The sequence below is a fragment of the Lacibacter luteus genome (assembly GCF_004118265.1).
GTDB lineage: Bacteria > Bacteroidota > Bacteroidia > Chitinophagales > Chitinophagaceae > Lacibacter > Lacibacter luteus.
The window spans coordinates 519042-634384 of record NZ_SDHW01000001.1 but is presented as its reverse complement, the minus strand read 5'-3'; the positions used below and the strand labels follow the sequence as shown (position 1 = coordinate 634384).

Annotated in this window: 85 protein-coding genes (2 of these 85 cut by a window edge); 56 read left to right on the top strand and 29 right to left on the bottom strand. The window is 40.8% G+C overall.

Annotated elements, in window-relative coordinates; genetic code table 11:
* Nucleotides 1-578: the 3' portion of a DUF4397 domain-containing protein gene (locus ESA94_RS02290; RefSeq protein ID WP_129129238.1), read on the top strand. Its footprint begins 208 nt before the window's first position; only the last 578 of its 786 coding nucleotides appear in the window; its start codon lies off the left edge, out of view; it ends in the stop codon at nucleotides 576-578.
* An 83-nt stretch (nucleotides 579-661) separates the two neighbouring features.
* Nucleotides 662-1648 carry a cation diffusion facilitator family transporter gene (locus tag ESA94_RS02285; RefSeq protein ID WP_129129237.1) on the top strand — a complete coding sequence of 329 codons (987 nt, stop codon included), beginning with the start codon at nucleotides 662-664 and terminating at the stop codon, nucleotides 1646-1648.
* Nucleotides 1649-1651: 3 nt separating this feature from the next.
* On the opposite strand, the gene ESA94_RS02280 is transcribed toward ESA94_RS02285, so the two are convergent.
* The gene (locus tag ESA94_RS02280; RefSeq protein WP_129129236.1) at nucleotides 1652-2815 is read right to left on the bottom strand and encodes a serine hydrolase domain-containing protein; all 1164 of its coding nucleotides are present in this window, start codon (nucleotides 2813-2815) and stop codon (nucleotides 1652-1654) included.
* Between the two features lie 148 nt (nucleotides 2816-2963).
* On the opposite strand from ESA94_RS02280, the gene serA reads away from it, so the two are divergent.
* The 3 genes from serA to ESA94_RS02265 are packed head-to-tail and all read left to right on the top strand — an operon-like array spanning nucleotide 2964 to nucleotide 6792.
* Nucleotides 2964-4202, top strand: a complete 1239-nt coding sequence (serA, locus tag ESA94_RS02275) for a phosphoglycerate dehydrogenase (protein WP_129129235.1) — start codon at nucleotides 2964-2966, stop codon at nucleotides 4200-4202.
* Between the two features lie 11 nt (nucleotides 4203-4213).
* Nucleotides 4214-5521, top strand: a complete 1308-nt coding sequence (locus ESA94_RS02270) for an ATP-binding protein (protein WP_205755896.1) — start codon at nucleotides 4214-4216, stop codon at nucleotides 5519-5521.
* A 14-nt stretch (nucleotides 5522-5535) separates the two neighbouring features.
* Nucleotides 5536-6792, top strand: a complete 1257-nt coding sequence (locus tag ESA94_RS02265) for a tetratricopeptide repeat protein (protein WP_129129234.1) — start codon at nucleotides 5536-5538, stop codon at nucleotides 6790-6792.
* 8 nt (nucleotides 6793-6800) lie between these two features.
* Here ESA94_RS02265 and ESA94_RS02260 read toward each other — a convergent pair whose 3' ends face one another.
* A complete protein-coding gene (locus ESA94_RS02260) occupies nucleotides 6801-8297 on the bottom strand; it encodes a c-type cytochrome (protein WP_129129233.1) in 1497 nt (498 codons plus the stop codon).
* A 120-nt stretch (nucleotides 8298-8417) separates the two neighbouring features.
* Between ESA94_RS02260 and ESA94_RS02255 the strand changes: the two genes are divergently transcribed.
* Both ESA94_RS02255 and ESA94_RS02250 read left to right on the top strand, forming a co-directional pair.
* The gene (locus ESA94_RS02255) at nucleotides 8418-9704 is read left to right on the top strand and encodes an NAD(P)/FAD-dependent oxidoreductase (protein WP_129129232.1); all 1287 of its coding nucleotides are present in this window, start codon (nucleotides 8418-8420) and stop codon (nucleotides 9702-9704) included.
* 51 nt (nucleotides 9705-9755) lie between these two features.
* A complete protein-coding gene (locus ESA94_RS02250; RefSeq protein WP_129129231.1) occupies nucleotides 9756-10460 on the top strand; it encodes a YqjF family protein in 705 nt (234 codons plus the stop codon).
* A gap of 9 nt (nucleotides 10461-10469) precedes the next feature.
* Here the strand turns inward: ESA94_RS02250 and ESA94_RS02245 are convergent, their stop codons facing one another.
* Together ESA94_RS02245 and ESA94_RS02240 are read right to left on the bottom strand one after the other, a co-directional pair.
* The gene (locus tag ESA94_RS02245; RefSeq protein WP_129129230.1) at nucleotides 10470-12149 is read right to left on the bottom strand and encodes a CocE/NonD family hydrolase; all 1680 of its coding nucleotides are present in this window, start codon (nucleotides 12147-12149) and stop codon (nucleotides 10470-10472) included.
* 64 nt (nucleotides 12150-12213) lie between these two features.
* A complete protein-coding gene (locus ESA94_RS02240; protein ID WP_129129229.1) occupies nucleotides 12214-12789 on the bottom strand; it encodes a hypothetical protein in 576 nt (191 codons plus the stop codon).
* Between the two features lie 170 nt (nucleotides 12790-12959).
* On the opposite strand from ESA94_RS02240, the gene ESA94_RS02235 reads away from it, so the two are divergent.
* Together ESA94_RS02235 and ESA94_RS02230 are read left to right on the top strand one after the other, a co-directional pair.
* Nucleotides 12960-16886 carry a hybrid sensor histidine kinase/response regulator transcription factor gene (locus tag ESA94_RS02235; protein ID WP_164972605.1) on the top strand — a complete coding sequence of 1309 codons (3927 nt, stop codon included), beginning with the start codon at nucleotides 12960-12962 and terminating at the stop codon, nucleotides 16884-16886.
* A 111-nt stretch (nucleotides 16887-16997) separates the two neighbouring features.
* A complete protein-coding gene (locus tag ESA94_RS02230; RefSeq protein ID WP_129129227.1) occupies nucleotides 16998-17528 on the top strand; it encodes a hypothetical protein in 531 nt (176 codons plus the stop codon).
* A gap of 114 nt (nucleotides 17529-17642) precedes the next feature.
* Here ESA94_RS02230 and ESA94_RS02225 read toward each other — a convergent pair whose 3' ends face one another.
* From ESA94_RS02225 to ESA94_RS02210, 4 genes are all read right to left on the bottom strand, one after another.
* Nucleotides 17643-18158 (bottom strand): hypothetical protein, encoded by a 516-nt coding sequence (locus ESA94_RS02225; RefSeq protein WP_129129226.1) that lies wholly within the window; start codon nucleotides 18156-18158, stop codon nucleotides 17643-17645.
* 62 nt (nucleotides 18159-18220) lie between these two features.
* Nucleotides 18221-18958, bottom strand: a complete 738-nt coding sequence (locus tag ESA94_RS02220) for a copper homeostasis protein CutC (RefSeq protein ID WP_129129225.1) — start codon at nucleotides 18956-18958, stop codon at nucleotides 18221-18223.
* A 14-nt stretch (nucleotides 18959-18972) separates the two neighbouring features.
* The gene (locus ESA94_RS02215) at nucleotides 18973-20247 is read right to left on the bottom strand and encodes a hypothetical protein (protein WP_129129224.1); all 1275 of its coding nucleotides are present in this window, start codon (nucleotides 20245-20247) and stop codon (nucleotides 18973-18975) included.
* Nucleotides 20248-20285: 38 nt separating this feature from the next.
* Entirely contained in the window at nucleotides 20286-21320 is a 1035-nt protein-coding gene (locus ESA94_RS02210; protein WP_129129223.1) for a N(4)-(beta-N-acetylglucosaminyl)-L-asparaginase, read from the bottom strand.
* Between the two features lie 176 nt (nucleotides 21321-21496).
* Here ESA94_RS02210 and ESA94_RS02205 point away from each other — a divergent pair, with 176 nt between their 5' ends.
* Nucleotides 21497-21889, top strand: coding sequence for a hypothetical protein (locus ESA94_RS02205; protein ID WP_129129222.1), 393 nt, complete (start codon nucleotides 21497-21499; stop codon nucleotides 21887-21889).
* Between the two features lie 357 nt (nucleotides 21890-22246).
* On the opposite strand, the gene miaE is transcribed toward ESA94_RS02205, so the two are convergent.
* On the bottom strand, nucleotides 22247-22858 hold the full coding sequence (miaE, locus tag ESA94_RS02200) for a tRNA-(ms[2]io[6]A)-hydroxylase (RefSeq protein ID WP_129129221.1): 612 nt from the start codon (nucleotides 22856-22858) through the stop codon (nucleotides 22247-22249).
* Nucleotides 22859-23110: 252 nt separating this feature from the next.
* Here miaE and ESA94_RS02195 point away from each other — a divergent pair, with 252 nt between their 5' ends.
* From ESA94_RS02195 to ESA94_RS02175, 5 genes are all read left to right on the top strand, one after another.
* The gene (locus ESA94_RS02195) at nucleotides 23111-25555 is read left to right on the top strand and encodes a penicillin acylase family protein (RefSeq protein WP_129129220.1); all 2445 of its coding nucleotides are present in this window, start codon (nucleotides 23111-23113) and stop codon (nucleotides 25553-25555) included.
* Between the two features lie 64 nt (nucleotides 25556-25619).
* Complete coding sequence (locus tag ESA94_RS02190; RefSeq protein WP_129129219.1) at nucleotides 25620-25976, top strand: hypothetical protein; 357 nt, start codon at nucleotides 25620-25622, stop codon at nucleotides 25974-25976.
* A 160-nt stretch (nucleotides 25977-26136) separates the two neighbouring features.
* The gene (locus tag ESA94_RS02185) at nucleotides 26137-28599 is read left to right on the top strand and encodes a DUF5686 and carboxypeptidase regulatory-like domain-containing protein (protein ID WP_129129218.1); all 2463 of its coding nucleotides are present in this window, start codon (nucleotides 26137-26139) and stop codon (nucleotides 28597-28599) included.
* Nucleotides 28600-28898: 299 nt separating this feature from the next.
* Complete coding sequence (gene trhO / locus ESA94_RS02180) at nucleotides 28899-29933, top strand: oxygen-dependent tRNA uridine(34) hydroxylase TrhO (protein ID WP_129129217.1); 1035 nt, start codon at nucleotides 28899-28901, stop codon at nucleotides 29931-29933.
* 418 nt (nucleotides 29934-30351) lie between these two features.
* A complete protein-coding gene (locus ESA94_RS02175) occupies nucleotides 30352-30789 on the top strand; it encodes a hypothetical protein (protein ID WP_129129216.1) in 438 nt (145 codons plus the stop codon).
* A 12-nt stretch (nucleotides 30790-30801) separates the two neighbouring features.
* Here ESA94_RS02175 and ESA94_RS02170 read toward each other — a convergent pair whose 3' ends face one another.
* The 5 genes from ESA94_RS02170 to ESA94_RS02150 all read right to left on the bottom strand — a co-directional run bounded on the left by ESA94_RS02170 (nucleotide 30802) and on the right by ESA94_RS02150 (nucleotide 34793).
* Nucleotides 30802-31758, bottom strand: a complete 957-nt coding sequence (locus ESA94_RS02170; RefSeq protein ID WP_129129215.1) for a pyridoxal-phosphate dependent enzyme — start codon at nucleotides 31756-31758, stop codon at nucleotides 30802-30804.
* Nucleotides 31759-31793: 35 nt separating this feature from the next.
* A complete protein-coding gene (locus tag ESA94_RS02165; RefSeq protein ID WP_129129214.1) occupies nucleotides 31794-32171 on the bottom strand; it encodes a RidA family protein in 378 nt (125 codons plus the stop codon).
* Nucleotides 32172-32216: 45 nt separating this feature from the next.
* Complete coding sequence (locus tag ESA94_RS02160) at nucleotides 32217-33320, bottom strand: lactonase family protein (protein ID WP_129129213.1); 1104 nt, start codon at nucleotides 33318-33320, stop codon at nucleotides 32217-32219.
* Nucleotides 33321-33424: 104 nt separating this feature from the next.
* Nucleotides 33425-33862 (bottom strand): ABA4-like family protein, encoded by a 438-nt coding sequence (locus ESA94_RS02155; protein ID WP_129129212.1) that lies wholly within the window; start codon nucleotides 33860-33862, stop codon nucleotides 33425-33427.
* A gap of 7 nt (nucleotides 33863-33869) precedes the next feature.
* On the bottom strand, nucleotides 33870-34793 hold the full coding sequence (locus tag ESA94_RS02150; RefSeq protein WP_129129211.1) for a phosphoribosylaminoimidazolesuccinocarboxamide synthase: 924 nt from the start codon (nucleotides 34791-34793) through the stop codon (nucleotides 33870-33872).
* A 143-nt stretch (nucleotides 34794-34936) separates the two neighbouring features.
* Between ESA94_RS02150 and ESA94_RS02145 the strand changes: the two genes are divergently transcribed.
* From ESA94_RS02145 to ESA94_RS02115, 7 genes are all read left to right on the top strand, one after another.
* On the top strand, nucleotides 34937-37636 hold the full coding sequence (locus ESA94_RS02145) for a TonB-dependent receptor (RefSeq protein WP_129129210.1): 2700 nt from the start codon (nucleotides 34937-34939) through the stop codon (nucleotides 37634-37636).
* 22 nt (nucleotides 37637-37658) lie between these two features.
* Nucleotides 37659-38936, top strand: coding sequence for a fasciclin domain-containing protein (locus ESA94_RS02140; protein WP_129129209.1), 1278 nt, complete (start codon nucleotides 37659-37661; stop codon nucleotides 38934-38936).
* Nucleotides 38937-39038: 102 nt separating this feature from the next.
* The gene (locus ESA94_RS02135; protein WP_164972604.1) at nucleotides 39039-40208 is read left to right on the top strand and encodes a putative sugar nucleotidyl transferase; all 1170 of its coding nucleotides are present in this window, start codon (nucleotides 39039-39041) and stop codon (nucleotides 40206-40208) included.
* A gap of 18 nt (nucleotides 40209-40226) precedes the next feature.
* Nucleotides 40227-40988 carry a triose-phosphate isomerase gene (tpiA, locus tag ESA94_RS02130; protein WP_129129207.1) on the top strand — a complete coding sequence of 254 codons (762 nt, stop codon included), beginning with the start codon at nucleotides 40227-40229 and terminating at the stop codon, nucleotides 40986-40988.
* A gap of 6 nt (nucleotides 40989-40994) precedes the next feature.
* Nucleotides 40995-41465: a hemerythrin domain-containing protein gene (locus ESA94_RS02125; RefSeq protein WP_129129206.1), complete on the top strand. Its 471-nt coding sequence runs from the start codon at nucleotides 40995-40997 to the stop codon at nucleotides 41463-41465.
* Between the two features lie 127 nt (nucleotides 41466-41592).
* Nucleotides 41593-42201 carry an NAD(P)H-dependent oxidoreductase gene (locus tag ESA94_RS02120; protein ID WP_129129205.1) on the top strand — a complete coding sequence of 203 codons (609 nt, stop codon included), beginning with the start codon at nucleotides 41593-41595 and terminating at the stop codon, nucleotides 42199-42201.
* A 3-nt stretch (nucleotides 42202-42204) separates the two neighbouring features.
* A complete protein-coding gene (locus tag ESA94_RS02115; protein WP_129129204.1) occupies nucleotides 42205-44103 on the top strand; it encodes a monovalent cation:proton antiporter-2 (CPA2) family protein in 1899 nt (632 codons plus the stop codon).
* A 151-nt stretch (nucleotides 44104-44254) separates the two neighbouring features.
* Here the strand turns inward: ESA94_RS02115 and ESA94_RS02110 are convergent, their stop codons facing one another.
* Nucleotides 44255-45229, bottom strand: coding sequence for an L-threonylcarbamoyladenylate synthase (locus ESA94_RS02110; protein WP_129129203.1), 975 nt, complete (start codon nucleotides 45227-45229; stop codon nucleotides 44255-44257).
* 1 nt (nucleotide 45230) lies between these two features.
* The gene (locus tag ESA94_RS02105; RefSeq protein ID WP_129129202.1) at nucleotides 45231-46205 is read right to left on the bottom strand and encodes an ion channel; all 975 of its coding nucleotides are present in this window, start codon (nucleotides 46203-46205) and stop codon (nucleotides 45231-45233) included.
* 124 nt (nucleotides 46206-46329) lie between these two features.
* On the opposite strand from ESA94_RS02105, the gene ESA94_RS02100 reads away from it, so the two are divergent.
* A complete protein-coding gene (locus ESA94_RS02100; RefSeq protein WP_129129201.1) occupies nucleotides 46330-47652 on the top strand; it encodes a lipopolysaccharide biosynthesis protein in 1323 nt (440 codons plus the stop codon).
* Entirely contained in the window at nucleotides 47649-48815 is a 1167-nt protein-coding gene (locus ESA94_RS02095; RefSeq protein WP_129129200.1) for a glycosyltransferase, read from the top strand. The genes ESA94_RS02100 and ESA94_RS02095 overlap by 4 nt, the downstream gene beginning before the upstream one ends.
* Before the next feature lies 1 nt (nucleotide 48816).
* Here ESA94_RS02095 and ESA94_RS02090 read toward each other — a convergent pair whose 3' ends face one another.
* From ESA94_RS02090 to ESA94_RS02065, 6 genes are all read right to left on the bottom strand, one after another.
* Nucleotides 48817-49074, bottom strand: coding sequence for an acyl-CoA-binding protein (locus ESA94_RS02090; protein WP_129129199.1), 258 nt, complete (start codon nucleotides 49072-49074; stop codon nucleotides 48817-48819).
* A gap of 33 nt (nucleotides 49075-49107) precedes the next feature.
* The gene (locus ESA94_RS02085) at nucleotides 49108-49620 is read right to left on the bottom strand and encodes a GNAT family N-acetyltransferase (protein ID WP_129129198.1); all 513 of its coding nucleotides are present in this window, start codon (nucleotides 49618-49620) and stop codon (nucleotides 49108-49110) included.
* 26 nt (nucleotides 49621-49646) lie between these two features.
* The gene (locus ESA94_RS02080) at nucleotides 49647-50684 is read right to left on the bottom strand and encodes a nucleoid-associated protein (protein ID WP_129129197.1); all 1038 of its coding nucleotides are present in this window, start codon (nucleotides 50682-50684) and stop codon (nucleotides 49647-49649) included.
* A gap of 157 nt (nucleotides 50685-50841) precedes the next feature.
* A complete protein-coding gene (locus ESA94_RS02075; protein WP_129129196.1) occupies nucleotides 50842-52290 on the bottom strand; it encodes an amidohydrolase in 1449 nt (482 codons plus the stop codon).
* A gap of 69 nt (nucleotides 52291-52359) precedes the next feature.
* On the bottom strand, nucleotides 52360-52695 hold the full coding sequence (locus ESA94_RS02070; protein ID WP_129129195.1) for a hypothetical protein: 336 nt from the start codon (nucleotides 52693-52695) through the stop codon (nucleotides 52360-52362).
* A 171-nt stretch (nucleotides 52696-52866) separates the two neighbouring features.
* Nucleotides 52867-53235 (bottom strand): ribosomal maturation YjgA family protein, encoded by a 369-nt coding sequence (locus tag ESA94_RS02065; RefSeq protein ID WP_129129194.1) that lies wholly within the window; start codon nucleotides 53233-53235, stop codon nucleotides 52867-52869.
* Between the two features lie 313 nt (nucleotides 53236-53548).
* Here ESA94_RS02065 and lepA point away from each other — a divergent pair, with 313 nt between their 5' ends.
* The 3 genes from lepA (at nucleotide 53549) to ESA94_RS02050 (ending at nucleotide 56379) form a co-directional block, all read left to right on the top strand.
* A complete protein-coding gene (lepA, locus tag ESA94_RS02060; protein ID WP_129129193.1) occupies nucleotides 53549-55342 on the top strand; it encodes a translation elongation factor 4 in 1794 nt (597 codons plus the stop codon).
* Nucleotides 55343-55488: 146 nt separating this feature from the next.
* Entirely contained in the window at nucleotides 55489-55869 is a 381-nt protein-coding gene (locus ESA94_RS02055) for a hypothetical protein (RefSeq protein ID WP_129129192.1), read from the top strand.
* 30 nt (nucleotides 55870-55899) lie between these two features.
* Entirely contained in the window at nucleotides 55900-56379 is a 480-nt protein-coding gene (locus ESA94_RS02050; protein WP_129129191.1) for a hypothetical protein, read from the top strand.
* Here ESA94_RS02050 and ESA94_RS02045 read toward each other — a convergent pair.
* Nucleotides 56376-57710, bottom strand: coding sequence for a saccharopine dehydrogenase C-terminal domain-containing protein (locus ESA94_RS02045; RefSeq protein ID WP_129129190.1), 1335 nt, complete (start codon nucleotides 57708-57710; stop codon nucleotides 56376-56378). The genes ESA94_RS02050 and ESA94_RS02045 overlap by 4 nt on opposite strands.
* Before the next feature lie 133 nt (nucleotides 57711-57843).
* Here ESA94_RS02045 and ESA94_RS02040 point away from each other — a divergent pair, with 133 nt between their 5' ends.
* A complete protein-coding gene (locus tag ESA94_RS02040; RefSeq protein WP_129129189.1) occupies nucleotides 57844-58827 on the top strand; it encodes a pyruvate dehydrogenase complex E1 component subunit beta in 984 nt (327 codons plus the stop codon).
* 219 nt (nucleotides 58828-59046) lie between these two features.
* Here the strand turns inward: ESA94_RS02040 and ESA94_RS21330 are convergent, their stop codons facing one another.
* Nucleotides 59047-59196: a hypothetical protein gene (locus tag ESA94_RS21330; RefSeq protein WP_164972602.1), complete on the bottom strand. Its 150-nt coding sequence runs from the start codon at nucleotides 59194-59196 to the stop codon at nucleotides 59047-59049.
* Nucleotides 59197-59293: 97 nt separating this feature from the next.
* Nucleotides 59294-60031, bottom strand: coding sequence for a DUF4846 domain-containing protein (locus tag ESA94_RS02035; RefSeq protein ID WP_129129188.1), 738 nt, complete (start codon nucleotides 60029-60031; stop codon nucleotides 59294-59296).
* Nucleotides 60032-60100: 69 nt separating this feature from the next.
* Between ESA94_RS02035 and ESA94_RS02030 the strand changes: the two genes are divergently transcribed.
* The 4 genes from ESA94_RS02030 (at nucleotide 60101) to ESA94_RS02015 (ending at nucleotide 64165) form a co-directional block, all read left to right on the top strand.
* A complete protein-coding gene (locus ESA94_RS02030) occupies nucleotides 60101-61264 on the top strand; it encodes a sigma-54-dependent transcriptional regulator (protein ID WP_129129187.1) in 1164 nt (387 codons plus the stop codon).
* Nucleotides 61261-61917, top strand: coding sequence for an alpha/beta hydrolase (locus tag ESA94_RS02025; RefSeq protein ID WP_129129186.1), 657 nt, complete (start codon nucleotides 61261-61263; stop codon nucleotides 61915-61917). The genes ESA94_RS02030 and ESA94_RS02025 overlap by 4 nt, the downstream gene beginning before the upstream one ends.
* 73 nt (nucleotides 61918-61990) lie before the next feature.
* On the top strand, nucleotides 61991-63535 hold the full coding sequence (locus ESA94_RS02020; RefSeq protein ID WP_129129185.1) for a S26 family signal peptidase: 1545 nt from the start codon (nucleotides 61991-61993) through the stop codon (nucleotides 63533-63535).
* A 144-nt stretch (nucleotides 63536-63679) separates the two neighbouring features.
* Entirely contained in the window at nucleotides 63680-64165 is a 486-nt protein-coding gene (locus tag ESA94_RS02015; protein ID WP_129129184.1) for a cytidine deaminase, read from the top strand.
* 9 nt (nucleotides 64166-64174) lie between these two features.
* Here ESA94_RS02015 and ESA94_RS02010 read toward each other — a convergent pair whose 3' ends face one another.
* The 4 genes from ESA94_RS02010 to ESA94_RS01995 form a co-directional block, all read right to left on the bottom strand.
* Nucleotides 64175-65593 carry an arylsulfatase gene (locus ESA94_RS02010; protein WP_129129183.1) on the bottom strand — a complete coding sequence of 473 codons (1419 nt, stop codon included), beginning with the start codon at nucleotides 65591-65593 and terminating at the stop codon, nucleotides 64175-64177.
* Nucleotides 65594-65614: 21 nt separating this feature from the next.
* On the bottom strand, nucleotides 65615-66979 hold the full coding sequence (locus ESA94_RS02005) for a hypothetical protein (protein WP_129129182.1): 1365 nt from the start codon (nucleotides 66977-66979) through the stop codon (nucleotides 65615-65617).
* Nucleotides 66980-67112: 133 nt separating this feature from the next.
* Nucleotides 67113-70061 (bottom strand): glycoside hydrolase family 2 protein, encoded by a 2949-nt coding sequence (locus ESA94_RS02000; protein WP_129129181.1) that lies wholly within the window; start codon nucleotides 70059-70061, stop codon nucleotides 67113-67115.
* 9 nt (nucleotides 70062-70070) lie between these two features.
* Nucleotides 70071-71081: a glycoside hydrolase family 88/105 protein gene (locus ESA94_RS01995; RefSeq protein ID WP_240670963.1), complete on the bottom strand. Its 1011-nt coding sequence runs from the start codon at nucleotides 71079-71081 to the stop codon at nucleotides 70071-70073.
* 357 nt (nucleotides 71082-71438) lie between these two features.
* Between ESA94_RS01995 and ESA94_RS01990 the strand changes: the two genes are divergently transcribed.
* The 24 genes from ESA94_RS01990 to ESA94_RS01875 all read left to right on the top strand — a co-directional run.
* A complete protein-coding gene (locus ESA94_RS01990) occupies nucleotides 71439-74546 on the top strand; it encodes a SusC/RagA family TonB-linked outer membrane protein (RefSeq protein ID WP_129129179.1) in 3108 nt (1035 codons plus the stop codon).
* 20 nt (nucleotides 74547-74566) lie between these two features.
* Nucleotides 74567-76522, top strand: a complete 1956-nt coding sequence (locus ESA94_RS01985; protein WP_129129178.1) for a RagB/SusD family nutrient uptake outer membrane protein — start codon at nucleotides 74567-74569, stop codon at nucleotides 76520-76522.
* Nucleotides 76523-76893: 371 nt separating this feature from the next.
* Nucleotides 76894-79122, top strand: a complete 2229-nt coding sequence (locus ESA94_RS01980; protein ID WP_164972600.1) for a fasciclin domain-containing protein — start codon at nucleotides 76894-76896, stop codon at nucleotides 79120-79122.
* Nucleotides 79123-79148: 26 nt separating this feature from the next.
* The gene (locus tag ESA94_RS01975; protein ID WP_129129176.1) at nucleotides 79149-82400 is read left to right on the top strand and encodes a SusC/RagA family TonB-linked outer membrane protein; all 3252 of its coding nucleotides are present in this window, start codon (nucleotides 79149-79151) and stop codon (nucleotides 82398-82400) included.
* 10 nt (nucleotides 82401-82410) lie between these two features.
* Complete coding sequence (locus ESA94_RS01970; protein ID WP_129129175.1) at nucleotides 82411-83967, top strand: RagB/SusD family nutrient uptake outer membrane protein; 1557 nt, start codon at nucleotides 82411-82413, stop codon at nucleotides 83965-83967.
* Nucleotides 83968-83981: 14 nt separating this feature from the next.
* The gene (locus tag ESA94_RS01965; RefSeq protein WP_129129174.1) at nucleotides 83982-85673 is read left to right on the top strand and encodes a fasciclin domain-containing protein; all 1692 of its coding nucleotides are present in this window, start codon (nucleotides 83982-83984) and stop codon (nucleotides 85671-85673) included.
* A 36-nt stretch (nucleotides 85674-85709) separates the two neighbouring features.
* The gene (locus tag ESA94_RS01960; RefSeq protein WP_164972598.1) at nucleotides 85710-87152 is read left to right on the top strand and encodes a fasciclin domain-containing protein; all 1443 of its coding nucleotides are present in this window, start codon (nucleotides 85710-85712) and stop codon (nucleotides 87150-87152) included.
* Between the two features lie 27 nt (nucleotides 87153-87179).
* The gene (locus ESA94_RS01955; RefSeq protein WP_129129172.1) at nucleotides 87180-90359 is read left to right on the top strand and encodes a SusC/RagA family TonB-linked outer membrane protein; all 3180 of its coding nucleotides are present in this window, start codon (nucleotides 87180-87182) and stop codon (nucleotides 90357-90359) included.
* Nucleotides 90360-90406: 47 nt separating this feature from the next.
* Nucleotides 90407-92155 carry a RagB/SusD family nutrient uptake outer membrane protein gene (locus tag ESA94_RS01950; RefSeq protein WP_129129171.1) on the top strand — a complete coding sequence of 583 codons (1749 nt, stop codon included), beginning with the start codon at nucleotides 90407-90409 and terminating at the stop codon, nucleotides 92153-92155.
* Nucleotides 92156-92194: 39 nt separating this feature from the next.
* Entirely contained in the window at nucleotides 92195-92815 is a 621-nt protein-coding gene (locus tag ESA94_RS01945) for a hypothetical protein (RefSeq protein ID WP_129129170.1), read from the top strand.
* 236 nt (nucleotides 92816-93051) lie between these two features.
* Nucleotides 93052-94410 carry a glycoside hydrolase family 88/105 protein gene (locus ESA94_RS01940; protein WP_129129169.1) on the top strand — a complete coding sequence of 453 codons (1359 nt, stop codon included), beginning with the start codon at nucleotides 93052-93054 and terminating at the stop codon, nucleotides 94408-94410.
* Nucleotides 94411-94413: 3 nt separating this feature from the next.
* Nucleotides 94414-95742: a rhamnogalacturonan acetylesterase gene (locus ESA94_RS01935; protein WP_129129168.1), complete on the top strand. Its 1329-nt coding sequence runs from the start codon at nucleotides 94414-94416 to the stop codon at nucleotides 95740-95742.
* Between the two features lie 268 nt (nucleotides 95743-96010).
* The gene (locus ESA94_RS01930; protein ID WP_129129167.1) at nucleotides 96011-97672 is read left to right on the top strand and encodes a GH39 family glycosyl hydrolase; all 1662 of its coding nucleotides are present in this window, start codon (nucleotides 96011-96013) and stop codon (nucleotides 97670-97672) included.
* Nucleotides 97673-97720: 48 nt separating this feature from the next.
* On the top strand, nucleotides 97721-99088 hold the full coding sequence (locus tag ESA94_RS01925; protein WP_129129166.1) for a TolB-like translocation protein: 1368 nt from the start codon (nucleotides 97721-97723) through the stop codon (nucleotides 99086-99088).
* A 2-nt stretch (nucleotides 99089-99090) separates the two neighbouring features.
* The gene (locus ESA94_RS01920) at nucleotides 99091-100671 is read left to right on the top strand and encodes a family 43 glycosylhydrolase (RefSeq protein WP_240670962.1); all 1581 of its coding nucleotides are present in this window, start codon (nucleotides 99091-99093) and stop codon (nucleotides 100669-100671) included.
* A 303-nt stretch (nucleotides 100672-100974) separates the two neighbouring features.
* Complete coding sequence (locus ESA94_RS01915) at nucleotides 100975-102204, top strand: oligogalacturonate lyase family protein (RefSeq protein WP_129129164.1); 1230 nt, start codon at nucleotides 100975-100977, stop codon at nucleotides 102202-102204.
* A 316-nt stretch (nucleotides 102205-102520) separates the two neighbouring features.
* Entirely contained in the window at nucleotides 102521-105340 is a 2820-nt protein-coding gene (locus ESA94_RS01910; RefSeq protein ID WP_240670961.1) for a glycosyl hydrolase, read from the top strand.
* Between the two features lie 5 nt (nucleotides 105341-105345).
* Nucleotides 105346-106998: an alpha-L-fucosidase gene (locus ESA94_RS01905; protein ID WP_129129162.1), complete on the top strand. Its 1653-nt coding sequence runs from the start codon at nucleotides 105346-105348 to the stop codon at nucleotides 106996-106998.
* 169 nt (nucleotides 106999-107167) lie between these two features.
* Entirely contained in the window at nucleotides 107168-108169 is a 1002-nt protein-coding gene (locus tag ESA94_RS01900) for a family 43 glycosylhydrolase (RefSeq protein ID WP_129129161.1), read from the top strand.
* Between the two features lies 1 nt (nucleotide 108170).
* The gene (locus ESA94_RS01895; protein WP_129129160.1) at nucleotides 108171-109526 is read left to right on the top strand and encodes a right-handed parallel beta-helix repeat-containing protein; all 1356 of its coding nucleotides are present in this window, start codon (nucleotides 108171-108173) and stop codon (nucleotides 109524-109526) included.
* A gap of 23 nt (nucleotides 109527-109549) precedes the next feature.
* The gene (locus tag ESA94_RS01890; RefSeq protein ID WP_129129159.1) at nucleotides 109550-110947 is read left to right on the top strand and encodes a family 43 glycosylhydrolase; all 1398 of its coding nucleotides are present in this window, start codon (nucleotides 109550-109552) and stop codon (nucleotides 110945-110947) included.
* Between the two features lie 92 nt (nucleotides 110948-111039).
* Entirely contained in the window at nucleotides 111040-113778 is a 2739-nt protein-coding gene (locus ESA94_RS01885; protein ID WP_129129158.1) for an alpha-L-rhamnosidase, read from the top strand.
* A 469-nt stretch (nucleotides 113779-114247) separates the two neighbouring features.
* Complete coding sequence (locus ESA94_RS01880) at nucleotides 114248-114670, top strand: DUF4844 domain-containing protein (RefSeq protein WP_129129157.1); 423 nt, start codon at nucleotides 114248-114250, stop codon at nucleotides 114668-114670.
* A gap of 285 nt (nucleotides 114671-114955) precedes the next feature.
* On the top strand, nucleotides 114956-115343 hold the start of the coding sequence (locus ESA94_RS01875) for a hypothetical protein (protein ID WP_129129156.1). 563 nt of this gene lie beyond the right edge of the window; the window shows 388 of its 951 coding nt (coding positions 1-388); it begins with the start codon at nucleotides 114956-114958; its stop codon lies off the right edge, out of view.

Below are 115343 nucleotides of genomic sequence, written 5' to 3'. Positions count from 1 at the left end.
CAACATTTACTCCATTTCCCGGCGGCGGTTTAAATACCGGGGGAGGAAGTACGGCCGATTACCTGCGTGTTGCTGCAGGACAAAACAGTTTTGCCGTTGCTATACCTAAGTTTGGCACCAATGTAGATTCGTTGCAGCTGGCAAATGTGCAACACACTGTTACTGCCGGTAAAAAGTATTCGCTCTATTTTGCCGATACAAGTGCAGCTACTACAAGTTTGCTGGTAGAAGATTCGTTGATAGCTCCCGATTCGGGTTATGCGAAGTACAAGTTTGTAAACATGATGCCCGATGTAGCTGCAGGTTTGGATTTGTACATTGGTACAGTAAAGGTGGCTTCAGCTATTCCTTACAAAGGTGTAAGCCCTTCGTTTGTATTGCCTACAAATAATGCATCAACCACTTGGGCTATTCGTGTGGCAGGCGGTACCACTAACCTGGTAACATATGCAGGTACTACAGCGTCAATATCTAATCAGCGTGTGTATACCGTAATAGCCAGAGGTTATAACGCAATCACATCAACTTCAACGGCTGAACCAAGAAGACGGTTGGTCAGCCTTATTTACAATCAGTAAAAAAGCAGGAGGGTGTGTTGTAAAACACGCCCTTTTTTTATGCAATAAAATGTGTTGTTTTGCGGAGTCTTAAATAACAACTGTTGAAACGAACCGATCTCTTCTACATCCGTCTTTCCTTTATCGTCAGCATTTTTATTTGTGCTGTAAAGTTTGTTGCGTGGGCAATTACAGGTTCGTTGGTAATATTGAGTGATGCTTTGGAGTCGATCATTAATGTAGCTGCTGCTGCGTTTGCATGGTACAGCATTTATCTTTCAAACAAACCAAGAGATACTGAGCATCCGTACGGGCATGGTAAGATCGAATTTTTTTCCATCGGTTTCGAAGGTGCAATGATCCTTATTGCAGGTATCGGCATTCTTGTACAGGCTGTGCAGGGTTTTATTCATCCGCAAAGTTTAAAAGGATTAACAACCGGTTTGTGGTTAACGGTAGCAGGTGGAGCTGCAAATTTTATTCTTGGATATTTTCTTGTACAAACGGGTAAAAACCGAAACAGTTTAACATTAACCGGTAACGGTAAACATATTCTCAGCGATAGTTATTCCAGCATTGGTGTACTGGTTGCAGTTGTATTGATTCTGTTAACCGGTTATAGCTGGATCGATCCTGTAGCATCGGTATTTGCTGCAGCGGTAATTATTTACACGGGCTTTCGGTTAATGCGTAAATCGGTTAAAGGTTTGATGGATGAAGTGGATATGAAAGTGGTAGATGAGTTGGTTGAAATTCTGAAGCTCAATAGAAAAGCAGCATGGATCGATGTGCATAACATGCGTGTGCAGCGTTTCGGCAATTATTATCATGTGGATTGCCATGTAACCATGCCTTATTATTATTCGTTAGAACAAGTGCATGATGAATTAACCAAGCTTGACACTGTACTGAATAAAAATTTTCAAAAGGGCAGCATCGAATTTTTTATTCATACCGATCCCTGCATCAGCTCAAGTTGCAGACATTGCCTGTTAAGTGAATGCCCTGTTCGAAAATTTCCTTTTCAGCAACAGATAGAATGGAGTAAAGAAAATTTGTTGCCCAACAAAAAGCATGCTTTTGCTGAATGAGATCTATTCTTCCGGCTCGTACGAAAAACGCAGATCGGTCAACGATTCGATCAATGGTTTTACACGATAAATATTCCTGTTAAACTTATTGCCGAGAATAATGATGGTTAACGAATCGGGCAATACACGATAGAAGGTTGAGTTGTTACCGTGCCACCATCCGTTATGATAAACAATTTTTTTATCGTGCGGCAAAGTATACATACGCCAGCCAAAACCATAATTGTGTATACCGGGGCGTTCGAAACTGTAGGGTTGAAAAGCAGAGTCGAGTGTAGACTGTTTGAAAAGTCTGTTTGTGTACAATGCCTGGTCCCATTTCAAAAGATCTCTCACTGTGCTGTAAATATTTTTATCGCCATAAACAAGATCGAGAAAAGTAAATGCTTCCTGCACACCATTCCACATATACGATGGTGTTACGGTTGCAGAATCTGCATGATTGTACACTTTTGTATTGGTCATTTGCAAAGGCGTAAAAAAAGTTGTTTGCAAATAATCTGCATACGATTTTCCTGAAGCTGCTTCAATAATCAATGCCAGTAACGCAAAATTGGTGTTGGAATAATTGAACCTGCGGTTGATGGCATTGGCTAAATCGGGCTTGTTGCTGATGAGTGTTTGCAACACATCTTTGTTGGTTACGTTTTGTTTTTTATCCCAATTTATTTTTTCAAGATAGTAACCATAATTGGGTAAACCGCTGCGTTGGTTCAACAGCATTTTTACAGTAATACCATTGTAAGGAAAACCGGGGAAGAATTTCTGTAACGAATCGTTGATGTTGAGTTTACCTTCTTCTGCAAGCTTTAATACAGCCATTGCTGTAAATGTTTTGCTGGTAGATGCTATATGAAAAGGAGTGGAAGCTGTAATTGAATCTTTGTTCTGTAAACGAACAAATCCATTGTATTTTTCAAACAGCACATAACCGTTTTTTGCAACAAGTATGGATCCGTTAAAACCTGTACGGCCAAGTGACGAATCGTAAAAGTTATTGATTTTTCGTTGATACTCTTTTAACTGAGCTTCGGGCAACGGTGCAACAGGGGTTGGCGTGTAGCCTAAATTTTCCTGTTGTGTTTTTTTGTGTGCAGAGCTGTTACATGCTGCAAGAAAAGAGATCAACGCTATAGAAAAGAACGTTCGTTTTTTGAACAATGTCATGCTTTTTATTTCAAATCGGTGGTTGAGTGATTATTACTAAAAATAGTGCCGAAGAAGTTGCTTCAATGGAAAGTTTAAAAACTAACATTCTATTGGGCTCCGGTAGACTATCTTTGCGCTGCAAAATAAGCAAATCATACTTACAGTTATGGCAGAAAAAAAGACCACCAGTTATCCTAAAGACAAGATTAATATTCTTTTATTGGAAAACATTAGTGAAACAGCTGTACAAAACATTAAAAGCTCTGGGTATGCAAGCGTGCGCAAATTAGGTGGGGCGCTAAGCGAAGAAGAACTCATCAAAGAAATTAAAGATGTTCATTTACTGGGTATCCGATCGAAAACACAAATAACAAAAAAGGTACTTGATGCTGCAACGAAATTGCAGGCCATCGGTTGTTTTTGTATTGGTGTAAACCAGGTAGATCTGAAATCGGCTACATCCAAAGGTGTAGTGGTAATGAATGCCCCTTACAGCAATACACGTAGTGTGGCGGAACTGGTGATTGGTTTAAGCATTGTACTCATCAGAAAAATTATTGATAAAAATAAGGCTGCACACGAAGGCATCTGGAACAAAGATGCAAAAGGCAGCTACGAATTACGTGGAAAAACTTTAGGCATTATCGGCTACGGTAATATCGGCAGCCAGGTAAGTGTATTGGCCGAAGCATTGGGTATGAAAGTGATCTACTACGATGTTGTAACCAAACTTCCGTTGGGTAATGCAGTACAATACAAAAACCTGAAAGATGTATTGAACAAGGCAGATGTTGTTTCGTTGCATGTGCCGGAAACCAATCAAACAAAAAATCTCATTAATAAAACTTTGCTGAAACAGTTTAAAAAAGGTGCCATCCTGTTAAACTATGCAAGAGGAGAGGTTGTTGATCTTGATGCATTGCGCCAGGCATTGGTTGATAAACATCTTGCAGGCGCTGCAGTGGATGTATTTCCCTGGGAGCCTGAGAAAAACGGCGATCGTTTCCAGACACCGTTGCAGGATCTTCCAAATGTTATTCTTACACCGCACATCGGCGGCAGTACCGAAGAAGCACAGGAAAATATTGGTGAAGATGTAAGTAACAAACTGGTGCAGTATTTAGAAGGGGGTACAACCATTGGATCGCATACCGTACCCGAACTGGCATTACCGGTACAGGAAGGTACACACCGCATCCTCCATATTCATAAAAACGTGCCGGGAGTATTGAGCCAGATCAATACCCAGTTGAGTAAACACAATATCAACATCCTTGGACAATACCTGAAAACCAACGACCAGATCGGTTATGTGGTGCTGGATGTGGATAGCAAACTTTCGAAAAAAGCTGTTGAATTGCTAAAAGAAGTAAAAGAAACGATCAAGGTGCGAATGGTTTACTAAATTCGCAGCCTATGAAAGAAATGATTCAGAACCTTGTAGACGCATTAAATCTGTCGCCCGACAATGTACCTTTGCGTTTACAGGTGGCGCACCTGATGATGAATGAAAAAATGTATGCCGAAGCTGTTGAGCAGCTGAGCGAAGTGCTGAAACGCAGTTACGGACATACAACCGCACAACAACAATTGGCAGAATGCTTTTATTATTTAGGTAAATATTCTGCAGCAATTATAACGTACGAGCAGCTCGAGTTTGAACAGTTACCCGTTCAGTCGGCTGCTTTTTTTATCCGCAGTTTAATTAAGGAACATTCTATTGAGCAGGCAATGGAATTGTACAGGCAATTGCTTGTACATCATCCGCAGTTTGCTGATGAGGAAATTGACAAAGTACTTCGTTTGGGTACATCAACAGAAATGGATGATGAATTTCCATTTGATGACTCGGATTATTTTCTCGAAAAACCAACAACCAAGTTCAGCGATGTTGGTGGTATGAAGAATGTAAAAAATGAAATCTCCTTAAAGATCATTCAGCCATTAAAAAATCCCGATCTGTATAAAGCATTTGGCAAAAAAGCCGGTGGCGGTATTTTGCTATATGGCCCTCCCGGTTGTGGTAAAACATTTATTGCAAAAGCAACTGCCGGTGAAATTGATGCAAAATTCATCAGCATCGGTTTGCACGATATTCTGGATATGTGGATCGGTAACAGCGAAAAAAATCTGCACCAGGTATTTGAAGTGGCAAGAGCAAACAAACCCTGTGTTTTGTTTTTTGATGAAGTGGATGCATTAGGAAGCAGCCGTGCCGATTTAAAGCAATCTGCCATGCGTCATGTCATCAACCAGTTTTTGGCAGAGCTGGATGGTGTGGATGCAGATAATGAAGGCATTTTAATTTTGGCTGCAACAAACGCACCATGGAGTGTGGATGGCGCTTTCAGAAGACCGGGTCGTTTCGACCGCATCATTTTTGTTGCACCGCCCGATGAAGAAGCAAGAGTTGATATTCTGCAACAGTTGTTGAAGGAAAAGCCTGTTGCTGAAATTGATGTAAAGAAAATTGCTGCACAAAGCGATGGTTATTCAGGCGCCGACCTTACAGCTTTGATTGATATTGCAGTGGAAGATAAACTGGCGCACTCTATTGAAACAGGCGAGTTGCAGCCCATTACCACAAAAGATCTGTTGCGTGCATTAAAGGTACATAAGCCAACTACACAGGAATGGTTCAGCAGTGCACGCAATTATGCATTGTATGCAAACGAATCGGGTTTGTACGATGAGATACTGAAGTATTTAAAGATTAAACGTTAGAACCGTACTTTTTTATGCAGCCGAATAATGTAAACATCAGCAGGGCAGAGTTGTTGCTGGAACAGGGGAGAATAAGCGATGCTGTAAAGGAGTTAAAAAGTGCTTTACAGCAGGATCCTGATAATGCGTATGTGTATGCGTTGTATGCACGCTGTCATTATGCAAAAGGCGAATACAGCGAAGGACTCAATAAAATACAACAGGCCATTTCGCTTGAGCCCGATGAAGCTTATTATTTCTATCTGCGTGGGTTTGCATATTATCATTTGAATCAGTTGGCAATGGCAACAACAGAGTTGAACAAAGCCATCAGTTTATATCCTTATCATGCAGAGTATTTCGGATTGTATGCATTTGTGTTGCTCGACGACCGCAAGTATGAACTTGCATTAGCAAAGGCCAATGAAGGATTGGAACTCGATCCTGAAAATGTTACCAGTTTAAATGCAAGAGCAAGAGCACTCAACAAACTGAAACGCACCGATGAAGCAGTTGAAACCATGCAGGATGCATTAAGCAATGCTCCTGAAAGCGATTTCACACATGTTACGATCGGCTTCAATCATCTCGAAAGAGGAAAACATAAAGAAGCACAACAGCATTTTCGGGAAGCATTGCGTTTGTCGCCCAATTTACATTCCGCAAAAGAAGGTTTGAAAGAAGCGTTGAAGGCAAACTTTCCACCGTATCGTTTTCTGTTGCAACTTGGTTTCTGGCTCGCAGAAAAAGGGCAGGGCTTTCGTATTGGTTTTTCAATAGGCTTGTACATCCTGTTTCGTTTTGTAACCAGTATGGCATCATCCATGCCGGGTATACGATGGATACTGGTGCCGTTTATTGTGTTGTACCTCTTATATGTTTCGTTTAGCTGGATCGGCAGTTCGGTTGCTAATTTTATTTTGCTTTTTCATAAAGACGGAAAATATATTCTCAACAACTGGGAACGCTATACTGCCATTGCCATTGTGTGCCTGTTGCTGAGTGGTATTACACTTGGCTCTGTTGCTTATATTAACAATCTGGATATTAATCTTACACTTGCCGGTGTAATACTTGCAACCATGTGTATGCCTGTAAGCAGGTTCGAAGATGGTGATACTATGACGTTGCGTTCGGTTAAAGCAATTTTTACATCTGCATTAATTCTTACCGGTATTACAGCCGTTGCACTTTCGTTGCTGTCAACTACCGGTGCTGCTGCGGGAATTGTAACAGGCGCTTATTTTGTTGGATTGATTATTTATACCTGGACATCGGGCGGGTGGAATTAATCGCAAACTTATTTTGAGGTTGAAGAAGTTGAATCAGAAAAACTTCCTGATTCGGAACAGTTTTTTCGAACTATAACAGGCTTTTTGGTTTGTCGGTCAAGAATAATATTGTCGAGGTTGACTTTTTTAAATGCTTCTTCAAGCTTTTCCTTAGATGTTTCTTTAAAAGGCATTTCAATATGCTGTTCTTTAGTGATCCGGAATTCTCGAACCGAATAATAGATTTTGTCGCTTTCCTCAGCTATTGCAAACATAATGGCAATGTCTCCGATAAATAACGGGATTGTATTATCATCCATGCCAAACGTATATGTTTCGGACTCCTTATGATATTCGCTTTTCAATTCTATTCTCTTTTCCGGGAAAAGTAATCTGATATCAACCTGTTCTTTTTCTTTAAAGGTAGTTGTTGCATCCAAAGTAACTTCAGTAATTCCCTCAAGTTTTTTTAAAAGAATATCAATATTGTACCAACCCAACGAGTTAATCTTAAATTCATATCTATATTCATTAGGTGCCTGAAAATCTGTGTTCAGAGTGTCAATGCCAGAGCTTTGAAATGGTTTTATGATTGTGTCAGTTGTTTTGATATCAGCAAATGAGTTTGCTACAATTTTTTCAAACTCTTCATTGTTATAAAAAGTATCTATTCCGCAGGGGAATTTATTTTTCTCAATAGTAATACTGTCGCATCCTTCTCTATCAAAATCTTGTTTATCAAGTTTTGTGGCTAAATCAGGCCTTTTCATTTTTTCATTCTCGAAATACTTGATCATGCAGGATACATTGTCTTTGCTAATAGCTGGGAATGCCGTCATTATTACACCATTATAGTCATAAATCTGGCAATCAAAGCGTCTGTTTTCTTTTGCAAAGAGCCCAGGATTCTTCAACAGTCGGTAGTATTCGTCACTGTTGTAATATTTGCCACTGTTAATTAGTGTAGGGCCAGTTATTTTTTTTGATATATCATGGCACGATAAGCAATTTGACTTAAATATTCTTTCTCCAGCCTGTATGCAAAGTGTATTAGAGTCGGTAGCAGGTAATAATGCTTCCGGTTCAACCCAGTTTAAGCTGCCATCTTCTTTCAAATCTCCTTTAAATAATTTCATTGAATCGTTGATGTAATCCGCAGGTATTGATCCTTGAATGTCTTTTTTTAATTCTAATTGTATTCCATCTCTTTTTGCATTAATGTAAAACATGCCACCGCTTTCCAATAGTTCACCGTTTGATTCTGTAGTTAATCCTGCAGCTAATATTTCAATAGGAGCATACACTTCTTTTAATTCAATAGTTACGGCAGCTGTTCCTTCAAATGCGCCGGCTGGTATGTTGAAGATGCCGCCTCGGAAACCTTTTAAAGTGTTTGCCTTGGCAGGGTCAATTGTAAAGATCTGCGTACGGATATTTCCTGTATTTAAGAATGAAGGTTTATTTTCTCTTGTGCAGGCAAGTAAAAACAAAACAAATAGAGAGATGAGCAGCAGAGCCTTTTTCATAAGCGGTCAATTGTTGATTAAATGTAAAGCAGGATGTGTGGTAAAGAAAATTAAATTTTTCCGATATTTTCAAAAAATACTGAAAACTTCGTAAATTTGACGAGTGATTAAATCTTCTTTATGAAACTCGTTATACTGGGCGGGGGCTTCGGAGGTTTACGACTGGCCCGCCTTCTCAACAACAAACCAGGTATTGAAATAACACTCATCGACCGGTTCAATTATCACCAGTTTCAACCGCTGTTTTACCAGGTTGCTACAGCCGCACTGGATGCAAGTAATATTTCTTTCCCCTTACGCAAAGCTTTTCACAACAGTAAGAATGTTCGCATCCGTATGGCAGAAGTTGAACGTATTGACACAGCTGCCAAACAGGTAATTACAAATGAAGACAGCTATGCGTACGATTATCTTGTTATTGCAACAGGCGCAAGCACCAATTTCTTCGGCAATAAAAATCTGGAGCAGCATGCTTTTCCTATGAAGAGCACGGTAGAAGCGTTACAGCTGCGGCATAAGCTTATCCAGAATTTTGAAGATGCATTGCATGCCAATGATGCAACAGAATTGCAACGGCTGATGAATATTGTAGTGGTAGGTGGTGGTCCTACAGGTGTGGAGTTAAGTGGTGCTGTTGCAGAAATGAAAAAATATGTATTGCCGAAAGATTATCCCGAACTCGATTTTTCAAAAATGAATATTTACCTGCTCGAAGGAACAGGCAAAACACTGGCGGCAATGAGTGAGCGGAGCAGCAACAACAGTTTAAACTATCTGCAACGGTTAGGTGTAACCGTAAAAACAAATGCGTTGCTGCAGGATTACAATGGAGAACAGGTTACGTTGAAAGATGGTACAATCATTCCTTCTAAGTTGGTTATCTGGGCTGCAGGTATTAGAGGCAATATTCCTGCAGGTATTGATCCTTCGTTAATAGCACGAGGCAACCGAATAAAAGTAGATGCCTTCAACTTTGTACAGGGAATGAACAATGTGTTTGCCATTGGTGATATTGCGTACATGGAAAACGAAGCTTTTCCAAACGGTCATCCGCAGGTGGCACCTGTAGCCATACAACAGGCAACCTTGTTAGCAAAGAATCTATTGCATTTGCGTAAAGGTGAAAAAGCAGTAGCTTTTCAGTATAACGATAAAGGTGCAATGGCAACGGTTGGCCGTAACCTTGCAGTGGTTGATATGCCGATCCCGATAGCTATCGGGACAAAATTGCATTTCGGTGGTTTCTTTGCATGGCTTATCTGGATGGGTCTGCACCTGATGCTGATTCTTGGCGTAAAGAACAGATTCTTTGTGTTTGTTAACTGGTTGTATAACTATGTTACTTACGATCAGAGTCTGCGGTTGATCTTTAAAGAGTTTTATCGGAAAGAGGAAGCTAAGAGTTAAAAGAGTAAAAGAAGAAAAACATAAGGTTGGCAACCTTTAAAAAAATATTGAATGGGTGCATTTCTTACGGCTGAATGGCGCAATCTTGTAATGATGAATTATGTAGTTCCTGAACAGGTGCTGAAGCCGCATTTACCTAACGGTGTTGAACTGGATGTGTATAACGGGAAATGTTATGTAAGTTTTGTGGCGTTTCATTTTCTTGATACCAAACTTAAAGGCATTGCTATTCCTTATCACAAGGATTTTGAAGAGATCAATCTTCGTTTTTATGTGCGTTATCCATCAAAGGAAGGAGTAAAACGTGGCGTGGTGTTCATTAAAGAACTGGTGCCAAAGCGTATGATTGCATGGGTAGCCAAACTTGTATATGGCGAACGCTATGCCTATACACCCATTAAAAGTAAAATTGAACAAACCAATTTACGTTACCTGCAGTTTGAATGGGGGAAAGAACAGGAACATCACCTGAAAGTGGAAACAGCAGCACATGTGCTACCTATTCAACGGGGGAGTAAGGAAGAATTTATTTTTGAACATTACCTCGGCTATACCTCACTATCAACATTTCGAACAGGTGAGTATAAAGTGGAGCATCCTCGCTGGAATGTGTACCCAGTCAATGGATTTTCTTATACCATCGATTTTGAAAAACTATATGGTGATGATTTTGCCTTCATGAACGACATGCAGCCCGATTCTGTTTTTGTAGCAGAAGGATCGGAAGTAAGTGTGCATGAACGAAAGATGTTGTAAGCAACATTGTTAATACACCCACACAGGTACTTTAATATAGCTGCTGTTATGCCATTTGATTTGTAAAGGAGCACCTGCATCTTTTATTGTTTCTTCCGCAACAGGTTTGCCCGATCCATAGTTAATGATCTCAAACGGATGTTTATTAACGTTCAGTACAATCACCAACCGGCTTCCTTTACTGATCTTCCTGCTCACAAATCTTGTATTGGTAAACGGAATGCTTTCTTTTTTGTTAGGCTGCAACAACTGCCGTTGTGCATTGTTCTTTGCATAGCTTGCCCTGCCAATATATCTTGTGAGATAAAAATATTTTCCATCGGGCATTTGCTCATACAATGCCAGCGAAACATCCATATCTTTTTTGTTGATGCTGGCAAAAAGGTTTCCGGTAAAGGAACCATTGATAGCAAACTCTTTTTCAAATACAGGAGTTGAAAAGATCAATCCATTACCTGCATCAAGCGAATCCATTATCAGTTGTGGTACAAAGAAATTGTTTTCTGTTTTCCTGTCTTTAAAATCTACTGTCTGTAATTGGTAAGCAGCTGTTGCCTGTTTTTGTTTTACAAGCGATCGCTTGTGCAGGTAAAATGTCAACGTATCGTTATTCATCTGCTGAAGTGTTGCAACATGTTTCCATTCGTTGCTGCCCATTACCTGGTAATTGATCTTGTTTTTGAGCAAGGCAGGTTTCGGTTTGTTTTTCAGAATATGATCGAGCCATTCATAAGCCAGCTCCATCATGCTTACATTGGCAACACTGTCAATTAAATAACCCATTAAGTTCAAGGCTGGTCTTCGCTGACCTCCCCAATGATCATAAGGCCCGATAACAACATAATGATTGGCGTTGCTGTTATATTTTGTATGCAGTTTAAAATATTGCAAGGCACTTATCTGCGATCCATCGTAATAACCTGTTGTTGTTAGCACCGGTATGTTGATGTGTGCATATTCAGCAGGAGTGGGTACCATTGATGACCAGTATTGATCATATGCAGGATGTTGCAACCACTTTTGAAAAATGGCATTCCTGTTTCCTGCAAGGCTATCCATGTTTTTCCATGCTGTACCTTTTTCAAACCATTCAAAAGGTAAACTTCTGCGTATGGCTTCACGTTTGTATATATTATCGTTTGGCCAATACAAACCAAGGTTCAACTCCACATTGTTTTCAAGCGGTGTATCATAGCCCGGCATCACTGCCACCTGCGGTACAATTGTTTTTAAAGCCGAGTGAATATTTTTTACAGTCGACCATTGTGCAAAGCCGGTATAACTTCCGCTGAACATACCCACCGATCCATTACACCAGGATTGTTTACTGATCCAGTCAATAATATCATAAACATCGGTTGCTTCATGTTCATAAGGTGCATAGTGTTTCAGATCTGTTCGTATACCTCTTGCATAAGCCACAATGCCAACATAATCTCTGTCGGCCGAACGCTTGCCTGCATTTGCATCGCCAGCACCTTGATAATACGTTGTGTAAAAAAGCAAAGCAGGTAAGGGCTTTGTGTTTGTTTTCTTTCGAACGATAATGGCTGAAATACTGATGCCGCTTTTTGTGGGTATGAGTACACTGTCCTGTATGAGATAAACACTGTCGGGCACTGTGTTTGTTTGTGCATGCGTAAACAAAGCGACGAACAGGAACAGGCAGGCAATAATTTGTTTTTTCATCAGATGATTGTTAGTAACAGCAGAAACGTAAACCTGCTTGTATTGTTGTGAATGCGAATAACAGTTACAGATACGGATGCCTGAACTGCGGATATTTTTTCTTTCGCTCATTCAACTCCTGTACATAAAGCTCCATGCCCGAAGGATCGTAGATATTGTCTTTGGCAAAAAACAATTTCCCTTCGTGATAGTTATAAACAGCCCAGTTAATCGTTGGATCAAAGATGAGCGTATCACCGGAGATGAACAGATCGAACGCATATTTGATCGCCATTTTCCACGTCATCAGTAAAGGCTGTTCGTTACTGTCGGTTAACACAAATACATAGTTGCTAAAGGGTATACTCCTGCTGTACATCCATTTTTTCAGCAAGGGAATATTTTCGTGCAAATCAACGGCATGTTCAAACTCTTCAATGATTTTATAATTCTTGTACGAAAATGGTGCCCAACCACCATCCGACAATAAACAGGTATGATCAATAAACTCATTCAGAAATTTTGCTGCTGTGGTATCAAGAAACCAGATCTGTGCTTTATGTGTTTCGGGCAAAGCATCAAACTCTGCTGCTGTACCAAACACCGATGGTTTATCGGGACGGGGAGTGGTAAACTGTTTTATGTTGCTGAAGTCGATCATGGGTTGTTACTTTAAAGTTGTAAGATATTAAACAGATCAATACCTTAGGCAACTTGGGTCAATACAGCATTTTATTTTCAACTTTTAATAGCTAACTTCCGCATCTTAACTATTTCATTTCACACCAAAGCGTTCACTGTTTAAGGATGATAAATGTTGTGCGTATAACGTTGCTATCCCTTTTTTTTAGTTCAGCATCATTGCTGTTTGCACAACAACGGCTGTTTACCAATCAGCAACTGTTTACTGTAGAGGATGGGTTACCTCAAAATTTCATCAGTGGTATAATGCAGGATAGCGATGGTTTTATATGGCTGTCAACAATGGATGGCCTATCCCGATACGACGGAAGGGGATTTAAAAATATTCGTTACAATCCAAAAGATACCAATGGACTTTTTGCCAATGTCATTAACAATATTGGAAGGTTCAGGAACAATACAATCACTATACATTATGGTACAAACGAAGCCGATGATTTTAACCTGCGCACCTTTAAAGCAAAACGAAATAAAGCTGCGGATCTGCTGAATAAAATTCCCTATGCACGCTGGCAACCTTTTCATGTTGGTTACACGACCAGCAACTGGCTTTTTATTATGAGCAACAACAAAGGCATGGGTTGGCTCGATAGTAAAACAGGGCAGGTGCATTATGCTAATAAAGTAAACGGTTTGTTGCAACAGGATACCATTAATGCTGTTGTTGAATCGAATGAAGGAAAGTTGTACCTGGTGAGTACAGATGGGGTGCACATAAGCGATACCAGTCGCAGCAAGTTTCAATGGATGCGTTTTACAACACATGTAAAAAAAGAAGTGGTGCTTGCATCGGAACTGAGTGAACGATTTTCCATTGTTTGCCTGCCGGGTGATCGTTTAATTGTTGCCCAGGATAATAAGATCATCCTGTTAGATACAAAAGAAAAAATAAGTCGGTTTATACCAGCTCCTGCGAATCTGCAAACAGCGTTAGCTCCTTTGAATTGTGAGTTGCAGGTTGATGCAAAGGGAAGGGCTTATTTTGAAAATAGCGGACGTATTTTCAGGATCACGGAAAGCGGTGAAATGAAAATGCTTTGGGAGAATACCATCAATCCTTCTTTACGCATCAGCGCATTTTTTATTGATCGTTCAGATGTGTTGTGGGTCAGCATTAATGCGCAGGGGCTGTTAAAGATCGATCTGCAATCAGCACCATTTGAATCGTATAAGTATCGCACAAATTTTATTGCAGATATATTGGAGCACGCTGGCGTAAGATTGACGATGCCGCTCAATCAACAAACAAAAGGAGAAGCATCTTATTACCTACGCCAAGCCATTGATAAAAAGAATAATCACTTTATTTTTTCAGGTTGGCTGAGTGCTGCTAATGTTTTTCAACTAAGCCAAACAAAGCTTCATCCTTTTTTTCAATTTCCGCCGCAGTATCAGAATGCAGCATTGATCAATATGCCCAACGGTGCATTGTGGCTGTTGAGCCAGGATCAACCTTCGTGGTATTTCTGGAAATCAAATGTTGAGGGGCCAGAAAAAGTATTGATCGATCCGGAGCTATCGAACCTCGTTGAAATAAACGATGCAAAATATTTTGGTGGCTCTGTCTGGATGGCAACTTATAAACATGGATTGTTGCAGTATACTCCGGCAAAAAAAGTAAACAGGTTTTCAGGACAATTGAAGAATGGAGTAGTGCCTGAGAGTCTTACAGAATTTTGTGCCGACCCGGTTGACACAACAAAGTTCTGGATCGGTTCACGTGGTGGTGGTTTAATATTATGGGATGTGCAAAAAGGTTTGCAGAAAATTTATACGGAGGAAGATGGCTTGCCGAATAACACCATCTATTGCATACTGCCCGACAATGCAGGTAACATCTGGTGCAGCACCAACAAAGGTATTTTTCGATTTAATAGAAGGACAGGGCAGGTAACGACTTTCGAAAAAACAGATGGACTGCCGGGTAATGAGTTCAACAGGTCGCACAAATTCATGTTTGCTGATGGACGCCTTGCATTTGGTGGATTGGATGGCTTTACTATTTTCAATCCGGCAGATTTTAATAGCGATGCAAAAAAGACAGAAGTGCCTGTTCTGTTAACGGGTTTGCAGATCAACAATCAACAGCAGGATTTTAATATTGACAACAGCTTTGTAAAAGAACCAATAAGCATTGTATCCGATATCGAATTGCCTTATAATAAAAATAATCTGCGTTTCGAATTTGCAGCGCTGTTATACAATCAACCGCAAAAAATAAAATACCGTTATCAATTAAAAGGTGCAGATAATGATTGGATAGAAAATGGCACATCGAATGTTGCTTCGTATGCAGCGCTGCGGCCCGGAACGTATACCTTCCTCATAAATGCATCTGATCAAAACGGGTTATGGGCCGATACAGTAAAAGAGATCAGCATCAGGATCCGTCCACCGTTCTGGGCTACATGGTGGGCTTATATTGTCTATGCACTCATTGCATTGGCTTTATTAAAATGGTATTTCAATTTCAGGGAAGGGAAATTAAAAGCAGAACAGAATTTTGCCTTTGAAAAAAGAGAAGCACTTCGTTTAAGAGAGGTTGATGAATTAAAGGATCGGTTTTTCAGCAATATCACACATGAATTCCGAACTCCACTTACACTCATCCTAACGCCCCTGGAAAAATTAGAGCATGATCCTTCGCTTTCTGCAGCTGCTGTGAGCAATGTAAAAACGGCACAACGTAATTCAAAACAATTGTTGCAACTCATCAATGAGTTTCTTGATTTTTCCAAACTCAATAATGGCCAGCTGCAATTAAAAACGGCAACAGGTGATCTGGCATTATTTACAACAGAATGTGTAAAATCATTTGAAACAGCTGCCAATGAAAAAAATATCAGTCTTCTTTTTTCGGCCAACGCAGTGGATGGATTTTATTTGTTCGATGAAGAAAAGTGGAATAAGATTGTATGGAACCTGTTGAGCAACGCATTAAAATTTACGCCTGCAAACGGAGTCGTTTCTGTTTCGCTTTATTCATCAGATAAGGATCATATTCATCTCGAAGTAAAAGATAACGGCCCCGGAATAGCCCTCCATCATCAACAAAAAATATTCGATCGTTTTTATCAGGTAGATGATTCAGCTATACGAACATTTGGCGGCACAGGCATTGGCTTATCATTGGTAAAAGAATTAACCGAGCTGATGGATGGAACAATTAAGTTGCGTAGTGAACTCGGCGTAGAAACCTGCTTCACCGTTTCGGTTCCCATGAAAAAAATGATGACGAAAGAAACTGCAGGAGCCGTTCATTCATCAGTTTCAAGTAGACCAATAACTGCCGCAGAACAGGAACTGCCGCTTCTGCTGGTAGCAGAAGACAATGATGAGCTTCGGTCTTTTTTAGTGGAAACCATGCAAAGTCATTACCGTGTGCTGGAGGCTGCTGATGGATTGAAAGCCTGGGAAATCATTTTGCAGGAGCTTCCGGATATTGTCATCAGCGATGTGATGATGCCCGGGCAGGATGGGTTTGATCTTTGTAGCACATGTAAAGCCGATAACCGGACAGCTCATATTGGGTTTATTCTCCTCACTTCAAAAGCCGCTCATGATGCCCGCTTAAAAGGATTGGGTACCGGTGCCGATGACTATATCACAAAACCTTTTCACCTGCAGGAGCTTGAATTGCGCACTGCCAACATTTTGCAGACGCAGAAAAAACAACGGGCATGGTTGCAGGCCCGGTTGATCAATACTGCTCCCCAAGAACAGCTGCCTGAAATTACCGACCCGTTTTTGATAGCGCTTTACAAAGAAATGGATGCAAAGCTGGATGATGCAGATCTGAATGTTGATCACCTCTGCAAGACAATGGCCATGAGTCGTAGCACCTTGAACCGAAAATTAAAATCACTCCTTGATATTTCTCCCAACGAACTGATTAAGCAGTATCGTTTACAAAAAGGTTCCCAACTTATTTCTGCTGGGTTGGATATTTCCACCGCAGCTTACCAGGTGGGTTTCAGCAGTCCCTCTTATTTCAGTCAATGTTTTAAAGAACAGTACGGTATTACGCCCTCCGAATTTGTTTTAAAGCTTAGTTGACGCAATATTGATAGTGTTTGAACCGATCCTTATAGCCCTTTGGGTGCTGTGGAATGTAGTTTTATGTCATCAGAAATCACCTGAATTCTTCACAAACCAAAAGCAACTATCATGAAACAATCCAACAGAATTATTGCGTCAGTCATCCTGTTTACTGCTGTAACAACCGGCACGATAACAGCACAACAATCAACAATTAATACCTCAGCAGATGCTGCGTTTGTAAAAAATAACCTTCCTTCCAGTACAAATATGGTTACTTCCACTGTGCCTGCGGCCAATCCCAAAATCGAAGCCAGGTTTGCGGCTTTGTTTCCCAATGCGTCAGATCTGCAATGGGTCGCAGGTGCAGATAATTACTGGGTGAGTTTTTTAAACAATGGACGAAAGGCCAGTGCCTGCTTTACGCCAAAAGGAAAAATGAATTATGCCATTACCGTATGTGATATGGCACATATGCCTGAAGCATTCAGTAAAGCCATCCAAAAAGAATATGCTGCTTACAGCCTCCTGAGGGCTATTGAAATAAAAGCACACGATGCTGTTGCTTACCAGGCAATTTTAGAAGATGCCAATGGTTATGTTACACTAAAGTACACTGCTGATGGCATTGAAAAAATACAACAGGTAGTAAAACAGTGATGGTCAAGAACCTTTGGTTAAGTTACCCGCTTTACAAATTGGGAGATTTGAATTGCGGGTACTTTTTCTGTCGTTCATTCAGTTCCCAGTGATTGTTGTTTGGTGAAGAAAGAATTACTTTTCTTTCATCATTTTCCTTGCCCTCGATTTAAACGCTGCTGATTCATGTTCCCATCTTGTTTCAATGATCGTAACGATCTCAGGTAATATTTCAGGAAACTCTTGGGATAAGTTTTGCAGCACAGTTAACGAAAAGGCTTTCACAGCCGTTGCTTCTTTTGGGTTGCTGATAAATTCAAAACAACAATCCATCACATCGCCTTTTAGTTCTTCAGGTATGGATATATGTTGCAAAGCTCTTGTAATATTTCTGCGTACGGCGTTATGAACACCGGGCTTTCGTAACAATGATACAAACACCGGTAAATGCTTTTTCAATAGTTGCGGTTGCGACTGCCCAATAATGCCAATCGGCCATGCTGCCCGTTGCACTACACGGTATTCATCGGTTGTAAACAAATGTACCAGCTCGTCCATCCGCTTTTGTGATGTTCCGATCCATTGCACAATTTTCGCTGCCTGTGCTTTGGAATGTTCAGCTAATATTTCTTCACGTAAATTCAGATGCAAGGAGTTAAAAGAGTGGAAGAAGAAAAAGAGTTTGTGCTAAGAGTTTGAAAGAGTAGAAAAAATTAAGAGAGTTGTTGCAGCTGCTTTAATGCGTGCACACAGGCAAGTACTTCTGCTTCATCTACTGTAACAGATAAAAGGTCTTCGTTCATCTGTGTGTTGATATACTTCATACCGCTTGCAAGATTTGTGCGGGCCGAAGTATGTAACTCAACAGCACCTGTAAACTGAGCAAGCTCTGCAAGGTTGGTATGCCGCACACCGCTGCCGGGCATGATGATGATACGGTCATCAGCTGCAGTTACCAATTGCTTCAGTACATCTTTACCTTCAGTTACATTGGGATGCAAACCTGAAGTAAGCACACGTTCGCAACCAATGTCGATGATCGTTTCCAATGCCTCAAATGCATCTCTTGCACGGTCGAATGCACGATGGAAGGTTACGCCCATCGGGTAAGCCAGTTCAACCAGTTGTGCAGTACGTTCTTTATCAACAGTACCATCGGTATTTAATAAGCCAAATACCACACCATCGCAGCCAAGTTGTTTGCAGAGTTTAATATCTTCCTTCATTGCATCAAACTCATCTGCATTATAAAAAAAATCACCACCACGTGGGCGTATCATTGTGTACAGTTCAATTGAAGCGAGCTCTCTTGCTTTTTTGATCATGCCACAGGATGGGGTAGTACCACCTTCGCCGGGATTATCGCACAATTCAATACGATGGGCTCCTGCTTTTTGTATGATGCTGCACGATTCGATGCTGAAGGCAATAACTTCGAGTTTGTAGTTCATTATAGTTATTCTCGTTATAAAAAGAAAAATAGCTTTCTAATTTCTAACCACACACTTTCATAAGTCCAGTTGGGGCCATCCCAGGGCGGCGAATAGTTGTATGTGAGACCCAGATTATAATAGGCGAAGATCATAACTGTAAAAAGGAATAACGACAGTTTCCATTTGCTTTTTTGCAGCCAGGAAATGAATGATGCAAACGGTAATGCAAGTAATGCGTAAAACTCTACATACGACCTATGACCAAATGCCCCTCCAAACCACCAAGCCCACCAGCTGGCGAACAGGTATGTTGCTATTACAAAAATGAGGAGAATTACGGATTCTGCATGTTTACTTTTTTTGCGTGTTGCCAACATCCATATTAGTGGAAATATAACAACAGGGCTATAGAGCAACCAGCCATTCCACGGATCTATTAACACACGAATAAGCTTTGGCTCCTTCCAATAAATAAAAGACTCGTTGTTGTAAGACCATATTATGGATTTGCCGGAAACATGGTGCCAATAAATTAGTTGAGGTATAAATGGTAATATAAATGCTAAAGCCGCCGGCAGCATTCCTTTCATATTTGTTTTTAGAAACGCTGTTTTATCAGAGCATTCCTTTAACCATCTTAAAAAAGGATAAAGCAGTACAATAATGTTGGTCGGCCGTGTTAGAATAATTAAACCGCTGGTAATTGCAAGTAATAACCAAAATGAAATAGGAAATGGCTTATTGTTTTTTAATGAAACTGCTAATTTTTCGGTTTGAAACAATAAGCAGGCAAATAAGAAAAAACTAAATACATGCGACATTGCGGGCTGAAAGAAACTGTAATAATACAGGTTAGTACCTGCCAACAAAAAAAACAAAGCAAGCGCAACTGCTAAACGATTATAGTATTGAACTGCTACTTTCCATAACAAGAACAGGCCTGCGAGCAAATAAAAAATGCCTGCAGCCATTAGTGCATATGCATATATTAAACTGTGCCCATCCGGAATATATCCTAATGGTTTGCTTAAGAAATGTGCCGTAAGAAAAAAAGGAAGTTCGAGTATTGCAACCCCTGCTGTGTACTTGCTGTAAATAATGTTCGTGCCGGGGTATTCCTTTATGTAAGCCGTATCTCTTACAGCTTCTTTTTTAAAACCATCGTAAATAAATACAGCAGGTAAATACACATAGTACCCTTCCATATCCGACCAAATCAGTTTTTCCGGGTGCTTATTGGCATTAATTGAAATGAGTGTGCATAAAAGAATAATAACAGGAACGAATAGTTTTTTCAGCCAGCTCATTAACAGATTATTTTGTTACGCAAAAAAAACAGCAAAAATTAAAACCAGCTTTTTGAATTAATAGATGTTTCAATACTGGTGTTGCGTACGGCCATCGAAAAATTCTTCATCACCGAATAGCCACCGTATTCGCCTTTCTTGTTAATAGCAATAAAACAGGCCTGTACATTTTTTGCATTTGCACCATTGTTCTTTACAATGCGGCGTACAGCTTCTTTACAAGCCGCTTCCGGACTTGCTCCATGGCGCATCATTTCAACAACAGTATGCGAGCCGCAGATCTTTACCATTTCTTCACCAACACCTGTAGCCGATGCTGCACCCACTTCATTATCTACAAACAAGCCTGCACCTATAATAGGAGAGTCGCCTACACGTCCGCTCATTTTAAAAGCCATGCCACTGGTTGTACAGGCACCACACAGGTTTCCTTTTGCATCAAGTGCAATCATTCCAATGGTATCATGATTCAATACTTCCGAAGGCCATTTGTATAACATCGCTTCCTGTTTTTCGTAACCTTCACGTTTAAGTTTTTCTTCCAGTTCTTTTACTGTGCGTAACGGATCGTAGTTGGATGTTTTTAACCATTCTTTCCATGCTTTTTCACTTTCAGGTGTAAGCAGGTTGGTACGTTTAAAACCTTGCGATAATGCAAAACGTAATGCACCTTCACCCACTAATTGTACATGTGGTGTTTTCTCCATTACTAAACGTGCAACCTGCACAGGATGCAGAATTTCTTCAAGCGACATTACAGCACCGCATTGTCCTTTCTCATTCATTACACAGGAATCAACTGTAACTTTTCCGTCTCTGTCTGGCAGACCGCCATAACCAACACTGTTATCGCTTGGGTCGGCTTCGGGTACCATTACACCGTTTACTACAGCATCAAGCGCATAACCTCCTTTGCTTAATATTTCCCATGCTGCTTTATTGGCTTTCATATTATGTGCCCAGGTAGAAAGTACAATAGGTCCTTTGGGAGGGGTAGCTGCTGCAAACCCTTTGGTGCCGACAAGTGTGGCCGATAGGCCGGTAAGTTGTAAAAAACGTCTTCTGTTGATCATGCCTTTTTTTGTTAAGAAGTGGTGAATGTAGGATGTTTTTAAAAAAAATCCGGTTACGATTTTAAACCTTCATTTTCACTCCGGGTCTCTTATATACAAATGCAAATAAAGAAATTAAATGCATTGAAAAGACGGAATTTATTTTGCCGTAATCATTAATCAAAAAAAGTATACACATGAAAAAAGCCCTCTTTTTATCCGTAGTAGTTGCCGCAGTATTGATTGGCTCAGTAAACGAAGCATCAGCTCAAATGAAGCGTAAACTCGACCGTAGAGAAAACCGTTTCGATCGTCGTGAAGATGTAAGAGACCGTAAAGAAGATATCCGTGACCGCCGTGAAGATGTAAAAGATCGTCGTGAAGACATCCGTGACCGTCGTGAAGATGTGCGTGATGCAAAACACGATGGTGGAAGAAGAGATCGTATGGAAGATATTCGTGACCGTCGTGAAGATGTAAGAGACCGTAATGAAGACGTACGTGATCGTCGTGAAGATGTGAAAGATCGCAGAGAAGATGTGCGTGATCGTAAGGAAGATCGCAGAGATCGCAGAAATGGAATTATTTAGACATACTATCCCTATGTAAGAGCACTCTTCCCTATATACCCGGGTAACATTTCAACGTGTTACCCTTTTTTATTGTTTGCAGAAAAGCATCATCGTATGACGCCCACGTTTGACGAATTGAATAAACGGTTTTATTAAACAGAGAGACTCCAACGGAGTCGATTTTAGTATTTTGTTTTTTCTATAAGCAGGGTGTTACTGCATTACAAAATCAAATACGGTTTGGTTCAGGATTTGATGAATGCTCCGAAGGAGCTTACTGCTTATAGATCGATAAAATAAAAAGATGTTGGCAGTAGGAACATCCTGATTGGTTTTGCAATTGTGATCAATAAACGTGAGACGTTTATGTGCCGATCAATGAATTCTGTCGCCTCTTATTTCCATTCTGTTCATGAGGTCTTTTTCAAACTCCAGCCATTCCTTCCAGCGGTCACGCACTTTTTTCTTTGGTAAGTAATGTTCGCACAGGGTTATAAATAATGTATAGTGCCCGGCTTCGCTTTCCATAAACATGCGATAGAATTTTCGGAGATATTCATCGTTCAACCCTTCGCTCAACCGTTTAAAACGCTCACAACTGCGGGCCTCAATCAATGCCATCGTTAACAGTTCGTCGAGGAAACGATCATCTACATGCCCACCTTTTTTCTGAAATAACAGCAGCTCGTTTACATAAATATCTTTTCGTTGCTTGCCCAGCTTTAAACCACGTTTCTGCAATTCATTTAATACGGCCCGGAAATGACCCCATTCCTCCGTAACAATTGGTGCCAGTTCGGTTACAAGTTTTTCGTATTGACTGTAACGTTGTATCAGCGATATGCAGGTTGTTGCAGCCTTCTGTTCGCAATAAGCATGATCGGTTAAAATGTCTTCCAGCGAAAGAGGGGCAAGGTCGACCCAACGGGGATCGCTGGGTAATTGCAGGCCGAGTATGTTTTTTACATCAATTGAATCTTCTTGCATACTGCAAAAATAAAGGCTCCCGGATAACCAGGAGCCGCAGGTGTTAAAACTTAAAGTTGAAAGGTGTCAACCACAGGTCAGCTCGACCATTTTTAAAATCAATTGAGTGTTTTTGGTTAGCTGATTTGTAAAGCAAAATGACGGATTAATTCAATGCCAAACAATACCACAAACAGGGTAGAAAATTGAGGAGATGATATGTTGGAGGGTTACTGTTTTTTTTCTTTAATTTCCCGCCTTATAATCTTTCTTATGCGATTGATCCCATTCCTCATTTCATCCGCAGTAACCATTGGCCTTGTTTATACGTTGAACACACGTATTGGTCCGGCTCCGGCTCTCGGAAAGTTTTTAAGTCCGCAACATGGTTTTTGGCAAAACGCCGAACCTGCTGATAAAAACTTTAGTGAAGAACTTCGTTTTCCGCAATTGAGCGGAAATGCAAATGTGTATTTCGATGAGCGGTTGGTTCCGCATGTGGTTGCCGATAACGATGCAGATGCGTATTTCATTCAAGGCTATCTGCATGCAAAATTTCGTTTATGGCAAATGGAATTTTCTACCCATGCAGCAGCAGGGCGCATCAGCGAAATCATCGGCGAGCGTGCTGTTAATTTCGATAAAGAGCAACGACGCATCGGGATGGTATTTGCTGCAGAGAATATGTTGAAGGAAATGGAAGTAAACGAATTCACGAAACTTTCGGTTGATAATTATACCAAAGGGGTGAATGCATACATTGAAACATTAGCAGAGAGTGAATTGCCAATTGAGTATAAAATTCTTGGTTACAGCCCGGAAAAATGGAACAATCTCAAAACTGCTCTCTTCATTAAACAAATGACAAAGACGCTTGCTTTTTCGGTTGATGATCTTCCACTAACTGCATTGCGAAAAGTGTTTAGTGATGACCAGATTGAAATTCTTTATCCGCAATTACAGGATTCGTTAGATCCTATTGTGCCGAAGGGAACAACCTTTGCTCCGCCAGCAGCAACAGCAGTTGCTCCGGTTGGTGCCGATTCGGTTTATCTGCAGAAAAAAGATTCAGCGTTGAAAATGGCGTTGATGGATCAGCCTTCAAAAGATAACGGCAGTAATAACTGGGCGGTTAGTGGTGCCAAAACAAAAAGTGGTGCACCCATTCTTTGTAACGATCCGCATCTTGAATTAAGCTTACCTGCCATCTGGTACGAAATGCAGATCACTACCAATAATATGAATGCATATGGTGTTTCGTTTCCGGGTATTCCAGGTGTGGTAATCGGGTTTAACGACAGCATTGCGTTTGGCTTTACCAATGCAGGAAGAGATGTGCGTGATTTTTACGAGATAAAATTCAAAGACAATACAAAAAAACAATACTGGTTTAATAATGAGTGGAGAGATGCTCCACAACGTATTGAAGAAATTAAGGTAAAAGGAAAGCCGGCAGTGTTTGATACAGTTGCTTATACGGTGTTTGGTCCGGTTACATACGATGAAAGTTTTACCACGCCACTTACAAATAAAAAGGCAATTGCCACACGCTGGATCGCACACGACCCAAGCAATGAACTGTTGATGTGGCATTATCTCGATCGTGCAAAGAATTACGATGATTATTACAATGCCATCAAATACTTTACTGTGCCTGCGCAGAACATGATCTTCGCCAGCAAACGTGGCGATATAGCTATCTGGCAGCAAGGGCATTTTCCTTTGCGCTGGAACAGGCAGGGGCTGTATGTAATGCCGGGGCAGGACAGCAGCTATATGTGGCAGGGCATTATTCCTCCCGATGAAAATCCGCACCAGGTAAATCCGGAAAGAGGTTTTGTAAGCAGTGCCAATCAACGACCTGTTGATGGTACTTATCCGTATTTTATTCCCGGTGGTTATGATGTGTATCGTGGATTGGAAATAAACAGGCGCTTGGCAAAAATGAATGGCATTACCACAACCGATATGCAGCAACTACAAAATGTAAACTATAACCCTTTTGCAGAGGTTGTAACAAAACTGATGAAGAAGTATACGAATGCTTCATCTCTTTCAGCAGATGAAAAACGTTTTTTTGAAATGATACAGCAATGGGATCTGCAGAACAACATCAATTCAAAAGCAGCTACGGTTTTCCAGGTTTGGTTCGATAGTCTGGAAACAAAGATCTGGTACGATGAATTAACACAACAGGATTCGGTTGTGTATGCATGGCCTTATGAAAATACATTAGCCGATGCGTTAACAAGAGATTCTGCGTTTTCATTTATTGATGATATCAACACAACAGCCAAAGAAACCATTTACGATGTATTTGCAGCATCGTTAAAAGCAGCAATACCTGTATTGTTGCAAATGGAAAAAGAAGGGAAGCTGGAATGGGGTGCACATAAAAACACAACCGTATATCATATGCTCAAAGATGCGGTGATGCCGTTTGCACGCAAAGGATTGGCAATTGGAGGAGGTAAACATATCATCAATGCTGCGCAACACAGCCATGGCCCCAGCTGGCGAATGATTGTGGAACTCACCAATGAAACAGATGCGTATGTGGTGTATCCCGGCGGACAAAGCGGTAACCCCGGCAGCAAGTATTACGATCTGTTTATTGATACATGGGCTGCAGGTAAGTATTACAAAGCATGGGTAATGAAGAAAGGTGAGGAGAAGAATGCGAAAGTAAAATGGACAATGACGTTTAAAAAAGTATAATTCGTTTTAGTTGGTCAGGCGACCAACTAGAGCTAAACCTCGACTGAAGAATAAAATAAACAATATGAAATTTTTAGTTGCCTTTATACTCACTGCTCTTTTAAGTTATGCCGCCGGTTTTTATTTGCCCTGGTGGAGTATTGCCATTGTTGCATTTATTGTAGCTGCAGCTGTTCCGCAAAAACCATGGAAAGCATTTGTAAGTGCTTTTCTTGCATTGTTTGTATTATGGGTTGGTCTTGCTTTGTACATCGATATGGAGAACCAACACATTCTTTCCATGAAAATAGCGGAGCTTTTATTTAAATCGCATTCACATGCGTTGATCATGAGTGTTACAGGTTTGGTGGCTGCATTGGTAGCCGGGTTCGCCGCATTGAGCGGGGCTTATCTGAGAGTTGATAAGAAATCTGCTGTATGATTTTCCGCCGCTGAGAAAAAAGAACCCAAAGAAAAACGCAGAGTGATTTCTCTGCGTTAAACCCGATAGCTATCGGGTCCTTTTCTCAGATTCTCTGCGCCAAAGATTGAAACGAAGAATTAGTTTTTTGCTAACAACAGTGCCTTTATTTTCGTGTATCATGCAAACCTTCGCACTGCTGCTTTTCAGCTTATTTACTTCGCTTACTGTTTATGCCGGAAAAATTTCCGGTGTTGTTACCAACAATAAGGGCGAGCCTCTTCCTTATGCATCGATTACTGTTAAAGGAAGTAAAGAAGGTACTTCGGCAAACAGCCAGGGTGTTTATTTTTTACAATTGCCTGCAGGAACGTACACGGTTATTTGTCGGCATGTTGGTTACGAACGGCAGGAGCAATCAATTACAATTACAAACGAAGACATACAACTCAACTTCAGTTTAAAAGAACAATCGGTGAGTTTAAGTGAAGTGGTAGTAAAGGCGGGAGCAGAAGATCCTGCGTATGCCATCATTCGAAAGGCAATCAAAAAGCGAAAAGAATACGTTGCTGAAAACAATCGTTACACCTGCGAAGTGTACAGCAAGGGGACAATGAGTCTGCGTGATTTCCCCAAAAAATTTATGGGTGAAACAGTTGATTTTGAAGATGGTGATTCCAGTAAAAAGAAAATGATCTATCTATCCGAAACTGTTTCAAAGTTATCGGTTGATAAACCCAATAAAGAAAAAACAGAAGTGATCAGCACAAGAGTGAGTGGACAGAAAGATGGTTTTGGTTTTGCAGGTGCCGATTTTCTTTCGTTTTATGAAAACAATGTGCAGATCAGTAATTCGCTTAATCCCCGTGGATTTATTTCACCCATTGCAGAAAACGCTTTACACTATTACAAATACAAATACGAAGGTGCGTTTAGCGAAGAAGGCAAGCTGGTGAGTAAAATTAAAGTAACACCCAAACGTAGTTACGAACCTTGTTTTAGTGGATACATCAATATTGTAGAAGATGAATGGCGAATACATAGTTTACAGTTGCAGTTGGTAAAAGAGAGCCAGATGAATTTTGCTGATACAATGCGTGTTGAACAATTGTACAGGCAAATGGGTGTTAACCATTGGGTGCCGCAAAGCCAGGTATTATATCCTGCAGTTAAGTTTTTTGGGTTTGATGCGTATGGTGTGTTTGCGAATATCTACCGCAACTTCAATACAGAACCTGTGTTTGATAAAAAGTATTTCGGTAATACGGTGTTGAAATACGAACGGGGCAGCAATCAAAAATCAATCAACTATTGGGATAGTATTCGTCCGCTGGCATTAACAAAAGAAGAGCAGATCGATTACATTAAGAAAGACAGCCTGGAGCAGCTTCGGAAAGATCCTGCTTATCTTGATTCTGTTGACAGAGTGAATAACAAGATCAAGTTCGGCAATATTCTGTTCAGTGGTAAAACAATCAATAAACAAACAGCGAAGCTCAGCTTTAGATTACCAAGCATATTGTCGTCGCTGCAGTTTAATACAGTTGAAGGTTTGGTTGCCGATGTTGCAGTAAGCAGCACCAAAACATTTGCAGAACGAAACTATCTTGTTATTACACCGCATATCCGTTACGGTTTCAGTAATCAACGTTTTAATGCATGGCTCAGCACACGTTATGTGTTTGGCGAAAAATATGTTTCATCTGTAAGCATTAGCGGAGGTAAGCGTGTATTTCAGATCAATAACGATAATCCGATCGATCCTTTAGCAAACAGCATTTCAACACTCATCTATAAAAATAATTTTATGAAATTGTATGCTGCCGATTTTGTGCGCATCAATTTTTCAAAGGGTATTGGTGGGGGATTAACTTTGTATGCTAACTTCAACTATCAAAACAGATCGCCTCTGGAAAACACAACAGACTATACCTGGAATAATAAACGTCATCGACCTTATACACCCAATCATCCATCGGAACTTGTTACACAAAACTTTCAACCGCACCAGGCTGCAATTGCAACGCTCGGTGTCAATTTTCGTCCCGGTGCACGTTACATTGAGTTCCCCGACAGAACAGTGAATGCGGGCAACAAATGGCCTGTGTTCAACCTGCAATACACGAAAGGATTAAAGACAGTTTTTGGCAGTGATGTTGATTACGATAAATGGTTATTTGCTGTACGTGATAATCTCAATTTTAAAATGGCAGGCCGTTTTAATTATCGTGCAGAAACCGGTGGGTTTATCAACGCTGCATCTGTTTTCTTACCCGATCTGAAACATATGCCGGGCAACCGTTTGATCCGTTCGTCCGACTTTATGCAGACGTTTCAACTGCCGCAATATTATTTATACAGCAACAGCGAACGTAATTATGCAACGGTTTTTGCTGAACATCATTTCAATGGATTTATTACCAATAAAATTCCAGGACTCAAACAGCTTAACTGGCATTTGGTAAGTGGAGTATCTGCAATGTGGCTACCAAAGAAAACCTATGCCGAGTGGCATGTGGGGTTAGAAAATGTATTTCGCTTTTTCAGAGTTGATGTTGTTACCGGTTATCAGCAGGCATTGAAACCACGTATGGAGCTGCGTATAGGTTCGCTCATTAATATCGGTAGCGCTAATGATGAGTAGATTTGTGTCTGTTCATGGTTCATAGATGAGGCAGCAGACTAATTGTTTTGCTGTTTAGCTTTGGTTTTCTCGAACCTTGCATCTTGGATTTTGCTTCTCCCTTCTTGTTGCAGCTCCTTGTGCCTTTCTGCATTCTTGTTATCTTTGCCCCGCTTTAGAATTTTGCCCAACCTGCAATTGGGGTTCTAATGATTCTGCTTCCTGAGCGAACCGATAGCTATCGGATTGAAGGATAGAAGGGTCTGAAAGCTGTACTGAACGATGTTCATGTGCATCATTTTAAAACTAAAATTCAAACAATGGCAGTATTGCACAACCGCATCTCCCGTAAGGAGTTAAAAGAGCGTATTTTACTCGATCAAACTCCACGCACTACTATTTCCTTTTATTCTTATTTCAAAATTGAAGAGCCTAAAGTTTTTCGTGATAAACTGTATAAAGACTTTACAGCGTTGGGTGTGTTAGGCCGCATCTATCTTGCACAGGAAGGTGTTAATGCGCAGATAAGCATACCCACTGCCAATGTTGATGCATTTCGTACTTATCTCTACGCCATAGAACCATTAAACGGGTTACGTTTGAATATTGCGGTTGATGATGACGGCAAAAGTTTTTATGTATTGGATATTAAAGTAAGAAACAAGATCGTGGCAGATGGTATTGATGATCCGTTGTTTGATATGGCCAACAAAGGCAGGTATGTTAATGCCGAACAGTTCAATGCGCTTACCAACGATCCGGATACAGTGGTAATTGATATGCGAAATCACTACGAGTTTGAAGTAGGTCATTTTGAAAATGCAATTGAAATACCCAGCGATACTTTCAGGGAGCAGCTTCCTATGGCTGCCGATATGATGGATGCAGATAAGAACAAAAATATCATTATGTATTGCACAGGTGGTATCCGTTGCGAAAAGGCAAGTGCATATATGCTGCATAAAGGATTTAAAAATGTGTTTCATCTCGAAGGTGGAATTATTAATTATGTGAACCAGGTAAAAGAGCAGGGGCTCGGCAATAAATTTCATGGAAAGAATTTTGTGTTCGATCAGCGATTGGGCGAACGTGTAACCGAAGAAATAATTTCCTGCTGCCATCAATGCGGTAAACCGGCCGATACACATGTTAACTGTGTAAATGATTCCTGTCACTTACTCTTTATCCAGTGCGATGAGTGCAAAGAGAAGATGGAAGGAACCTGCAGTAAAGAATGCAAAGACTTTATTCACTTGCCGGAAGAGGAGCAAAAGGCCTTACGCAGTGGTATAGATAAGGGACGTAATGTGTTTAATAAAGCAAAATCAAGGCTGAAAGATCTAAAGACAGACTAACAGTTTGCTTACATAACTATGACAAAGCCTGGCTAAGCCGGGCTTTGTTGTATATCTGAAATAGACTAATGATATATCCTTGAAGAAGTTATTACCTGCAATCGATTTCGGAAAGGTCGTGTCCCGGCTTTTTAAACAGCAAAGAGATACTACAGCAAATATCGTAATAATACTACAAGACAGGTTGTTCGGGCGCCCTACATTTGCATCATAGGTGTTTTTCATAGGTTAGCAACGGCCAACTCTTTCCAGGGATGGCCTTTTTTTTTAAAAAGCAATAGTTAAAGGAAAACAAGACCGATATGCACTGTGGTGTCATTGAAGCCTAACGCAAGTCAGTTGTAAATTTCCCCAAAACATTGTAATATAGAGAAGCATTTGTTTGGTTGCCGGCTTATATAAAAAACACAGATTCACCATGAGAAATACAACCCATCACTTCACTGCATCATTTCTGCTTTTAGCTGCCATCAGCTTAATAGCTTGTGCCGGCAAGGACAAGAATGTAAGACCAAGTTTTTCAAAAAATTATTCCGTCGTTATTCAGGATGTAATGGCCACCGCCAAATTTGCCAATGCAGATGTAAAGGTGTTGCCTGTGCAAATTGAAGGAGATAAAAAGCTGAAGGCGAACATAAGCCTAACGCTCTACAATAGCCGTAATTTGCCGGTTACAGAAAAAGGCCTTGATTCACTGGCCAGGAGAGCAATTAAAATTTTTGCCGAACCCATTACCAATCTATCCGATTTTGAAAAGATAAAAGTCTGCTTTAAACAAGAAGAGCAGTTTCCCAAAATCGACCCTGGCAAACGCTGCGAATATATATTCCCTTTGGCCACTTTGGTTGGGCCTTAAGCAATAGGCTTGCTAAGCTGCGTTAAACCAGCCAGACAGTTTACTGAGATCAACATTGCCTCCCGAAAAAATAATGCCTACTCGTTTGCCGGCAAAGAGCTCCTTGTTTTTTAGCAGCGCTGCTAAAGGAACTACTGCACTCGGTTCCACAACTACCTTCATTCGTTCGTAAACCAGGCAAAGTGCTGCAATTATTTCTTCGTCGCTTACGGTGAGAACATCTTTCACATGTTCATGTATTATGGGAAAAGTTTTGTCGCCAAGTTTGGTTAATAAACCATCTGCAATGGTATTTATATAGGGAGCCGGTTCAATTTTTCCGCTGTTGATCGAGAGCACAGCATCGGCTGCGCCTTCAGGCTCGCCTGCATATACAATGCTGTGAGGCGAAAAGTAATATGTGCTTAAAGCCGTACCACTCAACAAGCCACCACCACCAACAGGTGCAATAAGTATGTCGAGTTGTGGTATTTCTTCCAGTAACTCTTTGGCACAGGTTGCCTGCCCGGTAATTACACGTTCATCGTTGTAGGGATGTATAAATTCAGCACCTGTTCTGTCAACAATCTCTTGCAAAGCAGCTTCACGAGCCTGTTGGTTTGGTTCGCAAAATGTAATTTCTGCACCGTAACCTTTCACAGCATTTACTTTTACCCGAGGCGAATTGTTGGGCATAACAATGTAGGCTTTCGTACCTGTTTGCCGGGCAGCAAAGGCAATAGCTTGCGCATGATTGCCCGATGAATGTGTGGCAATGCCATTTGCAAGTTTTGCCTGTGGCAGTGTTAACACGGCATTCATACCGCCACGAATTTTAAATGCGCCTATCTTCTGAAAATTCTCACACTTAAAAAACAAAGAAGCACCTGCAAGCGCATCTATAGTACTGCAGGTAAGCACAGGTGTTTGACGAATGAATGGTTTAATTCTTTCGTGTGCCTGTTCAATTTGTTCTTTTGTGATAGTCATAAACTGTGAGAAGGTATTTTTATTCGTACAGTGTTTTAATCCGCAACAGCTGCAATACAGTCAATTTCAATTCCACAACCATAATTCAGCTGGTTGCAGGGAACAACAATGCGTGCAGGACGATGATCGCCCATTATTTCCGCAAACACCTGGTTAAATACCTGCCAGTTGGCTATGTCTGCAATAAACACGTTTACCTTTAAAATGTGTTGCAGATTACTGCCGCTTGCAAGCAAAATAGTTTCAATGTTTTTCATGCATTGTCTTGTTTCGTCTTCAATACTTGCTGTTTGCGGTTCGCCTTTTTCATTTAATGCTAATTGCCCGCTTACATAAACAGTATTGTTATGAATAACAGCAGGAGAGTAATAGCCTTTCGGAACAGGCATTGTATCGGGATAAATCTTTTTCATGTGTTTATTTTTTCGGATGCAGTTAAATCGTTTTCGTGTAAATCGTTATTTCGTAACGATCCATTTTACACACACGGGCTTCGATACATTGATGCGTTGTTTTGTATCGTCGAGTAAACCTGTTTTTTTATCAATTCTGAAAATTACAATTTCATCACTGTCTCTGTTCGCCACTAATAAAAAATTACCGGTCGGGTCTATGGAAAAATTACGTGGGTGAATGCCAAGTGTTGGTTGAAAGCCTGCGATCTGTAACATACCTGTTTCCTGGTCGATGCTGAAGATGGCAATACTGTTTGCATCGCCCCGGTTGCTTGCATAAAGGAAACGGCCATCGGGTGAAACATGAATATCTGCCGAACCAAAAGCACCAATATAACTTAACGGGTGTGATGAAGTGTTTTGCAAAAGCTCCAGTTGTCCTTCTTTATATTTAAACACACTGATGGTACCTGTTAACTCCTCGATGAGATAGGCAATTTCAAGTTTTGGATGAAAGTCGATATGACGTGGACCGGCTCCTGCATTTACATCGGCATAAGGTTCTTCCATTGCCTGCAATGCGCCGCTGTTTGGGGCAACACTGTAGAGCATCACTTTGTCGGTGCCCAGGTCGGGCACAAGTAAATGCCTGAAATCAGGAGAAAAAACTGTTGCATGTACATGCGATTTTTCCTGGCGGCTTCTGTTTACACTACTGCCTTTTAGTTGAATGATCTGTTTTGGCTGGCTGAGTTGTCCGTCGGATCGAATTTCCATTACTGCAATGGTGCCGCTGCTGTAGTTACCCGCAACAGCAACAGTGCCTTTCTTGTTTACACTGATGTAACATGGATGAGCTCCTGCGCTGGTAACAGTATTTAAAAAAGTTAATGCACCATTTTCTTTATTGAATTTGAATGCACTCACCGTACCCGAATCGTTTTCATTTACAGCAAATACATATTTCTGATCGGGAGATACGGCAAGGTAGGATGGGTTTGTTGTTTTTACCGAACCGTTTGCTGTTGTTTTGCCTGTTTGCACATCAAACTTGTAGGTATAAATGCCTTCACTGCCTGCATTGGTATAAGTGCCGACAAGCAAATGATATTGTTGTGCTTTGAGCGAAAAACAGAGGAGCAAACTTAGAGGCAAAAACAATTTCATGGAAGCTATTTTTTAAAGAATAATAAGCTGCTTAAAGATACAGGTTTAAAAGCTGAGTTGATTGCTATGCAATGCCAAACGAGCAGATAAGAATAACCCGAACGTTAATAGTTATCTGCAAAGTATTGTTTTGTATGGATGGTGCGAATGAGCAGATACAGCAATACACCAACCGGCCCAATCATAAACGTAAAGAAGAAGCAGGGTAGAAGTACCCAGTGTTTAATGCCATGTTTAATTGCATTCTTCTTTATCCAGATGCCGGCCAGCAGATCAAATGCAAGAAAATGAAGCCATGCAGTTGTTACAGCTATACGGTTGGTAAAAAGTTCCATTACGCCATCGAGCGTGTTGAACTTTTCCATATCACTGAACTTAAAGTTCTGTGCAAGCAGCCAGAAATAAGTTAACACAAAAAGTGCAAGAACAATTCCGATCAACGGTTTATCAAACGAAAACCAGAACGGACTGATGACGATAAGAAAAATCCATCCAAGCAACGCAATAATGTTGCTTAGATGGAATATGGTATCGGGCGACATATACAGATTATAGAGTTTGAAGTGCAGTAATAATGCGTTGTTGTGTTTCTTCCTCACTTAAATCTTCTGGCACAAATGGTTCCCCAATAACTTTTTCGTAGAGCTCAATATATCGTTTACTGATGGTGTTTACCCATTCTGCACTCATGTGCGGAACAGTTTGTCCTTCTTTGCCCATAAAGTTATTTTCGATGAGCCATTCACGTACAAACTCCTTGCTTAATTGTTTCTGACGTTCGCCGCTTTGCTGGCGTTCTTCAAAACCATCTGCATAAAAATAACGGGAAGAGTCGGGGGTATGAATTTCATCCATCAGGTAAATGCTGTCGTCGATTTTTCCAAACTCGTATTTCGTATCAACCAAAATCAAACCTTGCTTTGCTGCTATTTCTTTACCTCTTGCAAAAAGTTGTAACGCATAAGCGCTTAACTGTTGCCATTCTGCTTCCGTGCAAATACCCTGGGCAACAATTTCTGTGGGTGAAATGTCCTCATCGTGTCCTGCTTCGGCTTTTGTAGATGGGGTAATGATGGGGGTTGGGAAGTAATCGTTTTCCTTTAATCCATCGGGCATAGCAGCGCCGCAAAGCTCACGTTTGCCGGCAGCATACGTACGCCATGCATGCCCCACAAGGTTACCACGCACAACCATTTCAATTTTAAATGGATTACATCTTTTACCAATACTGGCATTGGGTGCAGGCACGGCCAACAGCCAGTTAGGACAAATATCCGTTGTGGCATTAAGCATGTATGCAGCTATTTGATTTAGTACTTGTCCTTTATAAGGAATAGGCTCAGGTAAAATAACGTCGAACGCAGAAATTCGGTTGCTGGCCACCATTACCAATAAATTTGCGCCAATGCTGTAAACATCACGCACCTTTCCTTTGTAATAATTCGTTTGATCGGGAAATTGATACATATTCATGTGCTAAAGTAAAACGCCCTGAAGTGTTTGCCAAGTTTTAAAAAGAAAAGTGCCAAATGGGTACATAACTGGTGGAAAGAAAATTTTTGTATTAAACTAACAATCTTTATTTTGCTCTTTACATAAACCAAAAACGACTGACTATGCCAAAAAAATTGCGTGCATTGTTATTGCTGTTAGTATCCTGCGTTTACTCCTTCTCATTATTTGCCCAATCTATTTCAATAAAAGGGTCTGTTAAGAGTGCTGCGTCAGGTGAAACGATACCCGCTGTTTCGGTTACCGTTAAAGGAACTTCAACAGGTGTGTATACAAGCGATAAAGGCGAATTTAGCTTAACGGTTCCATCCTTACCTGTTACATTGGTTGTTTCTTCTATCGGTTTCGAAACGAAGGAAGTAACTGTAACATCGGCTTCAGCATCTGTAGATGTTACATTAGCCACTGCCAGCTCACTCGGCCAGGAAATTGTGGTATCTGCAACAAGGGTTGCAACCCGCATTCTTGAATCGCCGGTTTCTATTGAGCGTGTAAGTGCAACTACCATTCAAAATGCGCCGGTTGCTTCTTATTATGATGTAATTACAAACTTTAAAGGTGTAGATGTACTTGCATCATCACTTACATTTAAAACACCAACAACCAGAGGCTTTCTTGGTAGCGGTAATGTACGTTTTAACCAGATCGTTGATGGTATGGATAACCAGGCTCCCGGTTTAAACTTTTCTGTTGGTGGTATTATTGGTTTGTCTGAACTCGATGTAGATAATATGGAATTATTACCCGGTGCATCTTCTGCATTATATGGTCCGGGTGGTATGAATGGTACATTGCTCATCAACAGCAAAAATCCATTTAAATACCAAGGCTTGTCATTCCAGGTGAAGCAGGGGATCATGCATACCGATAACCGTTTCCGTGATTTATCAGGCTATACCAACTGGACACTTCGCTGGGCACAGAAAGTAACAGATCGTTTTGCGTTTAAAATCACATCAGAAATCATCCAGGCAAAAGATTGGGTTGCGGCCGATTACCGTAACTACGATAAAGCAACCGGCTTACCTAAAGGTGGCGATCGTGTTACCGATGCTGCTTATAATGGTATAAATGTTTATGGCGATGAAATTGCACGGGATATCCGGCCGATCATCAACAATTTTGCTGCAATTCCGGGTTACGCTGCAATTATTGCAACCTTACCTGCAACAATGCCTGTATCAAGAACAGGATATACTGAAAAAGAATTGATTGATCCTAATACAGTAAACTTTAAATTAGGCGGATCGTTAAACTATAAAATAAACAGCAACACCGAAGCTATCCTTAGCGGATACTGGGGCACAGGTAATACTGTTTATACAGGTAGCGACCGTTATAGCTTGCAAGACCTGAAAATGGGGCAGGCTAAGTTTGAAATAAACAGTAAGAACTGGTTGGTGCGTGCTTACACCACACAGGAAAACTCGGGTAATTCTTACAACCTTACTGCAACAACTTCTTATTTTAACGAGTTGTGGAAACCAACACAGGTTTGGTTGCCCGAGTATATTGCAGCTTATATGAATGGCCGTGTTTCCGGTGGATTAAACGATCAGCAGGCGCATATTGCAGCCCGTGCTTTTGCAGACAGAAACCGTCCGGCTGCCGGAAGTGCACAGTTCAATCAGCAGTTCAACTTTATTAAAGGTGTTCCTATTGGTAAACCAACCGCAGGTGCTCCTTTAGGCGGTGGTCGTTTCCTCGATAAAACCGATTTGTATGCCGCAGAAGGACAATACAACCTTTCTGATGTAACAAAAGGTTTTGCTGATGTACTTGTTGGTGCTAACTACAAACGCTACGTATTAAATTCTCAAGGTACTTTGTTTGCAGACAGTACCGGCCCGATTGGTATTAATGAGTTTGGCGCTTTCTTACAAATAGCAAAAGAGTTGTTTAAAGAAAAAGTTCGTTTAACAGTGAGCGGCCGTTACGATAAGAACCAAAATTTTGCCGGTCGTTTTACACCACGTGCAACAGCACTTATTCGTTTATCGCCAAACAACAATCTGCGTTTGTCTTACCAAACAGCTTACCGGTTCCCAAGTACACAAATGCAATGGATCAACTTGTTTGTGGGTAACGATTACCAGCTGATTGGCGGTGTTCCTGCCTTCAGATCGTTCTATAACCTTAACGGCAGCCCGGTTTATGCAATTCAAAACGATGTGGTTACTACAAATAAGGTAACGGTTGTTGATTTAAAACCCGAATCCGTAACATCGTTTGAAGCAGGTTACAAAGGTTTAATAGCAAACAAACTATTGATTGATGTGTACGGTTATTATGGTCAATACCAGGACTTCCTTACACGTCGTCTTGTTTTCCAGACTGCAACAAACCGTAAGTTCTCTATTCCTTACAACACAGAAAATAAAGTGAAGAGTTTTGGTTACGGTATCAGCCTCGATTACCGTTTGCCTGCAAACTTTTTGGTTGGTGTTAACTTTGCCAGCGATGAGTTGACAGATGTTCCTGCAGGATTCCAGGCAGGTTTCAATACACCGAAATATAAGACCAACGTAAAAGTTTCGAACACTGGTTTTGGTGCAAGAAAAGCATATGCATTCAGCATTGTTTATAAATGGATGAGCAGTTACCGTTTTGAAAGCGATTTCATTAATGGTGAAGTTCCTCAGATCAATACACTTGATGCGCAGGTAAGCTACAAATTGCCATCAAACAAATACATTTTCAAATTAGGCGGCAGCAATATTCTTAACCAATATTATGTACAGGCTCCCGGCAATCCTGCAATTGGTGCATTGTACTATGTAAGTATCGGTTATAACATTTATTAATTAAATCATTAAAGAATATACCATGTTGAATAAATTCTTAAAAACAAGCCGCCTTACTGTAATTGCCGCATCGTTGGCAACGTTGGGTGCATGTAATAAATTATACGAACCTGTTCCGTACACTGCCTACAGCGAAGGCGATGTAGCAAATACTGTTTACAAAAAACTGGCAGCAAATACAAACTATTCTGTTTTTGTTGCGGCGTTGGTGCGTACCGGTATTTCTGCAGAGCTTGATGTGGCTAATGCAAAGTTTACTGTATTTGCTCCAGATAATACGGCAATGGCTACAGCAGGTATTACATCTACAACTGTTGCTGCAATTCCGCTTGCAGATCTTACAGCAGCAATAAACTATCATATCATCCCGGCAGAAAATATTTTATTTGCGCAAATACCGGAAGCATTTCCTAACGTGGAAAAGAAATCGAAACTGAATATCACCACTACTGCTTTTATTGCTTCAATTCCAACAACAGCAATTCCCATTAAGATGTCGATCTTCCCATCAAAAAGAGGAACAACTGCATGGGCAAATAACATCCCGGTTGTGTCTGCAGATATTATGACGGGTTCGAATGGTGTGGTGCATCGTGTAGCAGCAGTGGTTGCTCCGCCAACACGTGTGTTGCTCGATACACTAAGCCGTGATACTGATTTCAGTTATTTTATGGCAGCAGTTGTTCGTGCCGATTCGGGTTTAGTAACAACCGCATCTCCAAGTTTGCAGTATGCATTAGGTCAGCCTTTTGCTAACCTTACTGTATTTGCTCCAACGAATGCTGCATTCCAGGCAGTATTGTATGCAAAAGCATATCCTATTGTGTGGGGGCAAATGTATAAAGCAGTATATGATGCACAAATTGCAGGCGGTGCCGATGCGGCTACTGCCGATGCTGCGGCCAAAGCGTATGCCGATGCCAACGCACCTGCTGCTACAACAGCATTGGTTGGCAGCCCTACAGTTTTCAGTAATGCAGCTTTGTACGGTGTGTTAACTGCACAGGTAGTAAGAGGTATTGTTGTTTATCATTTTATGGGCCAACGTGCATATTCAGTGAACTTTGGTTCTACTGCGGCTAATTACCCAACCTTGCTTAACAGTGCTATTCCTTCGCATCCGGGTTTGGCAATTTCATCAACACTCTCATCGGGTTTGGGTGTTGGACTTTCTGTTAAAGGCGCAGCAAATGCAACTGCGGCAACCGCTGCTCCTGCATCTGCTTCAATTCCGTTAGTAGATCGTAATGCTGTAAACGGCAACTTCTTTAAAATTAACCAGGTGCTATTGCCACAATAAGCACTCTGTTCAGATAATTAAACGGCACCATTACGGTGCCGTTTTTTTGTGCGTATGTAAATGCTATTCGTTTACTTTTACAAGAATGTAAAATGTTTGCGTATGCAGATCGTTTTGTTTGATACGTCAGTCAGGACTCAGTTATATCCTTTTTCGTTAATAAGACCATTGGCAACATTACGCAGTGGCATTTTTACCATGCAGGAACGATGGAGTGCTGTATTGGGAAAAGATGTTTCGCTGTTAACTGAAGCCTATTTACAACAGCACTTGCCGGCGCAGGAAATAAATAACGATGATTTTCTTTACATCAATGCATCTATTGTTTTTTCAACCGAACTTTTTAATGAAGTAATAAAACTTGCAAAAGAAACAGCATTGTACAAAGGCGATGTGTTGGTAGCTGTTTGTTGCAGCAATGCATTGTCTTTTCCGATAGAAGAAGAGCAGCTGGCTTCTTTTAAAAAGCAAACAACTGAATCTGCTGTAAACCTGCTTGCTTATCCTTTCGATCTTGTGCGCATGAACGATGCATTGCTGCGGATGGATTTTGATTTTATAAAACGAACCGGAAAATCTGCAACACTATCATCAACCAATACCGTAATTAATCCTGAACAGATTTTTATAGAAGAAGGAGCAGAAGTGGAATATTGCCATCTTAATGCTTCGTCCGGACCAATTTATATTGGTAAACATGCCTTGCTTATGGAAGGCACAATGATACGTGGACCATTTGCAGCATTAGATGAAGCTGTAGTAAAAATGGGCAGCAAAATTTACGGAGCTACTTCTGTTGGACGGAAATGTACTGTTGGTGGTGAAATTAAAAATGCGGTGTTCTTCGATTATTCGAACAAAGCACACGATGGTTATCTTGGCGATGCTGTCATCGGCTCCTGGTGTAATATCGGCGCAGGAGCATCCTGCTCCAATGTAAAAAACACAGCAGGAACTGTAAAAATATGGAACCAGCCTCTACGCAAATGGATAGCTGCCGGTAATAAGTGCGGTGTAATGCTGGGCGACTATTCAAAAGTATCTATCAATGCATCGCTGACCACAGGCATGGTTGCCGGTATTTGCAGTCATATTCTGAATGATGGATTATCGCCAAAATTTGTAAAAGATTTTACCTGGGATATACGTACAGGCGAAAAATACATTTTTGAAAAAGCCCTTAGCGATATTGAAAACTGGATGCAGATGAAAAATAAAACGCTTACTAACGCCGATAAGTCCGTAGTGGAATATCTTTACGGCCAACTATAATTTTAAAACAAAAAGAAAATGCGTAAACAGGTAGCAGCAGCCAACTGGAAGATGAATCTTACTTATCAACAGGCTGAAGAGTTAATTACAGGAATCATTAATACGCCGCATGAATTATCGGCAGATCAATATGCGGTATTTGCAGTTCCGTTTCCTTATTTAACAATGGTTGCAGATAAATTGAAAGGTAAAGCAAACACAGGTGTTGCTGCACAAAACTGTTATACAAAAACATCAGGTGCTTACACAGGCGAAACATCTGTAGAGATGTTGAAGTCGATTGAAGTTGGTTATGTGGTATTGGGCCACAGTGAGCGCCGTGAATATTTTAATGAGAGCAACGAAATGCTTGCTGAAAAAGTAAATGTTGTTTTAGGTGCAGGTCTTACACCAATTTTTTGTTGCGGAGAAGCGTTAAGCATTCGTGAAGCCGGAACACAAAATGAATATGTAGGCAACCAGTTAAAAGAAAGTTTGTTTCATTTAAGTGCAGACGATCTAAAAAAAGTAATTATTGCGTACGAACCAATTTGGGCTATTGGTACAGGTAAAACCGCAACTTCTGAACAGGCACAGGAAATGCATGCGCACCTGCGTAGTGTATTGGCTGCTCAATACGGCACAGATGTTGCAAATGAGATTTCAATTTTGTACGGCGGCAGTGTTAAAGGTTCTAATGCAAAAGAAATTTTTGGTCAGCCCGATGTTGATGGCGGACTTGTAGGCGGAGCATCTTTAAAAGCTGATGAATTTGTACAGATTATTCAATCGTTGAAGTAAGATATAATGAAAAGAGCAGAACAGTTACAGAAACTATCACATCAGCATCATAATGGTTTAATGGCTGTTCTGCTTTTAAAAAAAGGTATTGAAAAGAAAGCTGCAGTTGATGTATTGAGCAGCTTTATTGTGCATTGCTGGGAAAACGAATTACGTACACATTTTATTAAAGAAGAAGTTTACCTGCATCCGCACTTTCTACATTTACCCGATTTGATGCCCATGTACGAGCAAATGAAAGCAGAGCATCATACAATGCGCCGCATGATCGATGCTGTACGCAATGGCGAAACTTCTGAAGAATTAATCACTTCATTCTATACTCAGCTTGAACAGCATATCCGTTTCGAAGAACGGGAGTTGTTTGCATACATTCAGGAGCATATTCTTGAAGAGCATTTTGCAGCATTGGAAAAATCGCTTGGTGTGTTAACTGCTTCTGCCTGCTCCGACTATCCAATAAAATTCTGGGAATAAGTTTTCGTATCTTACAACTGTAACAGGGCTTGCAGTTACACAGCATTGCATGTAGATGATGTGTCTGTCCGTCTGCAATTGCTGCCTGTAGCTGTACAGTTTTACTGTATTTCTTAAAACTGTTTGTATGGCGAAAGTTCTTATTCTGTTTGCGCATCCTGCAATGGAGAAATCGAGGGTGCATCAACGCTTGGTGGAGCATATACCTAAGTCGGCGGGCATACGTTTTCACGATCTGTATGAACGTTATCCCGATTTTGATATAGATGTGCTTTACGAACAACGCCTGCTGCTGCAACACGATGTAATAATATTTCAACATCCGTTTTACTGGTACAATTCACCCGCTATTATTAAACAATGGCAGGATCTTGTGTTGGAACATGGCTGGGCTTACGGCAGCGAAGGGCGTGCACTTGCAGGTAAAAAGTTTATGAATGCAATTTCTGCAGGTGGTTCAAAAAAGTCGTACAGCAAAACGGGCCGGAATAAGTTTGCATTAACCGATTACCTGCTTCCTTTTAAACAAACAGCTTATCTCTGCGGTATCGAATACCTGCCGCCGTTTGTAATACATGGCACACATCGTTTAACCGAAACCGATATGGATCTGCATGCATTGCAGTACGAGCAAATGTTGCTGGCGCTTTCGCAGGATCGCATCAGTAAACCGGAGATCGACAGTTGTATTTACATGAACGATCTTGTTCCTATTCCTAACGCAATACAATCATAACCGATGGATAGTAATACGGTGCTTTTTCAGGTAATGGTTTATCTCGGTGCGGCTGTAATTATGGTGCCGCTTGCAAAACGTTTTGGACTAGGCTCGGTGCTTGGTTATTTACTTGCAGGTATTTTAATTGGTCCTGCAGTATTGCAGATCATTGGTAACGAAGGGCACGACCTGATGCATTCTGCAGAGTTTGGTGTTGTGATGATGTTGTTTCTTATTGGTCTTGAACTGGAGCCTGCATTGCTTTGGAAATTACGTAAAGCAATTCTTGGCCTGGGCGGATTGCAGGTACTTATAACTTCTGTTATTATTTCGGGCATTGCTTATTTTTTAAAATTACCATGGCAATCATCATTGGCAATCGGTATGGCATTAGCTCTCAGTTCAACTGCATTGGTATTGCAAACACTTGCAGAGAAAGGAATTAATCGCACTACTGCGGGACGAAGTGCATTTGCTGTTTTGCTTTTCCAGGATATAGCAGTAATTCCCATGCTGGCATTGTTTCCCTTACTTGCTATTGCAGGATTAAGTACTGAAACTGCAGGCAATGAAGCAGAAGCATGGATTGAAGGACATGGTGGCTGGATGCGTGCATTGATTGTATCGGGTGCTGTTGCGTTTATAATTATCGGTGGTCGCTATTTAATTCCGCCTTTGTTTCGTTTGGTTGCTTCTACACAGTTGCGTGAAATGTTTACCGCAACTGCATTGCTGTTGGTGGTTGGTATTGCAGTGCTCATGTCAACAGTAGGATTAAGTCCTGCACTGGGAACTTTTCTAAGCGGTGTGGTATTGGCCAACAGTGAATACAAACACGAATTGGAAAGCGACATCGAACCATTTAAGGGATTGTTGCTTGGGTTGTTTTTTATTGCTGTTGGTGCATCCATCAACTTCAATTTAATATTTGAAAAGCCCTTACTCATTTTCGGGTTGGTGTTTGCATTGATGTTGGTAAAGGCAATTGTATTGCTTTCGTTGGGTAAAGCATTTAAGCTGCGTGTCGATCAGAATATTATTTTCTCATCTTCCTTATCGCAGGTGGGAGAGTTTGCGTTTGTATTGTTGAGCTTTTCATTAACCGAAGGAATTGTTGAACGTGGTTATGTAGAAATATTGATGGCGGTTGTTGCCATTAGTATGGCGCTTACACCCATTGCTTTTTTTCTAAATGAAAAAATTGTGTTGCCGTTTGTTGATAAACGGTTGTCATCAACAATAGCTGAAAAAGAAGCGGATACAGTTAATGAGAAAAATCCGGTGATCATTGCAGGCTTTGGCCATTTCGGAAATACCATCGGCCGTTTTCTTCGTGCACATGGTATTAAAACAACGGTGTTGGATATTGACAGTAACCGTGTAGAGTTTTTGCGTAAGATGGGTTTTAAAGTGTATTACGGTGATGCCAGTCGTTACGATATTTTATTGGCAGCAGGTGCAGCTGAAGCAAAAATGATCATTATTGCAGTTGATGATGCAGAAAAACGTTTGCAGATGATCGAAACCATTAAAAAGCATTTTCCCGATCTGCAGATGCTTGTGCGCAGCAGTACAAGAGAAGATACCTACGATCAGATGAATGCAGGGATTCTTCATATTTACAGAGAAACAATTGATACGTCGTTGCGCATGGGTGTTGATGCAATGAAGCTGTTGGGCTTTCGTGCATATACTGCTCAACGTGCTGCACGTACGTTTTTACGGTACGACGAACAGAAGTTGAAAGACCTGTCTAAGATCAGGGATAACGAAAAAGAATACATCAATCAATCGAGAGAATATATTGAAGAACTGGAAGAAATTATTAAAGCAGATATCAAACAACTGCATCTGGAAAAAGACCAGGGCTGGGATGAAGACAGTTTGATTGCAGATGAAAAAGTGAAAAAGGATGAATGATGAATTTGATGTTTATAGTTTGAAGCTGCAAGCTGTTTATCCCCTCCGTGGAAAGGGTTGAAGCGTGTTACAAAGAGAAATGATTGAAAGGGATTGGGAGAACAGGATGAGCTAAACGCCAATCTCGACTTCGCTCAGCACTACCACCGTTTCATCCCTTCATGCTATGCTGTGCCCGTTCCAATCTGTCGTTAACAGCTCTTCCCAAACCTTCGTCGGGTAATAATTCTGCAAGTATAACATCGGCTTGCAGCTGGTCTGCTTCACGCAATGCACGGAAAAGATTTTTTGCAGCTTCGCCAGCATCAGCATTCACCGATAAAACAAATTGCTGCTCTTTTGCAATTGCAGTATGCTGCTCTTTAAAATTAATGAGCACTATTTTCTTGCCTGCAAATTGCGGCAACAGTTCGTTGATGTTTCCTAAATACAACGGCGTATTTGTAGCGTAATGACTTTTCAACTGCCCGGGTGCATTCGGGTTGTCGGTAATCTTTTTATGATGCTTGATTTTTTTGCCGGTCACTTTTTCAATTTCTTCAACAGCAACACCACCTAAACGATATAATTCAAGTTCATCGTTTTCATTCCATCCAACAATCGTTGATTCAACACCAACATTGCAGGCGCCGCCATCGAGTATGTAAGGAATTTTATCGTGCAAACCTTCGTACACATGCCGTGCTGTTGTTGGACTAACATAGCCCGATGGATTTGCACTTGGCGCAGCAACAGGAAAATCAAGTTGCGAAAGCAGCTGTATCGTTAGGGGATGATTAGGTACACGTATTGCAACACGTTTGCTCCCGGCAGTTACTAGATCGGGAACAAGTTGTTCTTTGTTGAACAGCATGGTTAACGGGCCGGGCCAGAATGCAGCAGCCAGTTGTTCTGCTTCCGCAGAAATATCTTTAATAAACCGCTTGGCTTGTTTAAACGAAGCCACATGCATAATCAGCGGGTTAAATTGCGGCCGGTTCTTTGCTGCGTAAATTTTTAAAACAGCATCTTCATTCAACGCATTCGCAGCAAGACCATACACCGTTTCTGTTGGTATGGCAACCAGTTCGCCGGCTTTTAAATAGTTTGCTGCTGCAGTAATATCAATTCCAGTTTCTGTATTCATCTTAAATATTCACCGGTAATTTTTCTTCGTGATAACTATCGATCTTATCCATGTGCAGAAGCGTAGTGGTTTTATCCTCACTTGGTTCATACATCATATCAAACTTAGCCCCGTATATAAACTCTTCGAAGCTGTACGAACTTCTGCTTACAACAATGTTTGCATACTCTTCATCATATCCCTTTACATAAACAAGTATTTCTGTTTCTGCATCTGCAATTTCTTTTCTTGTTAATTGGTAAAGCGGACTGTTTTCATTTATTGTATGTACAATCGTCCAGTTACTTGCAAGCGAGTTTGCTTTCGACAGTTCCAGATCGAGACTGTAAAATGCGTTTTTTCGTTCCGTTTCGTTTTCGGTATAACGCATAACACAAGTAACTTTTACTTCAACATCAGTTAAAAAATGCTGTTTAAAAGGTGCAAAGCGAAACATTAATGCATAACCATCTTTAAAAGGAGCAAACAAAGCAATGCTGCTGTATTTGAGATAGGGTTTGGGTTGCGAAAACCGTCCGTAAATAAGACCTGTTGCTAATGCAAGCATCAAAATACCTGTAAACGATTCAAATGCTGCAATACTGTTAGATGTTAATGAATCGGGGAATACATGACCATAACCAACGGTGGAAAGTGTTTGGGTGCTAAAGAAGAATGCTTCCCAGAATTTTCCCAGCACAGTAATTTCTTCCATGCCGCCCAAATGATGAACACCTACAAAAAAATAGATGCAGGCAAAAAGCAGGTTTACGATCATGTACGCACAAGCAATAAATAAAATAAACTTCCAGGTTGGCAGCTTTAACATGTATTGATACACGCTGAACCGCTGCATATAGGAGACTCCTCTGAAACGCACATTGGGTCGGCCATCTTTTTGAAAGAAACGACCGCCACTTTGCCTGCTGTTTACATTCAGGCCCGTTTCTTTATTCTCTTTTGCAAGGCGGTTAAGCCGGCTCTTGGTTGATGTCATAATTCAAATATCTGTAAAACTACAGAAATGAAAGGTTTGCGGGCTTGTTGCGGCTGTTGCTGCCGCTAAATATTGTTTGTTGTACAGGCTAATCGCTCTATATTTGAAACTGACTGAGGCGAACATGAAACTTGCAACTGCACTTTCCAAGAGTATTTTATGGCGTGGATTTTATTTTCTGTCGGTAATGTTGCTCAACATTCTTGTTGCAAGGCATTTTCAGTCGGAAGGCAGTGGACAGATGTATTATGTAATAAATCTGCTGGCGTTTACACTGATCATCATTAGTTTTTGTCTGGAAGCACCGATGGGTTATTATCTGTCGCAAAAAAAACTTAACGAAACGCAGCTGGCATTAATAGCAGTAGGGTGGACATTGCTGATCATGCTGCCCTGTTGGTTTGTGATAAATTCTTTACCTGTTCCAAAAGAAGGGCTATTGCATTTGGCAGGGTTTCATTTTTCTGCTGCTTCATTTTTAACCGGTAATCTGCTGATTACTTTTTTTGTTGCATTGTTTTATGCAAAAATGGATTTTGTATTGCCGAATCTTTTGTTGGTAGCAGTAAATCTTTTGCTGATTGTGTTGGTGCCGAATAACGAATGGGCCAGCGGTTTTTTATCTGATGCGGGCTATGTGCAGTTGTACTTCTTTGGTTTTTTTATGCAGGGTTTTTTGCTGATGCTGTTTTTTTTCTTTCGCTATTTTAGGTGGAGTGAAATAAAGAAGATACCTGTTGAGTTGATAAAGCCGTTTATATCGTTTGCGCTTATTGCTGTTGTAACCAATTCCATGACCTTTTTAATGTACAGGATCGATTACTGGTTTGTAAATAAATTTGTTGCTAACGATTCTGATCTTGGTAATTACATACAGGCGTGTAAACTGGCGCAATTGTTTTTTATTGTTCCATCAATTCTTGCAGGGGTAGTTTTTCCAATGACAGCATCGGGACGTAAAGAAGAGATGAATAGAAAAATGCAACTGCTTTCACGTGGATTGATCCTTTTTTATTCTCTTGCCTGTTTGTTTTTATTGTTGACAGGTTTTTGGTTGTTCCCCTTTGTATTCGGCCCTACATTTCAGAAAATGTATCTGCCGTTTATCTTACTGATCCCCGCCATTCTTTCGTATTCAGTAATTCATTTGCTGGCAGCTTACTATAGTGGAAAAAAAGTATTACGTGTAAACTTAACCGGAAATATTGTGGCACTTACGGTTATTGTTATTGGCGATTGGCTGGTTATTCCTGTGTATGGTATTGCAGGTGCAGCGGTAGTAAGCAGTATTGGTTATATCTGTTACATGAGTTATATGTTGCTGGCACATGCAAAAGAATATAACAGCCGCTTTATCGATTTTCTTTTATTCAAAAAAACAGATGCACACCTGTTAATGGGTTTGCTGAAAGAAAAATTTTCACCTTCAAAAACCGATGAAGCATGAAAATATTGTGGTTATGCAGCTGGTATCCAAATTCGGCCGATGAGTTCGATGGCGATTTTATTGAACGGCATGCAAAGGCAGTGACGCTATATCAACAGGTTGATGTAATACATGTGGTGCAGAATAAGCATTTATTAAAAGGAACTACTTCAATAAAAAAAGAAGAGCGAAAGAGTTCGAACCTGAACGCATCCATTTATTTTCTTCCATTACCCGATACAGGATTTGAATTTTTCAATGTATATGCGTTTAATAAACGGTATCAATCTTTTTATAAGCAGCAGATAGAACAATACATTGCAGCAAACGGCAAGCCCGATCTTGTGCATGTGCACGTGCCGGTAAAAGCCGGACTAACGGCGGTGTTGATGCACCAGAAATACAATGTTCCCTTTGTTGTTACTGAGCATAGCTCTGCATATTTTGAACATATTCCCGAAAACTATTTTAGCCGTAACCGTTATTTCCGTTTTGTAACCAAACAAACATTTAAGCAGGCTGCAGCAGTAAGTTCTGTTTCCAACTGGTTAATCAAACGGTTGCAATCCTTATTCGATATTCAACAAACAAAACTTATCCGCAATGTTGTGGATACAACAAGGTTTTATCCGCAGCAGCATATGAATGAACGAAAGCGTTTTATTCATGTGTCAATGATGCATCCGCTAAAAAATGTAAGCGGTATTTTACAGGCGTTGGCAATTTTGCAACAGCAAACAACAAGTTGGGAGATGTGGTTTGTTGGGCCGCCATCAAAAGAAAATCTGCAACTGGCAAACGAGCTCGGATTAAATGAAAACATCTGCTGGAAAGGCGCTCTACCTTATAACCAGGTTGCAGATGCAATGCGTTCTGCAGATGCATTACTGCATTTCAGCAACTACGAAAATCTTCCATGCGTTATAAACGAAGCATTGTGTTGTGGTTTGCCTGTTATAGCATCAAATGTTGGTGGTATTGCAGAATTGCTGAATGCATCGAATGGCGTTTTAATTGCTCCCGGCGATACAAAAGCATTGGCTAATGCAATGAACGAATTTCTTTCAGGAAAAGTTCAATACAATCAACAGGAAATTGCTGCAGCTGCAGAAAAAGAATTCGGCCCTCAAATTATTGGTGAACAAATCAGCAACTGGTATAAACAGGTGCTTAAGAAAAAATAAATTAAGCTTTCAGTTTTGAAATCAGCTCAATGTATTCCTGCATTGCAGCTTCTTTGCTTTTACCTTTTAATGCATCCCAAGCTTCGTATTTTGCTTTTGCAACAAAATCAAATGGGTTCGAAGGAGCTTCTACATTTACATCGCCTTCGCTGCCTTGTTTGTATAAAGAATAGAGGAGGAGTAATGTGTCGTTGCTTGGTCGCTCACTAAGTGTTTTGCTTTCAGCCACTGCCTGTTCAAATTGTTGATGCAAATCCATAAGTTGTAAATTTTAACGAAAATAAGCGAATTATCAGTGAATCTGTTTTTCCAGAATCAGAAATTCTAACTGTTGTAAATGTGCGCCTGTAAGATCGTCTTGCACAAATGGTTTGCGCTCACCTGTTTCGGCATATCCGTGGCGTTTGTACCAATCAATCAGCTCTTTTCGTACAGAAATCACCGACATATAGATTGTTACACTTCCAATTTTTTTTGCATATTCATCAGCTGCTTTTAATAATTGTTTGCCGATGCCACCGCCTTGCAGGTTGGGGTCAACGGCAAACATTCCAAGATACAGTCCCCGGTCGTGTTGCTGCAGGTTAACCGTGCCGATAATTTCACCTGCATCGTTTGTATATTTTAAAATGATACTGCCTGGTTGTTGCAGCACTTTTAGTACGTCCGTTTCGTCGGTTCGTACATCGCCTGCAATTAAATGCGATTCTGTAGTCCAGCCTTTTTGCGAACGTTCACCACGGTAGGCACTGTTGAGTAAATCAACAAGTTGCGGAATATCTTCTTTAACAGCTTGTGCAATCATACATGTAGTTTAAAAAGTTCTGCAATTTACATTTCCTGGTCGAAGTAAATCTTATAATACTTTTTTCCTGTTACTTCATCGTAACCCTGTTCAATTAATTCTCTGTTGCCATGAATGTAAATATGAAAATTACGATCGAGTTTGATTACACTTTTAAAAACACGGGCTTGCTTTTTTACAGCTGATGAAGAGATCGCAAAAGAGTCGGCGATTTCAATGTTATGTTCGTGCAGGTAATGCGAGCCGAATTGCTGAAACGATTCGATCAGTTCCGGTTCCTGGAACACGGCCTCCTGGAAATTATTGATGTTGAAGTTGTCGTGCTCTTTAAAATAGGCAACCGATTTGTTAAGCAAACCTGCCTGGTCGGCTTTTGATGTTTCAAAAGATGCCGGCATATTGTTGACGATGAATTCTTTCGCAACGTTGAGAAAGTTCTTGGTAAAGCTGAAACTGTCTGCACATTCTTTCACTTTTAAAAAATCATATTTCCAGTAAATCGCTTCATTGCTTTTGTTGGTATGATCAATTAAGAATAAACGATAGCCATCTTCCGAACCTGTATTAAGTATTACACAGGCTTTATCGGCTTTATTGGGGTCAAGCCCTTTGCGACTTTGAATATCGAGTTGGTCACGCATCAGATCAACCAACAGAAAATCTTTTTTGTTTTCTGCTTTGATGAGCACAATTGCATCAACCTGCTTTTGTTCAAAGGTTAAATCCTTAAAATAGGCTGTAAATAATTCGCCGGGTTTAATGCCGGGATGTTTGCTGGCAACAGCAAGATGCTTGGCTATAGCAACCGATTGCTCATGCAAACTCCTGGGGTTTTGAAAAATGGATTTGCAGTACGCATACATTTCGTTGTACTTCAAATCTGTTTCATGTACAAACTGGTATTGCTGTTCTTCTTTAAATGCAGTTAAAAAAAACTGGCTCAGCAGATCACGCAAAGCTGTGTCAGCTAAAGGAAAACCTTCTTCTGTTAAAACGGTTTGGCCTTCCTGATCGATATAGTGTACAGAAAGTGCTTCGAGACTTGAATCGGTAAATGTAAACATGAACTGCAATTAACTAAAGTGCCGCAAGATAAATCAATAGATAAGTATGCCATACTTTTTTGCCTCTCAGTTTGAACATATTTGTAAGTATGCCATACCTATCTACCTGTTCCTTTTAAATCGAAAAGCAAAACAGGTATGGCATACTTAAGCTTATTTAATCTCTGTAATTCAATGCAGGTTTACGATCGCCCAATAATGCTTTGTATTGATAATCGCCGATCTGTTGTTTAAATTCTGCTTTTGCTTTTTCAATTAATTCGGGGTGAAGAAATAAATCAATTGCCGTCATGGCCATTGTCTTGGCTGATACCATCATGCCCTTTGTGCCGATTTCTGTACCACCGCATGCAACTGCCTGCCAGCTATGTGCGGCTGTACCGGATACCCATGTTGCCGAACGTAAACCAACTGTTGGTACTGCATAACTAACATCGCCCACATCGGTACTGCCACCGCCTGCATCCATTTCTATTTTCAATGGCTTTACAAGTCCCGCATTTGCAACAGGCGGTGCTGGAAAGCCGAACGTTGCCTGAATTTTATTGGCAAACTCAACCTCGGCAGCTGTGTATTGTACACCACCTGTTTTATCTAAATTTTTCTGCATAACCTCAGCCAATGTTCTGTTGAGTAAGAGATCATGTGTGCCACCGATCATTTCAAATTCCATTTTTGTTTCGGTGCCAAGTCCCGCACCATTTGCTGCATTCACTACACGATTGAAGATGCTTTGCACCTGGTCACGCTTTGGATGACGAACATAATAATACACTTCTGCATAATCAGGAATTACATTGGGCGCTTTACCACCACTTGTTATCACATAATGAATACGTGTTTCCTGTGGAATATGTTCACGCATCATGTTCACCATATTGTTCATGGCTTCCACACCATCTAATGCGGAACGGCCTCGCTCCGGTGATGCAGCTGCATGTGCAGAAATACCACGAAAACGAAACTTGGCACTCATGTTTGCCAATGCACTTGTCATGGTAACGCCATTATCATTACCCGGATGCCAGTGAATGGCAACATCTACATCTTTAAACAATCCTGCTCTTACCAAATACACTTTACCACTGCCGCCTTCTTCTGCAGGACAACCAAATACTTTAATAGTACCTGTGAACTTTTTTTCTTCAATGAGTTTTTTTATTGCGATACCGGATGCAACAGATGCCACGCCAAATAAGTGGTGACCGCATGCATGACCTGCATCTTTTCCCGCACTTGTTTTTTCCGGCGCATTGGTTTGTGATAAACCCGGCAATGCATCAAATTCCGCAAGGATAGCAATAACAGGAGAGCCGCTGCCGTAAGTTGCTACAAACGCAGTTGGAATACCTGCAACACCTGCTTCAACTGTAAACCCATTGTCTTTTAAAGTTTGTTGAAGAAGTGCGCTGCTCTTTACTTCTTTATAACCAACTTCGGCATAATCCCAAATCTGCAGTGCCATTGTTTTGTATTGATCGTAGCCGGCCTGGATAGAGGAGGATGCCTGCGTTTTTAATTGATCGTCTTTGCTTACTGTTGGTTTCTTTTGTGCCTGCACATACGTGAACAGGAATAATGAAGCGAATGCTAAAATACTTCTCATGCTGTATTGGTTTGGTAGCATGAAAGGTAAGAAGCAATGAGTAATAAAAGAGAGGAGAGGCGAAGATTGTTAACTCATTAAATCAATCATGCCTTTAAATACCAATACAAGTCCGATGATTGTTAGGCCGTACAATGCAAAATTAAAATTGCTGTTACTGTTAAAAAGCATAAGCGTAAAAAAGAAACCTGTCGTAAGCAGGAAAATGCCGATGCCGCAGTACACAAATGCGGAATTGCGTTTCTTTTCGTTGCGGATCTTTTTCCATTCGTTGAATTGTTGTTGGGCCACATCATTGGATAAACCTGTTTCCAGTAAACGTTGCAGAATCTCATCGTTAGAGAATCCTTGTTGCTTGAGTATATCGATGCGAAGAAAGGCTTCCTGCAGTTTGATAGAATTCATATTGAATGGCAAGTTTAAAGGAAGATAGAAATTTTCTGCGATTTGATTAAACGGCAGATTCTCTTTTTCAGGCTGTGTTCTTTACAGGTATCTGACGCTTGCAGCGTACTGACACCACACTCCGAAATTTTGAAAGCATGCAGTGTCAGGACATCGCAGATGTCAGACACCTTAAGAGGTCTTTCTTCTTCTTTCAAATAAAATTATTACAACTGCACCTGCCATATAAGCCAGCAGATCTTTCCATTCAAATGAAGAACCGATGATGATGCGGGCTGCTTTTGAATGTTGTAGCCCGAGCCATTGAACAATATTAAAGTATTGCAGCAGCTCTACCAGAAAAGCGAAAGCCAACACAGCAATTGCTGTTTTAAACACTGGCGTTGCAAAAAACGATTTAATAAAACAGTAGAGGAGGATCACAACTAATAAGTCGCCGATGTACGGGCGAATGATTGTGTCGTGTACAAAAAGGGCAATGAGGATTTCGGTTGCCAAAAGCAGAAGAAAGAGTACAAAATATCGAAGGTTGAATTTCATGTGTACGAAAATGTTTTACAATGATACAGGATTCCTTCAGGTGTCTGACACTTACAGTGTCCTGACATCGCATCCGAAATTCAGATCGTATCTGCTGTCGGGATATCGAAGATGTCAGACAGCTAAGTAAAACCTTAACTTAAAGCGTTTAATAGTATTCCCTGCTTTGAAGTGTGCGACGCAACCACAGCTCCTCATAGTCTTAAAAGCCCGTCCCATCATTGCCTTTCTGTCTTTATCCCCACCCGTTATTCACTGCTTTCCGCACGCCTAATTCACCTATCTTTGCCGCCTTGAAATCGAAGGAGTTTTAATGAAGAATATCAGGAATTTTTGCATCATCGCCCATATCGACCACGGAAAAAGTACCCTGGCCGATCGTTTATTACAAACCACCAACACCATCAGCGAACGTGAAATGATGGACCAGGTATTGGACGATATGGATCTGGAACGTGAAAAAGGGATCACCATCAAAAGTCACGCTATCCAGATCAACTACAAACACACCGATGGTCAGGAATATATCCTGAACCTCATTGATACACCCGGCCACGTAGATTTTAGTTATGAAGTGAGCCGTGCGCTTGCTGCCTGCGAAGGCGCATTGCTGCTGGTAGATGCAGCACAGGGTATCCAGGCACAAACCATTTCCAATCTTTATTTGGCCATTGATAATGATCTGGAGATTATTCCGGTTATCAACAAGATCGATATGGAAGGGGCCATGATCGAGGAAGTAAAAGACCAGATCATTGAACTCATCGGTTGTAAGCCCGAAGAAATTCTGTTGGCGAGCGGTCGTTCAGGAATTGGTATTGACGGAATTCTTGAAGCCATTGTTGAACGTATTCCTGCACCACAGGGCAAACCTGCTGAACCATTGCAGGCCTTGATCTTCGATAGCGTGTTCAACAGTTTTCGTGGTATCATTGTTTACTTCCGTATTCTCAACGGCAGTATTAAGAAAGGAGATAAAGTAAAATTTGTAAGTACCGATCAGGAATATGAAGCAGCCGAGATCGGCATCTTAAAACTAAAGATGACCGAGAAGAAAGAAGTGACTTGTGGCGATGTGGGTTATCTCATCACCGGTATTAAAAATGCCAAAGAGGTGAAAGTGGGTGATACCATTACACTGGCTGCTAATCCAACACAGGAAGCCATCCGTGGTTTCCAGGAAGTGAAACCGATGGTATTTGCCGGTATCTTCCCCGTGGTTACAGAAGATTTTGAAGAGTTGCGTGATTGCATGGATAAACTGCAGTTGAACGATGCTTCATTAACGTTTGAACTGGAAACATCACAAGCCCTTGGCTTTGGTTTCCGTTGCGGCTTCTTAGGATTGCTGCACATGGAAATTATCCAGGAACGTCTGGAGCGTGAGTTCAACCAAACTGTAATTACAACTGTACCCAACGTAAGTTTTATAGCCTACACCACCCGTGGTGAAAAAATACAGGTGAACAATCCTGCACAAATGCCCGAACCAACGGCCATGGACAGGATCGAAGAGCCTTTCATCAAAGCACAGATCATTACCAAGCCCGATTACATCGGAAACATTATGACGCTTTGTTTGGGCAAACGTGGTATCCTCATCAATCAAAGCTATCTCACACAAACACGTGTAGAATTGATCTTTGAAATGCCGTTAACGGAAATTGTATTCGACTTTTACGATAAACTGAAATCGCAAACCCGTGGTTATGCATCGTTCGATTATAACCCGCTTGGTTACCGTGAAGCAGATATTATTAAAATGGATGTGCTGTTGAATGGTGATAAAGTGGATGCATTGAGTGCATTGATCCACCGCAGCCGTGCACATGATTTTGGTCGTAAGCTTTGCGAAAAGTTGAAAGAGTTGGTTCCCCGTCAGCAATTTCAGATTGCTATACAGGCAGCCATTGGTGCCAAGATCGTTGCTCGTGAAACCATCAGTGCAATGCGCAAAGATGTAACGGCAAAATGTTATGGTGGCGATATCAGCCGTAAACGTAAACTGTTGGAAAAACAGAAAGAAGGTAAGAAGCGTATGCGCCAGATAGGTAACGTAGAAGTGCCGCAGGAAGCTTTCTTGGCAGTGTTGAAACTGGATGATTAAGATGAGGTAAGCTGTCATCCCGAATTATGAGGGATCTGCTCAATAGATAAACTAAAGCACAAAGAACATTCTTTGTGCTTTTTTATTTATCGTAAGTTTCCGTAAATTCAATTAGTAATACCCCTATTCACACAAAACCCGCAACTATGAGCGACTTTACACTTAATAAAGAACCCGATCTTATTGTTACTGCCAGGTTTATTACAAAAGGCAACGACAAACCTTTGTTTGGTGATGGTTATACAGTTCGGCTGTACGACAGGGATATTGTTGATGATGATTATTTGGGCGAAAGCTACCCGGATAAAGAAGGTCATATACGTATTGCTTTTGCACACGACGCATTTGTAAACGATGCCGCATTTAAAGAAGCAAAGCCCGACTTTTATTTTGTGGTACTGCAAAACGATAAACCTGTGTTTACAACAAAAGTGTTGCAGGAGCTGAGTATAGAAGATTTGCAGCAGTTTAAAATGGGAGAGGGCGAAGTTGTTGATCTTGGTACTTTTTTAATAGCTGTAGAATAGCTTTTTTTAAGAAACAATGCAGAGCACCCTATGGACGATATTTTTAGTTACGGCATACTGCTGATCCCTTTTCTTACATTCTTTCTCTTGATTGCTGTTGCTGTGCTTTTCATATATGGGCAACACCGGGCAATAAGTGTGATCTATTTGCCAAGCAGGAAATTAAATACCAGTGATGTTTGGTTTCAGCTGATACCTGTTTTTAATTTCTACTGGTCGTTTGTTGTTGTTAACCGTTTGTCGGCTTCTTTTGCAGAAGAGTTCGATCGCTTACAAATTACCCGAAGGGAGTTATATCCTACACGTGCAGCAGGCATTGCAAGTATTCTTCTTTATTTCGTTTCGTTAATTCCGGTTAAAGAAATTAAAACACTTGCAGGAGCAGGATGGTTTGTTTGTTTTATTGTTTACTGGATACAAATACAAAAATGCCGCAAACTTATTCTGGATAACCAGGATAACGATTTACTTGATGTGGAAAAGGAATACCTTCTCAATAAGCACAATTAGTTTCGTTGTTCATTAAAAACAACACCATGCTGTTGCAACTCAAGTAACACCGGCTCATAAATTTCTTTTCGTGTAGGTATATGTAAACCTCTCAGCTTTATTTTTTCTTCCAGTATAAGTTTTGCAGCAATGCCCAATGGCAGGCCAACTGTTTTGGCCATTGCTGTGCGAAGACTGTCATCGCCTTTTACAACAAGGCTGCTGTTAACCGTATGTGTTTGGTTGTTCTTGCTGTACTCAATTTCGTGCAGCATAACAATCATGTCTTTATCTGTAGGTTTAAGTGCCAGTTTCTGTTCTGCTTTCTGCTGCAGAATATCTGCACTGCATTTTACAGTTGATGGGAGAGCTTCGTTGCTTTCAAGTTCAAGGAAGGCGAATTGTTCAAGAATAAGATCATGATCGGCTTCTTTTACATACAGTTCAAGATACATGCGCAGGCTAAGTTCACGGCCTTCGATGCGTTTTGTTTTTGCAGCAAACCAATCGGCATAGGTGCTGCATTGTTTTACCAACGCCGTATCATCTTCACTGGTTAAATCAAGATCAACCATTACATCCCATCCCTTACAAAAATCGGCATAACGTAAAGTTGTTCGTATAAATGTTGCTGCGTTTTCAAGTTTATACAGCGGTATATAACTCAACGAATCTCTGTTGGGGTACCATGCAAATGCAGGAAGATCATCAACGCTTATTTCAGGACAATCTTCAAAAACCTGTGCATAGTCTTTTTTAATGATCTCGCCATTTTGCTTGTAAGCAGCACCTGCATGCCCGGCCATTACAATGTTGCGTGGATTCCAACTGATCTTGTAATGCCAGGGGTTGTCATCACTTTCAGGAGCAACCAATCCACCACAATGCGATTTAAAAGATGTAATTGTTCCTCCATTGCTTTGTATCTCATCAAACAATTGCATAGCACTCATGTGGTCAATACCGGGGTCGAGTCCCATTTCACACAAAAACAATAATTCCTTGCTGTTTATTTCGGCTTCAAGTTGTTGAATGCTTTCATCAACATAAGAAGCATTCAGCAGATGCCTGCCAATAGCAACGCAATCTTTGGCAACATAGCTGTGTAAAAAAGGAGGGAGTAAGGATATTACGAGATCAGCAGCTTCAATTAACATGCTCCGCTCTTCTGCATTGGTTACGTTTACTTCTGCAGCCTCTGTGTTTGGAGCGTTACTGAGTTTTTCCTGTAGCTGTTGCAGGTTTGCATCGGCTACAATTAATTTCCATTGTTTTGCTGCTACAGTAATTTTGAGATAGTCAATTAAAACAGTGGCCGATTTGCCGGCGCCAAAGACAAGGATCGTTTTCAAATGCTTTTTCTTTTAACGAGTTACGAAAAGCGAACATAGTTAATTTATAGTGATGAATTTATGTTACGAATCAGTTTTGGGTGTTTGCCCTTCTATCAATAAATTTGCCCCACTTTAAAACAAAGCTATTTCAATGAGAACAATTGCAATGCGTGAAGCCCTGCGTGAAGCGATGCAGGAAGAAATGCGCAGAGATGAAAAAGTGTTTTTGCTGGGTGAAGAAGTTGCCGAATACAACGGTGCTTACAAGGTTAGCCAGGGTATGCTGGATGAATTTGGTGAAAAACGTGTAATTGATACACCCATCTCCGAATTGGGTTTTACTGCAGTTGCAGTGGGCGCTGCTCAGAATGGCTTACGTCCGATAGTTGAATTTATGACCTGGAACTTTGCTGTACTGGCTTTGGATCAGATCCTCAATACTGCATCAAAAATGCTGGCTATGAGTGGCGGACAGGTTGGTTGCCCCATCGTTTTTCGTGGTGCAAACGGTTCGGCAGGTCAATTGGGTGCACAACACTCAACAGCTTTCGAAAGCTATTATGCCAACATTCCCGGTTTAAAAGTAATTTCTCCATCTAACCCATACGATTCAAAAGGTTTGTTGAAAGCGGCTATCCGTGATAACGATCCGGTTGTATTTATGGAAAGTGAAGTGATGTATGGCGATAAAGGCGAAGTGCCTGAAGGCGAATACATCATTGAAATCGGTAAAGCAGATATTAAGCGTCCCGGCCGTGATGTAACCATTGTTTCTTTCAACAAAATGATGAAGGTAGCTTTAGCTGCTGCTGAAGAATTGGCGAAAGAAGGAATTGAAGCTGAAGTAATCGACTTACGCACGATTCGTCCGTTGGATTGGTTTACCATTCTTGAAAGTGTGAAAAAAACAAACCGCCTTGTAATTGTAGAAGAACAATGGCCGTTTGCATCTATATCATCTGAAATTGCGTACCGCATTCAGAAAGAAGGTTTCGATTACCTCGATGCGCCGATTCGTCGTATTACAAGTGCCGATGCGCCAATGCACTATTCGCCTACATTGGTAGGAGCTTATCTGCCCGATGTGCCACGCACCGTAAAACTGGTGAAGGAAGTGATGTACATGAAGAAATAATTTTACTTCAAATACAGAAAAAGCCGATCAATTTGATCGGCTTTTTGCATTCTGGACAAATAAATGGCCATAGAATTTTTTATTCAAAACTTTTGAAGCATATTTGCCACGGTTTTTCATAGGATATTGGATTTTAAACGAAGCTGGATGTCTATCCGGCTTTTCTTTTTTACAGACGGAATCTTCTCCGTCTTATCCTTTAAACGGCGGCAAATCGCTTTACGGCATAATACCTTCTACAAACAAACGAAGCGTACTTAAAATGAGCCAGACAAGGCCATAGGTAACAAATACTAACGAAAGCCCTAATGCAGAAATTTTAGCTGCGAGCTTCCATGCTGGTTGCGACGAGATTGAATTCAACTTCATAGGGATTGGTTTTGGTACATATCAAAAGTACACAACCTGTCTGGTCTGTGCAATCGAAGAAAACCTGTATTTTAAAGCGGTATTTACTGACGGGGAATTAGGGCCAGCTACGTAGTTGTGATTCGTAGAAAGTCCATTCTGGTGTTGAAATGATATTTACAGATGATGCAGAATACCATGGACTTAAGCTTTTATTGTTCGTATTTTTAAGCACATGAATGTCCTGCGCCGGCATGTAACTTTGCGCCAGGAGGTAGATTATTTCTCCTGTACTACTGTGGCAGGCAACATCTAAAACAATAACAGCATGCCCGGGCGAACCGCCTTTTATCAATACATCGCCAGCTGCCAAGGCCTTCCAGCTTTTTTTGTTGAGTTGTTTTTCAAGCGAAGCAGTACCACACATGCCAAATACAACATCTAAATAAGTTTGCCAACCTCTGTGCCGGTAATCATCCCAGCAGTATTTCTTGCTATTGTTATCTGCAAAACAAATCGGCTTGTTTTGTTTTTTCAGGTATTCGGCACGAAGGCGCATTACAGCATCGGCACATTGCTGCAGATCTTTATTGCCGACACTAATGTTAAGCACGGCGTATTGAGCCGATTGATTGGTTTTAGGTTTACCGTTGTAGAGATAAACAGTACGATCATTCTTTAACGAAAGCTGTTGAAGATATTTAGCAAAACTGTTTTCCTGCACTTGCTTTCGTTCGTAACCATCTGGCAATGGAATTTCATAAATTGTTTTTGGTGCGGCAGGAGTAACACGAGTATTACTAATTGAAAAAGGAAAGATACCTACGCAGGTAAAGAAAAATGCGACTGGATTCATACTTGCATGGTTTTTGGTTAGCTTTGAATCAATTCGTAAAAAAATCCACAAAAGAATCTGTTAAACAATATGAGCAACATTTTAATTATCGACGACGAAAAGGCAATACGGAAAACATTAGGCGAAATTCTTTCTTACGAAGGCTACAAGATCGAAGATGCAGAAAACGGCGATGAAGGGTTAAAGAAGCTGAAGGAAAAAAGTTACGACGTGGTTTTGTGTGATATTAAAATGCCAAAAGTAGATGGTCTTGAATTTTTGGAAAAGGCAAAAGAAATCAATCCGGATGTTCCCATTATTATGATTTCGGGACATGGTACTATTGAAACAGCAGTTGAGGCAGTTAAGAAAGGGGCTTTTGATTATGTAGCCAAGCCACCGGATCTTAACCGTTTGCTTATTACCATCCGCAATGCAATGGATAAGCAAACATTGGTTACAGAAACCAAAGTGTTGAAACGCAAAGTGAGTAAAGTGCAGGAAATGATTGGTGAAAGCCCTGCTTTGAAAAAGATTAAAGACACGATTGATAAAGTAGCGCCAACAGATGCCCGTGTGCTTATTACCGGCGAAAACGGTTCGGGTAAAGAGTTAGTCGCCCGTTGGATGCACGAAAAAAGTAACCGTGCAAATGGCCCCATCATTGAAGTAAACTGTGCGGCTATTCCCGGTGAGTTGATCGAAAGCGAATTGTTTGGTCATGAAAAAGGATCCTTCACATCGGCCATTAAACAACGCATCGGCAAGTTTGAACAGGCCAATGGCGGTACACTTTTCCTCGATGAAATTGGCGATATGAGTCTCACCGCACAGGCGAAAGTATTGCGTGCACTGCAGGAAAATAAAATAACAAGAGTAGGTGGTGAAAAAGATATTACTGTAGATGTACGGGTAATTGCAGCTACCAACAAAGACTTGTTGAAGGAAGTAGAAGAGAAGAGTTTCCGTCTCGATTTATATCATCGCTTGAGTGTAATCATTATTCATGTCCCTTCGCTCAACGAGCGGAGAGAAGATATTCCATTACTTGCCGATCATTTTCTGCAACAGGTGGCGGATGATTATGGCCAGGCAAAAAAAGGAATTGATAAATCTGCAGTAGAAGCATTACAAAAACACAACTGGAGCGGTAATATCCGTGAGTTCAGGAATGTAATGGAACGCCTGGTAATTCTCTCAGGCAAAACCATTTCGGAAGAAGATGTTTACAATTTCGTGATTCCCCGGGCATGAGCCAGCGTATTTATTGCATCAGCGGTTTGGGAGCCGATGAAAAGGTTTTTTCACAGCTGAAGTTGAGCAATTGCGAGTTGATTTTTCTGCAATGGATACCGCCGCAGGAAAATGAAACGGTACAATCGTATGCCAAACAGATTGCCGCTTTTATTACCGATGGGCATCCTGTGCTTTTGGGTGTTTCATTTGGAGGTATTGTAGCAGTTGAAATAGCTAAGCTCATCCATGTTGAGAAACTTTTTCTTGTATCAACCCCGGTAACCAAAGATGAACAACCCTGGTGGATGCGTTTTGCAGGTAAGCTTCGCCTGCATAAACTGGTAAAACCTAAACCGCATCCCTTGTTATACCCGATAGAAAACTATTTTTTGGGCACATCTTCAAAAGCAGAGAGAAGAATGGCCAATCACTTCCGTAAACATATTGATGGGCGTTTTATGCATTGGGCCATTAACGAAATTGTAACATGGAACAATGTAACAAAACCTGCAAACTGCATACAGATACATGGAACAAACGATAAACTGTTTCCTGTACGCAAAGTAAGAACAGCCCATATCGTTAAAGGAGGCGGGCATTTTATGATCTATAACAAGGCAGCTGAAATAAGCAGCATCATTCTAAACGAACTACAGCTGCGTAAACAATAAACGAATATTTTAATAGTGGTTTCGGGCTGCAAAACCGAAACCCTTACATTTGTGACCAATAAAAAAACTGAGCATGGAAGGAAATGAAATTTTAGGAATCTTCTTGATTGGCTTACTTGTAATACTGCTGCCTGCTATTGGTTTGTATGGTATGTTTAAAAAAGCAGGTGTTGCTCCATGGGCGGCATTTGTTCCTTTTTACAACACTTGGGTAATGGTAGAGCTTGCCGGTATGAAGAAGTATTGGTTCTTTCTTCAGTTTTTGCCAATAGTAGGTTGGTTTATTTCCATTGCCATCATTATCGATTTTGTAAAAGCATACGGCAAGTTTAAGTTTTGGGAGCACGCATTAACTGTATTGGCATCACCGCTCTATTTTATTTATTTAGGCTTTAATAAAACAGATAAATACCTCGGTGCAGAGGCCATTACTGCGCATAAAAAATCTACCACACGTGAGTGGGTGGATGCAGCCATTTTTGCTATTGTTGCTGCAGGTTTAATTCGCATGTTTGTTTTTGAAGCGTATGTTATTCCCACGCCTTCAATGGAACGTTCGTTGCTGGTAAACGATTTTCTTTTTGTAAGTAAAACCGCATACGGCACACGTGTACCCAATACACCGTTGGCATTTCCATTGGTACATCATACACTGCCCATTGTTAAAACGAAATCGTATTTAGAGTGGATCAAACTCGATTACAGAAGATGGTTTGCAAAACCCGTTAAGCGTAACGATGTAGTGGTGTTTAATTTGCCTGTAGGCGATACTGTTATTAATGATGAAGAACGTTACGGATCGAAAGTAACTTATTACGATGCGTTGCGCAGCGAGTTCAACGGTAACCGAACTGCGTTATGGGATGCTTATGGCGACATCATCATTACACGGCCTGTTGACAAGCGTGAAAACTTTATTAAGCGTGCAGTGGCTGTTGCAGGCGATACACTTGAAATAAGAAACGGTGTGGTGTTCATTAACGGTAAGCCGGGCGAAACGCCTCCGCATTCCGAAACCAATTATGTACTGAAAACAAAAGGTCAACCTTTAGATTATGCCGCCATTGAAGAAGAATATGGTATTCGTGCCGATGTCGGCGAAGTAAGAGATCTCGGTAATAATCTCTACGAGATCTTTTTAACCAAAGAACAGGTGGCTGTTTTCAGCAAGTTATCATTTGTTGAAACACTTACACCTGTAAACTATGCGTACGAAAAAGATACAAGAGGTATTGGCGGTATTGATGTGTACCCGAATGACAGTGTGTACTGCAAATGGACGATTGATAATTATGGCCCACTGTTCATACCCAAAAGAGGAGCAACTATTCAGCTTACTGTTGAAAATTACAGTCGTTACGAGCGTGTGATACGCACATACGAGCACAACGATTTTGAAATGAAAGATGGCAAGTTCTATGTTAACGGAACGGCTACCGATAAATACACATTTAAACTGGATTATTACTGGTTAATGGGCGATAACCGCCATAATTCACTCGACAGCCGTTACTGGGGTTTTGTGCCCGAAGATCATGTGGTGGGCAAGGCCTCCCTCATTTTCTTTAGCTGGAACAAGGGCCCGAGATGGAACAGGATTTTCCGTTCAATCAAATAATAACTTATATTTGATACCGAGCTTTTATGATGGATCCTCCGACATGTTCGGGGGATTTTTTGTCTTTAACCCTTTCTGAAATCGTAGCCCGGGCAGAAGGATATTGATTAAATGCGGATTAAACTCCGGTATAAACAGGTGACCATGAACAAAAAAGAATACCAGTTTGATTACGAGGTGTACGAAAGCATCGATGATCTTACAGAAGAAGACAAATGGCTTTTAGACGAAGCAAGAGAAGTAACACAGCATGCCTATGCGCCTTATTCCCGTTTCCAGGTTGGGGCTGTTGCCAAGCTCAATAATGGCGAAATCATTGCCGGCAGCAACCAGGAAAATGCATCGTTCCCGGCGGGATTATGTGCAGAAAGGGTAGTGCTTGCTTCCGTTTCTTCGTTGTATCCTAAAGTGCCGATTGAAACGATAGCTATCAGCTATTTCAACAACAACGGCGAAAGCAATCATCCTATTTCTCCCTGTGGCATTTGCCGGCAGGCATTACAGGAGTTCAGAGAAAAAACAAAGCAACCCATTCGTTTAGTGCTCGGCGGCATGCATGGTAAAGTGTACATCATTCCCGATGCTGCAATGTTGCTGCCATTATCGTTTACAAGTTCTGATTTGCAGTAACAACACAACTTATTTGCCGAACTCGCTTTTAAGCAATGGCCAGTCGCTGTTGCCTGTGTGTGCCTGTTTCATGAACTGCTTTATTTTTTCTACTACAGCAGGATATTGCGCTGCAAGATTTTTTTCTTCTGATGGGTCTGTATTGAGATCGTACAGCTCAACAGGCGCATCATCCTGTTTATTTACATTCAAACGAACGCCTTTCCATTTGCCCCACAATACTGCCTGGCGGCCATTGTTTTCGTGAAACTCCCAATAGAAATACTCGTGTTGTTTTTGTTTGCTGTTGTTAAGTAAAGTGGGTACAATCGATATGCCATCGATCTTTTCTGTAACGGGAATTTTTGCCAACTCCAGAAAAGTGGGGTACATATCCCATAAGGCAAAAGGCTTTTCAATAACTGCCGGTTTTATTTTCGTTGGCCAGTAGGCAATAAACGGAACACGCATACCACCTTCGTACAAATCTCTTTTAATGCCACGGTAGATACCGTTGCTGTTGAAGAATTCGGGATCGCCGCCATTTTCTCTGTGTGGTCCGTTATCGCTGCTGAAAATGATGAGGGTGTTTTCTTCCAACCCTTTTTCTTTGATTGCTTTTACAATTTCGCCTACATACAAATCTAAACGACCAACCATTGCTGCAAACTGTGCATGCGGATATGGTTCGGGCTGCATATTATGCGGTCTTGTTTTCAATGCTGCACCGGTGAGCGGTTGTTCGTTGAATTTTTGTTTATAGTAATTGTACAAACTATCGTGCGGACCAATTACATCACCATGGGGTAAAGTATAAGACAGATACATGAAGAATGGTTTATTGCCTTGCCGGTTGATGTATTGTACAGCCTGCTGATGAATCAGCGCTGCAGAATAAACAGAGTCGTATTGTTTGTTAATTGAAAGGTCAACTTTGTTATGATTGTTCCATAAATAAGGTGGATAGAAATCATGTGCCAGACTTTGATCGTTATAGCCATAAAATAAAGCAAACCCTTTTTTGTTCGGATCGCCGCTGTTTTGGTTAAAGCCCATTCCCCATTTACCAAACGTAGCGGTTGCATAACCGTTTTGCTGCAAATAATTAGCAAAGGTTTTTGTTGAAGCAGGTAAAGGAGTTTGTCCCTCCGGTTCAAATTGTTTGTTGCCACGAATAGGCGTGTGCCCTGTATGTAAACCTGTCATCAGTGAAGCACGAGAAGGCGCACAAACAGAAGTGCCCGAATAAAACTGTACAAACTTTTTTCCTTTTGCAGCCAATGCATCCAGATTAGGCGTTTCAATTTTTTGCTGACCATAGCAACCCAGTTCGCCATAACCCAAATCATCCGCAAAAATGAAAATGATATTGGGCTTTTTGTTTTGAGCAAAAATTGCAGACGATGCTGTAACGAACAAAAGCAGGAAAAACGAAAAAGTAAGTTTCATTTGATGAATTGCAATAATTGTTTAGTTGGTTAATGTTACTTTCATTAAACCCATTTCATTTTTATTGGTAAACGGAATAATGAAGGTATGATCGCCGGCAGGCTGTACTAATGAAAGCAGAAAATTAAATTGATCGTGAACACGCAATGGCTGCAAGTTCAACTCTCCGTTTTCTCCGGGTGATACAAGCAGTAATCCTTTTTTCCTGGCAGCGAGTTCTTCTATTAATAAAAGATAAGCGGTGTTTTGCAATACAAACTGTGCAAAAGGTGCCGGATGAATTTTGTAATAGCTGCCGGTGTTTTTTACAATGCTGTCTGTTTTTCTTTCAAGATTATTTTTCAGCAAAGTCATAGAAACTGCAGTAGGCATATTCTCATCGTAAACAAACGGATTGAGCCAGTTATCTGTAAATCGCCTTGTTTCATCCATATAGTCAGAGCTGAACTGGTTTGATGGCATTCTTCCACCTCTGCCAAAAGCCCGTTGATCGTATGAAAAGCACATCCATCCTAAAGTCTGTGTTTTTTCTACCATGAATGCAGATGCTGCATTACCCTTAAAAATATTGGGCAAGGTTTGCACAGGGTTTAATTCGTTCAATTTGCTGTTTAACCTTGCCATGAACAGTTCTGGCCTTGCACCTCTGTAGCCAAAAGGTGTTCGCAATAACGAATAAACAAACACACTCGAGTCCGCTGTATTATACCGAAGCGTTGGATTATGATAAACATATTTTCCGCTCTCAAATTGTTTTGAAAACTGGTTGCCTGTTAACAGATCTGTTTTGATGACCATGAGCGTGTTTACTGCGTCCTCATCTCTGCTTGTTTTTAAAACCAGTAATTGTTTTTTTAAAAGCGTTACTTCTTTTAATTCGTCGTATTCAAAATCGAAAGGAAACAGCACTTGTGAAAAAGGAGATACCCCCGCATCCGATTTTGGCTGAACGATTGTTGTTTTTATTTTCTTTTGCTCATTGTGGTACGAGTGAGCTATTAAATAAAGACTGTCGTTGTGATTGAATAACTGAAAAGTGGCCTTGCTTCTGTTCCACAGAGAATCTGCAGGTTTGTTCAACAGGTTTGAAATATCAGTTGCAAGGCCATCTCTGTTTATTCTCATTAAACGGTGAGCGGAAGGTCTGTCGGTATGTGTATATAAAACGTAGTGATCTTTCAGTTGCAGTAAACGTACATCGCAATTTTCCGGAATGCTGATGTTTAATTCTTTCCTGCTTTCCAGTTGCATTTGACTATTGAATACATAAACAACTGGTTTTTTTGCGTAACCGAAGTAAATAAGATGATGAAAGCCATTAACATTTGCCAATAACTTTAGCGTGCCGCCTCCGGGATCTTTGATTGCGCTTTTACTGTATTGCAATTTTTGACCATCGGCAATTTTGCAACAGCAAAGAAAAAATATGATAAGCAGGCGATACATATGTAAACTAAAACGCCGGTTGTTCTTTTAAATTCAGCCGACGTTTTTTTGATGTTGTGTTATCGTTTTTGTTTTATTTCAGTGCTTCGTAAATCTCCACTTCAATAATGCTTAAACGGCCTTTGCTGTTGGCATCATTGCGGGTTACACCATCATCTAATTTTTTACCTGATACTTCTGTTGAAGTTTCGCCGGTTAAATTACTCGATTTTACTAATTCGATCCGCACTTTACTACCGGTCAAACGTTTGCACGAAATAGTGCAATAACCAAGACCCGTAGTTGTATTGCCGTTGAAAACTTCCTGCCCATCAACCGTTATACGAACAGGGTAGGAGCGTGTACGGAAATTGTTCAGCTTTAGCGTTACTTCACTTACAGTGCCTGGCTTATCCAGTTCGTATTCGATCCATGCAGTTGAAAGCTGTCCATCGTTGAACCAATCGGTCAATTCATTGTCGTCGAAACTTGCAAATGCACTGTCACTTCGTGATCCTGCTATTGCTTTTACAATCGTCAATGCTTTTCTTGTTTGTTTGAAAGATGGCGTTAAAGGAGTTGGTCCACGTTGCAGATTGCCTTTCAACCCATAAGATGGTAATTGTTTGCTGAGACCGTTACTTACCGGAACAGCAGTTGATTGCAGTTGAATACTTGCAGGGCTTAACCCATCTGCAGTTGCAATAAGTTGAATGGTTCCTGCTTTTGTTGTGCTGCGTATGAGTACTCTGTTTACACCACATTCAACAGGAATTTGTTTGGATAGAATGTAGTTGTCGGGCCCCTGTGCCATGCCGCCTCTCCATTCTGCTTCACCTTCCAGTTTAAAATTGATCGTGTTGAACGCAAGCGGACAACGTTGCCCTTTTGCATCAATAACTTCCACTTCAACCAATGCAAGATCATGTCCATTGGCCTGCATACCTTTTGGATGTGTAATTGATTTCAGGCGCAAAGCAACAGGCTTGCCTGCAGTTGTTTTTTGTGTTGAGCAGAGTTGTTTGCCATTTACATCGTAACCAATGGCTTTGATTATACCTGTCTGCCATTTCACTTGTTTGAAGGTAAACTGGAAACGGTTACTTTGCTCACCAAAACCTAACGACTTACCGTTTACAAACAATTCAACTTTATCTGCAGATGAAATCACAAACAGATCTTTCACTGTAGTGTCGCTGTAATTCCAATGACCAATGATGTGAATGCGTGGCTTCTCCACATCAACCCAGCCATCCCACATTACCTGGTGAGCATAAAAGTTTTCTTTAATGATGCGTAATGCATCTGTTTCACCACTTCTGCGATAATTTTCTGCACCACGATGATGCGTATTGGTTTCGGAGAATACAATGTTTACACCGCCGGAGCTTACACGTTTGCCTGTGCCGGGTCGTTCTTTCCAGTAATCGTACCAGCGTGCAATATTTTCCAACGCATGCGACTCCATATTACGGTTGTAAATTTTTGCAGGCTCACCTTTGTGCAAGGGACCATCTCCATCTTTATGAAAAGGAAATGAATAGTCATCCCAATACTTACGCAAACCTTCATCTCTTGAATATTCCATTGCCCACATGGGTATATGTGCACTCTTGTTGATGTATAACATTTCGCCACCATACTCTGCAGTTTTGCTGTCGAGCATTTCCCTGCTGCCGATGGACCTGCCACCGAATGGGTCATATTCGTCACGTATGGCTTTCATTTCAAACATATGCTCTTCGCTGATGCTTTCGTTACCACATTCGTAAAAAATAATGCTTGGATTATTGCGGTTGTAAATGATGGCTTCACGCATAACAGTTTTACGTTGTTCCCAACGTGTGCCGGTAACATCTTTCTCCGCATCACCTGCGGGCATGGCCTGCATTAAACCAACACGATCGCAGCTTTCCACATCCTGCTTCCAGGGTGTGATGTGCATCCAACGTACCAGATTGCCATTGCTTTCAACCATCAGGTTGTTACTGTAATCGCTTAACCATGCAGGTACACTCATGCCAACAGCAGGCCATTCGTTACTTGTGCGTTGTGCATAGCCATGCACCTGTATTACACGGTCGTTGAGCCAGATCATTCCGTCTTTAAATGCTGTTTTGCGGAAACCTGTTTTGGTAACAACAGCATCTGTAATTTTTCCATTGATGAGCAGACTTGTTTCCACATCGTACAAATAACCATAGCCCCAGCTCCAGAAATTAAGATTGGATGTTGCAGCAGAAGCACTGATGGTTTTTGTTTCATTTGCATGAATAATGGTTGCTGCAGATGAAAAAGTTTTCACCACAACACCATTCATGTCTTTTACTGTTACAACATACGCTGCTGTTTGTGCTTTACCCGATTCGTTTTTGATTTCGGATGATGCAACGATTGTTGCTTTTCTGTTCTTTATATCAAAGTCTTTTGCATAAATGTATGTTCCTGTTGTACCAAGATTGTTGTACAAGGGTAATGTTTGATAAACTGTACCTGTTACATGCAGAAACACATTTTTGCTGAGACCTCCATAATTGGCATTGAAGTTTCTGTCGATCCATTGGTACTTGGTGTTGGTTTCTTTTTCACGGTATTCCCAGCTGTTATCGGTACGCACAGCTATTACATTTTCTTCGTTACCGAACTTCAACAGTTTGCTGATGTCGTAACCAAAAGCTGAAACACCGTTTTCGTACAATCCCACATACACACCGTTTACATAAACAGCAGCAGACTGTCGTGCGCCTTCAAATTCAATAAATACTTTTTGATCTTTCGCTGTTGCAGGAAGCTTAAATTTCTTTCTATACCATGCAATGTTGGTTGAAAGATCAACAATGTCTTTCTTAAAAGCATCATCTTCGTTCCAGGCATAGGGGAGTGTAACCTGTTTCCATTTGCTGTCATTATAAGCGGGGGCAACAGCAGCAGAATCGTCGCCAATAAATACTTTCCATTCATGATTGAAATTGTATTTACTGCGTTGTGCAAATGAAAAGAGAGCAGCAATGTTCATTGCTGCTATGAGTAATATCTTTTTCATTCCTTTAAATTATTTCAGTTTGTAAATTTCTGTTCCTGCAAGTAGGAAACAACCTAAGCCGTAGTCTTCAAAATCGGGTGTGCTGGTATAAGTAACAGGTTGGCCGTCTTTTGGTTCTTTACCGGTACCTTGTACATAACCCAGTTTACCATCTGTATGTACTGCTTCTTTGCACATGGCACTCCATGCTTTTGCAATAGAAGGCTGGTATGTTTTTTTATCGAGGATGCCGTTGTTGATACCCCATGCAAAACCATAGATGAACAGTGATGTACCAGATACTTCTTTACCTCCAAAATGGTTGGCATCATTCAAACTTACATTCCAATAACCATCGGTACGTTGCAATGGAAGTAAAGCAGCACACATGTCTTTATAGTCCTGCAGGTATTCGTTATAATGTGGGTCGGTTTTTGGTAAGGCTTCCAATGTTTTTACCAATGCGGCAACAACCCAGCCATTGCCACGGCTCCAATAACAATCATCGCCATTTGGTTCTTTATAAGGAGGAACAAAATCTTTATCTCTCCACCATAATTTTTCGGCCTGGTTATACAAACCATTGCCTCCATGTTTATGTTTAGAGAATGCATACATTTCGTACATACGGTCGAAGTAAGCAGTATTGTTATAAAGGTTACCGAGTTTTACAAACACAGGCATCGCCATTTGTAATGCATCAATCCAGTTCCAGTCATCTACTTTCGATGTCAGCATCATCGAGTCAATAGAAGCTTTAATATCCTTTACACGTTCGGGATGTTGTTTGTTATCGAGCAAATACATATCGATATATGTTTGACCGCAACATTGGTTATCGGCATTGCGTGTTTTAATGCCACCACGCAAACCCCACTTGTGTTTTTCGCCCCATTGCAATGTATAGTCGTAATAAGCTTGTTGTTTATCTATGGCATAAAGCGCCATTAAGCCTTCGTAATAAACAGCTCTTGTCCAGATGTTGCTGGGGCGTTCAATGTTGGTGAAAATAGGCTTACCGGCATCGGGCCATTTGTTCATGAAGTACTGGTTGGTAAGCCTCAGCGTTTTTAGTATCTTTTTTTTGGCAGGTAATTTCTGGGCTGTTGCAGGGTATAAAAATGAGCCTATCAACAGCAGACAAACGATTCTTTTCAGCATAGCAGCAATGTTATTTTAAGAAAGGTCAATGATAGTATATAATGGCAGGAAAGGCATCCTGCTGCATCCTGAAACTGAAACAATTGCATTGAAATTTTACAGTTTATCAGGTTTAATTCCCGATTATCACATCGGGAACGATTGCGTAAATAAATATGGCCCTACAGGACAGGACAGGATACCCTCGCTACGAAATTCTTCTACTTTTAAAATCTAAACCTTTTAACAAGCTGCTATATGAAAGAAAAAAAATGGATACGCTCCAGCGTATTGCTATTGCTGTCATGTCTATTAGTCTCCGCTTCTTTTTCACAAAACACATTTAAAGTTTCCGGTAAAGTATCTGATGATGCAGGTAAACCTGTGTCGGGTGCAAGTGTGTTGGTGAAGGGAACTACTGTAGGCACAACAACCGGAGCCGATGGTGGATTTGAATTAAATGCTCCCTCCGGTAAATCGGTACTGGTTATTTCGTCTGTAGGTTATACAGATCAGGAAATTGAAATCAACAACAGAAACACAATTAATGTAACACTTGCTTCAGGCGCATCAACGCTTGAAGATGTGGTTGTAATTGGATACGCATCAGTAAAGAAAAAAGATGTAACCGGTTCTGTTTCCGGTATCAATCAAAAAGAAATTCGTTCCAGGCCGGTTGATAATGCTTTGCAGGCAATGCAGGGTAAAGTTGCCGGTGTAGATATTACTTCGAACGAACGCCCCGGTACATTGGGTTCAATTCGTATTCGTGGCGAACGTTCTTTAAACGCTACGAACGATCCTTTATATGTAGTAGATAATATTCCTTTGGCTACCGGTGGTATTGAGTACATCAACCCGAACGATATTGAGTCTATTGATGTTTTGAAAGATGCATCTGCAACCGCTATTTATGGTTCAAGGGGTGCAAATGGTGTTGTTATCGTTACCACAAAGCAAGGTAAGGCAGGTAAAACACAGGTTAACTTTTTCAGTTCTGCAACTTTTGAAACAGTACGTGATTGGGCGCCTATTATGTCTGCTTCAGAATATATCGATTTTCGTCGTTGGGCTGTTTATTACAGTAACCCCACAGGTCGTCCTCGTGGTGACGCTCCTACAATTGCCAATGATCGTGATATTTTTCTGGCAACGTCTGATCCTGACGCCTGGAAAAATATTGCGAAAGGTTGGGCAGGTGGTACCTGGGATGGTACAAAAGTCGGAAATACCGATTGGACCGGTTTGGTTTCTCAAACAGGTATTACAACAGATAATACAATTAGTGTAAGCGGCGGTACAAATAAAATTAAAGCTTACGGTTCTTTTGGTTACTTAAACAACAAAGGAACTTCTATTGGTCAGAAATTTATTCGTTATTCCGGCAAAACAAGCGTAGAAGTGCAAGCTACTGATTGGTTTAGCATGGGTGTTAATTTCAATGTTACATATGGAATTCAGGAATTTGGTCAGTCGAATCTTGTAATTGGGTCTTTTGTTGGATCGCCGGCAACAAGTATTTATAACTCTGCAAGAGGTTTATTTAAATGGGCTGTTCCTTACGATTCTGTAGGAAACAGAATTCTTTACCCAGGTGGCGACGTTGCCATCAAAACAGTTATTGGCGAAGAGAAATATACTCAAGATCAACGTGCAACATTACGTGCATTTGGTAGCATGAATGCACAGCTTGATTTTGGAAAAATTCATCCCGCATTAAAAGGCTTAAAATATCGCTTCAATTTTGGACCTGATTTTTCTAATTATTCGAACGGTGTATACATTGATGGTCAATCTGCAGCAAGCAGCGGTATAAATGGTGCATCTCTACAGGAAGCAAAAACTTATTCCTGGACTTTGGATAACCTGATTTACTACAACAGAGAAATTAAGAAACATAATTTCGGTGTTACTTTATTACAAAGTGCAACAAAGTATGTGGCAAGTCCTGTAAACAGAGTTGTGGGTACCGGTATTCCTTTTGCAGCACAAAAATGGTATGAACTTAACAGCAGTGTACTCCCTTCAACAAATCTTACAATAAACCGTGTTACACCATTACAAGAGAGCCAGCTATCAAGTTACATGGCTCGTGTAAACTATGGTTTTGATGAACGTTATTTATTGACTGCATCTTTACGTTACGATGCGGCATCTCAACTTGGCGAAGGATATAAAGGAGATTTCTTTCCAAGTGCTGCACTTGCCTGGCGTTTAAGCCGTGAAAACTTTATGCAGAATGTTGCATTTGTTAATGATTTGAAATTTAGAGTAGGTGTGGGTGTTACAGGTAACTCAGCAATTGGGCCTTATCAAACTTTAACATACGGCGTACCTTATTTCTATGCAAATGGTGGCAGTGTAATACCTGCTTCACTTCCAACAACACAATTGGGTAATCCTAATTTAAGATGGGAAAAAACAGCACAGTATAATGTTGGTATTGATTTCAGTATTTTAAAGAACAGAATTTCGGGTGTAATTGATGTGTATACATCTAAAACAAAAGATCTGATTTTCCCGCAACGTTTGCCAACTGTTACAGGTTATTCAACTACGCTTACCAATCTTGGTCAAACTTCAAACAGAGGTGTTGATGTAAATATTAATACGGTAAACATTTCTGAAAAGAATTTCCAATGGACAAGTGGTCTTAATGTAAGCTTTCAAAAAGATCGTATTGATGAAGGCGCAAATGGTAAACAAGATGATATCTTAAACAACTACTTTATTGGTCAGCCAATACGTGTTATTTATGGATTTTCATCAAATGGTATGTGGCAATACTCCGACACGGCAACTTTAAAAAAGTTTGCAGCAAATGGTAACACATTTACACCTGGCCAGGTAAAACCAAATGATTTAAATGGTGATAATAAAATTGATGCAAATAACGATCGTGGTATAATCGGTAATACAAGACCACAGTGGGTAGTGGGATTAACAAACTCATTTTCTTACAAAGGAGTTGAATTGTCTTTCTTTATCTATGGTCGTTTAAAGTACTGGTATAATACTGGTGGTGAAGCGCAAACAGCTCGTGGTAATCAGCGTCAGATTGATTATTGGACTGAAAACAATCAAGATGCTGAATATCAAAAACCATTTTACTCAGTAGGTTCGGGCGACAACTATTCCGGCGCACTGGGTTATAAAAAAGGTTCATTCATTAAAGTTCGTAATGTTTCACTTGCATACAATTTTAATAGTAAAATGATCAAATCGATGCATATGCAAAACCTACGTGTGTACTTCCAGGCTACTAACCCGGCAATGCTGTATTCACAAATTAAGTTTATGGATATGGATGCGGTTTCGATGTTTTCAAATCGTGGATTTACTGTAGGTATTAACGCAGGTTTCTAGATCATTAAATTTTCAACAAAATGAAAAATAGAATATTAAATATAGCATTGGTTAGCGTTCTGGTAATGACGCTGGCTACATCTTGTAAAAAGAGTTTTTTAAATGAAACATTAAAAACATCCAGAGATCTGGAGTTTTATAAAACAGATGCCGGTATTCAGCAGTTGGTTAATGGTGCATATCACCAGGTATTTGCCACTCAGTTTAACGGCGAAATGGCCTTTTCCAATATGTGTTACGGTACAGATGAGTTTCGTGTAGGTGGAGACCCATCAAACGGTATGTATAATTCTTATGGTAACACTTTTGGCTCATTCGTAACACCAAACAACGGTAATACGGTGGCTGCTGAAGCACAGTGGGATAATTTATACATTGGTATTGGTCAAGCTAACATTATCATTCAAAATGCAACAGCCAGTGCATCTACAGCTGATGCAATTAAGAAAACAGCTTTAGGCGAAGGTTACTTTTTAAGAGCTTATAACTATTTACGTTTAGTAAGCCAGTATGGTGCAGTTCCTTTACAAACTTCACCAATTACAACTGTAAACCTGGAATTTACCCGTGCTAATCCTAAAGAAGTGTACGATTTAATTATTGCTGATTTTACACAGGCTTATAATTTATTAACGAATACCGGCTCTCCGGCAAGAATAACAAAAGATGCTGCAGCACATTTTCTTGCAAAAGCTTATTTGAGTCGTACAAGTGAAATTAATGATTCGTGGAATGGATCAACAAAAGCAGCCGATTTAGCAGCGATTATACCTTTGTGTGATGCCGTAATTGCAAATCATGCACTGGCTCCAAACTACGGAGATCTATGGCGTTATACATCTCCAAATAGTGCAAATGAAAATCTGCGTGAAGTTATTTTGTCAGCTCAGTTTACATCGGATTTAACGGCAAGCGGCCAAAATACACAGCATTTGTATTATGTATCACGTTATGAAGATATCGCTCAAATGCAGCGTGATTTAAGTGGTGATCGTCCATTCAGCCGTTTATCTCCAACATTCTTTATGTATCGCATTTACGATATGCAAAACGATTCACGTTTCTGGAAAACTTTCAGAACAAAGCATAAGGTAAATGCTAATGCACCAACCAGTGGTTATGTACAGGGTGATTTGGGTATTATGTATGTAATTAATCAGCCCGGCGATACTCGTTTTTCTGCAAACCTGTTAAACAATTCTGTTACTTACAGCGGCACGGGAAAAACCATTCCGCATGTTTATGTAGCGTATAAAAATGGTGTTACAGCAGATGGCGGCTGGAACGATACCCGTCGTTTTCCATCGCTGAGTAAGTTTATGGATGGTTCACGTACAGCCGGCTTTAACGATGTAAGAGGTTTACGTGATATTACATTGGCACGTTCTGCTGAAACATACCTGATTGCTGCAGAAGCAAAAATTCGCCAGGCAAAAGCCGGTGTTGGTACCTATGCTGATGCATTAGTATATATTAATCCTCTGCGTGTAAGAGCACAGTATGCAAACGGCGAAAATCGCTCGGTATATTATGATGGTGGTGCAGCGCCCAGCAGTGTTCCGCAATCAATTCCTCCGTCATTCTTTCCTGAAAACTCTTACTACGAATCAAACAATATTCCGGTTACAACCGCAGCTTCTGCAAGTTTAACAGTTACAAACGTTGCTGCATTACCTGCAGCAGATGAATACATTATTACCTTGTTGGGCTATTCTGCTGCATACGACAGGATGCTTTGTTTCCTGTTGAACGAACGCTCACGTGAGCTTGCAGGCGAATATTTACGCTGGCAGGATTTGTCTCGTACAAAAACATTAATTGCCCGTGCAAAAGCATTTAACCCCGATGCTGCACCCAATATCCAGGATAAACATTTATTACGCCCTATACCGCAAACATTCCTTGATGGTATACAAATGGGAGGTTTAGCTTTAACTGCCGCACAAAAGCAGGCAATGCAAAATCCCGGTTACTAAGGACGACTTAAAATAATCAAAAAGGGCTGCCCAACAGGCAGCCCTTTTTGTATCGAAATCCGTTTTCGACATCGATTGCGTAAAAAGCAGGAATTACTCAGGATGGCACATGACGGTTAAATGCAGTGTGTGCAATAATTTGGTGCTGTTAACGGTAATATAATATTTGCCAATAACTGCTGATTGAAAAAGATTGCTGCTGTATGACCCAATTGCATAAACTGCTATGCTTTGTAGAAAAAAACTGTTTTGCCACAGATCCTTTCTTTGACGTAAAGGTCATTCTCCGGTTATTTATTTCTTCCAGTCACGTACGAATCGTATTTATTTTCCATCGATCACATTTGATTTATTAAATGAACTGTAGATTTATGTTTAAGCTTATCAAACAGTTTTGCCTTTTTTTTGCGCTTACAGCTATAACGTTTGCATGCCAAAAGAAATTCGATGAATTTTATCAAAGGCCCGACACTCTTGAACAACCCATTTATCAGCAATTGCAGGCTAAAGGCCGCTTTACACAGTTTTTAAAACTGATTGACAAGGCCGGTTATAAACAAACGCTGTCTGCTGCAGGTTACTGGACAATTTTTGCACCACACGACTCTGCTGTTACTGTTTATCTTACACAGAACAGTATTGCGAATGTAGATGCAATCGACTCTTCAACCGCACGTAAGATCGTTACTTACAGCCTTGTGTATAATGCATTTAAACAGGAGCGAATTTCCGATTATCAAAGTAATCTTGGTTGGGTAGAAGGGGCTTCGTTCCGCAGACGTACAGCTAATTATACAGGCATCTACGAAACTAAAAACCTCAGTGGCCAGGATATCAAAGCAATTGCATCAAACCGTAATAATTCAGGTGCGTTATACTATGTGGATGCAGATAACAACAACAAGTATGTTCCTGTTTTTGAAACTGCTTATATGAGCGGAAAATCGTTAACGGCTGCTGATTACAATTACTTCTATCCAAACTCCACTTACGCAGGTTTTAACGTTGCGCATGCAAAGGTTACAGAAAAAGATATTGCCGCTGAAAACGGCGTTATCCATGTGATAGACAGGGTTATTACCGTGTTGCCCAGCATCGATCAGTACATTGGTACCAACCCTCGTTACAGCGAGTTTAAAAAACTCATGGATAAGTTTCTTGTACAGTATGTGTTAAACCAAACTGTATCGCAAAACTATAAAGCCATTTACGGTACTGCGGCAGATGTGTTTACTAAAGTGTACAATAACAGTTTGGCATTTTCGCCCAATAACGAAAACTTTTTGAAATTGCAGGATAATGATGGTCAGTCGGACAGTTACACCATGTTTGTTCCTGAAAATGCGGCATTACTTAATTACATCAATACCGTATTGCTCGAGCACTATTCAAGTGTGGATGCATTACCGATTAATGTAATTTATGATTTTATGAATGCGCATATGTGGCGTACAGTGGTTTGGCCTTCGAAGTTTGCCACTACTTACAACTCTGTTGGCGAAGAAGCACGCTTTAATTCAGCAACAGATGTTGTAGACAAGCAGGTGTTGAGTAACGGGGTGTTTTACGGTACCAATAAAGTACAGGAAGCAAACGTGTTCAGCAGTGTGTATGGTAAAGCTTATCTCGATCCGAAATATTCGATCATGACAAGCTTACTGAATCTTGATCTTAAATTTCAGATCTCAAATATTTATCAGAAGTACACCATGTTCCTCATCAGCAACACTGCATTTAATGCTGCCGGTTATTATGCTGATGCAACTGTAAGCAATAATATAAATGAACAATGGCGTTACACGCCTCCGGCTGGTGGTACACAATTAACAGGTTCATCTGCATTGGTGCGTTTGCAACGTATTTTAAATATGCATGTAGTACCGGGCAGAGACATTACTTCACTTACAACTGCAGGTGTTGCTATGTCTAACTCGGGAGAGTTTATAAAATTTGATAACAACAAAGTTGCTGCTGCAGGTAACTACGATGCAGGTAACCAGGCAACTGTTGTTAACAAAAAAACAGCGAAGAACGGTACCGTTTATTATATCGATCGTATTCTGGAATTCAGCGAAAAAATAATTGGTAAACACATTGAAACATTGGGTACACCAACAACTTCGCCGTATAATTATTTCTGGAATTACCTGAAGGCGTCACCAATTTTTAATACAACAACAGGCGAAATTGTACAGGTAGCATCGGGTTCGTTCTATACGTTCTTTATACCAAGCAATACAGCTATTCTTGCTGCTGTAAATGCAGGCGATTTACCGGGTACTGGAACTGCACCAAACAAAGTACCAAAGTACACAGGCTTAACCCTTGCGGAACGTGAACAGGTTGATGCATTTATCTACTATCATATTCTTAACAAGAAAAATATTGCAACAGACGGGCAGGAGAGTGGCACGTTCGAGACTTTATATAAGTTTCCGAATGGCGATCCTTCAACCATCTTCGTGAACAACAGCACGCCAAACAGCATCACCTTAAACGATATGAAGAGCAGATCGGGCGCTGTAGTAACTGCATCAAGTAACCAATTAAGCACAAGGTGTACGATTCATTTGATCGATAACTACCTCCGCTATAAATAAAACTCATTACCCAAACAATGCATAGTATGTGGAATAAATTAACGAAACTGTTTTCCTTCACTGCATTATTTCTTCTTGTGGCTGTATCGGTATTTGCACAGGATGTACTGCGTGGTAAAGTAACCGATAAAGACGGTAAGCCGCTGCAAGGTGTATCGGTATCGGAACTGGATGCAGATAACCGGATTGTACGTGGTACACAAACCGATATTGAAGGTTTTTTTGTTTTGAAGAATGTAAACAGCAAAAACAGAATTTCACTTTCGTATATCGGTTACAAAAGCGTAACGCAACGCATTAACGGACGTACATCCATCAACTTTTCATTAGAAGATTCGCAGGCCGATTTAGGTGAAGTTGTGGTAATTGCACGCCCGTCATCTTCAAACGGTATGATCAATGTACCGGAGAAAAATCTTACAACCGCTGTGTCACGCATCAACGCAAAAGAAATGGAAGAGATGCAGGCGCCAAGTATCGATCAGGCATTGCAAGGTCGTTTAAGTGGTGTTGATATTACAGCTTCAAGTGGCGATCCCGGTGCTGCTATGAACATTCGTATTCGTGGTGTATCATCAATCAACTCTACCGGTATACCAATGATTGTTTTGGATGGTATGCCTTATGAAACAGAAATTCCAAGTGACTTTAATTTTGGTACTGCCGATGAGCAAGGCTATGCACAGTTATTAAATATTTCGCCTGCCGATATTAAAGATATCACTGTGTTGAAAGATGCTGCTGCAACTGCTATATGGGGCGCCAAAGCTGCAAACGGTGTATTGGTAATTACAACCAAGCGTGGCAGTATTGGTAAACCTACCATTAACTATACATTTAAAGGTTCGGTTTCTTTGGTGCCCAAGGCTATTCCGTTATTAAATGGCGATCAGTATTCTTCATTGATTCCTGAAGCGTTTATGAACCGTATTGGTACTACGTTGAACACAACCGTTAACCGTGAGTTTAACTACGATCCCAACGATCCATACTGGTATCATAATTACAGTAACAATACAAACTGGATCGATGCCATTTCGAGAACAGGTTATATCCAGGATCACACTGTAAGCTTAACCGGTGGTGGTGAAAAAGCAAAATACTTTGCATCGGTTGGTTGGTTCGATCAAAAAGGTATTACCATTGGTACAGGTTTACAACGTATCAATACACGTATCAATCTTGATTATACCGTATCAGAAAAAATCAAATTCTTTACCAGTTTCTCGTACACACACTCCAACCAGGTTCGTCATTATCTCTCAAGCAGCGAATCTTCTATTCGTGGTATGGCTTACATTAAGATGCCAAACATGAGTGTGTTTGAATACGATGCAAACGGCGATATTACCACTAACTATTTTTCGCCTGCCGCAAACGTACAAGGTCAATACAGCCGTGTGTACAATCCTGTTGCAATGGCCGACAAAGCAAAGTATGGTGTATTGGGCGATCGTATCATTCCACGTTTCCAGGTTGATTACGATATCATCAAACGTGTGCTGAAAGCAACTTTCGATGTACAGTTCGATATTAATAATACAAAGAACAACAGTTTTCTTCCACAAATCGCTACCGGTCGTCCTAACACAGAAACTGTAGTTAACCGTGCATACGATGGCGATATTGATGCTTTTAGTGTTGGTACAAAAACAAGTTTGATTTATACGCCGCAGCTAAAATCGGAGAAACACAATGTACAGGCGTACATGAACATTCTTACAAACGATTATACTGCAGTTTACCAGGAAGTAATGTCGTCGAATACGGCATCTTCATTGTTGGTTGATCCTTCTATTGCATCACGTACACAAAACAGCGATTTGCGTGCAGTTTCCGGACAAACACAAAACCGTTCGGTTGGTGCATTGGTTGGCGCACAATATGGGTTTAACGATAAGTACCTTATCAATGCTACGATACGTGCAGATGGTAATTCACGTTTTGGTCCAAACTATCGCTATGGTGTATTCCCTTCTATTTCGGCACGCTGGCGCATTTCAGAAGAAAAATTCCTGAAAGATGCAAAGTGGCTTGATGATTTGAGTTTACGTGCAAGCTATGGTATTGCGGGTGAGGTTCCTCGTTACGATTATTTATTTTACAACACATACAGTACCTACGATTATACTTATCTCGATCAGGCAGGTATCATTTCATCACGTATGGAATTGAAAAATCTGCGTTGGCAAACATTGCGTGGAAGTAACATCGGTTACAACGTAAGCATCTTTAAAGGTCGTGTGCGTATGGATGGTGAAATTTACCGTAACCGTACTAAAGACCTCTTTATGGATGGTTTACAGATTGCTTCTTACACGGGCTACAATTCCTTGTTCATGAATGTTGGTACAATGGATAACCAGGGTTGGGAACTGGCGGTATGGACGCAGCCTTATAAAACAAAAACATTAACGATTGGTTTCGACTTTAATATTTCGGCCAACCAAAACGTAATTCGTGAAATTTCTGAATTCTATCCAAACCAAAGAGGTGATGTAACGAAGAATGGTGAGTATCTCCGTCTGTTGCAGATCAATAATCCGTTTGGTTCGTTCTATGGTTACAAGTACAAAGGAGTTTACGCAAACAAATCTGCAACTGTTGCAACAGATGCAAAAGGAAATCCAATTGTAGGACCTAATGGTCAAACAATTTACATGCGCTTTAACTATCCGCAAACAGATTATATTTTCCAGGCGGGTGATGCGATGTATGAAGACATTAACCATGATGGTAACATTAACTACATGGATGTTGTTTATCTCGGTAACAGTAATCCTAAATTATCGGGAGGTTTTGGTCCATCAGTTACATGGAAGAATTTCCGCTTAACATCGTTCTTCAGCTTCCGTTGGGGTTACGATGTAATTAACGGCACCAAAATGAATACAACCAACATGTACGGTTTCGATAACCAAAGTACAGCTGTGTTAAGCCGTTGGAGAAAAGAAGGCGATGTAACTGATATGCCACGTGCATTAATTGCAGGTGGTTATAACTGGCTTGGCAGCGACCGTTATGTTGAAGATGCATCGTATATCCGTTTCAGAACTGTTACACTGCGTTATAATTTCGATAAGAAAGCGCTGAAGAAAATGAAAATGAAATCAGCAAGCTTTTATGTAACCGCAGAAAATCTTTTCACATTCACCAACTATCTCGGTCAGGATCCCGAAGTATCATTCCGTGGTTCCGATCCGTTCCGTGTATCTTACGATTATTCAATGACGCCGCCGGCAAAAAATATTACAATTGGTTTAGTAGCAGCATTCTAATTACAAACGCATGAAACAGATTAAATTTCTTACATATTCGCTTTTGGTACTGTTCGCAGTAAGTTTCAGCAGCTGTAAAAAATGGCTGGCTCTGAAACCGCAGGATGGTATTGTAAAAGAAGAGTTCTGGAAAACAAAAGAACAGGTAAAGGCATCCGTTATCGGAATTTATTCATCGATGATGGAATATTCCAGCGGCACGTATGGTAACCCGACAAATTATGTGCCTTCAATGGCCGAGCTGTTTTTTGTTTGGGGCGAAAGCAGGGCCGATCATATTGCATCTGCCACCGCTTCCAGTGCCGATGATATTGCATTGATCAATGCCAATATTCAACCAACAAACGTAAATGCCAACTGGCGTCCTTTTTACAGAACCATCAACTTCTGTAACACCGTTATTGAAAAGGCTCCCGAAGTGTTGGCAAACGATAATACGTTTACACAAAAACAACTCGATAACTATTTAAGCGAAGCATTAACCGTTCGTGCACTCATGTATTTTTACCTGGCCCGCACTTTTGGTGATGTGCCGTTAAAACTTGATGCAACGTTGAGTGATGAAAATATTACTCCTATTCCTAAAACAGCGCAAGCTGAAATATTTGCACAGGTAGTAAAAGATCTTACTGCAGCAGAAGCGAAAGCTGTTACAACTTATGGCGACGCAGCTTCTGATAAAGGCCGTGTTACTGTTTATACCATCAATGCTATTTTAGCTGATGTGTATTTGTGGATGGAAAAATATACCGAAAGTATTGCGGCCTGCGATAAAGTTATTAACTCAGGTAAATTCGGTTTAATCCGTGGTGCAACGCAAAACGGACCAATTGTTGAGTACAACGATGCATGGTTTAATACCTTGTACTATAACGGTAATTCAAACGAAGGCATTTTTGAATTGCAGTTCAGCCAGCAACGTTTAAATCCTTACTTCACTATTTTTTCTTCAAGTATTTCTGCAAGAAGATGGACTGCTGCAGCCGACCTGATGGATCGTGTGTTTACTGTTGATTACACCAACGATCAGAACTACGATATCCGTGGCGATGGTGCTTCAGTTCGTGCAGCAACAACTACCGTATGGAAATATGTTGGTGCAAATGCTACCGGGCTCCGTGCTCTTGATCAAAGCTATGCACACTGGTTCTTCTATCGCTATGCAGATATTTTATTAATGAAAGCAGAAGCATTGAATGAGCTTGGTCGTGGACAGGAAGCCCTGGATATTGTTTATACAATCCGTGCACGTGCAAATGCATTGGATGCAACAGATCTTACACCCGCAGCTTCCGATAAAAATCTTATCCAGGATTTTATTCTGGAAGAACGTGCAAGAGAATTTTGTTTTGAAGGTAAACGCTGGTTCGATGTATTGCGCAATGCAAAACGTAATAAATACGAACGTATCGGCATCCTGTTAAGTATGGTATCTATCAGCGTACCATCCAATATGCAGCAATCGGCGCAGGCAAAGTTTAAAGATCAAAACAGTCATTACCTGCCGATCTACCTCTACGAAATGCAAACCAATAAACAATTAGTACAAAACCCTTTCTATAAATAATTGAAACCTGCATTATGAAAAGAAACATTGTTCTTGCCTTAGCTTCGGTTGCAGTTATAGCTCTGCTTATGTCGGCCCCGGGCTGCAGAAAAATCAAGATCGAGGAATCTACAACGGGTGACGTAAATATTGTAGGCTATCTCGATAAAAATCTTGATTCGTTTTCACTCTTTCGCCAGATTCTGGAAAGAACAGGCAACGCTGCATTCCTCAATGCATATGGAGCCTACACTTGTTTTGCACCAACAAACAGTGGTGTAAAAACATACCTGGCCGGTCTTGGTGCTGCTTCTGTTGAAGCTGCCGATATCAACACATTAAAAGATATGGTGCGTTTGCATTTGTTGAGCGATACGGTTTATACCAACTCGTTTACAGATGGTAAATTGCCCGTTGTTACCATGTACGGTCAGTACCTCGTAACATCGGTTGCCAATGTAAGCGGTGTATCAAGTTATCTTATTAACAGACAAGGTGCAGTTCTTCGTTCTAACGTACGTGTTGGTAACGGTGTCATTCATGTAATCGACAATGTGCTGAAACCTGCTGTTAAAACCATTGCACAACAGTTGGAAGAAAAACCTGAGTATTCCATTTTTGTACAGGCATTAAAGGAAACAGGCTATTATGCGAAACTGAATGCTGTGGATGCCGACACATCGAAACGTTGGATGACAGTATTTGCAGAAAGTAATAAAGCGTTAGCCGATAGCGGTTTTGCAACATATGCTGCGTTAAAAGCGAAATATTCTAAAACAGGTAATCCTGCAAACGACAACGATAGCCTGCACATTTATGTAGCTTATCATATTTCGCAAGGTTTGAAATTCCTTGGCGATATTATTTCAACGCCAACACACGAAACATTACAACCTCAGGAAGTGGTAAGTATTAAGTTGATCGATCAACAGGTATTACTTAACCAGGATGAGTTTAATGGTGTATTGGAAAAAGGTGTGGTGCTGACACGTGCAAAGAGCGATGTTGCTGCAACCAATGGCGTATGGCACGATGCAGCTGCGCACTTTATGGTGAAATTCCGTAAACCAACGGCTTTGTATTGGGATGTGTCTTCTTTCGATGAAATTAAAAAGCTGCCAGCTTATTACAAAAAAGCGAACTACAATTTTACCCGTGCAACAGAAGCGGATAATCCAATTAAAGATCATTACTGGGGTTGGGGTCCGTTAGCAAGTACAAACACACTTACTTATACTTATTCTGCAGCAAGCAGTATTACCAACTATGCTTATAATGCAGATATCAATATGCTGCCGCTCGGTTTACCTAACCGTCCGCCATGGTGGGAAATGCGTACGCCGCCCATTGTAAAAGGTAAATACAAAGTATGGGTTTGTTACCGTCAGCAAAAACAATCGAGCAGCTCCAACATGCTTTGCCAGGTAAGTGTAAACGGCACCATTATGCAACGTACAATGAACTTTACTGATACACGTCCTGCAGGTACCGACTCTGAACTGGAAGCAATCGGTTGGAAACGTTATACCGAAAACACAAGCAATCTTTGGGCTGCACGCCAGGTAGGTGTAATTGAGTTTACAACAACCAAACAACAACTCATCCGTATTACAGCATTAACAGGAACGCAGAACAATAACAACCTTGATATGATCCATTTTATTCCGATCGATCAGGATCAGGTGTTGCCACGTTTCCGTCCGGATGGCACAATGATTTATCAATAATAACTAACGACAGAAGTACTGAAAAATATAATGAACATGAAGATCAGGCATACCTCTCTCTTACTGGTGTCGGGGTTACTTTCTTTGCAGCTTTTAAGCAGCTGCAGTAAAGTAAAAGACGAACGAAACGATATTACGGATCCTGCGTTGCAAATGACAGTACTGGATCTTGTAAACGCCAATCCCCAGTTAAGTACTTTTAAAGAATACCTGGTGAAGACGGGTTACGATAAAGTTATTAGTTCATCACGCAATTACACCGTTTTTGCGCCTGTTAACAGTGCACTTTCTTCACTCGATCCTGCAATTGTAAACGATGCGGTAAAACTCAAAAGCTTTATTGGTAACCACATTGCATTGCAACAATACCGTACCAGCGAAATTGTACAGCCTACACGTATTGGTATGTTGAACGATAAGTACAATAACATGCAAGGCAAAAAAATTGAAGATGCAACCATTACTACAGCGGATAAATATGCAGGTAACGGTTTGCTGCAGGTTATAGATAAGGCACTGCCTGCTTTGGATAATTGCTGGGAGTTTTTAAATAACAGCAGCAACGCACCTGTAAAGCAAAAAACATTTATGCTTTCGCTTTTCCGTAAAGTATTTGATCCAACAAATGCGGTTGTTACTAGCATTAACCCTGTAACAGGTGAACCGATTTACCAGGCAGGAACAGATTCGGTATTTACCAATCTTTTCTGGAATCGTGTACACGATCTGAAAGTTGAGAAAAAACAGTTTACACTATTCATGCTTACAGATGCAGCATGGGATGCAGAAATAACAAAGTACATGCCCTATTTCGTAACCAATACTGCAGACAGTAATACACTTGTTACAAGCTGGAATGTTGTAAAAGATTTTGCAGTAGATACAGTTTATCAACCCAACTCCATTCCCGATACGGTTGTATCAAAGTTTGGAACAAAACTTCCGGTTAATAAATCGGCTATCGTACGTACCATTAAAACAAGTAATGGTATTGTGTACGTAATGAGCCAGATGAATGTATTGCCCGCAAGTAAGTTTAAAACAATTACCATTCAGGCCGAAAGTTATATTGCGCAAAGTGTAAACAGGAGAAGTAATACTTATTTCCGAGACAGGTTTAATCCGCTTACAGGATTGGATTTTACCGATGTAAACGTATTCAATCATGGTGTATCTAATTTTTGGCTTCGTTACGAAGTTCCTGAAGTGCCTTCTATTAAATACAAAGCTTACTGGGTAGCATTGAACGATTTTCAAACCGCAGCTTATACACAAAGGTTGGGTTGGGGTACAGGTGCAGTACTTCCGGCGCTGTCTGCTGTTGTGAATCCAAATGTTTACAGCGAAGTATATGTTGGCGAAATTCCGCTCACATTTTATTCGCCTGTGCTCAATGTGTATTTGGTGGGAGCTAATAGTACAACAGCAGCTGTTAACCCGCTTTCATGCGATTATATTAAGCTGGTGCCAAGTTTATAAACGAACTACCATTAAAAGAAAGTTGTGATGATAAAAAAGAATGTACATAGTCTGGTTATAGCAATGCTTGTTGCAGCAGCGTTAAGCTCGCCGCAGGAAGTTGTTGCCCAGCAAACAAATACAACAAAAAAAGACAGTTTACCCGCTGCCCAAAAAATTGTAATTACCGGCAAGGTTACCGATGCTGCAGGTAAAAAGCCTTTGGCAGGTATACGTGTTGAAGTAAAGAATTTTTCTGCTGCTATTACCGATGATGATGGCGAGTTTACATTAAAAGTTCCTTCTTATTATACCGATATAGAGATCAGTGGTGAGGGATTTGCATCGAAACAGGTTTCGTTAAAAGGGAAGAATGCCGTAACAGCAGAACTGCTTTCAGAGTCGGCAACAACCTTCCAGGAAGATGTGATGATGCCATTTGGTACAATGCGCAAACGGAATATTACAGGTGCTGTAACAGCATTTAATGCCAACAGCGATTGGGGACGTCCGTTTGAAACAGGTGATGCTGCTTTGCAGGGTAAGGCAGCCGGTTTAAATGTTATCCGTCGTTCGGGTACACCGGGCATTGGCGCTAATATGTTTTTGCGTGGTTACAATTCGTTGTACAGTACAAATGCGCCACTTGTTGTTGTTGATGGTATCGTGTATGATATGAATGATTATGGAAACAGCATCATTGCAAATAATTATACCAACCCGTTATCCTTGATCAATATTCACGATATTGATAACTACACGGTAATTAAAGATGCATCTTCTATTTACGGAACGAAAGGTGCAAATGGTGCCATCATCATTACCACCGCACGTGCCAGAAAGGAAGCAACCAGTATCGATTTTGGTGTATACACAAGTTACAACCAGGCACCACAGCCTTTGAATGTAATGAACGCTTCTGCTTACCGTTCTTATCTTGGCGATATTCTGCAAAGCAAAGGCTTAAGTGCTGCTGAAATTGCAGCAATGCCTTACATGAACGACGATACAAGCAGCAATGCGGCGTATTATCGTTATCACAACAACACCAACTGGCAAAAAAATGTTTTACGTAACAGCGTAAGCCAGAATTACTATTTAAAAGTAACCGGTGGTGATAATATTGCTACATATGCATTAAGTGTTGGCTTTAGCCGTAATGCAGGTACAATTAACAATACAGGTCTTACACGTTACAACACCCGTTTTAACGCACAGTTTAATTTTTCTAAAAAATTCACAGGTGTTGCAAGCCTTGCGTTTACTTACAACCAGGCCGATCTTAAATACCAGGGAGTAGTTAATAAAACCGGTGCGTTGTACACAGCTTTAACCAAGTCGCCTTTCTTAGCTCCAAACGAAATGAACGAGAAAGGGGTGCTGTCACCAAACTTTGAGGATACAGATATTCTCGGTATCAGCAATCCATCGGTATTGATTGAAAATATGCAGGCGTATAACCGCTACTATCGTTTTATGGGTTCTTACACCTTTAAGTACGATTTCAATAAATACTTATCAGCCTCTTCGTTACTTGGTATTGTGTACGATAAAAACCGTGAAAATATTTTTGTGCCACGTAAAGGTGTAGCAGACGATACATTAAGCAACGCTATTGCCGACAGTCGTTTAGGTACACAGGTTCGCCGTTTGTTCTCTGTTTATTCTGATACACGTATTGAATTTAAACGTACGTATCAGCTTCGTCACAGTATCGCATCCCGTTTAGGTTTGCGTTATCAGCAAAACCGTGCAGAACAGGATTTTACGTTGGGTTATAACTCGGCAACAGACGAGCTCATCAGTGTACAGAATGGTGTAAATGCTTTACGCCAAACAGGTGGCGGAATAGGTGAGTGGAACTGGATGAACACTTATTTTAATTTCGATTACGGTTATAAAGACAAACTCTTCTTATCTGTTAATGCTGCAATGGATGGTTCATCACGTTTTGGTTCGCAAGCAAAAGGCGGTGTTTCAATGGGCGGTGTTACTTATGCCATCATGCCATCTGTTGCTGCTGCATGGCTATTATCATCCGAACGTTTTATGGCAACATCAAGCATCGATCTGTTGAAACTTCGTGCAAGCTTTAGTTTAACCGGCAACGATGATATTGGTAACTATACTGCACGCCAAACCTATACATCGCAAAACCTGTTAGGTATGCAGGGCTTGGTTCGCAGTGGTATTGCCAATCCTGCAATTCAGTGGGAAACCAATAAAAAGTTTAATGCAGGTGCAGACCTTTCTACATGGAACGAGCGTTTGAATTTTAGTGTAGATGTCTATCGCAATAAAACTGAAAACATGCTGGTGTACGAAGATGTACCCGTTGCTTCAGGTTTCAGCAAAGTGGCTACTAACAGCGGAAGCATGTTGAATACAGGTATTGAAGCAAGTGCAAATGTCCGCATCATCAATAAGCGTAAATTGAAGTGGGATATAGGTGTTACCATTGCCCACAACGAAAACCGTGTGGTAGCTGTTCCTAATAAAGAAATTACTACAGAATACGCAGGTGCAACAATCTTAACACGCCAGGGACTTCGTTCAACACTTTTTTACGGTTATGTAGCACAGGGTGTTTACAGTACGCAACCGGCGGCAAATGGTTTAAGAAAGAAAAATGCAGATGGTTCTTATAGCTATTTTAATGCCGGCGATGTTAAGTTTCTTGATATAAACAAAGACAACATCATTGATGAAAAAGACAGAACTGTTATCGGTATTCCTACACCGGATATTTTTGGAAGTGTAACAACCCGTCTTGAATATGGCCGCTTTACATTGGATGCGTTGTTTACATTCTCGCAGGGAAATGATGTGTTTAATTATCTCCGTTACAAACTTGAATCATCAAGCACGGTAGAAAATCAATTGAACAGTGTAGTAAACCGCTGGAGAGCAGAAGGTCAGAAAACAAATATGCCGAAAGCTACGTATGGCGACCCAATGGGTAATAACCGTTTCAGTACACGCTGGATCGAAGATGGTTCTTACTTCCGCCTGCGCAGTGCATCGCTTACATACAATATTCCGTTTAAAGAAAAATTCTTTAAGAACGCATCCATCTATGTAAGCGGAACCAATCTCTTTACATTAACGAAATACAGTGGTTACGATCCCGAATTCAGTGCATCACCTTCTTTGTTTGCTCAAGGTACCGATGCCGGACTCGATCCGTTATTCCGCTCGTTTATTTTAGGTGCAAGACTTGGTTTATAAAAACGATTGAAGTTTAAATTATTGAACGAAAAAATGCTGCTTCAGATATGAAGAAAATTAATTTGCCCGAATTTGTGTTAGTGCTGATGATGCTGGTTAGTTTGTCGGCTTGTAAAAAAGTGTTCGACATTCAGCCGGAAGATCAGTTAGACGAAGCGAATGCTTACCAAAACGTTTACGATGCCGATGCTGCAGTAATTGGTATTTATGGAAAGTTTATGGGATTGGCTGAACAATATGTTGTGTTAAATGAACTGCGTGCCGATTTGCTGGATGTTACAGCAAATTCAAACGAGGCTTTACGCCAGATCAATACACATACAGTTACCGAAAACAATCCTTATGCAAGTCCTAAAGCATTCTACGAACTGATCCTGAACTGTAACGATGTGCTTGAGCACTTTAAAGTAATGGTACAGGAAAAGAAAATGAATGAAGATCAGTTTAACCAGCGTTTTTCTGATATTAAATCTCTGCGTTCGTTTCTTTATTTACAGTTGGGTATTCATTTTGGTGAAGTGCCTTACGTAACAAGTTCATTAAAAAATGTAGATGAAGTAAAGAATACAGCTAATTTCAAACGTTTACCGTTTAATGTATTGCTCGATAGTTTGATCAGTACAACAGAGTCTATTCCGTTTAAAGGTATTTATCCTACAGGAACGAATTTAAACATTTCAGTCGATGCCTATCAAACCCAGAAATTTTACATACATAAGCGAGCGCTATTAGGAGATTTGTACTTGTGGAAAGGGAATTATCAAAAAGCTGCTACGTATTATCGTGAAGTAATGGAAGAAAATACAGGCTCTGCCGATGACAGGATTCGTTTTGGGATGTATAAAATGGGAAGTATGAAGGATGATTTGGCTGGACAAAATATTCGATATGGAAGTGCGGGTGATGCGACATCTTTAAATTATACTGTGGGATGGAGGCAGATTTTTGAAGCGCCCATTGGTTCGGACAACGTAAACTATGAATGGTTATGGGTAATGCCGTTCGATAACAAGTTTAATCCACAAAATCCGATGATCAAATTATTCTCTCCGGTTGGTGGAAACTATTTACTTCGTCCTTCTCAACAAGTATTTGATTTATGGGATGGGGAGACTCAACGCCCGGCTCAGGGAGGTTCAATTCCTTATGATGCCCGTAAATTATTAAGTACAATGACAATCGGCGGCCAGCCGGTGGCAATGAAGTATTTGTATAATTATATTGGATGGAATACCGGTACGGCATTAAATCCGTTGCAAAAAAATGGGAAATGGTTTTTATTTCGTCAAACACATTTGCATCTACGTTTTATTGAAGCAGCGAACCGTTCAGGTAAATATCGTTTATCATGTGGGTTATTGAATAATGGAATTGCAGGTACCTATCCAGCTCCTGGGAATGATGTTACTAATTATCATAACACATTGAACGAACCTTATCCCTTTAATATTGACGCTCGTAACAGTGGTAATTCCGGCGTTCCATATTATCGTGCTGACTGGTGTAGAAATCTTGGTATAAGAGCGAGGGCGAATCTGGTGAACATTTCTGTACCTGCTAATGACAGCTTGATGACTATAGAAAGTGCTTTAATTAAAGAAGGTGCATTAGAGAATGCATTTGAGGGCACACGCTGGCCAGATTTACTACGTATTGCGATTCGAAACAATGACCCTTCTTTTCTTGCTGATAGAGTTTATGTTAAACTTATGAAATCAGGCATTTCATCGTCTTCTGCTTCAGCAGCTCGTTCGAAGTTAATGGCAAAAGAATGGTATTTACCGTTTAAATGGTAATACCCTTATAATAATAAAAAAAACTCAAAACCTATAATTATGAAAATTATCTTACCTATCGCAATCGTTTTGTTTGTAACCGTAATCTCATGTGCAAAATCTGACCCGCTGAAACCAAACAAAGTTCAAGATGAGAAAAATAGCGGACCCCTTTTTTTGTTCTCTAAGCCCGTCCCTAATAAATTGCCAAAGGATTACAATTTATTAGTTAATAAATTAAAAGCGGGAACTATTAGCTTTGAAGAATTTTATACCCAATTACAGGGTTTAATAAAACCTTACAAGCGTAACAATGGAAGTAATAGTTCTTCAGCAATCTCTGGACGTCAATTTGGTCCATGGAGTTACATTCCGAGTTATTGTGACTCTGAAAATGATCCTGTTGGTTGTCGGGAGTTTTGGCGTACTGAATGTATGTCATTTTGTATGGAGAAATATTATATGCTAGCAGATGCTCTGATGATGGAAGAAGAAGCAGCCTATGTTGATTATTCGGCAGCTATAAATCTTTGTAACGATAGTTTTATTAATAATAATCAGCGAGATAGTTGTAAGAATGCTGCTGCCACAGACTACGCCACAAGGCTAAATCCAATCATTTCGGCATATAATTATGCAAGCAACGAGTTATATACATGCGAAGCTGGTTGTGGGTATTAATATCGAATTTTAGATTAATATTTTTAATTCGAATCCATAACTTTTATAGAATAGCATATGGGCTATTCACTTTTTCAAAGTATTAAAAGGGCAGGGAATAAAGTACCTGTCTTTTTCATTTAAAGCATTCATAAAAAAATATTCAGATTAACGAAATCGATTAAGTGGAAGTTTCATAGCGTTAGTTAAAGACATAATATATTTAGCGGAATAAGTACGAAACCGAATTGTTTGTTATGAAAAGAAATCTTTTTATTGCTGCGCTTATTACTGCAGCTGTAGCCAATGCACAGGTTAAACCAAAGCCTCAACAGAAACAAAACGATGTAACCACACCACTGCATGCCATGAAGGTGGATTATCCTTCGCCATATGGTGCACCTACTAAAGAAAGTGTAAAGGCTGTAGTAGATAAAGTGTACAACTATCTCAATGCCGTTACGCCTGCAGAAATGATGAATAAGAAAACCGGTGCTGCAGTAACCGATGTAAATGCATTGGATACAAACACCGTGTTGAAGCAAGGCGATTTCCGTTTAACCAGTTACGAATGGGGTGTTACCTATTCTGCATTTCAACGTGCTGCTGAAACAACAGGTGATCAGAAATATGCAGCGTACGTGAAGACGAGATATGATTTCCTGGCGAAATGGATACCTGCAATCAAGAATAAATTTCCGTTAGATTATATCCGTAAGAAAGGATTGCTGTCGCAGCCCATTGCGCCGCATGCTTTGGATGATGGAGGTGCTGTTTGCGCATCCATGATCAAAGCACAGAACAGTGGCTTGAGTAATAATCTTCGTCCGATCATTGATCATCTGTCGGATTATGTTGTGAACAAAGAATACCGTTTGAAAGACGGAACGCTTGCACGTATGCGTCCGCAGGCAAATACATTATGGCTCGATGATCTGTACATGGGTGTGCCTACCATGGCATTCATGGGTAAGCTTACAGGCGAAACAAAATATTATGATGATGCAGTGAACCAGATACAGTTGTACAGCAAGCGCATGTTCAACAAAGACAAAGGTGTGTTTATGCATGGCTGGGTAGAAAGCATGGAACATCATCCTGAATTTCGTTGGGCAAGAGCAAATGGCTGGGCATTATTAACGATGTGCGAAGTGCTGGATGCATTACCTGAAACACATCCGGGCAGAGCATTTGTGTTGCAGCAGTTCAAAGCGCATGTAAATGGTTTGATGCAATACCAGGATGGTACCGGCTTCTGGCATCAGTTGCTTGATCGTACAGATTCTTACCTGGAAACATCTGCCACTGCCATTTATTCATACTGCATTACACATGCGATTAATAAAGGATGGATCGATGCAATGACATACGCTCCAACCGCAATTCTTGCGTGGAATGCTGTAACAACAAAAGTAAATGCACAGGGACAGGTGGAAGGAACTTGTGTGGGCACAGGAATGGCGTTTGATCCTGCGTTTTATTATTACCGTCCGGTGAACGTGTTTGCTGCACACGGTTACGGCCCGGTGATCATGGCAGGTGCTGAAATTTATCAATTACTCAATCAATTTAAATTCGAGATCAATGACAGTTCGCTGCAACTGTCGAAAAAGTAAATCATGAAATATATTGTTGTTTCTGTTGCTGTTGTATTATTAAGTGTTGCTGTAAACGCACAAACATATAAGTTCGATTTTGGTAATGGTCGTGTAAAGAAAGGTTATACCGCTGTTACACCCGATTCGAAATTCGCCAATGAAAAAGGATATGGTTTTACTGCTGAGTCGGAAGTGACCGCTGTTGATCGTGGCGGTAAAACGGTGAATGATGATTACATCACATCCACAAAGCCGTTTTACTTTTCAGTAAATCTTCCTGATGGCAATTATGATGTAAAAATTATTTTCGGTGATAAGAAAGGAACGTCGGCTACAACAGTGCGTGCTGAATGCAGGCGCTTAATGCTTGAGAATATCCGCACTGCAAAAGGAAAAATTGTTACCGAAACATTTACGGTGAATGTGCGTGACAGTTTGATCCGTGATGCAAAAGGCAACATTGTAAAAGCAGTGAAGCTAAAGCCACGTGAATACGAATACCTGCATTGGGATAATTTTCTCACTATTGAATTCAATGATTCGTTACCGAAAGTGTGTGCAATAGAGATCACACCTAACAAAACAGCTGCCACTATTTTCCTGGCTGGCAATTCAACAGTAGTTGATCAAAGTCGTGAGCCCTGGGCTGCATGGGGACAAATGATCCCACGCTTTTTAGCACCGGGTAGTGTAGCTGTTGCCAATTATGCAGAGAGTGGTGAAGCACTCAATTCGTTTTTAAGTGCAAGACGCTTGGAAAAGATATTGAGCTTAATGAAACCTGGTGATTATTTGTTCATTGAGTTTGGACATAATGATATGAAGCAGAAAGGCCCGGGTATCGGTCCTTTTACTTCGTACAAAAAGTTATTAAAGCAATACATTGCTGAAGTAAAGAAGAAAGGCGGTATTCCTGTACTGGTTACATCTATGCATCGCCGCAATTTTGATAAAGACGGAAAGATCATCAATACATTGCTGGAATATCCGGAAGCTGTTCGCCAGACAGCGAAAGAAGAAAATGTAGCTGTTGTTGATTTGAATGCGATGAGCAAAGTGTTGTACGAAGCGTGGGGGCCAACAAACTCCATCAAAGCATTTGTGCATTATCCTGCCAATACATTTCCCGGACAAACAACCAAGTTGGAAGACAATACACATTTCAGTACGTATGGTGCGTATGAGTTAGCAAAATGTATTGTGCAAAGTATTCGTGAACAGCATTTGCCATTAGAGAAATTTATTAAAACAGATGTACCTGTTTATGATCCAGCAAAACCATTGGCATTTGAACAATTCTATTGGCCGTTGAGTTCGTTTATGACGAGTACGAAGCCGGATGGGAATTAACCCCCTCTAACTCCCCCTGAAAGGGGAGAAGTCAACGCACAGCCCTGGCTTTATGAAAGTGCTGATGACACTTAAACGTTTTAAGATAGATGATTAAAGAATTTAAGCCGATGTGGAAGTGATAAAGTTTGGATATAGATAGAAGTGCCGTCCTTCTCTAAAGGAGAAGGATAAGAGGATGAGGTCTGCTGCTATGAAAACTGAACGCACAAGTGAGTGACACAACAGACGATGCTATGAAATACAAAAGCCGGTAAACAAAACATACATGAAACATCTTTTCCTTGCATTATTTATTTGTTCAGTTGCATCTGCACAATCGCCCACAATACAAGTTGATCTGAAAAAAGAAGTGGGTGCAATGAAACCTGTTTGGGCATGGTTTGGTTACGATGAACCAAACTATACGTACATGAAAGATGGAAAGAAGTTGTTGTCGGAGATCGCTGCATTAAGTCCGGTTCCTGTTTATGTACGGGCACATAGTTTATTGGTTACAGGCGATGGAACACCTGCATTGAAATGGGGCAGCACCAATGCTTACACCGAAGATGCAAATGGTAATCCTGTTTACAGCTGGCGCATCATCGACAGTATTTTTGATACCTACATACAACGTGGTATGAAACCATTGGCGCAAATTGGTTTTATGCCCGAAGCATTATCAACCAATCCTCAACCATACAAACATGATTGGAAACCTGGTGATCCTTATTTCAAGATCATTACAGGTTGGGCTTATCCGCCGAAGGATTATAACAAATGGGCCGAGTTAATTTACCAGTGGGTGAAGCATAGTGTAGAACGTTACGGACAAAAGGAAGTGGAGAGTTGGTATTGGGAATTGTGGAACGAGCCCAATGGTTACTGGAAAGGAACAAAAGAAGAGTTCTTTAAACTGTATGATTATACCGCCGATGCTGCGAAGCGTGCATTGCCAACTGCAAAGATCGGTGGAATAAATATTGCAGGCACTGCAGGCAAAGGAGCACAGGAATGGTTGCATGCATTTGTAAAACATTGTTACAGCGATACGAATTATGTAACAAAGAAGATCGGCTCACCTGTTGATGCAATTTTGTTTCATGCAAAAGGATCACCACGTGTTGTAAATGGTCATGTGCAAATGAATATGGGTACGCAGTTGCGTGATATCAATGCAGGGTTCAAGTTTGTCGCATCTTATCCGCAGTTAAAACATCTGCCCATCATCATTGGCGAAAGTGATCCTGAAGGTTGTGCGGCCTGTGGTATGCACACCAATCCTGAGAATGCGTATCGTAACGGAACGATGTTCTCCAGTTACACCGCTGCATCGTTTGCACGCAAGTATCTACTGGCCGATTCATTCAAAATAAATTTTCTTGGTGCAGTATCATGGGCATTTGAATTTGAGAATCAACCCTGGTTCTATGGCTTTCGTGACCTTGCAACGAACGGTGTAGATAAACCGGTGCTGAATGTGTTTCGCATGTTTGGTATGATGAAAGGTAACAGGGTGTTGTTGCAGGGCAGCCAGATGTATGATCTGAAAACCATGGTTGATTCAAGTGTTCGCAAAAGTTATAATGATGTTGGTGGATTGGCAGCAAAAGATAAACGTTCTGCAACAGTCATGATCTGGAACTATCATGATAACGATGTGCAGCAACCTGCATTGCCTGTACGGGTAACAGTAGATGGTGTTCCTGCAACGAATGTAACTGTCACCGAGTACCGCATCGATAATGAGCATAGCAATAGTTACGAAGTATGGAAGAAAATGGGTTCACCACAAAACCCAACGAAAGAACAAATTGCTGTATTGGAAAAAGCAGGTCAGTTAAAAACAACAGGACAACCAAAGAAATTAAAAACAACAAATGGCGTATTGACGATGAATATTTCCTTACCGCAACAGGGAGTTAGTTTATTGAAACTTGATTGGTGATTACTTGCCCCGCCTTTAAAGGCGGGGCAAGTGAAAAAAAACAAAAACATGAAACAGATTTTATTCTTTGCAGCAATGTGTATTTCAATGTTTGCATCGGCACAGATCGGCAAACGTTTTCCATCGGAACGAAAAGAAATAAAAGACCCTGTAACAGGTGCAAGACTTGTGTTTTTAACTTCCACACCCGGAGGTGATTCAAAAATTTATCAAACGCATAATCAATGGACGAGTGATGGTGAATGGCTCATCTTCCGCAGCAGCCGTACTCGTGGCGAAGCAATGGCGGTGAATGAAAAAACCGGCGAGATGGTGCAGGTAACAGAAGGTGGTTACACCGGCATGCTCAACATTGCACGCAAAAGCATGAAGCTTTATTTTATGCGGATGCCAGAGCGTGATACTGCAAGAAGAACAACGACTGATACAACACGCAGAAGAAATCAAATCCCATTACAAATAGTAGAAGTTGATCTTGCAAAAGTTTTTGCCGACAGCAAAGCAGGCAAGATGCAACCTGTACATATCTATCAACGTATTTGCGGAACTATTCCCATTGAACTGGAAGGTGGTGGCGATATGGCATTGGATGGCGATGAAGAGTGGGCTTATTTCCGTGTGGGAAAAAATGCAGCAGCAAAACAGTTGGCAGCAGGAACAAAACCTGCAGATAATTTCGGGCCACGCAACATGGGTGCAGGACCAAATGGTATTGCCGCAATGAATGTATTGACAGGCGAAATAAAATATGTTGTATCGGTTCCTTTTCAGATAGGTCATATACAAAGCAATCCGTGGATGTCGGGTGAAATTGTTTTCTGTTGGGAGACAGGTGGCAAATCACCGCAACGTACATGGACGGTGAAGCGTGATGGTTCAGGTCTTCGTCCTCTTTATCCCGAAGCAGCATACGAATGGGTAACACATGAAGCGGTGATCGGTAAAGATGAAGTGGCAATTGCGATTATGGGTCACCGTAAGATCGGTGGCGTTGATACAACAGGTACGGGCGTTGGTGGTGCAAACCCCGGACAGGATGCTGCATGGGGACCAAGCGGTACAAGAGAAAAACCAACAGGTCTTGCTATTGTGAATCTCCGCACAAGAGAAAGTTATATTGCCGGGCAAACAAAAAGTGGTAGCGGTTTGTGGCATGTAACGGGTTCGCCTGATGGTCGCTGGGCAGTAGGTGATGATTTTACCCGCAACATTTATCTCATCGACCGTCATACAAATGAAATGATGTTATTATCTGCAGGTCATAAAACAACTGCAGCCGATCATCCGCATCCAACAATGAGTGATGACGGAACAAAAATTCAAATTCAATCGGCGATGTTGTCGGCCGACAATCGCTCCATGAACATCTGCATCATTTACCTGCCGGAAGAATGGTTGAAAAGAAAGTACAAGTAAATATGAAAGGATTTTCAATACACATCGTTGTTGTGCTGCTGTTCATTAATAGTGTGCATGCACAATTCCTCAACATCAAGAACGATGTTTTCTGGAATACGAAAGATGGCAAACCCATCTATAGTCAGGGCGGTGGTATTTTTAAATTTAAAGATGCTACCGGCAATCAAAAATATTATTGGTACGGTGTTCAATACAAAGAAGCAGCGATTTATCGCAACGATCCTTCTATCACATTGCCCAATGCTACGTTTGAATCGGTTACCTGTTACAGTTCAACCGACTTAGTAAACTGGATATTTGAAGCAGATGTGTTTACAAAAGAAGAAGCATTTAAAACAGTTCCTAAAACATGGGTTGGTCGTTTAGGTGTTGCTTACATCAAAGAGTTGAATAAGTATACCATGATTGTGCAACATGGCAACCAGGTATTGATCACAGTTGCTGATTCGCCAACGGGTCCATTCACCTCGCACCAACGTATCAATATGAAAGAGATGATTGGTACAACCAACACCGGCGATCAAACAGTATTTACCGATGAAGACAGTGGTAAATCTTATCTCATTTATTCCTATGGCAGCGGCAGAAATAAAATTTATGTTTCTGAAATTGGTGCAAAAGATGGCATGGTGAATTTATTGGACTGCATTAAAGTATTCCAGGGCGAAAGCAGGGAAGGCAACTGCATGTTCAAATACAAAGGAAAGTATTATATGGCGGCATCAAACATTTATGGATGGGATGCATCGTATGCTTACTATTTAGTTGCCGATGATATTCGTGGGCCTTACACACCAGTAAACAATATGCAGGTGATGAAAGGAAGCGAGAATGATTATGCACATGTAACACAAACAGGATTTTTCTTCAACATCAAAGGAAGTAAACAGGAAACAGTTGTTTACTGCGGTGATCGTTGGGCAAACTTTGCAGGTAATGGTTTGGGTTATAATCAATGGTTTCCGCTTTCATTTAACGGCGCCGAACCTTATTTCAATTCACTTAGCTCATGGAATGTAAATGCAAAAACAGGGGAGTGGAAAACTGCTGCCGATCATAACTACGTAATGAATGGAAGTTTTGAAGCAGACAGGAAACGTATTCCAAGTCATGTAAAACCTGTGCAGGAGTTTTTGCTTGGCTGGACAACGACTGTAATTGAAGGCAACAAAGTTTCACTCGACAGTAACAGTTCACCTGTGCTGAATTATTTCAACACAGCAACCGATCGTAAAACAGTGATCGGAGAAAAGAGTTTGCAGATAAGTGATAAGGTTGGCTTTAATCGAAGAGTGCATCAGGTCATCGCCTCATCACCCTATGTAAAACTGGAAGATGGCAACTATACATTAACAGCCAAAGTGAAAAACAGCAGCGGCTTTACGGTATTGAACATGTATGCACAGAGTAATGAAAAGGTTCGCTTTTATTCCATCAAAGAAGAAAATGCAAACTGGAAAACAATCACCATTGAACGTGTATTAGTGAAAGGAGGGAAAGTGGAAATTGGTTTTGTGGCAGAAGGGGCCGCCAATGCCTTTTGTTATGTGGATGATGTAATGCTGGTACGGGCAAAATGATTAACTTGCAGCCGAACGACTTAACCAATTCTTATGAGAAAAGTGATTAATCCAAAATTGTTTACCGTGGCACTCACCATCATTGCGCTGGAGTGCACCATGGTAAGGTATCGTTCGAAGTTCCCCTTTAATGTCGCTTACATTATCATTGTCGTAAATTTCCTTTACTTTAATTTCATCTTTTTCCCCGATGTACGGAGAAGGTACCGTGCACTGAAACAGGCCGGGAAATAGCAGGATTGTACAGGACAACCATCCTGCCATTAAAGCTTTACTTTATAGGCTGTTTAAAAGCTGTATAAAATGAAATTGCTCTCAACGGTTGCTCTGCTGTTCGCTACTGTATTGTGCCTGCATGCACAGGAAGTCCTCGAAACCGGTGGTAAAAAGATGCCGGACGAATGGATCGATCAAGACACAAAACATCGCATCATCAAATTAACAAGACTGGAAGGCAGGAGCAATCTCAGCTTTTACTTTCACAACAATCCCTTCATCGGTAACTCGATGGTGTTTTACAGCAGCAACAAAAACAATGTAGATAGTGTACGCAAGCAGGAGATCTCCACTGTTATATCGGGCAACCGACAAATTCATTTGCTTGATCTGAAAACATTAAAGACAGAGCAGCTCACTTATCATCGCTTGCCCATGAATGGTGAGATCGTTGATAACAAAAAGGGAATTGTTTATTACCAGATAAGGGATACTGTATTCAGTGTAAATGCAAAAACAAAAGAAGTAAAGCAGGTATTTGTTTTTCCTGCCGATTTTAAAGGAACAGTTACAGCCATCAATGCTGATGGTACTTTGCTGGGTGGTGCCAAATCAAGTGACGAAGAAAAAGAACTGTTCAAAAAATATCCCAACAAATCAAGTTACTTCAACATCATCTACGAAGCAAAGTTGCCACGCACTTTGTTTACGATCAATGTAAAAACAAAAGAACTGGACAAAGTACATAGTGATAGTGCATGGTTGAATCATGTGCAGTTCTCTTCAACCGATCCCAACTTATTGATGTTTTGTCACGAAGGCCCCTGGCATAAAGTGAACCGTATCTGGACGATCGATGTAAAAACAAAAAAGATCACACAGATTCATAAGCGGATTATGGATATGGAAATTGCAGGTCATGAGTGGCCCAGTGTTGATGGACAAACCATTTGGTACGATCTTCAACAACCACGCAGCACCAAATTTTATGTGGAAGGTCATAATGTAAACACCGGCGCAAAAACAAAGTACGAATTGCAGCGTGATGAATGGAGTATTCATTTCAACAGCAATAAAGACAATAGTTTGTTTTGTGGTGATGGTGGTGATGCCGGACAGGTAGCAAGAGCAAAAGATGGTATGTGGATCTATTTATTTAAACCCGATGGCGATAAATTTACAGCAACACGTTTGGTGAATATGAAACATCACAATTATCGCCTTGAACCCAATGTGCATTTCAGTCCGGATGGAAAGTGGGTGATCTTTCGTGCAAACTTTGAAGGGATAGAGAATGTGTATGCGGTGGAACTATGAATGATGAGTGATGAATAGTGAGTGGTGAATGAAAGAAGTTACGGGTTAAGGGTTATGTGTTATGAGTGTCTGAAAACTAGATGAGCAAGAGTAATAGCAGATAGGTTGAGAAGCGAGGGCTGTGTGAGAGCTTCCCCTCTTGGGAGGGGATTTAGGGGTGGGTTTGATTTAAAGAAGTTATGTGTTATGAGTTAAATGTTACGTGCATCACCCTGTTCCGTAGGAACAACTGATTACTAGAAAAATAATAAATCATATTTGCGTGCCGTAGTCACGCTTGAATTGAATAAACAAGATGAATCCTAAACAAAAAACATTGAGAAAATTAATTCTTGCATCGGCGATTGTAGCACACGGTTTTGCAGCAACAGCACAGATCAACTGGCCTGCTGTAACAAATGTCACCAAACCCTGGACACGTTGGTGGTGGGAAGGAAGTGCAGTAAACAAAGCCGATCTTACATGGAATCTTCAACAATACCAACAAGCCGGATTAGGTGGCGTTGAATTAACACCCATTTATGGTGTGGAAGGTTACGAAAATCAGTTCATCAATTTTCTCTCGCCACAATGGATGCAGATGTTCTCTTACACGCTCAATGAATCAAAACGTTTGGGTCTAGGTGTTGACCTGGCAAACGGAACAGGCTGGCCTTTCGGCGGACCATGGGTGAAAGATGAAGATGCAAGCAAAAGTATTTTCTATAAAACATTCAACGTTAAAGGTGGCGAACAATTAAGTGAAGCTGTTGAATACAAAAACGAAGGGTTCATTCGCACAGCCAATAATAAACCTGCAACATTCGACCAAGTATTAAAGCCTGTGTGGACGAATAAAAATCTACAGGCATTGGCCTTGGATCAGATTCAATATCCCGGCAAATTGTCTTTAAAGACATTGATCGCTTATTCTGATAAAAATGAAACGGTTGATCTCACAACAAAAGTTGATGCAAACGGAAAACTAAATTGGACTGCTCCAACAGGCAATTGGACATTGTACGCATTATTCCAGGGCTTGCATGGTAAGATGGTGGAACGTGCAGCACCCGGCGGGGAAGGATATGCCATCGATCACTTTTCATTGAATGCAGCCAACAACTATTTTAAAAAGTTTGATGCATCGTTCAAAGGTTATGATATTTCTTATCTCCGTTCTTTCTTCAACGATTCGTATGAAGTGGATGATGCAAGAGGACAAAGTAACTGGACGCCGGATTTCTTTGCAGAGTTCATAAAACGCAAAGGCTACGATCTTAAAACACAATTGCCTGCACTGTTTGGAAAAGATACACAAGAGAAAAACAGTCGTGTCATCTACGATTACCGTTCGGTAATTGATGAACTGCTGCTGGAACATTTCACCATTACCTGGAAAAAATGGGCAGGCACAAAAGGAAAGATGTTGCGTAACCAATCGCATGGTTCTCCTGCAAATACATTAGACTTGTACAGCGTGGTTGATATTCCGGAAACAGAAGGAACAGATATTCTTCGTTTCAAATTTGCAACATCAGCAGCGAATGTATCGGGCAAACAACTCGTATCATCTGAATCGGCAACATGGCTCAATGAACATTTCTTATCAAGCTGGGGCGATGTAAAGAAGATCATTGATCTGTATTTCCTCGGCGGTGTGAATCATATTTTTTATCACGGTACAGAATATTCGCCAAAGGAAGCAAAATGGCCGGGCTGGTTATTTTATGCAGCCGTGCATTTTCAACCAACCAATCCGCAGTGGAAAGATTTTCATGCGTTGAATACCTACATCACCCGTACACAAAGTTTTTTACAGAAGGGCAAGCCTGATAATGATGTGTTGGTTTATTATCCCATTGTTGATCGTTATGCAGAGCCGGGCAACGTCATGCTGCAACACTTTGATGGCATGGAACGGAATTTTGTGAACACCGATTTTGAACATGTATCAAAATGGATGGTGGAGAAAGGATATAGTTTCGATTTCTTTAGCGAACGTCAGCTGCAGAATTTTACCAACAATGGAAACAATATCATTAGCAGTGGTAATGTATATCGCACCATTTTATTGCCTGCCAATAAACTAATCAATGAAAAAGCATTTTCCCAGATAATGAAACTGGCTGAACAAGGTGCAACTATCTTAGTGTATAAAAATCTGCCGCAGGATGTGCCGGGTTTTAATCAGCTTGATGCAAGAAGAAAAACATTTCAGCAACTGATCGGTCGTTTAAAATTTGCAACAGCAAACAATGTGCAACAGGCAACAGTTGGTAAAGGAAAGTTTGTTGTGAGTGATGATATGGAAGCATTGTTGCAGGTTGCCAAAGTAAGAAAAGAAAGCTATGCAGAAAAAGGATTGTCGGTATTGCGCCGGAAAAACAATGATGGAACTATCTGGCTCATCAACAACCGCACCGATAAACCATTCGAAGAATGGATCGAACTCAATAGCAATGCAGCTTCGTTTGCCTTGTTTGATGCAATGACCGGTAAGAAAGGTTTGGCAAAAATTCGTAAGAACAGCAATGGTGCAATAGAAGTGTTGCTGCAATTACAATCATTCGAATCAATCATTGTACAATCTTATACTGTAAAGAAAACAGGCGAAGCATTTCCTTACAAAGAAACAAACGGCACAGCACAGGAAATAAAAGGAGAGTGGACGATCAACTTCCTTGAAGGCGGACCAGCCATTCCTGCTGCCATCACAACAACACAATTAAAATCGTGGACAGAATTAGGTGCAGCTGATGTAAAACATTTTTCCGGCACAGCGAAGTACAGTATCTCCTTTGCAAAGCCAACCGGTACTGCAGGTTCATACCTGCTCGATCTCGGTAATGTAGATGAGACAGCAGAAGTAATTCTCAATGGCAAAAAGATCGCAACAGTGATCGGACCTGTATTTCAATGTGTCATTCCTGCATCAGCCATGCAGGCGAATAACAAGCTTGAAATTATTGTTGCCAACTTAATGGCCAACCGCATTATTTACATGGATCAAAACAATCTTCCCTGGAAAATATTTTATAACACCAACATGCCTGCACGCAAACCGGAGAATGCCAAGAAGGGCATCTTTACAGCAGCTGCATGGAGTCCGTTGTCATCGGGATTGATAGGGCCGGTTACCTTAACTTCATTAAAATAATGAACATGAACCGCAGAGCCCTCATCAAACAACTGGCTGCATCTGTGCCCGCAATCTGGTTGGCACAACATGCAGATGCTGCCTCTTTTTTTTCATCAGATGAATTACGAATTGCAGACGGACCTTTTCAGTCAAATTGGAATTCATTGCAGCAATACAAAACTCCCGATTGGTATCGCAATGCAAAGTTTGGAATCTGGGCACATTGGGGACCGCAATGCGAACCCGAGTTTGGCGATTGGTATGCACGGGAGATGTACATGGAAGGAAATGGCAAGTACAACTATCATGTAGAAAAGTATGGTCATCCTTCGGCGTTTGGTTTTAAAGATGTGATCAACAAATGGAAAGCAGAAGCATGGAACCCTGAAGAGTTATTGGAATTATATAAAAATGCAGGTGCCAAATATTTTATGGCACTGGCCAACCATCATGATAATTTCGATTTGTACGACAGTAAATATCACAAATGGAATTCAACCAAAATAGGACCGAAGAAAGATCTGGTTGGAGGTTGGGCTAAAGCTGCACGCAAACAGGGATTGTATTTTGGTGTGAGTGTACATGCGGCGCATGCATGGAGCTGGTACGAAACAGCACAACGATCGGATAAAAACGGACCGAAAGCAGGAATTCCCTACGATGGTAAACTCACAAAGAAAGATGGCAAAGGAAAATGGTGGGAAGGATTGGATCCGCAGGAACTCTATGCACAAAATCATCCGTTAAGTAAAGAAAGTACTGATAATGCAGTGATCCATGCGCAGTGGGATTGGGGTGCTGGTGTGAGTGTTCCGGATAAAGCCTACTGTGATAAATTTTTTAAACGCACCATTGATCTTATTGACAAATACGATCCTGATGTTGTTTATTTCGATGATACGGTATTGCCGTTATATCCTATTAGTGATGTGGGATTGAAGATCGCTGCTCATCTATATAATAAAAGTATCAAGACAAAAGGATCATTGCAGGCTGTCATCAATGGTAAAATATTGAATGAGCAGCAACGTAAATGTATGGTATGGGATATTGAACGTGGCCAAAGCAACAGCATTGAACCATTGCCCTGGCAAACCGATACCTGCATCGGCAGCTGGCATTACAACAAGCCCATTTTCGATAATCATCGTTACAAGTCTGCAAAAACAGTTGTGCATACATTGGTTGATGTGGTGAGCAAGAATGGGAACCTGATGTTAAGCGTACCTGTTAAAGGAAATGGTACCATTGATAGTGATGAACGAAAGATCGTTGAAGAGATCGGCCGTTGGATGAAAGCAAATAGTGAAAGTATTTACGATACAAGATCTTGGACCATTTTTGGTGAAGGGCCTGCACTGGAAAACACAGCGCCATTATCAGCGCAAGGTTTTAACGAAGGCAAAGGAAAACCTTTTGAAGCTGCAGATATTCGTTTTGTTACAAAAGGAGATGTATTGTATGCAACAGTAATGGGCTGGCCGGAGAATGGAAAAGTGATGATTAAAAATCTTGGCAGCAATAGCAAGCATTACAAAAAGAAAATCAGCAAAGTTGAATTGCTGAGCACAAAACAATCACTTGCATTTGAACAAACAGTTGATGGATTGCTTGTAACATTTCCAGAGAACAGGGCTGCAGAGTTTTATGCAAATGCGTTGAAGATAATTAGTTGATGAGTGATGAATGATTAATAATGAGTGATGAACAAACAGCATGTCAATCCCTTCCTGGGAGGGGCGGCTACAACTTACAAATTGGATTGATAAAAAGGGGTGGGTTGGCAAGGGTGATTAAAATCCGTCAGACGAGGGCGTCAGACGGGCAAACAAAAGCTGTATCAAAATGACGAAATTAAAATTCTCCTTTGTGATTCTTTGTGTTCTTTGTGCCTTCGTGGTTCAAACTTCTTCAGCACAAAACAACACTGTGCCAAAACCTTTGTTCGATGATCCTGTTTATCATGGCGCTGCCGATCCCGTGATCATCTACAACAAAGCAAAAAAGAAATGGTGGATGCTGTACACCAATCGTCGTGCTTCAATAGAAGATTCAACAGTGCAATGGGTGCATGGCACACGGATTGGTATCGCTGAAAGTAATGATGGTGTACAATGGAAATATGTTGATACAGCAAACGTCAATTATCGTCCTGATGCAGGTTATACACATTGGGCGCCTGATGTAATTGAACACAAAGGAACGTATCACATGTATCTCACCTACGTGCCTGGCACATTCAAAGACTGGAATCATCCGAGAGTGATCGTTCATCTCACAAGTAAGAATCTGAAAGATTGGAATTATCAATCAACATTAAAACTGGTGAATGAAAAGGTCATTGATGCATCGGTGTACAAGATCAACGATACAACTTTCCGCATGTGGTACAATAATGAGAAAGATGGGAAGAGTATTTATTATGCCGACAGCAAAGACCTGTACAATTGGGTGGATAAAGGCAAGGCCATTGCAGCAAGAGGCGAGGGGCCTAAAACATTTTATTGGCAGGGAAAATATTTTATGATCGTGGATGCATGGAAAGGAATGGAAGTGTACTCGTCTGATGATCTGTTAAAGTGGACAAAACAACCCAACCGCATTTTAGAAAATCCCGGCAAAAGAAAAGACGACCAGGCCATTGGTGGGCATTGTGATGTGATCATAAACAATGGTAAAGCCTATGTTTATTATTTCACTCACCCCGGAAGAAGTAAAGCCAATCCTGCTCCAAGAGGTTCGTTTGATGATAAACGAAGTGTGATACAATTGGCCGAGTTGAAATATGTAAACGGTGAAGTTGTCTGCGATCGTAATGAACCGGTTATCATTCAATTAAAAAAATAAAATGAAATTCATTGCAGTTTTTATTGGGTTGTTGAGTTGCGCTGTTTCACATGCATCCGTTTTTTATGTAGCAACAAATGGAAATGATGCAAACCCGGGTACAAAAGAGAAACCTTTGCAAAGCATACAAAAAGCTCAATCACTTGTTTCTGCAGGCGATACTGTTTATATACGTGGCGGAACATACATGATGCAGGAATCGCAGATCGCTACTTATACAAGGATCTGGGCCTATGTTATTTTGTTGGATAAAAGTGGAACTGAAAATAAACGCATCAACTATTGGGCATATCCAGATGAAAAACCAGTTTTTGATTTCAGCAATATCAAGCCGGCAAATTATCGTGTACATGCATTTGAGGTTACAGGCTCCTGGCTTCATTTCAAAGGCTTGGAAGTAGTTGGTGTGCAAGTAACCATTACAAATGTGAATACACAATCCATTTGCTTTTCAAACGATGGTGGCAGCAACAATATATACGAGCAGTTAAACATGCATGATGGGCAAGCCATTGGCTTCTTTCTAACAGCGGGCTCCAATAATCTTATTCTCAATTGTGATGCTTACAGAAACTATGATTATGTATCGCAGGGAGGAGGTGGAAGAAACGGTGGTAATGTAGATGGATTTGGTAATCATCCTTCGGCGGGAAGTGTCAATAATGTTTTCAGGGGATGCAGGGCATGGCTAAACAGTGATGATGGATATGATTGTATCTCTGCATTTGAATCAACGGTATTTGAAAATTGCTGGGCGTTTTATAATGGTTATTCTGTTGGTTTTATTAGTCGTGCAGATGGTAATGGATTTAAAGCCGGTGGTTATGGTGCAAGAGCTCCAAACCTGCTTCCTCCTGTTATTCCAAGAAACAGCATCCGCAATTGTCTTTCTGTAATGAATAAGGCCAATGGGTTTTATTCCAATCATCACCTGAATGGAAGTGATTGGTTTAACAATACTGCTTATCAAAACGGCAGCAACTATAACATGCTAAATCGAAAAGGAAAGTTAGAAACAGAATATCTTGTTGATGGGCCGGGTTACGATCATGTGTTAAAAAACAATATCAGTTTTTCACCACGTTCGGCAAGTAATGATATTACAAACTATGATCCGGCAAGATGTACAATTGAATACAATAGTTTTTTGAATAATGAGATCAGGATATCTAAAGAAGATTTTATCAGCCTGGATACATCGCTTCTAACTGCTCCAAGAAAACCGGATGGCAGTTTGCCTGATATTGATTTTATGCGATTAAAACCGGGAAGTGTTTTAATTGATAAAGGTGTGAATGTTGGGTTGCCCTTCAAAGGCAAAGCACCAGACCTTGGATGTTTTGAAGTAATGAAATAAAGATGCTCTTAAATAAAAATCACATGAAGCTGTTGTGCAAGCTGATCTTGTTGTTTCTTTTTTGTTTTGCTGAAATCGATTCATCTGCACAAAAGAAAAACACCGCCATCGTCTCCGGCGTTCCCTGGTACGATGAAAAAGGAAATACCGTAAGTGCACATGGCGCTAACATTATAAAAGAGAACGGCAAATATTATTTGTTTGGCGAACGTCACGACGATAGCAGCAACGACTTCGTTGGCTTCAATTGTTATTCGTCAACTGATCTTTATAACTGGAAATTTGAACGCATTGCCTTGCCACAACAAACAGTGGGTAAGCTTGGGCCAAACCGTGTAGGCGAACGTTGCAAAGTGATGAAATGTCCATCAACAGGTGAATACATCATGTACATGCATGCAGATACACTGGGTTATGTTGACCAGTTTGTAGGTTATGCAACTGCAACCAATATCACCGGGCCTTATACATTTCATGGTCCATTGTTATTTAATGGCAAGCCCATTAAGAAATGGGACATGGGCACATTCCAGGATAAAGACGGCAGCGGTTATGTGTTGTTGCATGGTGGTGATATTTACAAATTAAATGATGATTATAAAAGCATCAGCGAACAGGTGAACAAAGCATTTGAAAGAGGTTTTGAATCGCCTGCTATTTTTCATAAAGACAGTTTATATTATTTCCTTGGTTCTGATCTGACGGGATGGGAGCGGAATGATAATTATTATTTCACCGCCACTTCATTAAAAGGCCCGTGGATAAAGAGAGGATTCTTTGCGCCGGAAGGAACGCTTACCTGGAATTCACAAACAACATTTGTATTACCCATTGAAGGTTCAAAAGAAACAACCTATATGTTCATGGGCGATCGTTGGTCGTTTCCCAAACAAACAACAGCTGCTACGTATGTGTGGCAGCCGTTATCGGTTTCGGGTTATACTGTTTCATTGATTCAATTCTGGGAAGCATGGAAGATCGATCAGCAAACAGGCATTGCTGCACCTGTAATCATTAAAGGAAAAACGATTGACGCTGCTGATAAACGAATTGTGTACAATGGTAACTGGGAGAATGATACATTGTCTCTAAAAAGTACTGATGAAAAAGGTGCTTCCTTCTCCGTCACGGTAAAAGCAACACAGATCGGTATTTATGGATTGTCGAGGCCAGATGGTGGTTATGCCAGCATCATCATCAAAAACAGCAAAGGCGAAACCGTACTCACTTCCAATGTAGATTTTTATTCGAAATATGCCAGACTGCAAACGAAGTTTATGAGTCCGTCAATGAAAAAAGATACGTACACTGTTACCGTAAAAGTATTGGGCGAAAAATGGTGGTGGAAAGAAAAGTCGGGACGATTGTCAGGAAGCAAAGGCCATTATATTTCGATTAACAATGTTGTAGTTGTTGAATAGATATATTTAGCTGCTTTGAATTGCCCCGGGCTTAAGCCCGGGGCAATTCAAAGCAGCAAAAAAACAAGACCTTTAAATAAATTACAATTGATATGAGAAAAATAAGCTTGCTCCTTCTCGCTTTTCAATGCATCACCTTATCCCTGCTTGCACAGGTAAAACTCGATCATCTCAAAACAGAAAACCTCAGCAATCCCATCGGGCTTGATGTTGTGCAACCATACTTCAGCTGGCAATTAATTTCCGATCAACGGAATATTGCACAAACAGCGTATGAAATAAGAGTAGCAGAAGATGTAGCAGCACTAACAAAAGGCAGCAGCTGGGCAAGCGGAAAGATCAGTTTCAATCAATCCATTCATGTACCCTACAAAGGCGCTGCGTTGACAGCAGGAAAAAAATATTACTGGCAGGTGCGTGTGTGGGATAATAATGGTAAAGCATCAGCATGGAGTGCAGTGAATCATTGGCAAATGGGTTTATTAAAACCAACAGACTGGAAAGCACAATGGATCGAACCCGGCTATACCGAAGACAAAGAATTTGCAGCACCACTCATGCGCAAAGAATTCAGCACCGGAAAAAAAATAAAATCAGCAACAGCCTACATCACTGCACATGGTTTGTACGAAGCACAGATCAATGGCAAACGTGTTGGAGATGCTTATCTCACACCCGGCTGGACGAGTTATAACAAACGCCTGCAATACCAGGCATACGATGTAACCAATCTGTTGAAAGATGGCGCCAACGCTATTGCTGTTACATTGGGCGATGGTTGGTATCGTGGTAACTTCTCATTCGATCACCGCAGAAATATTTACGGAAAAGATATTGCACTCTTGCTTCAGCTCGATATCGTTTATACCGATGGAACAACAGCAACCATTGCTTCTGATGCAAGCTGGAAATCATCAACCGGTGCCATCCGCTCCAATGGAATTTATCAAGGTGAAGTGGTGGATGCAACAAAAGAAAAGATTGGCTGGACAGTTGCAGGCTATGATGACAAGAACTGGTCTGCAGTAAAAACATCCAACGCATCAAAAGATATTTTAGTAGCCACTTATAACGAGCCCATCAAAAAACACGAAACATTTGCAACATTAAAAGTCATCACTACACCCAAAAAAGAAAAAGTGATCGACTTCGGACAAAACCTTGTGGGTTGGGTGCAGTTAAAAGTAAAAGGCAAAGCAGGCGATACCATCAAAGTATCGCATGCAGAAGTGTTAGACAAGAACGGAAATTTTTACACCGAGAATCTGCGTAATGCAAAAGCACAGGCTGTGTATATACTCAAAGGAAATGGCGAAGAAATCTTTGAACCGCATTTCACCTTCTTTGGTTTCCGTTACATAAAAGTAGAAGGTGTTGCAACTGAATTGCAACCACAGAATTTTACAGCCATTGCTTTGTATTCGGCTATGCAGCAAACAGGCAGCTTCACTTCATCCGATTCCCTCATCAATCAACTGCAGCATAATATTGAATGGGGATTGAGAGGAAATTTCGTAGATGTGCCAACCGATTGTCCGCAGCGTGATGAACGCATGGGCTGGACAGGTGATGCACAAGCATTCTTCCGCACTGCAACATTCTTACGTGGCGTCAATAATTTCTTTACCAAATGGATGAAAGATGTGTCGGCCGATCAAATTAAAAACGGCAGCATACCACATGTTATTCCGAATGTATTGGGCGAAGAAGGATGGGCAGCAGGCGGCAGTGCAGGCTGGGCCGATGTTTCAACCATCATTCCATGGGAAATGTATTTGGTGTATGGCGATAAACGCATTTTAGAAAACCAGTACAGCAGTATGAAAGCATGGGTGGGTTATATGCAAAGCAAAAGCAAGAACGACCTGTGGAATACCGGCAGTCATTTCGGCGATTGGTTGTTTTATACCATGGCCGATGATAACGATGGCAATGCAGCCATCACCAATAAATATTTAATTGCACAATGCTTTTACGCTTACTCTACACAGTTACTCATCAATGCAGCAAAGGAATTAGGCAAGGCCGATGATGTGGCAACTTACACCGCCTTACTGCAACGCATCAAAACAGCGTTCTTAAAAGAATACACAACGCCCAATGGTGCCACCATGAGCAACACACAAACATCGTATGTACTCGCTTTGCAGTTCGATCTGTTTCCTGAAGCATTACGTCAGCAGGCGGCCGATCGTTTGGTGAACAACATCAAACAATACGGTAATCATTTAACCACCGGATTTTTAGGAACGCCTTATCTCTGTCATGTGTTGAGTCGTTATGGTTATAGCGATGTGGCTTACACCTTGCTGTTGCAGAAAACCTATCCATCGTGGTTGTATCCGGTAACAAAAGGCGCCACTACCATTTGGGAACGTTGGGATGGTATCCGCACCAACGGCGATTTCCAGGCCATTACCATGAACTCCTTCAACCATTATGCATACGGTGCCATTGGCGACTGGATGTATCGTGTAATGGTGGGTATTGATGTGGAAGACGGAACAGTTGGTTACAAACAGATCCGCATCAAGCCACATATCGGTGGTAAGTTTACACATGCATATGCCGATTACATTACACAATATGGTACACTCAGCAGTGGTTGGAAAATTGAGAATGGAAAATTGACCCTGCATGCATTCGTTCCGGCCAACACAACGGCCACCATTTATATTCCTGCAGCTGCTGCAACCGATGTGCTGGAAAGCGGTCAGCCGTTAGCGTTAGTCAAAGAGATTGAAGTAGTTGGTAAGGCGAAAGAATATGTGGTAGTGAAAGTTGGTTCGGGGAAATATGAGTTTAGTACGGCGTATACAGCGAAGCAATAGAAACACAGATGACACGGATCAGAAAGATAAATACTGATTTTGTCTTTGCTCATCAGTTCAATAGCTGTTCTGCTGCTGCATGTTGCTTGTCTTCCCGAGGTACGAGGGATCTGTTGGGCAACATTACAACAGATAAACAGAAGAGTTTATGTGTTACAGGTTAAGTGGGAATTTGCATGTTGATCGTGCAACTTCAAGCTTCTTTCTTTTCTTTTTGCTTGTCCAAAAAGAAACAAAAAAGACCCCGAAAACCAATATACAACCTGGTTTTCGGTTTGCGCCCTGATTTAGCTTTTCTGCTACTGTAATTAATTGCTTTACTGCCTGCACAAACATCCTATGTGAAGCAGGTTGATTAATCAACGCCAGCCCGGGGTCTGGCCTTAGCCGCCCCCGGGACTTAGAAGAAAGGCTTTTCGTCTTCCCGTCTTACCGGCAGGAAACAAATGATAACGAAACAAGCAAGCATATGAACAATATCGAAGAAATCAGAGCAGGGCTTGAAACATTTATTGCTGCTGATAAATTTGTGAAGTACCAATATTTGCAACCGGCTGTAGAAAATTCAACGGAAGAAACCAAGACCCTTGTTAATGCCGAAATGAATGCCTTCTGTACGGAGCTTTTACAACAACTGAAGCAAGCAAGTATTACTGATGCGGATCTGAAAGAAACAGTCCGCAACTCGCTTGATAAAATTGAAGACCATCCTTTAGATACTGAAGACAGAGAGTTTTGTTATGAGTTGTATGGCCAAATAGGCGATATACTTGGTATTGATGTGGAAGACAACAGCATTTCAATGGAGGAAAAGCTGCTGCAACAGCTGGAAAAACTGGCTAAAAATGCGGGTGTCAATTTAAAAGACCTTCTTCCTCCCAATTCAATTTGATATCCCCATTGTGAGTGATATGGGAGTGACCTTATCTGGCCCGGAAACGGAGTTGAACCCTGTCGGATTTATACGTCTGATACGCTTTATGTACGCTTTATCTATGCTTTATCTATGCTTTAAGGTGGGAGTATCCTGCCTTTTGTCTAGTCCTAAAATAGCTATACAGGTGAGTGAATAAACCCCTGATTAGCTATCCACGGGAACAGTTATTCCTAAAACCCCACACTTATTAAATTTTCTGACAATACATAGTTCCCAAGCCATATATTTAAAAAAAAATCTATGAATTTACAAAAGCAAAGCAAAAACCGCTTCTCAATTAAGACGTTACAAGTTTTATTCCTGCTCATGATTTCCATTAGCAGTATTATTACCAGCTGCCAAAAATCATCGTTAGAAGAAAAGCACCAAGCTAAGGATGAGCTGGTACAATCTCCGGGGGAAGAATCAACAGACATTTTTGATGTTGAATGTCATGAAGTAAATGATTATACCTGGGAATTAAAGCAAAACCAATATGGTCAATGGTATGCAGCTTATACGAACGTTTCATACACCGTTTGCAGGTCAGTATCACCTTCATCCGGCACTGCACCACCCAATGGTTCAGGAGGAACAGCATTATGGGGAACCAACACCTCAACCTTCAATTCTTTAAATGGCAGCAGCA

What these genes read in the sequence shown, in the direction of transcription:
- ESA94_RS02280 (WP_129129236.1), bottom strand. Translation starts at nt 2,815, where the DNA reads ATGACATTGTTCAAAAAACGAACGTTCTTTTCTATAGCGTTGATCTCT.
- serA (WP_129129235.1), top strand. Translation starts at nt 2,964, where the DNA reads ATGGCAGAAAAAAAGACCACCAGTTATCCTAAAGACAAGATTAATATT.
- ESA94_RS02270 (WP_205755896.1), top strand. Translation starts at nt 4,214, where the DNA reads ATGAAAGAAATGATTCAGAACCTTGTAGACGCATTAAATCTGTCGCCC.
- ESA94_RS02265 (WP_129129234.1), top strand. Translation starts at nt 5,536, where the DNA reads ATGCAGCCGAATAATGTAAACATCAGCAGGGCAGAGTTGTTGCTGGAA.
- ESA94_RS02260 (WP_129129233.1), bottom strand. Translation starts at nt 8,297, where the DNA reads ATGAAAAAGGCTCTGCTGCTCATCTCTCTATTTGTTTTGTTTTTACTT.
- ESA94_RS02255 (WP_129129232.1), top strand. Translation starts at nt 8,418, where the DNA reads ATGAAACTCGTTATACTGGGCGGGGGCTTCGGAGGTTTACGACTGGCC.
- ESA94_RS02250 (WP_129129231.1), top strand. Translation starts at nt 9,756, where the DNA reads ATGGGTGCATTTCTTACGGCTGAATGGCGCAATCTTGTAATGATGAAT.
- ESA94_RS02245 (WP_129129230.1), bottom strand. Translation starts at nt 12,149, where the DNA reads ATGAAAAAACAAATTATTGCCTGCCTGTTCCTGTTCGTCGCTTTGTTT.
- ESA94_RS02240 (WP_129129229.1), bottom strand. Translation starts at nt 12,789, where the DNA reads ATGATCGACTTCAGCAACATAAAACAGTTTACCACTCCCCGTCCCGAT.
- ESA94_RS02230 (WP_129129227.1), top strand. Translation starts at nt 16,998, where the DNA reads ATGAAACAATCCAACAGAATTATTGCGTCAGTCATCCTGTTTACTGCT.
- ESA94_RS02220 (WP_129129225.1), bottom strand. Translation starts at nt 18,958, where the DNA reads ATGAACTACAAACTCGAAGTTATTGCCTTCAGCATCGAATCGTGCAGC.
- ESA94_RS02215 (WP_129129224.1), bottom strand. Translation starts at nt 20,247, where the DNA reads ATGAGCTGGCTGAAAAAACTATTCGTTCCTGTTATTATTCTTTTATGC.
- ESA94_RS02210 (WP_129129223.1), bottom strand. Translation starts at nt 21,320, where the DNA reads ATGATCAACAGAAGACGTTTTTTACAACTTACCGGCCTATCGGCCACA.
- ESA94_RS02205 (WP_129129222.1), top strand. Translation starts at nt 21,497, where the DNA reads ATGAAAAAAGCCCTCTTTTTATCCGTAGTAGTTGCCGCAGTATTGATT.
- miaE (WP_129129221.1), bottom strand. Translation starts at nt 22,858, where the DNA reads ATGCAAGAAGATTCAATTGATGTAAAAAACATACTCGGCCTGCAATTA.
- ESA94_RS02195 (WP_129129220.1), top strand. Translation starts at nt 23,111, where the DNA reads ATGCGATTGATCCCATTCCTCATTTCATCCGCAGTAACCATTGGCCTT.
- ESA94_RS02190 (WP_129129219.1), top strand. Translation starts at nt 25,620, where the DNA reads ATGAAATTTTTAGTTGCCTTTATACTCACTGCTCTTTTAAGTTATGCC.
- ESA94_RS02185 (WP_129129218.1), top strand. Translation starts at nt 26,137, where the DNA reads ATGCAAACCTTCGCACTGCTGCTTTTCAGCTTATTTACTTCGCTTACT.
- trhO (WP_129129217.1), top strand. Translation starts at nt 28,899, where the DNA reads ATGGCAGTATTGCACAACCGCATCTCCCGTAAGGAGTTAAAAGAGCGT.
- ESA94_RS02175 (WP_129129216.1), top strand. Translation starts at nt 30,352, where the DNA reads ATGAGAAATACAACCCATCACTTCACTGCATCATTTCTGCTTTTAGCT.
- ESA94_RS02170 (WP_129129215.1), bottom strand. Translation starts at nt 31,758, where the DNA reads ATGACTATCACAAAAGAACAAATTGAACAGGCACACGAAAGAATTAAA.
- ESA94_RS02165 (WP_129129214.1), bottom strand. Translation starts at nt 32,171, where the DNA reads ATGAAAAAGATTTATCCCGATACAATGCCTGTTCCGAAAGGCTATTAC.
- ESA94_RS02160 (WP_129129213.1), bottom strand. Translation starts at nt 33,320, where the DNA reads ATGAAATTGTTTTTGCCTCTAAGTTTGCTCCTCTGTTTTTCGCTCAAA.
- ESA94_RS02155 (WP_129129212.1), bottom strand. Translation starts at nt 33,862, where the DNA reads ATGTCGCCCGATACCATATTCCATCTAAGCAACATTATTGCGTTGCTT.
- ESA94_RS02150 (WP_129129211.1), bottom strand. Translation starts at nt 34,793, where the DNA reads ATGAATATGTATCAATTTCCCGATCAAACGAATTATTACAAAGGAAAG.
- ESA94_RS02145 (WP_129129210.1), top strand. Translation starts at nt 34,937, where the DNA reads ATGCCAAAAAAATTGCGTGCATTGTTATTGCTGTTAGTATCCTGCGTT.
- ESA94_RS02140 (WP_129129209.1), top strand. Translation starts at nt 37,659, where the DNA reads ATGTTGAATAAATTCTTAAAAACAAGCCGCCTTACTGTAATTGCCGCA.
- ESA94_RS02135 (WP_164972604.1), top strand. Translation starts at nt 39,039, where the DNA reads ATGCAGATCGTTTTGTTTGATACGTCAGTCAGGACTCAGTTATATCCT.
- tpiA (WP_129129207.1), top strand. Translation starts at nt 40,227, where the DNA reads ATGCGTAAACAGGTAGCAGCAGCCAACTGGAAGATGAATCTTACTTAT.
- ESA94_RS02125 (WP_129129206.1), top strand. Translation starts at nt 40,995, where the DNA reads ATGAAAAGAGCAGAACAGTTACAGAAACTATCACATCAGCATCATAAT.
- ESA94_RS02120 (WP_129129205.1), top strand. Translation starts at nt 41,593, where the DNA reads ATGGCGAAAGTTCTTATTCTGTTTGCGCATCCTGCAATGGAGAAATCG.
- ESA94_RS02115 (WP_129129204.1), top strand. Translation starts at nt 42,205, where the DNA reads ATGGATAGTAATACGGTGCTTTTTCAGGTAATGGTTTATCTCGGTGCG.
- ESA94_RS02110 (WP_129129203.1), bottom strand. Translation starts at nt 45,229, where the DNA reads ATGAATACAGAAACTGGAATTGATATTACTGCAGCAGCAAACTATTTA.
- ESA94_RS02105 (WP_129129202.1), bottom strand. Translation starts at nt 46,205, where the DNA reads ATGACATCAACCAAGAGCCGGCTTAACCGCCTTGCAAAAGAGAATAAA.
- ESA94_RS02100 (WP_129129201.1), top strand. Translation starts at nt 46,330, where the DNA reads ATGAAACTTGCAACTGCACTTTCCAAGAGTATTTTATGGCGTGGATTT.
- ESA94_RS02095 (WP_129129200.1), top strand. Translation starts at nt 47,649, where the DNA reads ATGAAAATATTGTGGTTATGCAGCTGGTATCCAAATTCGGCCGATGAG.
- ESA94_RS02090 (WP_129129199.1), bottom strand. Translation starts at nt 49,074, where the DNA reads ATGGATTTGCATCAACAATTTGAACAGGCAGTGGCTGAAAGCAAAACA.
- ESA94_RS02085 (WP_129129198.1), bottom strand. Translation starts at nt 49,620, where the DNA reads ATGATTGCACAAGCTGTTAAAGAAGATATTCCGCAACTTGTTGATTTA.
- ESA94_RS02080 (WP_129129197.1), bottom strand. Translation starts at nt 50,684, where the DNA reads ATGTTTACATTTACCGATTCAAGTCTCGAAGCACTTTCTGTACACTAT.
- ESA94_RS02075 (WP_129129196.1), bottom strand. Translation starts at nt 52,290, where the DNA reads ATGAGAAGTATTTTAGCATTCGCTTCATTATTCCTGTTCACGTATGTG.
- ESA94_RS02070 (WP_129129195.1), bottom strand. Translation starts at nt 52,695, where the DNA reads ATGAATTCTATCAAACTGCAGGAAGCCTTTCTTCGCATCGATATACTC.
- ESA94_RS02065 (WP_129129194.1), bottom strand. Translation starts at nt 53,235, where the DNA reads ATGAAATTCAACCTTCGATATTTTGTACTCTTTCTTCTGCTTTTGGCA.
- lepA (WP_129129193.1), top strand. Translation starts at nt 53,549, where the DNA reads ATGAAGAATATCAGGAATTTTTGCATCATCGCCCATATCGACCACGGA.
- ESA94_RS02055 (WP_129129192.1), top strand. Translation starts at nt 55,489, where the DNA reads ATGAGCGACTTTACACTTAATAAAGAACCCGATCTTATTGTTACTGCC.
- ESA94_RS02050 (WP_129129191.1), top strand. Translation starts at nt 55,900, where the DNA reads ATGGACGATATTTTTAGTTACGGCATACTGCTGATCCCTTTTCTTACA.
- ESA94_RS02040 (WP_129129189.1), top strand. Translation starts at nt 57,844, where the DNA reads ATGAGAACAATTGCAATGCGTGAAGCCCTGCGTGAAGCGATGCAGGAA.
- ESA94_RS21330 (WP_164972602.1), bottom strand. Translation starts at nt 59,196, where the DNA reads ATGAAGTTGAATTCAATCTCGTCGCAACCAGCATGGAAGCTCGCAGCT.
- ESA94_RS02035 (WP_129129188.1), bottom strand. Translation starts at nt 60,031, where the DNA reads ATGAATCCAGTCGCATTTTTCTTTACCTGCGTAGGTATCTTTCCTTTT.
- ESA94_RS02030 (WP_129129187.1), top strand. Translation starts at nt 60,101, where the DNA reads ATGAGCAACATTTTAATTATCGACGACGAAAAGGCAATACGGAAAACA.
- ESA94_RS02025 (WP_129129186.1), top strand. Translation starts at nt 61,261, where the DNA reads ATGAGCCAGCGTATTTATTGCATCAGCGGTTTGGGAGCCGATGAAAAG.
- ESA94_RS02020 (WP_129129185.1), top strand. Translation starts at nt 61,991, where the DNA reads ATGGAAGGAAATGAAATTTTAGGAATCTTCTTGATTGGCTTACTTGTA.
- ESA94_RS02015 (WP_129129184.1), top strand. Translation starts at nt 63,680, where the DNA reads ATGAACAAAAAAGAATACCAGTTTGATTACGAGGTGTACGAAAGCATC.
- ESA94_RS02010 (WP_129129183.1), bottom strand. Translation starts at nt 65,593, where the DNA reads ATGAAACTTACTTTTTCGTTTTTCCTGCTTTTGTTCGTTACAGCATCG.
- ESA94_RS02000 (WP_129129181.1), bottom strand. Translation starts at nt 70,061, where the DNA reads ATGAAAAAGATATTACTCATAGCAGCAATGAACATTGCTGCTCTCTTT.
- ESA94_RS01995 (WP_240670963.1), bottom strand. Translation starts at nt 71,081, where the DNA reads ATGAACAAATGGCCCGATGCCGGTAAGCCTATTTTCACCAACATTGAA.
- ESA94_RS01990 (WP_129129179.1), top strand. Translation starts at nt 71,439, where the DNA reads ATGAAAGAAAAAAAATGGATACGCTCCAGCGTATTGCTATTGCTGTCA.
- ESA94_RS01985 (WP_129129178.1), top strand. Translation starts at nt 74,567, where the DNA reads ATGAAAAATAGAATATTAAATATAGCATTGGTTAGCGTTCTGGTAATG.
- ESA94_RS01980 (WP_164972600.1), top strand. Translation starts at nt 76,894, where the DNA reads ATGTTTAAGCTTATCAAACAGTTTTGCCTTTTTTTTGCGCTTACAGCT.
- ESA94_RS01975 (WP_129129176.1), top strand. Translation starts at nt 79,149, where the DNA reads ATGTGGAATAAATTAACGAAACTGTTTTCCTTCACTGCATTATTTCTT.
- ESA94_RS01970 (WP_129129175.1), top strand. Translation starts at nt 82,411, where the DNA reads ATGAAACAGATTAAATTTCTTACATATTCGCTTTTGGTACTGTTCGCA.
- ESA94_RS01965 (WP_129129174.1), top strand. Translation starts at nt 83,982, where the DNA reads ATGAAAAGAAACATTGTTCTTGCCTTAGCTTCGGTTGCAGTTATAGCT.
- ESA94_RS01960 (WP_164972598.1), top strand. Translation starts at nt 85,710, where the DNA reads ATGAAGATCAGGCATACCTCTCTCTTACTGGTGTCGGGGTTACTTTCT.
- ESA94_RS01955 (WP_129129172.1), top strand. Translation starts at nt 87,180, where the DNA reads ATGATAAAAAAGAATGTACATAGTCTGGTTATAGCAATGCTTGTTGCA.
- ESA94_RS01950 (WP_129129171.1), top strand. Translation starts at nt 90,407, where the DNA reads ATGAAGAAAATTAATTTGCCCGAATTTGTGTTAGTGCTGATGATGCTG.
- ESA94_RS01945 (WP_129129170.1), top strand. Translation starts at nt 92,195, where the DNA reads ATGAAAATTATCTTACCTATCGCAATCGTTTTGTTTGTAACCGTAATC.
- ESA94_RS01940 (WP_129129169.1), top strand. Translation starts at nt 93,052, where the DNA reads ATGAAAAGAAATCTTTTTATTGCTGCGCTTATTACTGCAGCTGTAGCC.
- ESA94_RS01935 (WP_129129168.1), top strand. Translation starts at nt 94,414, where the DNA reads ATGAAATATATTGTTGTTTCTGTTGCTGTTGTATTATTAAGTGTTGCT.
- ESA94_RS01930 (WP_129129167.1), top strand. Translation starts at nt 96,011, where the DNA reads ATGAAACATCTTTTCCTTGCATTATTTATTTGTTCAGTTGCATCTGCA.
- ESA94_RS01925 (WP_129129166.1), top strand. Translation starts at nt 97,721, where the DNA reads ATGAAACAGATTTTATTCTTTGCAGCAATGTGTATTTCAATGTTTGCA.
- ESA94_RS01920 (WP_240670962.1), top strand. Translation starts at nt 99,091, where the DNA reads ATGAAAGGATTTTCAATACACATCGTTGTTGTGCTGCTGTTCATTAAT.
- ESA94_RS01915 (WP_129129164.1), top strand. Translation starts at nt 100,975, where the DNA reads ATGAAATTGCTCTCAACGGTTGCTCTGCTGTTCGCTACTGTATTGTGC.
- ESA94_RS01905 (WP_129129162.1), top strand. Translation starts at nt 105,346, where the DNA reads ATGAACCGCAGAGCCCTCATCAAACAACTGGCTGCATCTGTGCCCGCA.
- ESA94_RS01900 (WP_129129161.1), top strand. Translation starts at nt 107,168, where the DNA reads ATGACGAAATTAAAATTCTCCTTTGTGATTCTTTGTGTTCTTTGTGCC.
- ESA94_RS01895 (WP_129129160.1), top strand. Translation starts at nt 108,171, where the DNA reads ATGAAATTCATTGCAGTTTTTATTGGGTTGTTGAGTTGCGCTGTTTCA.
- ESA94_RS01890 (WP_129129159.1), top strand. Translation starts at nt 109,550, where the DNA reads ATGAAGCTGTTGTGCAAGCTGATCTTGTTGTTTCTTTTTTGTTTTGCT.
- ESA94_RS01885 (WP_129129158.1), top strand. Translation starts at nt 111,040, where the DNA reads ATGAGAAAAATAAGCTTGCTCCTTCTCGCTTTTCAATGCATCACCTTA.
- ESA94_RS01880 (WP_129129157.1), top strand. Translation starts at nt 114,248, where the DNA reads ATGAACAATATCGAAGAAATCAGAGCAGGGCTTGAAACATTTATTGCT.